Genomic DNA, 109,649 nt, shown 5'->3' with positions numbered 1-109,649 from the left:
CGGCGCCCTTGGGGTCGTTGATACCGACGACTTCGATGTCGTCAAAGCCCCCTTGCAGCGCCGCGCGCAGCGACAGGCGCCCAATGCGGCCAAAACCGTTGATGCCAACGCGGATGGTCATGGTGTGCAACCGGAGGGAGTGGGTGTGAAGGAAAACGCTTGGGGCGCCGGGGCGCATCCATGGCGGCCGGATGCCGTCGCTGGCCCCAGCGCGGACGGCATCAGCGCGCCGAAATCCGCGATCACACGGTCGGGCGCGCAGGCCTCGATGGGCTCGCCCATGTTGTAGCCGTACGGCACGCACCAGACGGCGATGCCGGCGTGGCGCGCGGTGGCCACATCGATCGACGAGTCGCCCACCAGCAGCGCGCGGCTGCGGTCCACCCCGTAGCGCAACAGGCTGTCGGCCACGGCCAGCGGGTTGGGCTTCTTGACCGGCAGCGTGTCGCCGCTGATGACGCGGTCGAACAGGGTTTCGAGCGCGTGCGCCTGCAGCACGCGGGCGGTGTAGCGCGCCTCCTTGTTGGTGACGACGACCAGCCGCACGCCGGCGGCGCGCAGCGCCTGCAGCGCCTCCACCACGCGCGGGTACGGGTGGCTGCGGGTGCCGCAGCGCGCCTCGTAGTGGCGCTGGAACACCGCCTCCGCCGCCGCGAAGCCCGCATCGCCGCGCACGGCGTCGGCGCTGCGGCCCTGGCGCGCGGCCAGCGCCTGCACCAGCAGCTCGCGCGTGCCGTGGCCGATCCAGCGCGTCACCTGCTCCAGCGACGCCGGCTGCAGCCCCAGCTCGGTGAGCGTGTCGTTGACGGCGTCGGCGATCTCCGGCGCGGTCTCGACCAGCGTGCCGTCCAAGTCGAACAGCATCAGGTCGAACGGCAGCGCGGTGCGCGCCGGCGCGCTCACGCCAGCACCTCGCGCACGGCCTGCGCCACCTTGGCCGGGGTCAGGCCGAAGTACTCGTACAGCGCCGGCGCCGGGGCCGACTCGCCGAAGCGGTCGATGCCGACCACGCGGCCGCGGCGGCCGACGTACTTGCGCCAGAAGTCCGGGTGCGCGGCCTCCACCGCCACCGCCGGCAGCGCCGGCGGCAGCACGGCGTCCTGGTAAGCGGCATCCTGGCGGTCGAACACGCTGGTGCTCGGCATCGAGACGACGCGCGTCGGGATGCCCTCAGCAGCCAGCAGCTCCTGCGCTTTGAGCGCGATCGAGACCTCCGAGCCGGTGGCCAAGATCACCGCGCGCGCGCCGTCCATGTCCTTGAGCACGTAGCCGCCGCGCGCCGCGCCGTCGGCGTGCGCGCGCTGCGTCACCACCGGCAGGTTCTGCCGTGACAGGCACAGCGCCGAGGGACCGTCGCGGCGCTGCACCGCCGCCGCCCACGCCACCAGCGTCTCCAGCGCATCCGCCGGGCGCCACACGTCCAGCTGCGGGATCAGCCGCAGGCTCGGCACGTGCTCCACGCTCTGGTGCGTCGGGCCGTCCTCGCCCAGGCCGATGGAGTCGTGCGTGAACACGTGCACGACGCGCTGCTTCATCAGCGCGGCCATGCGGATGGCGTTGCGGCTGTAGTCGCTGAAGGTCAGGAACGTGCCGCCGTACGGCAGGTAGCCGCCGTGCAGTGCGATGCCGTTCATCATCGCCGCCATGCCGAACTCGCGCACGCCGTAGCTGAGGTGGTTGCCCCAGCGATCGCGCCCGGCGATCGTGCAGCCCTTGAAGTTGGTGAGGTTGGAGCCAGTCAGGTCGGCGCTGCCGCCGAAGAATTCCGGGATCAGCGGGGCGAGTTCGTCCAACGCCAGTTGGCTGGCCTTGCGCGTGGCCACGGCGTCGGTGCGCGCGGCGGCGGCGTCCAGCAGCGCCGGCAGGCGCTCGGCCAGTTCGGGCTTGAGCTCCCCGCGCATGCGGCGCTCGAACTCGGCGGCGAGTTCCGGATACGCCTCGGCATAGGCGGCAAAGCGCTGGCGCCAGGCGGCCTCGGCCGCCGCGCCGTGGGCGCGCGCGTCCCAGGCAGCGTAGATCTCGGCCGGGATCTCGAACGGCGCATGCGGCCATTCCAGCGCCGCGCGCGTGGCGGCGACCTCGGCCGCGCCGAGCGCCGCGCCGTGCACGTCGTGCGTGCCGGCCTTGTTCGGCGAGCCCTGGCCGATCACGGTCTTGCAGCAGATCAGCGTCGGCTTGCCGTCCGGGCGGCGCGCCTGCGCCTTGGCCAGCCGGATCGCGGCATCCACCGCGTCGGGGTCATGCCCATCGACGTTGCGGATCACATGCCAGCCATACGCCTCGAAGCGCGCCGGCGTGTCGTCGGCGAACCAGCCCTCGACGTGGCCGTCGATCGAGATGCCGTTGTCGTCGTAGAAGGCGATCAGCTTGGGCAGGCGCAGCGTGCCGGCCAGCGAGCAGACCTCGTGGCTGATGCCCTCCATCATGCAGCCGTCGCCGAGGAACACGTAGGTGTAATGATCGACGATGGTGTGGCCGGGGCGGTTGAACTCGGCGGCCAGCAGCTTTTCGGCCAGCGCCATGCCGACCGCGTTGGCGATGCCTTGCCCAAGCGGCCCGGTGGTGGTCTCCACGCCGGGGGTGATGCCGACCTCCGGGTGGCCCGGCGTCTTGCTGTGCAGCTGGCGAAAGGCCTTGAGCTCCTCTACGGCCAAGTCGTAGCCGGTCAGGTGCAGCAGCGCGTAGATCAGCATCGAGCCGTGGCCGTTGGACAGCACGAAGCGGTCACGGTCGGCCCAGGCCGGGTTGGCCGGGTTGTGCTTGAGGTGGCGGTTCCACAGCACCTCGGCGATCTCGGCCATGCCCATCGGGGCGCCGGGGTGGCCGCTCTTGGCCTGCTCGACGGCGTCCACCGCCAGCATGCGGATCGCGTTGGCCATGCGGCGGGCCAGCCGTGCATCGACCGGGGCCCGGCCCGGGGCGTCGTTCAGATTCATGGGGTTGCTCCGTCGTGGGCGCTTACGCCAGCCCCAGCACGCGCTGGCGGCGCTCCATCATGCGCCAGATGAAGGGGGTGAAGATCAACTGCATCGCCAGTTCCATCTTGCCCCCGGGGATGACGATGGTATTCGCCCGGCTCATCCACGAGCCGTCGATCATCGACAGCAGGTAGGGGAAGTCGATGCCCTTGGGCTTGGCGAAGCGGATCACGACCATGCTCTCGTCGGCGGTGGGGATGTCGCGCGCGATGAACGGGTTCGAAGTATCCACCACCGGCACGCGCTGGAAGTTGACGTGCGTGTGCTGAAACTGCGGGCAGATGTAGTTGACGTAGTCCGGCATGCGGCGCAGGATGGTGTCCACCACCGCCTCTTGGCTGTAGCCGCGCTGGGTTTTGTCGCGGATGAGCTTTTGGATCCACTCCAGGTTGATGGACGGCACGACACCGATCAGCAGGTCCGGGTACTGCGCCACATTGACGGTGTCGGTGACGACCGCGCCGTGCAGCCCCTCGTAGAACAGCATGTCGGTGTCGGGCGGCAGGTCTTCCCACGGCGTGAAAGTGCCGGGCTCCTGGCCATAGGGTTCCGCCTCCTGCGCGTTGTGCAGGTATTTGCGGCTGCGGCCGCGCCCGGCCTCGGCGTAGGTTTTGAAGAGGTTTTCCAGCTCTTCGAACAGGTTGGCCTCGGGCCCGAAGTGGCTGAAGTGGCGGTTGCCGCTCGCCTCCTGCTCGGCCATCATGGCCTTCATCGTGCGGCGGTCGTAGCGATGGAAGCTGTCGCCTTCGATGATGGCGGCACGCACGCCCTCGCGGCGAAAGATGTTTTGGAAGGTGCGCGTGACGGTGGAGGTGCCGGCGCCGGACGAACCGGTGATGGCGATGATGGGGTGGCGTTCGGACATGGGGACGGCTCCGATCCAGCGGGATCAATCGCGAAACAACGAGCGCTCGGCAAACAGCGGGTTGCCATCGCGCAGGGGTACGGGGTCGCGGTGGTAGCGCTCGATGCGCTCGACCTCCTCCCGCGATCCGAAGACGAAGCCGATGCGCTGGTGCAGGCTGTCGGGCTGCACGGCAAGGACGGGGCCGTGGCCGGTGCTGGCCCGCCCGCCGGCTTGCTCGATGATCATGCCGATCGGGTTGGCCTCGTAGAGCAGGCGCAAGCGGCCCGGTTTGGCGGGGTCGCGCGTGTCGCGCGGGTACAGAAAGACCCCGCCGCGCATCAGGATGCGGTGGGCCTCGGCCACCATGCTGGCGATCCAGCGCATGTTGAAATCCTTGCCGCGCGGGCCGGTCTTGCCGGCCAGGCACTCATCGACATAGCGCTTGACCGGCGGCTCCCAGAAGCGGCTGTTGGAGGCGTTGATCGCAAATTCCTGCGTATCCTCCGGCACGCGAATGTCCGGGTGCGAGAGGAAGAATTCACCGAGGTTGGGGTCGAGCGTAAAGCCATGCACGCCGGTGCCCACTGTCAGCACCAGCATCGTCGAAGGGCCGTAGAGCGCGTAGCCGGCGGCCAACTGCTGGCAGCCGGGTTGCAGGAAGTCCGCCGCCGTCACGTCACGGCCGCTGTCGATGACGTCCTGCGGCGCACGCAGGACCGAAAAAATGCTGCCCACCGAGACGTTGACGTCGATGTTGCCGCTGCCGTCGAGCGGATCGAAGACGAGCAGATACTTGCCCCGGGGAAAGGCGGGCGGGATCTGGTGCGGGGCTTCCATCTCCTCCGACGCCATGGCGGCCAGGTGGCCGCCCCATTCGTTGGCGCGGCAAAAAATCTCGTTGCTGAGCACGTCCAGGGGCTTTTGCTCCTCGCCCTGCACGTTGATGGCCCCGGTGGCCGGCCCCAGCGCCCCGCCCAGCGCGCCGAAGGCAACGCTGCGCGCGATCGCCTTGCACGCCAGCGCCACGTCCAACACCAGGGCATTGAAGTCGCCGCTGGCGCTGGGGTGGCGGCGTCGCTCCTCGATCAGAAACTGGGTGAGCGTGGTACGTCGAGACAGGGGCATGGGGGCACTCTCGGGTGTCGGATGACGCGGAAAGACAGGACGCTTGCGGAACGCTCGGCGCACTCAGGCCGCCGCGGCCGGCTGGGCGAGTGTGGCGGCGTGCCATGACTGCAGATCGGCCAGCGTCACCCCCGCCAGCGAGGGCAACACCCGCAGCGCGCCCGCAAAATCGTGGTGCGCCGTGAAGGTGTTGGGCGTGACCACGGTCGCCAGCCCGGCGGCGTTGGCGGCTTGCAGGCCGTTGGCCGAATCCTCGAAGGCCAGGCAGCGCTGGGCCGGCAGGCCCAGGCGCTGCAGCGTCTGGCGGTACACCTGCGGATGGGGCTTTTTGCGCGGCGCGGTGGACGCATCCTCCACCACCGCGAAGATTTGCCGCCAGTCCTGCCCGATCGCCGCGCGCAGCAGGGCCGCGATGTTGACCGGCGAGGTCGTGGTGGCGATCGCCAGCTTCAGCCCGGCGGTGCGGGCCGCTTCGATGAGGGCGAGCACGCCGTCGCCCACCGCACCTGGTTTTTGCTGCTGCCCATGCACCGGCTGGCCGAGGCGGCGGCCGAAGCCGGGCTGGCCGTCAACCGCGCCGCGCCGATCAGCTTTCACGACCGCGATCATGGCGACGGGCGCGGCCCGGAAGCGGGTGGCGCCCTCGCCTGGCTGCGCGAACTGCTCGCCCGCCATGGCATTGCCGATGCCGATGAACCGGTCTGGCTGCACACCTATGCGCGGGTGCTCGGGTACACCTTCAAGCCGGTGAGCTTTTGGTGCTGCCACCGGGCGGACGGATCGCTGCGCGCAGTGGTGGCGGAGGTCAACAACACCTTTGGCGAGCGGCATTGCTATTTGCTGGACACGCCGGCCTGGGGCCGAACGCTGCAAGCGCGCAAGCGGTTCCATGTCTCGCCGTTCTGCCGCGTGAGCGGGGGGTACCGCTTCCGGTTTCTGCGCACGGCACCCGTCGATGGGCAGTCGGGCCGGACCGTGGTGCGCATCGAGCACGAGGACGAGGACGGACCGGCTGTGATCGCGGCGGGTCCGCCGTCAGTCCCGCCCGCCAAACAGCGTGCCCAGCGGGCCGCCTTCCTCGCCCCCAGTGCCGCCGCCGCCCCGGCTGGCCGGCGCGGCGGCAAACACCCGCGACGCCAACCGCGCAAACGGCAGCGACTGCAGCCAGACGGTGCCCGGCCCGCGCAGCACCGCGAAGAACAATCCCTCGCCGCCGAACAGCGCGGTCTTGATGCCGCCGACGAACTCGATGTCGAAATCCACGCCGCGGGTGTAGGCCACCACGCAGCCCGTATCGACCCGCAGCAGCTCGCCCGCAGCCAGCGTGCGCTGGAGCACCGTGCCGCCGGAATGGCAGAAGGCCAGCCCATCCCCGTCGAGCTTTTGCATGATGAAGCCCTCGCCGCCGAAAAAGCCCGTGCCCAGCCGGCGCTGGAAGGCAATGCCCAGCGACACGCCGCGCGCAGCGCACAAAAAGGCATCCTTCTGGCAAATGATCGTGCCGCCGTGCTGCTGGAGGTCGAAGGGGATGATCTTGCCGGTGTAGGGCGCCGCGAATGCGACGCTGCGCTTGCCGCTGCCCTTGTTGACGTACACGGTCGTGAACAACGACTCGCCCGTGATGAGCCGTTTGCCCGCGCCGAGCAGCTTGCCGAACAGCCCGCCCTGCGCCGCGCTGCCATCGCCAAACACGGTCTCCATCTGGATGCCGTCTTCCATGTACATCAGGCTGCCCGCTTCGCCGATCGCCGCCTCGCCGGGGTCCAGCTCCAGTTCCACCAGCTGCATGTCGTCGCCGTACAGGCGGTAGTCGATCACGTCCATGGCCATGGTTGTCGTCCTTTCGTCGATGAAGACGGATTCTGAGACACTTTGGCCCGAAACGCGCGCCAGCGCTTGCCCCCACCGCCTCGATGAAAACCTTCCACAACCCCCACCACGCCCTGCATCAGGGCCGGCACGAGATGTTTCGCGGGCGCCTCGTTGCGTGTCACGAGGTGCCCGCGCGGCTGGACCATGTGCGCGCGGAGCTGCAGCGCCGGGCGCTGGGCAGCCTGCACGAGCCGGCCATCGACGATGCGGCGCTGGATGCCGCGATCGCCCGCGTGCACGACCCGCGCTACGTCGCTTTTCTGGCCCATGCCTGGGACGAGTGGGTGGCGCTGGACCCGAGCAATGCCCAGCGCGACGCCCTGCCCTCGGTGTGGCCGCTGGGCAACCCCCATGCCTTCCGGCGCGACCGCCCGCCGGCCAACTTTGCCGCGCGACTGGGCCTGTACGCCTTCGATGCCGGCACGCCGCTGATGGCGGGGACCTGGACCGCCGCGCGCAGCGGAGCGGCCTGCGCGCTGGCGGCCGCCCGCGCCGTGCAGGACGGGCAGCGCGCCGCTTTTGCGCTGACACGCCCGCCCGGCCACCACGCCGGCCCCGACTTTTTTGGCGGGTACTGCTTCCTCAACAACGCCGCCATCGCCGCGCAGGCGCTGCGGGATGCGGGCCGGGCGCGCGTGGCCGTGCTGGACATCGACTACCACCACGGCAATGGCACGCAAACCCTGTTTTACGAGCGCGCCGACGTGCTCACCGTGTCGCTGCACGGCGATCCCCAGACCGAATACCCTTTCTTCCTGGGGTATGCCGACGAGCGGGGCGCCGGCCCCGGCGAGGGCTTCAACCTCAACCTGCCGCTACCGCGCGGCACAGGCTTTCCCGCGTGGCGCGCGGCGCTGGAGCGCGCCATTCGCGCCGTGGCGGACTTTCGCGCCGACGCCCTGGTGGTACCGATGGGCATGGACACGTTCGAGGGCGATCCGATCTCCGGCTTTTTGCTGCGCAGCGCCGACTACACGACCGTCGGGCGCCTGCTGGCCGAGCTGGGCTTGCCGACGGTCTTCACCTTCGAAGGCGGCTACGCGGTGGCCGAGGTGGGCATCAACACCGTCAACCTGCTCGAGGGCTTTTGGCAGGCGGCCTGAGCCGCGCCCCATCAGCGCGTCAGTGCGGCATAGAGCATCGGCAGCGTCTCCGGCAGGCGCTCGACCCGATCGATCACGCGGTAGTGCCGCCCCCCGAAAATGCGGCTCACGTAGTCGTCGGCGCGCGGGTCCAGACTCAGGCAAAAGGTCTGCACCCCTTGGCGTGCCGCCGCTTCGACCGCCTTGCGGGCGTCTTGGCGCAGATACGAGGGATCGCGCACGTCCACGTCGGCCGGCTCGCCGTCGGTCACCACGAGCAGCAGCCGTCGGCGCTGGGGCCGGCGGGCCAAGGCCGCCGTGGCGTGCCGGATCGCCGCGCCCATGCGGGTGGACAGCTGGCCCTGCATGCCGGCCAGACGCGCCTTGGCCAGATCGTCGTAGGGCTGATCGAAGTCTTTGAAACGCCAGTAGTGCACATCGTGCCGGCCGTCGGAGCAAAAGCCGTGGATGGCAAAGGGATCGCCCACCTTCTGGATGGCGTCGGCCAGCAAGGCGCAGGCCGCGCGCGTGAGCTCCAGCACCGTGTGGGTCTGCCCCGCCACCCGGTCGTTGGTGGACTGGGACAGGTCCAGCAACACCAGCACGGCCAGGTCGCGCGTCTTGCGCACGTGGCGCATCATGATCCGGGGATCGGGCATGCGCCCCAGCCGCAGGTCGGTCAGCGACGACAGGGCCGCATCCAGATCGATGTCGTCGCCGTCCGCATCCCGGCATCGAGGTGTCCATGGTGGTGGGCAACCGCGAAACGCTGGTGCAGCGCCTGGCGCAAAACCAGGACGACCTCTATGTCCTGGGCCAGCCGCCGGAGCACCTGGACGTGGTCTGCGAAGCGTTTGCCGACAACCCCCTCGTGCCCATCGCGCCCCCGGGCCACGCGCTGGCGGGCGTGCGCGCGATCCCGCCGCAGCGGCTGGCGCAGGAGCCCTTCATCCTGCGCGAGCCGGGCTCGGGCACCCGCCTGACGACGGAGCGCTTTTTTGCGGCGCACGGGGCGCGCCTGCGTACCCGGCTGGAGGTGGGCAGCAACGAAGCCGTCAAACAAACCGTGGCTGGCGGGCTAGGGGTGGCCGTGCTGTCGGCGCACACGGTGGCCGCCGAGCTGGCGCTGGGCGAGCTGATCGCGCTGGACGTGGCGGGCTTTCCGCTGCTGCGGCGTTGGCAGATCGTCTATCCGCACGGCAAGCGGCTGTCGCCGGCGGCGCTGGCCTTCAAGGCGTGGCTGCGGGACCACCGTCCGACGGCGGCGGTGCCGTCGCCGTCTGCGGCCGGATGAGCACCTCGTCGATGCGGCGGCCCTCGGTAGAGCGCACCTCGAACATCCAGCCGCCAATCTCGACCCGATCCCCCGGCGTCAGCAAGCGGCCCGCCACCATCAGCATCAGCCCGGCCACGGTGTGGTAGCGGTCCTTGTCCTCCTCGGGCAAGGCATCGATCTCGAGCCGGGCCTTGAGCTCGTGCACCGGCATGCTGCCATCGATCCGCCAACTCCCATCGGGCAGCGGGGTGGCCCAGGCCTCCTGCGGCTCGTCGGCCGACAGTTCGCCCGTGATCGCCTCCAGCAGATCCAGCGGCGTGAGCATCCCCTGCACCACGCCGTACTCGTCCACCACGAACACCATGCGCATGGCGCGGGCGCGAAACTGCTCCAGCAACTCCAGCCCGCTCAGCGTCTCGGGCACGAAGGTCGCCGGCAGCGCGTCGCGCGCCCAGTCGGTCTCGCGCCCGCCGATCTCGTCCAGGGCCATCAGGTGCGTCAGCGCCACCACGCCTTGCACATGGTCCAGCCCGCCACGGGCCACCGGATACCACGAGTGCCCGCTCTGGCGCGCGCGGCGCAGCACCTCGGTCAGCGGCTCGCCCGCCTCCAGCCAATCGATGTCCGAGCGCGGCACCATCAGGCTGCCCAGCTGCCGGTCATCCAGCGCCAGCACATTGCGCACCATGCGGTGCTCCTGCCGCTCGATCACGCCGGCGCCCAAGCCTTCGCGCAAGCTGGCGTGGATCTCCTCCTCCGTCACCGTGCGGGCCGCGTCGGTGTCGATGCGCAGCAGACGTAGCACCGCATGCGTGGTGGCCGACAGCAGCAGCACGAAGGGCTTGGCCACCCGGGCCACACCGGCCATGGGCCGTGCCACCCAGCGCGCGACGGCCTCCGGGTAGAGCTGGCCGATGCGCTTGGGCACCAACTCGCCAAAGACGATTGTCAAGAACGTGATGGCCGCCACGACGATGGCCGTGGCGGACACCGAGGCCGTCACGTCGGACCACCCCCAACCGCGAAACCAGTCCGCCAGCCCGTCGCTGAACGCCGCCTCGCCCACGATACCGTTGAGCATGCCGATGGAGGTGATCCCCACCTGCACGGACGACAAAAACTGCGTCGGGTTGTCCAGCAGCTGCAGCGCGGTGCGGGCCCCTTTGTCCCCCGCGTCGGCCAGGGCCGACAGGCGCGCCCGGCGGCTGGCCGCCAGCGCCAGCTCGGACATGGCGAACGCCCCATTGAGCAGGGTCAGAAAGACGATCAGCAGGATATCCATAATGCGCGCCCATGGCACTGTACCTGATTGGCGACGTCCAGGGCTGCGACGGCGCGCTGCAGCACCTGCTGGACGAAATCGGCTTTTCCCCCAGCCGGGACCGCCTGGTCCTGCTGGGCGATCTGGTCAACCGCGGGCCGGCATCGCTGGCCGTGTTGCGCCGGCTTCAGGCGCTGGAGAGTTCGGCCGATGCCCTGCTGGGCAATCACGACCTGCACCTGCTGGCCGTCGCGGCCGGCGTGCGGCCGCCGCACCGCAACGACACGCTGGACGGCATCCTCGGCGCGCCGGACCGCGCAGCCCTGCTCGACTGGCTGCGCCAGCGACCGCTGGCAATGGCGGTGCACGGCTGGCTGCTCGTGCACGCGGGCGTGCTGCCGCAGTGGTCGGCAGCGCAGGTGCTGTCGCTGGCGGCAGAGGTGCAAGCCCTGCTGCGCGGGCCCGACCTGACCGACTGGCTGCACCAGATGTACGGCAACCAGCCCGACCGCTGGAGCGACGACCTGCAGGGCCCTGCGCGCTGGCGCGTCATCGTCAATGCCCTGACGCGGCTGCGCTTTTGCACCGCCGAGGGGGTGATGGAATTTGCCACCAAAGACAGCGCGGCCGACGCCCCCGCCGGGTACCTGCCGTGGTTCGACGTGCCCGGGCGCCGCTGTGCCGGCACGCCAGTCGCGTTTGGCCACTGGTCCACCCTCGGTCCGCTGCAACGCGCGGACCTGCTGGCGCTGGACACCGGCTGCGTCTGGGGCGGTCAGCTCAGCGCGGCCTGCCTGCCGCACGCCCCCGTGGCGGATGCACGGCAGGTCGAAATCATCCGGATACCGTGTCCGCAGGCTCAGGCACCGGGTCGGGGGATGTGAGCGCCGGCAGCGGCGCGCGCAACAGGGCCGGCACCTTGCGCTTGGGCCGGATGTAGGCCGACAGGCCTTTGGGCGCGGGGGCCTTGGCCGGTTGCTCCCATTCCGGTTGGGCATCGGGCGGCAGGGACGGCTCGTACGGGCGGTCGTACAGCGGGTCTGCCGGCGCACGCCGCTCGGCCGCCGGGCGCATCGGCCGGCCGGGACGCGCCGCAGGCTCGGCGCGCACAGGTGCCGCACCGCCTTCGGCCTCGGGCGCCTGCCACAGGCGCTGGCCGTCGTTGTGGCGCGCAGGCCGGCCGCGCGGGCGGCGCTCGTCTTCGATCTCCAGCGGCTCGACCTCCGCCTTGCGGCCGATCAGCTTCTCGATATCCGCCAGGGAGCGGGCATCGCGGCCGCTGACGAAGGAGACCGCCAACCCCGACGCCCCCGCCCGCCCGGTTCGCCCGATGCGGTGCACATAGTCCTCGGCATTGAAGGGGATATCGACGTTGAAGACCGCGGGCACATCCTTGATGTCCAGACCGCGCGCCGCGACGTCGGTGCACACCAGCAGATCCACCTGCCCCTGCTTGAAGGCATCGAGGGCCTTGAGGCGCTCGTCCTGGCTTTTGTCGCCGTGCAGCGCCGCCACGCGCAGGCCGTCGCGCTCCAGCGACCGGGCCAGGCGCGCACAGCCCAACTTGCTGTTGACGAAGACGAAGGCCTGCTTGACCTGCTCCTGCCGCACCAGTTGCTTGAGTGCCTGGCGCTTGTCGTCCTCTTCCACCCGGTAGAAGCGCTGCTCCACGGTCGCGGCCGTGGTGTTGGCGCGCGCCACCTCGATCACCACTGGATCCTGCAGATAGCTCGATGCCAGGCGCTTGATCTCGGGCGAGAAGGTGGCGGAAAACAGCAGCGTGGTGCGCTGCTTGGGAAGGTAGGACAGGATGCGTTGCAGGTCGGGCAGAAAGCCGATGTCGAGCATGCGGTCCGCCTCGTCGAGCACCACATACTCGACCTGGTTGAGCACCGCCGTCTTGGCCTCGATGTGGTCGAGCAGACGGCCGGGCGTGGCGACCAGAATCTCCACCCCCTTGCGCAGTTCCTCGACCTGCGGCTTCATATCCATGCCGCCAAAGACGACCGCGCTGCGCAGCGGGGTGTACTTGGCGTACAGCTTGACCTGCTGGGCCACCTGGTCCGCCAGCTCCCGCGTGGGCAGCAGCACCAGGGCGCGCACGGGGTGCCGCGCCGGCGAGGTGGACGTATTGGCGTGGCGCAACAGCCGCTGCAGCAGCGGCAGCGAAAACGCGGCGGTCTTGCCGGTGCCGGTCTGGGCGGCCCCCATCACGTCGCGGCCCTGCAGCACGACCGGAATGGCCTGCGCCTGGATGGGCGTCATGGTCGCGTAGCCCATCTCGGCCACGGCCCGGGCCAGCGGTTCGGCCAGATTCAGTTCGGAAAAAGCTTGAGTCATGTGGTGTTATTGTCGCACCGCAGCACGAAAGGCGCCACCGATGAACGACGAAGGGCCCCACGGGCCCCTCGTTCGTACCGGTGGCGCACCCCGCACGGGCGGCACCTATCCGTCAGGCAAAGGACGGCGCGGGGTCGCTGGTCGGGCGCCCGTGGAAATCGGTCCAGCAGCGCCGCGTGAAGTCGTACAGCTTGCAGCGGCGCGCGGTGTCGAAGTACCAGCGCCAGCTGAAGCGCTGGATGATGATGCGCCCGGGCAGCATGTCCTCCAGCTTCTTTTGCGCCTGCTTGAGCTTGTACAGCGGCACGCTCATGTCCACATGGTGCGCGGTGTGCTCCATGATGTGGTGCATCAGCGCGCCGATCTTGAGCGGGAACTCCAGGTGCACCGTGGTCGACACGAACGGAGCCGCCTTGGCCCAGGCCACCTTGTCGTCGTGCCACTGCACCGCGGGATGGGTGTGGTGGACGTACACGACGAAGCCGATCATCGCGTTCCAAAACACGAACGGCACGACGAAGCCCATGACCACCTGCAGCCACACGGATTGCCCCGTGGCCAGCGCGGCCCCGACCATGCCGCCGATCCACAACAGCGCGACGCCCAGCACGAACACCCCGTCCCACATGAACTCGGGACGGCGCGTGCCCATGTAGGTCTTGCGCGGGAAGAACATGCGCAGCCACCACATCTCGATGAAGTAATACAGTGCGGGCCCCCAGCCGCTGCGGTAGATGCGCTCGAGCAAACGGCGCCCCGGCGACAGGGCATCGAACTCCGCCTTGGTCAGCGGCGCCCAGACGAAGTCCACCCCTTTCAGGTTGGTGTAGCCGTGGTGCACGACGTTGTGGCCGACCTCCCACAGGCTGTAGGGGGTGAGCGACGGGATCATCGCGATGCGGCCCAGCAGCTTGTTCAAGCCGCGGTGGGGCGTGTAGCTCTGGTGGCAGGCGTCGTGACCGATGATGAACAGCCGCCCGATGGTGAAGCCGGCCGCCAGCCCGCACAACAGCTTGGCCCACCACGCCTCGAAGGCAATGGTGCCGACGATCAGCGCCGCAAAAATCGCCCAATCCAGCACCAGCAAGGCGATCGCGATGGGCGTGCGGCGTTCGCCCAGCGGTGTGATCCAGCCACGGATGACTTTGCGGTGGGGCAGCGGCTGCCCCGGCGGGATGGGTTGGGACGGCTCGGGCGCGGACACGGTTTCGGTGGCAGACATGACGAATCGTTGGGACAAGGCTGACGCTGATGAGCCGACGCAAGTATGCCCGATGATGCCCGACCCCGTTTGATACAAGTCAAGCGACGAACCCCGGGGTTGCGGCGCTGTTGCATTCCCCGCAACGACCGGCTGCATCTTATAATGGCGGGCTTTGCTGGCAACATCCACCAACCCCAGAAGGAATTTAGCCCATGGCAACCAAGTCGAAGAAGTCGCCGCGCCTGGCCTCCGGCCGCAAGCGCGCGCGCCAAGACGTCAAACTCAACGCCCACAACGCGTCGCTGCGCTCGCAGTACCGCACCGCCGTCAAGAAGGTGGAAAAGGCCGTCGCCGCCGGCGACAAGGCCAAGGCCACCGAACTCTTTGCCCAGATGCAGTCGATCGTCGACTCCGTCGCGGACAAGGGCATCTTCCACAAGAACAAGGCCGCTCGCGACAAGAGCCGCCTGTCGGCCAAGGTCAAATCCCTGGCTGCCGCGTCCGCCTAAACCCCGGATACCCCCGCCCGGACCCCGCCGGCGGCCAGCCGGCCGGAATGTCCGCCTTGGAACGGGTGCGCTGCCAGCAAAACCCCATCTCAACGCCGCCGTGGCCTACGCCCGGCGGCGTTTTTCATGGGGCACGCGTCATGGGGCGCGCAGATCCGAAAAACGGCGGCAGCGCGGATCAGCCGCGCGGCGGATCGGGCAGCAGACAGGCCTCGGTCACGACCAGGTCGTTGTCGCGCGCAAACCCCATCACGAAATCCCATGCCCGCTCGTCGTAGTCGCGCAACGCGCGGTTGACGACGACGCACTTGACGCCATTGATGACGGTGGGGATCACCCAGGGCGAGTAGCACAGGTGGGCGCCGTGCCCCTGCGCGGCCTGGGGATGAAACGGACTCATCACGCCCGCCAGGCGCTCGGCCCAGTCGCTGGGGCGAAACGTGCGGCCACTGCGCGTGACCCCCTGGATGAAGATTTCTTGGGCGTTGGGCGTGACCATCGCGCGGACGGCCGCGGCCGGTGGGCGCGCGGCGACAGGGAGGGTGGGTGGACGACCCCGAACACGGGGCGGAGGTGGCGCGAGGATCGCCCGGCCACGTGGAAAATTGTATCTTATATAAGACTTCGCCGCGTCCATCGCGGGTCCGCCAACCATCGACGGGCAGGCCCTAGAATCGCGCTTTCCCCGGCTGGCCCCTGCCCAACCCTTCACGCTGGATGCCCATGAACGCCACCCCTGCCCCGACCGAGCCGCACGTGATGTCCACCTACGGACGCGTCCCGATCCTGCTGACGCACGGGCGTGGCTGCCGGGTGTGGGATGCCGACGGCCGCGAGTACCTCGACGCGCTGGCCGGCATCGCGGTCAACACGCTGGGCCACGCGCACCCGCGGCTGGTGCGCGCGCTGCAGGACCAGGTGGCGCAACTGATTCACGTCAGCAACTACTACCACCACCCCTGGACCGAGCCGCTGGCCGCCGCCCTGTGCGAGCGCTCCGGCCTGGACAAGGTGTTTTTCTGCTCCAGCGGGCTGGAGGCCAACGAGGCGGCGCTCAAGCTCGCCCGCAAGTTCGGCCACGACAAGGGCATCGCCCGGCCGCAGATCGTCGTGTACGAGCGCGCCTTCCACGGCCGCTCGATCGCGACGCTGTCGGCCACCGGCAACCCCAAGGTGCAGGCGGGCTTCGAGCCGCTGGTGGAGGGATTCATCCGCGTGCCGATCAACGATCTGGAGGCGCTCAAGCGCGCCACCGACGGCAATCCCGACGTCGTGGCGGTGTTCTTCGAGGCCATCCAAGGCGAAGGCGGCGTGCACCCGCTCGAGCCGGACTACATGGCCGGCGTGCGTGCCCTGTGCGACGAGCGCGACTGGCTGCTGATGATCGACGAGGTGCAGTGCGGCATGGGCCGCACCGGCAAGTGGTTCGCCCACCAGTGGGCCGGTATCCGGCCCGACGTGATGCCGCTGGCCAAAGGGCTGGGGTCGGGCGTGCCGATCGGCGCGGTGGTGGCCGGTCCGCGCGCGGCCCAGATCTTTCAACCCGGCAACCACGGCACCACCTTCGGCGGCAACCCGCTGGCCACGCGCGCGGGGCTGGAGACCATCCGCATCATGGAGGACGAGGGCCTGCTCGACAACGCCGCCGCCGTGGGGACGCACCTGCACACCCAGCTCTGGGCCGAGCTGCACGGCCTGCCCGGCGTGCGCGAGGTGCGCGGCAAGGGCCTGATGATCGGGGTGGAGCTGGATCGCCCCTGCGGCGTGCTGGTCAACCGCTGCGCGCAGGCTGGGCTGCTGCTGTCCGTGACCGCCGACCGGGTGATCCGCCTAGTGCCGCCGCTGATCCTGTCGCGCGCCGAAGCCGACGAGATCGTGGCCAAGCTGGTGCCCCAGGTGCGCGCCTTCCTGAACGAGACCTCCGCATGAAACACTATCTGCAATTCAAGGACCTGGGCGCGGACGAGTACGCCTATCTGTTCGAGCGGGCAGACTTCATCAAGCGCAAGTTCAAGGCCGTCGAAAAATACCAGCCCTTCGCCGATCCGGACCGCACGCTGGCGATGATCTTCGAGAAGGCCAGCACGCGCACGCGCGTCAGCTTCGAGGCCGGCATGTACCAGATGGGCGGCTCGGTGGTGCACCTGACCACCGGCGACAGCCAGCTCGGCCGCAGCGAGCCGATCGAGGACACCGCGCGCGTCATCAGCCGCATGGTGGACCTGGTGATGATCCGCACCTTCGAGCAGAGCAAGATCGAGCGCTTCGCCGCGCACTCGCGCGTGCCGGTCATCAACGGCCTGACCAACGAGTTCCACCCGTGCCAGATCCTGGCCGACCTGTTCACCTGGCTGGAGCACCGCGGCCGCCGCGCCGACGGCACGCTGGATCCGGGCTCCCTGCGCGGCATCACGGTAGCCTGGGTCGGCGACGGCAACAACATGGCCAACACCTGGCTGCAGGCGGCGCAGATCCTGGGCTTTCGTGTACACATCAGCACGCCGCGCGGCTACGAGGTCGACCCGGACGTGGCCGGCGTGCCGCGCGGCGACTTCTGGCAGGTGTTCGACGACCCGATGCAAGCCTGCCGCGGCGCCGACCTCGTCACCACCGACGTGTGGACCAGCATGGGCTACGAGGCCGAAAACGAGGCGCGCCAGAAGGCGTTCGCCGCCTGGCGCGTGACACCGGCGATGATGGCGCAGGCCAAGCCCGAGGCGCTGTTCATGCACTGCCTGCCGGCGCACCGCGGTGAGGAGGTCGACGCCGAGGTCATCGACGGCCCGCAATCCGTCGTCTGGGACGAGGCGGAAAACCGCATGCATGTGCAGAAGGCGCTGATGGAATACCTGCTGCTCGGCCGGCTGTGAGTGCGATGAGCGAGTGTCAGCGTTGCGGCGCATGCTGCGCCTGGTTCCGGGTCGATTTTTCGGTGTACGAAACGCAGGACGGCGGCGGCCAGGTGCCGGACGGGCTGACCGTGCCCGTCACTGGCACCACCGTGCGCATGCGCGGCACCGACCATTGGCCCCCGCGCTGCACCGCCTTGGCGGGGCGCGTGGGCGAACAGGTGGCCTGCGGCATCTACGAATGGCGGCCCTCGCCCTGCCGCGAATTCGCCGAGGGCAGCGACGCCTGCCAGCGCGCGCGGGCACGCCACGGCCTGCCGCCGGTATCGCCTGCGTGATCGCCGGGCCGCCCGCGACCGATGGACCTGCGGGGCGACCGCCGATCACAGACGGCGCTTGCCCGGTATCCCTTGTTCCAGCGCCTGCTCGATGCGGCGGCACAGGGTGCGCAGCACCTCGATGCGCGACCACAGCTTGTCGTCAGACGCGACCAGATGCCACGGGGCGACCCGGGTCGAAGTGCGGTCCACCATGTCTTGCACCGCCCGCTCGTACTGCGGCCATTTGTCGCGGTTGCGCCAGTCCTCCGGAGTGATCTTGAACTGCTTGTGGGGCGTGGCCTCGCGCTCGCGAAAGCGGCGCAGCTGCTCCTGCGGCGTGATGGCCAGCCAGAACTTGACGATGATCACCCCCGCCTCGGTCAATTCCTCCTCGTAGGCGTTGATCTCGCCGTAGGCGCGCATCCAATCGGCCTCGGCGCAAAAGCCCTCCACCCGCTCTACCAGCACCCGCCCGTACCACGATCGGTCGAAAATGACCGCGCGGCCATGCGGCGGGATATAGCGCCAAAACCGCCACAAATAGGGCTGGGCGCGCTCGTTCTCGTTGGGGGCCGCAACGGGCACCACGCGGTAAAAGCGCGCATCCCAGGCCGCCGTCAGGCGCCGGATGGTGCTGCCCTTGCCCGCGGCATCCATCCCTTCGAACACCACCACCAGCGAGCGGCTGCGCAGGCGCAGATCGCGGCTCAATCCGTTGAGCCGACCCTGCCAGCGCTCCAGCAGGCGCTCGTAGCGCTCGTGCGTCAGCCGCCGCCCGTAGTCCTGCGCCTTGAGCAGCGTCACGTCGTCGCCCGGCGCCTCGATCACGCTGGCCGGCAACGGCCCTTGGGGCGGCACGGGCGACGCCGGCGCCACCGCGTGGCGCAGCACCGACAGCAGATGCCGCCCCGCCGTCAGATGGCGGTAGGCTTCGTCGCTGCCTTCGATGACGATCCACGGCGCTTCGCCCAGGCTGGTCTTGCGCAGCGCCTCGTCGCTGGCGTCGATGAAGTCGTCGTAACGTTTGAGGTGCGCCCTTTCTTGCGGGCCGATGCGCCACGCCGTGCGGGGGTCGGACGCCAGCGCCTTCAGGCGCGCTTTGGCCGCCTGCCGGGACAGGTGAAACCAGAACTTCACCAGCACCACGCCCTCGGCCATCAGCATGCGCTCGAACTGGCGGATGCGCTCCAGCCGGTGGGCGAAATGGTCGCGGCTGTCGCGCCCCTCGACCCGCGCCAGGATCGGATCGGTGTACCACGAGCCAAACAAAATCCCGATGCGCCCTTTGGGCGGCAACACCTGCCAAAACCGCCACATCTCGGGCCAGCGGCGGTCTTCGTCGGTCATGGCGCCGAACGCCTCGGTCCGTATGTGCCGCGGGTCCATCCAGGCGTTGAGCGTGTTGACCGTCTCGCTGCGCCCGGCCCCGTCCACGCCGTTGATGAGGATGACCACGGCGCGGGTGCCGCGGCGCAGCAACTCGTATTGGGCATCGAGCAAGGCGGCCCGCAAGGCCGGCACTTCGGCTTTGTAGGTGGCGCGGTCGATGCGGTGGCCGATTTCGGCCGAATCAAACATGGCGGTCTCCCTCCGTGATCGGCGTGACCATGTTATACGCTACCCAGTCACGTCGAATCGACTATAATAAAGAGCTTTGCTGGCAAAACCCCGTCGGCCGTGATCACCTTGAAGACGGGGAACCCCTGCCAGGCAAGCCGGCGTCGGGTCTGATCTTCCCCACGTGCGGCCCTGGCACACCATGGAAACCATTGGCCAATGACCACCATTCGCGTTAAAGACAACGAACCGTTCGACGTCGCCCTGCGCCGCTTCAAGCGCACGATCGAGAAGCTGGGCCTGCTCAACGAGCTGCGCGCCCGCGAGTTTTACGAAAAGCCCACCGCCGAGCGCAAGCGCAAGAAGGCCGCGGCCGTCAAGCGCCACCTCAAGCGCGTGCGCTCGCAGCAGCTGCCGCAGCGTCTGTACTGATCGACCGGACGCGACGGCCGGCAACGGCAGATCCTGGCCCGCTGCGCCGGTTCTGCATGCCGTTTCCGGCCGACCCCAAAGCCCGCCAGAGGACGCTCCGGCGGGCTTTGTTGCTTGCTCACGACACCCTAGGACTGGACACCCCATGGCACTGAAGGACCGGATCACCGACGACATGAAGACCGCCATGCGCGCCAAGGACAGCGCGCGCCTGGGCGCCATCCGCCTGCTGCTGGCCGCGATCAAGCAAAAAGAGGTCGATGAGCGCGTGACGCTGGACGATGCGGGGGTGATTGCGGTCGTGGACAAGTTGCTCAAGCAGCGCCGCGACTCCATCGCCGCCTACGAACAAGCCGGCCGCACCGACCTGGCCGACAAGGAGCGCGCCGAGGCCCAGGTGCTCGAGGCCTATCTGCCCGCGCGGCTGGACGCCGCAGCGATCGCTGCGGCCGTGCAAGCGATCGTCGGCCGCGTCGCCGCCGACCTGGGCCGCGCGCCCACCCCCGCGGACATGGGCAAGGTCATGGCCTTGGCCAAGGCCGAGCTGGCCGGGCAGGCCGACATGGGCCAGGTGTCGGCCGCGGTCAAGGCCGCCCTGGCGGGCTAACCCCCGACGCGCTGCGCATGGGCGCCGCCCCCGCCTTTGCTGCGGATGCCCCGATCGGGGTGTTCGACTCCGGGGTGGGCGGCCTGTCGGTGTTGCGCGAAATCCGGGCTCGTCTGCCGGCCGAGCGGCTGATCTACGTAGCGGATTCGGAGCACGCGCCCTACGGCGACAAATCGCCCGCCTATGTGCAGGCCCGTGCCGAGCACATCCTGGCCCAGTTGCGGCACGCTGGCTGCAAGGCCGTCGTGGTCGCCTGCAACACCGTCACCGGCCTGTCGATCCGCGCCTTGCGCGAACGCCATCCCGACTGGCCGCTCGTGGCCATCGAGCCGGCCGTCAAACCCGCGGCCGCCCTCACCCGCAGCGGCGTCGTCGGCGTGCTGGCGACCCGCAACACGGTGGACAGCCCCGGACTGGCGCGTCTGATCGCCGCGCATGCGGCCGGCGTGCAGGTGCTCCCACAAGCCTGCCCGGGCTGGGTGGAGCGCGTCGAACGCGGCGAACTCGACGGCCCCGACACCGAAGCTGCGGTCGCGCAGCGCGTGCGGCCGCTGCTCGCGGCCGGGGCCGACGTGCTCGTGCTCGGCTGCACGCACTACCCCTTTCTGCGCCCAGTGATCCAGCGCATCGCCGGTCCGGACGTCACCGTCCTGGACCCCGCCCCCGCGGTCGCGCGCGAACTGGCGCGGCGGCTCGACGAGGGCCACCTCGCCACGCCCTGCACTGCTCCCGGCGACGTCGCGTTTTGGACGAGTGGCGACCTGACCCAGACGGCACGCGTGATCGAGCTGCTGTGGGGGCAGGCCGTGCAGCCCCTGCGCCTGCCCGACGGCGCCGCTAACACCTCCCGACAATACCCCTGCTGAATGCACGGCTTTGCGGGGCTGTCCACGACAGATCGCCTTCGGCCCTAAGCTCGGGCCTTCCGCCCATTGCGGGCATTGCGGACGCTGCAGGAGGTTTGGCGCATGGACAGGCGGTTGTTTTTGGGTGCCGGCATCGCCGCCACCGGATGGCTGGCCCTGGGGTCGGCGTGGTCGCAACAGGGCGCCCCCAATTTCGGGGCCCCCACCCTGCCCTCGCCGGGCATGCGCCGCATCCGGCTCGGCGCTTTCGAGATCATCGCGCTCAACGACGGCGCCTTGCGCCGCCCGCTGGGCGAGGAGTTCGTGCGCAACGCCCCGCTGGAGCAGGTCAAGGCCCTGCTCGCCTCGCAGAATCTGCCCACCGATTACGTGGACATCCCGTTTACCGCCTTCCTGGCGGTGACGCCGGCGGGCAAATTCCTGTTCGACACCGGCTTTGCCGACAACGGCCCGCCCACGACCGGGCGCCTGCGCGACAACCTGGCCGCCGCCGGCTACCAGCCGGAAGACGTCGACCACGTCGTGATCAGCCACTACCACGGAGACCACATCAACGGGGTGCGTCTCAAGGACGGCCGCCTCACCTTCCCCCGCGCCAAAATCCACGTTCCGGCACCGGAGCACGCATTCTGGATGGACGACGCGCGCATGGCCAGCGCGCCGCAGGCGATGCAAGGCGCCTTTCAGGCCGTGCGACGGGTGTTCGGCGGTCTGCCGCCCGACCGGCTGGTGCCGTTTCAGCCCGGTGCGGAGCTGGCCCCAGGCATCCGGGCCGAAGCGGCCTTCGGCCACACGCCCGGCATGTGCGTTTTCACGCTGCGCTCCGAGGGCCAGGGCTTTATGTACGTGGCCGACACGGCCAACATTCCGTCCCTGTTCGTGCGCAACCCGGACTGGTCGGTGGTGTTCGACATGGATGCGGACCTGGCCCGGCAGACGCGGCGCCGCATCTACGACCAGATCATCCGCGACAAGCTGATGGTGGGGGGCTTTCACTTCCCCTTCCCCGCCCTGGGGCACATCGAGGCCGCCGGCAGCGGCTATCGGTTCCATCCGGTCACTTGATGGACCGCTGCCATCGCGCATCGATTGGTATCGATTCCAGCACTTCTCTGCGCAGCAGCGGCCAGCGCGGGGGTGAGGTGAATGGCGATGGTGGGGGTGAGTTGCATGACGCAGGCTCCGGGTTGGGTCATGATGTGACGCGCACTGTGCCGCCCTGCGTCGGCAACCGCCAGCCGTATGCGACAGAATGCCGACCACGGGCGCGAAACGCCTTCGCGTCGGCGTGAAATGCCGGCATGACCCTCAGCCTTCTTGCGTTGTCCCCTCTGCATGGAACTGATTTTTCTGGTGCTGGCGCTGGGCGCCGGCCTTCAGGTCGCCAAGGTTCGCGAACAGCAACACCGCATTCGCTTGCTCGGCCGCTACTTGCAGCCCTATCGCATCGAACGCCTGATGGAAACCCTGCTGGACGGCTACCTGCGCGCCCTGGGCGAGGACGACACCGCCCGGCGCGACCAGATCTGGGCCCTGATGACCACAGCCGAAACCGAGCTGCGGGACCAGGTCCGCCAACTGGCCGCCGATGTCGAGCAGATCTGGCCGGACGATGCCCTGGTCAGCACCTTGCCCATCGCGCTGCCGCGTGCGCACAAACTGTTTCCACGGGCCACCTTCGATCTGCGCCGCGCCTTGGCCATACACGCGGCGGGCATCGAGGCCGTCGTGGCCAACCAGGCGGGACTGTCCCGGCGGGATCAGGCCTACATGCTGAGCGCGGAAATGCTGCTGTTGCAGCACACCTGCCACTGGTTCTGCCGCTCGCGCACCGTAGCCACCGCGCGCATGCTGGCCCGGCACAAAACCGACCACGCGCAACTGGTGCAGGCGGTCTCGCCGCAAACGCGCGACGCTTACCGGCAGCTCATCGGGCGGTAACACGCATGGCCCGCGTGTGCCGCGGGCCACTTGGAAGACGGCCGGGGGCGGCGTCACGACGAGCAGTGCCGTCCCAATGTCAAAAACGGCACGCCGAAAAACAAAAAGCCCGCTTGCTGGCGGGCTAAGTCGTTGATTTTTTTGGTGGGTCGTGCAGGATTCGAACCTGCGACCAACGGATTAAAAGTCCGCTGCTCTACCGACTGAGCTAACGACCCACGTTGTTGCTACAACCGCGTTTGGCGTTGCAGCGAAAGCACGCATTATAGCCGAAATTTTTCGCCTCTCCGGGGCCGATGCCCTGACGCCTTCAGCCGCGGCCGGCCGCCACGGCATCCAGGACCCAACCCGCAGCGCACAGGCCGAAGGTGGCCGTCACCGACACGCTGGAGCCGTATCCGTGGCAATTGAGCGACCCATCCCCTGCGCCGTCCACGGCGCACGCCGGATCCGGCGGCGCGACGGACTCCCGGCTGAACACCGCCATCACGCCCATGCGCCCCTGACGCGGCGCGCCGTGCCATCTGCGCAGGCGCTGGCGCAACTGCGCAAGCAGCGGGTCGTGGGTCGCCTCGGCAACGTCGGCGATCTCCACCCGGTCTCCGCGCCGCTTGCCCCCTGCGGCGCCAGCGGTGATGAACACGCTGCGCGTCTGCAGCGCCCAGGCGGCCATGGCGGCCTTGGCCGCCATCTGGTCGCAGGCGTCGATGACGGCGAACGGCCCTTGGACGCCTTGGTGGGCCTGCGCCTGGCGTAACAGGTCCGCCCAGTTGTCCGGGGTCACGAAGTCGTCGATGGCGCACACCTGGCAGCCCGGATGGATGGCCGCGATGCGGGCGCGCATGGCTTCCACCTTGGCCTGTCCATAGGTGCCCTCCAGGGCGTGGATCTGCCGGTTGGTGTTGGACTCGGCGACGTGGTCCAGATCGATCAGGGTGAGGCGGCCCACGCCACTGCGGGCCAGGGCCTCGGCCGCCCACGACCCCACCCCGCCAATACCGACGACGATGACGTGCGCGTCGAACAGCCGCTGCGCGCCCTGCGGACCGTACAGGCGCCGCAGCCCCCCAAAGCGCCGCTCGACATCGGGCGCGTCCAGCGCCGGGGCGGCGGTGGCGGCCTCAGTCACGCTCGAGCAGCCAGATTTGGAAGCGCAACCCACCCAGGGCGCCGGTCACGATCCCGGCAAAGGCGATCGCGCTGGTGACGCTCAGCGTTGACAGGCCCGACAAGCCCTGCCCCACGGTGCAGCCCATGGCGGTGACACCGCCCACCCCCATGCACAAGGCGCCCACCAGATGCAGCGCCGTGTCGCGCGTGCCGGCAAACCCTTCCCAGCGGAACGACCGGCTGACCACCGCATGGGCAAACGCCCCCGCCACCACGCCCAACACCGACACCACGCCCAGCGTCAGCACCTTGTTTTTGTCGCTGAAATAAATCAGCCAATCGAGGGTGTACGCCATGGGCGCGGTGAAGGTGAGGGCCTCCATGCGGCCGCTGTTGGTCGCCAGAAAGACCGGCTCCAGCGTCTCCGGGTGCTCCGCCACGAAGCCGAGCCGGCCCGACACCCACCACATCCCGACCACCGTGGCCCCGATGCCCAGCCCGGCCAGCCACGCGTCGGGGGACCGGCGGAAGCCCTCGCCCAACGCAGCCCACACCATCAGCGCCAGCCCCAGGCCCCCGCCCACCACCCACGCGGCGGTGGAGGCGTCCCAGCCCAACAGGGGAGCCAGCCAACTGGGCAGTGCGCTGCCCGGCTGCATGTCGATGGCGATGCGATCGACCGTGCTGTCGCGCAGCACGGCCGTGATCCCGCGCAGGGTCGCAAACGCCGCCACCCCCATGACGAAAAACACGACCACGGCCTTGAGGCTGCCGCCCCCGATGCGCACCAGCGTCTTGCTGCCGCAGCCCGAAGCCAGCACCATGCCAAAACCGAACAGCGCCCCGCCCACGAGCGCGGACAGCCAGATCACCCGCCCGCTGTAGTAAATCGTCTGGGTGGGGTCGATCCACCCCAAAGCCGCCATGGCGTGAAAGCCCAGCATGGCCACCCCGATGGCCATGACCCACATGCGCATGCGGGTCCAGTCGCCCATGTTCACGATGTCGCTGATCGCCCCCATCGTGCAGAAGTGGGTGCGGTGCGCGACGGCGCCAAACAGGGCCGAAACGGCGAAGGCCGCCCAAAGGACGGTGGTGTACAGGGATTGGAAAGCGGCGAGATCCATGGTGCGAAAGCGGTTGCGGGCCCGATTCTACGGGCCCGCGTGCGCCAGGGTGCGCCGAGGTCCGCCCCAGGGTGGCCGCCGCGCGGGCGGCCCCCGGGTTCACCGCAGACGCGCCAGACGCTCGCGGGCAGTAGCCGCGGCCTCGGTATCGGGATAGCGCTTGATGAGCGCCTGCCACGTGGCGCGCGCGGCCTTGGGGTCTTTGAGTTCGAGCTGGCAGCTCGCGATGGCGAGCATCGCCTCGGCCGCCCGAGGGTGCTCCGGCGACTGGTCGATCAGCCGCTGATAGCTGTCGATGGCGGTGCGGTACTGGCGGTCGGCATACAGGGCGTTGCCCCGCCAGTACAGGGCCAGCGGCGCGTAGCCACTGCCGGGATAGCGAGCCAGAAAATCTCCATAGAGCTTGGCCGCTCGCGGAAAATCGGACGCCCGCAGGGCCGCCATGGCGCCCTCGAAGGCGGCTTTCTCGTCCGGGCGTGCGGTGAATTCGGTGCCGTCGACCGTGACCTTGGTGGGCTCCAGCGCGCGCAGGCGCTCATCGAATGCGGCCAGGGCGTCGCGCTGCTGGCGTTGCAGATCCGCCAGGTCGCGCGCCAGGCGCTCCTGCTGCCCCCGCAGCGTCGCCAGCTCGCGGCGCACCGCTTCGATTTGGTTGACGACATCGAGCACCCCACGGCGCGCGGTGTCGCCGCCGGACTGCAGCTCCTGCAACTGGCGCTCGGTGGCTTCGAGGGCCTGTCGCTGGGCCTCCACGCGGCTGCGCAAATCCAGGATGGCGCGGCGCGCCTCGTCGTCGCTGAACAGCGCGTGCGCTGGCAGGGCCGCCGCGGCGAGCACGGCGCCACCCACCCAGGCAGCCAGCGCCGTCTGCCAGCGGCGCGCCGGCAAACGCCCTGCGGCGGCGGACCGGGCGAAGCGGGTATGGATCATGGCGAGGAATCAGCGGTAGGCCAGCTCGACACGGCGGTTTTGGCTCCAGGCCTCTTCGCCGCTGCCCTGCACCGCCGGCTTCTCCTTGCCGAAGCTGACCGCCTCCATCTGTGTCTCCTGCACGCCCATCAACGCCAGAGCACGGCGCACGGCGTCGGCGCGTTTTTGGCCCAGGGCCAGGTTGTACTCGCGCCCGCCGCGCTCGTCGGTGTGGCCTTCCAGGACCACGCGGCGCTGGCGATCGGCGTTCAGAAAGCGCGCATGCGCCTCCAGCGTCGCCACGAACTCGGGCTTGACGGTGTAGGAGTCGAAGTCGAAGTAGATGATGCGCGCGACATTGGCCGGCGGCTGCCCCACCCCGGGCTGCTGCGTTTGCACGGGCACCACGGTGCGGCTGTCCACCGCGCCGCTGCCCGCGCCACCGGCACCGCCCCCCGCGCCGGCCGCACCGACCGGGGTGGGCGACCGATCGCTGACGGGGGCACTCTCGTCCAGCTTGACGCTGGAGCAGCCAGCCAGCACGGAGGCCGCCAGCAGCGCCGCACCCGCGCGGACCGCATGACGTTGCCAGAAATGACGAACAGGGGTTTTCATGGTGGATTGCGGAAGTGAAAAAGTCAAAGAAAAAGAAGCCGGCCGACGCGCCCGTGCCATCAGGCCAGGAACGGCCCCCAATCGGGCTCGCGCACGCTACCCGCTGCCGCCAGCCGCGTCTTGATGCGTCCGTCCAGGGTGGTGGTCATCAGCGACTCGCGGCCCTGCACGCGCGTGGCATAGATGATCAGGCGGCCGTTGGGCGAGAAGCTCGGGCTTTCGTCGGCGTTGGTGTCGGTCAGCGAGGTGACGGTTCCGCTGGCCAGATCCATCAAGCGCAGGCGATACGCGTCCCCGATGCGGGAGACGAAGGCCAGTTGCCGGCCGTCGGGGCTGACCGCCGGGGAGATGTTGTAGCCCCCCTCGAAGGTGACGCGCGTGACCTCGCGCCCATCCGGGGTCATGCGGTAGATCTGTGGCGAACCACCCCGGTCGCTGACGAAATAGACCGCCTTGCCGTCGGGGGCAAAGGCGGGCTCGGTGTCGATGCCGCCGGCTTGGGTGATGCGCTGGGGCTGGCCGCCATCCAGGTCGAGCGCGTAGATCTGCGAGCTGCCCGCCAGGGTCAGCGTGGCGTACAGGCGCCGGCCGTCGGGCGACCACGCCGGCGCGCTGTTGGAGCCGCGGAAACTCGCCAGCAGCCGGCGCCGGCCGGTGGCGATGTCGTGCGCGTAAATGACGGGCTTGAGCGATTCGAACGACACATAGGCAAGCTGTGTGCCGTTGGGCGACCACGCGGGAGAGATGATGGGCTCGCGGCTGGTCAGGGCGGGCTGGGCATTCTCGCCATCGGCATCGGCCACCCAGAGCTGGTGGCGGTCGCCGTTTTTGGTGACATAGGCGATGCGCGTGGAAAACACGCCCCGCTCGCCGGTGAGCTTTTCGTACACGTAGTCGGCAATGCGGTGCGCCGCCAGCCGCAGGTCGGCCGCGCTCACGGGGTAACTCAGCCCCCCCAGGTCGGTGCCGCGCACCACGTCCCACAATCGGAACCGGACGTCGAAACGGCCATCCGCCAGCCCGCGCACGCTGCCGGTGATCAGCGCATCCGCCCCCTGGGTGCGCCAGGGCCCGAGGTCAGGACGCGAAGCCTCGTCCAGCCCCGCGGGGCCGCCCGCAATCTGGCGAAGCTGGCCGCTGCGCACCAGGTCGGCCGCGACGATGGCCGCCACGTCCTGCGGCAGGCCGGAGGGCACCCGAAACGGGGCGACCGCGAACGGAATCTGCTGCACGCCGACACCGGTCACCTCGACCCGGAACTGGGCGGCTGCCGGCGCCGACCAGGCGGCCAACGCACCGGCCACAGCCGACGCGAGCAGCCCGCGGCGCGACAGCGGAGCGAACGACGGGGACGGCGCAGTGCCGCGTTCCAGACCGGACAGGGGGGTGCCGAAGCGATCAATGAGCGTCATCGAAACGGTGGTTGGCGGTCGGACGATGAGACGAGCACGGCACCGCATCGTGCGCGGTGTGTGCGGGGAATCTGTGCGGGAAATGCGCGGTACGGCGGATAATACCGGAAGCGTCACCGTGGCCCTGGGTGTCGACCACCCCCAAGAAAGTTCCCGCCGCAACGGCCCCGCTCCACCGCCCGCCTTGTCGACCACAGCGCCCGATCCCTCCCCATCTGCCGCCGGCCCCGAAGGGGCCGGGGCTGGCGCGCGCGTGCGCGACCGGTTGCGGCGCCTGTGGCCGTACTTTCGCCGCGCGCGGGCGGGGATGGGCATCGCCGCCCTGGGGGCCCTGCTGGCGGCGCTGACCGAGCCCGCCATCCCCGCCCTGCTGAAGCTGCTGCTCGACGAGGGGTTCATCGCGGGCGGCCTGCCCCTGTGGACGGTCCCCGTGGCGCTGATCGGCCTGTTCGCGCTGCGAGGGGTGGCCACCTTCGTCGCGCAGTACGGGCTGGCCTACACCACCAACGGGGGCATGGTGGCGCTGCGGCGCGCCATGTTCGAGCGGCTGGGCGAGGCGGACCTGCGCTTGTTCGCCGAACAAAACGCCAGCCGCCTGTCGAACACCCTGGTCTACGAAGTGCAAAACGGCGCTGGGCAGCTCGTCGGCGCGCTGCTCACCCTGGTGCGCACCGTGCTCACGATCGCCGCGCTGCTGGCCTATCTGCTGTGGCTGAACTGGCAGCTCACGCTGATCGTGCTGGCCATGTTCCCGCCGCTGTCCTGGGGCATGAAGGCGCTGTCGCGCCGGCTGTACGGCGTGACCCGGCGCAGCCAGGCCGCCACCGACGAACTGGCCTATGTGGTCGAGGAAAATGTGCTGGCCCACCGGCTGGTGCGGCTGCACGGCGCCCAGGCACAGCAACAGCGGCGGTTTGCGGCCCTCAACGCCGCGCTGCGCGGCCTGGCGCTCAAGAGCACGGTGGCGGCCGCGGCCATGACGCCGCTGTCGCAGATCCTGGCGGCCACGGCCTTGTCGGCCGTCATCATGGTGGCGCTGCACCAGGCCTCCGGCGGGGTGTCGGTCGGCAGCTTCGTCGGCTTCGTGACGGCGATGTTGATGCTCGTGACGCCGATTCGCCAGCTCGCGGACATCGCCACCCCGATCACGCGCGGGCTGGCTGCGCTGGAGCGCGGGGTGGCGCTGATCGAGGACACGCCGGTGCAAAGCGGCGGGCGGCACGACAGCGGGCGGGCGCAGGGGCGCATCAGCCTGCAGGACGTGTGGGTGCGCTATACGGGCCAGCCGGGCGCGGCGGTGCGCGGCGTGTCGCTGGAGATTGCGCCGGGCGAGGTGGTGGCGTTCGTCGGCCCGTCCGGATCGGGCAAGACGACGCTGATCAACCTGCTGCCTCGCTTCGTCGCCCCCAGCCACGGCACCGTGCGGCTCGACGGTGTGGATGTGCGGGAGTGGGATTTGCGCGCCCTGCGGCGGCAGTTTGCGATCGTCAGCCAGGACGTGGTCATGCTCAACGACACGGTGTTGACCAACGTGGCGCTGGGCGACGACCACCCCGACGAGGCGCGCGTGCGCGCCGCACTCGAGGCGGCCAACCTGGGCGACTGGTGGCCGACGCTGCCGCAGGGCCTGCAGACCGTCGTCGGCCACAACGCGGCCCAGTTGTCCGGCGGGCAACGCCAGCGGCTCGCCATCGCACGCGCGATTTACAAGGATGCGCCGGTGCTCATCCTGGACGAAGCCACCTCCGCCCTGGACAACGAGTCCGAGCGCCTGGTGCAAGAGGCCCTGGGCCGCCTGATGGCCGGGCGCACCACGCTCGTGATCGCGCACCGCCTCTCGACCATCGCGCATGCCGACCGCATCGTCGTGCTGGAGGCCGGGCGGGTGATCGAGCAGGGCCGCCACGGGGAATTGCTGGCCGCTGGCGGGCTGTACGCCCGGCTCTACGCCCAAGGCAGCGGCGGCTGGCTGGACGATGGCGAAAGCCCCGTCGCCGCCGCCGAGGACGCGACCTGAGCCGCTGCCGGCCCGCTCACATCAGCACGATGTCGTACTGCTCCTGCGTCATGGTGCTTTCGCTCTGCAGCGAAATGGGCTTGCCGATGAAGTCCGACAGTCCCGCGAGGTGTTGGCTTTCCTCGTCCAGAAAGCGCTCGACCACCTGCGGCGCGGCGATGATGCGGAACTCGCGCGGGTTGAAGGCGCGCGCCTCGCGCAGGATCTCGCGCAGGATGTCGTAGCAAACGGTGCGCGTGGTGCGCACCCGGCCGCGCCCGTCGCAGGCCGGGCAGGTTTCGGTCAGCATCTGCGCCAGCGATTCGCGCGTGCGCTTGCGCGTCATCTCCACCAGCCCCAGTTGCGAGAAGCCGCCAATCATCGTCTTGACGCGGTCGCGCGCGAGCTGCTTGCGCAGCTCGGCCAGCACGGCGTCGCGGTGGTCGTCGCGCACCATGTCGATGAAATCGATGATGACGATGCCGCCCAGGTTGCGCAGCCGCAATTGGCGCGCGATGGCCTGGGCCGCTTCCAGGTTGGTGCGAAAGACCGTGTCGTCGAAGTTGCGCGCCCCGACGAAGCCGCCAGTGTTGACATCGATCGTCGTCAGCGCCTCGGTCTGGTCGAACACCAGATAGCCGCCCGATTTGAGATCGACGCGGCGCCCGAGCGCGCGCTCGATCTCCTCGTCCACATGGTATTGGTCGAAGATGGGCCGCTCGCCGCGGTAGAGCACCAGCCGGTCCGCCACCTGCGGCGTGTACTCCTGGGCAAACGCCTGCAGGGCCGCAAACTGCTCGCGCGAATCCACCTGGATGGAGCGCGTCTGCGGCCCGGCCAGATCGCGCAGCACCCGCTGTAACAGGGTCAGATCCTCGTGCAGCAGCGCGGGGGGCGCCACCTGCACTGCCCGCTCGCGGATGCGGGCCCAGGTCTTGCGCAGGTAGGCGATGTCCTCGGCCAGTTCTTCGTCGCTGGCGTCCTCGGCATTCGTGCGCAGGATGAAGCCGCCCCCGCCGTCGCCCACCAGGGCGAGCAGGCGTTGGCGCAGCGCCTCGCGCTGGGCCGGCGGGATTTTCTGCGACACGCCGACGTGCCCGTCCTGGGGCAGAAACACCAGCAGCCGCCCCGCGATGCTGATCTGTGCGGTCAGCCGCGCACCCTTGGTGCCGATCGGGTCCTTGAGCACCTGCACCAGGATCGACTGCCCCTCGAACACCTGGCGCTCGATGGGGGGCACGCTGGGGGTCTCGGGCTCGCCCGCGCGCGCCGGGGCATGGCGGGCGTTGATCTGCGGCAGCAAATCGGCCACGTGCAGAAACGCCGTGCGCTCCAGCCCGATGTCGATGAACGCGGACTGCATGCCGGGCAGCACCCGCTGCACCCGCCCGACATAGATGTTGCCCACCAGACCGCGCTCCAGCGCGCGCTCCAGCAGCACCTCCTGCACCGCCCCCTGTTCGATCAGGGCGACGCGGGACTCCTGCGGGGACCAGTTGATGAGGATGTCGTGCTGGGCCATGGTGGCCGACAGCTTACCGCAGAGACAGGCCGGCGCGGCGCAGCAACTCGGCCGTCTCGTACGCGGGCAGGCCCATGATGCCGGTGTAGCTGCCGGTGATGCGCCGCGCCCACAGGCCGGCGCGGCCCTGGATGCCGTAGGCGCCCGCCTTGCCGAACGGCTCGCCGGTGGCGATGTAGGCCGCAATGTCCTCCGCCGTCAGGGGCTTGAAGGTGACCGTCGAGCGGTTCACCGCCAGCCACTCGCGCCGCCCCCGCGCGACCGCTACTGCGGTGAGCACCTGGTGGCGCCGGCCCGACAGGCGCTGCAGCATGCGGGTGGCGTCCGCGGCGTCCGCCGGCTTGCCCAGGACGTCGCCCCCGTCCGCCACGGTGGTGTCGGCACACAGAACCAGACCGGCCGGCCAGCCCCGGCGCTGGCGCCGGGCCTCCGCCGCCCGCAGCTTTAGGCGGGTGACGCGCCGCACATAGGCCTGCGGCGCCTCCCCGGGCTGCACGCACTCCAGCGCCTCGGGGTCCTCGTCGGCATCCGGCCGCAGCGGCACGGCGGTCACGCCCCACTGCTCCAGCAACTGGCGGCGGCGTGGGCTTTGCGACGCCAGGTACACCCATGGGCGGTCGTCGGTGGGCAGATCGGGTCGGGCCTCGGTCATTCGCGGTGGTAGGGGTGGCCGGTGTTGATGGACCACGCCCGGTAGAGTTGTTCGATGAGCAGCACACGCGCCAGCGCGTGCGGCAAGGTCAGGTCGGACAGGCGCAGCCGGTGCTGGGCGGCCTGGCGCAGCGCGGGATCCAGCCCGTCCGGCCCGCCAATCACGAAAGCGACGTCGGCGCCGTCGAGCTGCCACTGCCGCAGGCGCTGCGCCAGCTCCTGCGTGGTGCAGCGGTCGCCGCGCTCGTCCAGCACGACCAGGCGGGCGCCTTTGGGGCAGGCGGCCTCCAAGCGCTGGCGCTCGGCCGCCATCAGCGCTTCCGGGGGTTTGCCGCTGGTGCGCGGCTCGGCCTTGACGGTGCGCAGATGCACCCGCGCCTCGGGCGGAAAGCGTTTGGCGTAATCCTCGTAAGCCGCCTCGGCCCAGTCGGGCATGCGCTGGCCCACGGCCAGCAAATGCCACTTCATGCGGCGTCGTCGGCCGCCGGGCGGCGGCGCCGCGGCGCGGACGCCCGCGGGGCGGTGCCCCCAGCCGCCGATGGGGTGGCGGCACGCGGGGCCGCCCGGCGCAGGCGCACCGGCTTGCCACCCCAGATCTCTTCCAGCCGGTAGTACTGGCGAATGGCGGGCTGCATCACATGCACGACGGCCGAGCCGCAGTCCACGATGATCCACTCGCCGTTGTCCTCGCCCTCCACCCGGGGCTTGGCAAAGCCGGCCTCGGCCACTTTGTCGCGCACGCTGGCGGCCAGCGCCTTGGTCTGGCGGTTGGAGGTGCCGCTGGCGATGATGACCCGCTCGAACAGCGGTGTGATCGCCTCGGTGTTGAAGACTTGGATGTCCTGGGCCTTGACGTCCTCGAGGCCGTCAACGATGGCGCGCTGGAGTTTCTGGATCTGACGTTGGGCGGCGGTATCGGTCATGGAATCGGTGTGTCAAGCGGCCGGCCCGTGCGTCGCAGCATAGAGCCGATGGTCGGAAATATACCGCGCGACGGCAGGCGGCACCAGCGCCGCCCCATCCGGGGCGGGGGTCGCGTCACGGGCGCCGGATGGCCGGTTGGCCTGGCGCCACTGGTCGCGCACAGCCGTGGCGCTCAGATCCGTCGGGGGCAGATCGAGCGCGACGAACGGCAGCCCCACCTGGGTCAGATCGGGCAGCGGCGCACCGCTCTCGGCCAGCGGCCGGTTGGCCACGGCCACCGTCGCCCAGCGCAGAATGTCCTCCCAGCGCCGCCAGGAGCGAAAGGCCAGCCACTGATCGGCCCCCATGACCACAAACAGCGCCGCCCCGGGATGCTCGGTGCGCAGTTCGGCCAGGGTGTCCACGGTGTACGTCGGGCCGTCGCGGGCGATCTCGCGCGCATCCACCACCACCCCAGGCAAATCGGCAAAGGCCAGGCGGCACATGGCCAGTCGGTGCCGCGCGTCGGTCAGGGGGCGTGCCTTGTGCCAGGCCTGTCCAGTGGGCAGGACCAGCAGGGTGTCGAGCGCGAGTTGCCGCAGCGCCGCCTCGGCCAGGGCCCGGTGCGCGCGATGGGGCGGGTCGAATGCGCCGCCGTACACACCGATGCGGCGCGCAGCAGGGGCGCACACGGGGGCAGTGCCGGTCACAGCCAGTCGCGGCGCACCAGAAATTCGGTCAACAGCCGATGCTCGGGCGTACCGGGCTGGGGCCGCTCGTTGTACGACCAGCGCACCAGCGGCGGCATGGACAGCAGGATGGACTCGGTGCGCCCGCCCGACTGCAACCCGAAGTGCGTCCCCCGGTCCCAGACCAGGTTGAACTCGACATAGCGGCCGCGGCGGTAGAGCTGGAACTGGCGTTCGCGCTCGCCATAGGGTGTGCCGACGCGGCGCTGCACGATGGGCAGGTAGGCGTGCAAAAAGGCGTCGCCCACGGCGCGCGTCATCGCAAAACCGCCCTCGAAGCCCAGCTCCGAAAAGTCGTCGTAAAAAATCCCGCCGATGCCGCGCTGCTCACCGCGGTGGCGCAGGCAGAAGTAGTCGTCGCACCAGGCCTTGAAGCGCGGGTATTTGTCCGCGCCAAAAGGCGCCAGCGCCTGCGCGCAGGTGCGGTGGAAGTGCACCGCATCCTCCTCGAAGCCGTAGTAGGGCGTGAGGTCCATGCCACCGCCGAACCAGCTCACCACCTCGCCGCCGCGGGCCGGGCGCGCCGTGATCATGCGCACGTTCATGTGCACGGTGGGCACGTAGGGGTTGCGCGGATGGAACACCAGCGACACCCCCAGGGCCTCGAACGGCGCGCCGGCCAACTCGGGGCGGTGCTGCGTGGCCGACGGGGGCAGCTTGGGGCCGCTGACGTGGGAAAACCCGCAGCCGGCGCGCTCGAACACCTCGCCGCCTTCCAGGATTTGCGTTACGCCGCTGCCCTGCAGTGCCTCCCCCGGCGCCTTCTCCCAGGCGTCGGACAGGAAGGAGCGGCCGTCGATCTCGGAAATGGCGCTGGTGATGCGCTGCTGCAAACCCAACAGGTATTCGCGCATCTGGGTCACGGGCTCGTGGGCCATGGTTGCCTCCTCGGGGGCGCGGTGGGCGGCCGGCCTGCCCGGCCGCGGGCGCGTTCAGCCGGCCTGGCGCGCCAGCGCGCGGTGGCCGATGTCGTGTCGGTACTGCATGCCGTCGAAGGCGATGCCGCGCACCAGCGCATACGCGCGGTCGCGGGCCGCGGCAACGTCGGCCCCCAGCGCGGTGGCGCACAGCACGCGCCCGCCGCTGGTCACCAACTGCCCCTGCTGCAGCGCGGTGCCCGCGTGGAAGACGACGGCATCCGCCGCGTCCGCCGGCAGCGCGGTGATGGCATCCCCCTTGCGGGGCGTGAGCGGGTAGCCCGCCGCGGCCACCACCACGCCCAGGGCGACGCGCGGATCCCAGTCCAAGGACACGGTGTCCAGCCGCCCATCGGTGGCCGCCAGCAACACCTCCACCAGGTCGCTGCGCAGGCGCATCAGGATGGGCTGCGTCTCGGGGTCGCCCATGCGGCAGTTGAACTCCAGCGTCTGGATGCTGCCATCCGGCGCCACCATCAACCCCGCATACAAAAAGCCCGTGTACGGCGTGCCCTCGGCCGCCATGGCGCGCACGGTCGGCTCGATCACCTCGCGCAGGGCACGCGCATGCACCGCGGGCGTGACGACGGGCGCGGGCGAATAGGCGCCCATGCCGCCGGTGTTGGGCCCGGCGTCGCCGTCCAGCAGCCGCTTGTGGTCCTGGCTGGTGGCCAGCGGCAGCACATGGGTGCCATCCACCAGCACGATGAAGCTGGCCTCCTCCCCTTGAAGGTAGGACTCGATGACCACGCGCGCGCCCTCGGCGTTGTGCTGCACGCCCAGGCGGTTGTCCACCAGCATGAAGTCGATCGCCTCGTGCGCCTCGGCGGCGGTCATGGCCACCACCACGCCCTTGCCCGCCGCCAGGCCGTCGGCCTTGACGACGATGGGGGCGCCCACCCGGTCCACGTAGGCGTGCGCCGCCGCGGGGTCGGAGAAGGTCTCGTGCGCCGCGGTGGGGATGCCGTGGCGCTGCATGAACGCCTTGGCAAAGGCCTTGGAGCTTTCGAGCTGCGCGGCCGCCTGCGTCGGGCCGAAGATGCGCAGGCCTGCGGCGCGAAAGACGTCCACGATGCCGGCGGCCAGCGGCGCTTCCGGCCCCACCACGGTCAGGCCGATGCGGTTGGCCAGCGCCCAGTCGCGCAAGGCCGCAACGTCGGTGATCGGCACATTGACCAGATCCGGATCGCGCGCGGTACCGCCATTGCCGGGCGCGACGAAGACCTGCTCCGCGCGCGGGGATTGTTTAAGCTTCCACGCCAGCGCGTGCTCGCGGCCGCCGCCGCCGACGACCAGCACCCGAATGCGTTCGCTCATTCCGGCAGTTCCGCGTTGTGGAAGACGTCCTGCACGTCATCCAGGTCTTCGATGGCGTCGAGCAGCTTTTGCATGCGCTGCGCGTCCTCGCCCTCCAGCACCACGGAGTTGGAGGGCCGCCAGGTGATGTCGGCCATCGCGGGGGTCAGCCCCGCGGCCTGCAGCGCGTCGCGCACGGCCTCGAACTGCGCCGGCGCGGTCAGCACCTCGATGGAGCCGTCCTCCTGCGTGATCACGTCGTCGGCGCCGGCCTCCAGGGCGACTTCCATCACCTTGTCCTCGCTGGTGCCGGGCTCGAAGACGATCTGGCCGCAGTGCTGAAACTGGAACGCCACCGACCCCTCGGTGCCCAGGTTGCCGCCGTGCTTGCTGAAGGCATGGCGCACCTCGGCCACGGTGCGCACGCGGTTGTCGGTCATGCAGTCGACGATGACGGCCGCGCCGCCGATGCCGTAGCCCTCGTAGCGCACCTCTTCGTAGTTGACGCCCTCGAGGTTGCCGGTGGCCTTGTCGATGTTGCGCTTGATGGTGTCGGCCGGCATGTTGGCGGCCTTGGCCTTGTCGATGGCCAGCCGCAGGCGCGGGTTGGCGGCCGGGTCACCGCCGCCCTGGCGGGCGGCGATCATGATCTCGCGCACCACGCGCGTCCAGATGCGCTGGCGCTTCTCGTCCTGGCGCGCCTTGCGGTGCTGGATGTTGGCCCACTTGGAATGTCCTGCCATGCAAACCTCGTCGATTCCGTCGCGATAATCGGGTCAGGCTGACCGTTGGGGTAACCCGTTATTCTACGCGGCCCCCTGCTGCGGCCTGCCGCCAGCGACTCCAACCCTGCCCTCACGCCCCGGACACCTCACCATGACCGAGCCGATTCTGATCGCCCGCCGCGACGCCGTCGAGTGCCTGCTGCTGCCCGACAAGGCCAACCGCCACGGACTGGTGGCCGGCGCCACCGGCACCGGCAAGACCGTCACCCTGCAGACACTGGCCGAGGGTTTCTCGCGCGTGGGGGTGCCGGTGTTCATGGCCGACGTCAAGGGCGACCTGACCGGCATCAGCCAGCCCGGGCGCATCGAGGGCAAGCTGGCCCAGGTGCTGGCCGAGCGCGGCCTGCCGCCGCCCCAGCCGGCGGCCTGCCCGGTGACGCTGTGGGACGTGTTCGGCGAGCAGGGCCACCCGGTGCGCGCCACCATCAGCGACATGGGCCCGCTGCTGCTGGCGCGCATGCTCGGCCTCAACGACACCCAGGCCGGCGTGCTCAACCTGGTGTTCAAGATCGCCGACGACCAAGGCCTGCTCCTGCTGGACCTGAAAGACCTGCGCGCAATGCTGCAGCACGTCGGCGACAACGCCCGGCAGTTCACCACCGAATACGGCAACATCAGCGCGGCCAGCATCGGCGCCATCCAGCGCGGGCTGCTGGCGCTGGAACAGCAGGGGGCGGACCGGTTTTTTGGCGAGCCGATGCTCGACATCGCCGACCTGATGCAGACCGTGAACGGCCAAGGCGTGGTCAACATCCTGGCTGCCGACAAGCTGCTCAACGCGCCGCGGCTGTACGGCACCTTTTTGCTGTGGCTGCTGTCGGAGCTGTTCGAGGCGCTGCCCGAGGTGGGCGACCTGGACAAGCCCAAGCTCGTGTTCTTTTTTGACGAGGCGCACCTGCTGTTCGAAGACGCCCCCAAGGTGTTGGTGGAGCGCATCGAACTGGTCGTGCGCCTGGTGCGCTCCAAGGGCGTGGGCGTGTACTTCGTCACCCAGAATCCGCTCGACATCCCGGACAGCGTGCTGGGCCAGTTGGGCAACCGCATCCAGCACGCGCTGCGGGCCTTCACCCCGCGCGACCAGAAGGCCGTCAAGGCCACCGCACAGACGATGCGGCCCAAGGCGGGGCTGGACATCGAGGCCGCGATCACCGAACTGGCCGTGGGCGAGGCCCTGGTGAGCCTGCTCGATGCCAAGGGCCGCCCGAGCGAGACCGAGCGGGTCTGGATCATGCCCCCCGGCAGCCGCCTGGGGCCGGTGACACCGCAGGAGCGCCAGGCGCTGCTGCGCGGCTCGCTGGTGGCGGGGGTGTACGACCAGGCGGTGGACCGCGAAAGCGCCTACGAGCGGCTGCGCGCCAGTCACCAGGGCGGGCAGCCGCCGCGCGACGGTGCGGGCGCCACCGGCTCGACGGCCGCCACGCCCCGGTCGGCACCGGCCGATTCCACCGGCCTGGGTGCCCGCGTGGGCGAGGTGCTGTTTGGCCGCACCGGCCCGCGCGGCGGGCAGCACGACGGGCTGGTCCAGGCGGTGGTCAAGACCGCGGTGCGCGAGATCGGCGCCAACCTGGGCCGGCAGCTGGTGCGCGGGCTGCTGGGCGGTCTGGTCGGCGGCAGCACCCGGCGGCGCTGAGCGGCGTCGGCAGCCGCCCCCGGGTTTGTGCCCTCCCTGCCCGGGACGGCGTCGGCCTACACTGAGCACCATTGCATCGGCACACGAGGAGACACACGCAATGACCGCCTGGCTGGCCCTCGTCGGGTGGAGCCTTGCCGCTGTCCTGGGGGTCGGCTGGTGGCGCGCGCGGCGGGATCGACGCCATGCCCACGACCTGCTGCGGGACGAGCAGCGTTGGGTCCTGGAGCTGTTCGACCGCCTCGACATCGCGCACTGGCGGCGCAACCTGGACACGCAGGAGCTGTGGTGGTCGGATGTGTTCCGGCGCATGCACGGCATCGCACCGGACGAGCCGGCCGAGCGCGAACGCTCGCTGCGCCAGTTGGTCCCGGAAGACCGCGAGCGGGTGAATCGCGTACTGGAAGAGTCTTACGCGCGCGGCAGCGGTGAGGCGGGCTACCGGATCCAGCAGCCGGACGGCCGCATCACCCACCACATGCTGCGCATCGTCGTGACGCGCGAACCGGCCACGGGGCAGCGCATCGCATTTGGCGTCAACCTCGACATCAGCGAGCGGGCGCGGCTGGAGGCGGCGCTGCGCGAGCGATCGGCATACCTGGAAGCCATCGTGCAAAACCTGCCGATGGGCTTGAGCGTGTTCGACCGCCAGCTCAAACTGCGGGTCTGGAATGCGGAATTCGGGCGCGTGCTCGACTTGCCGCAGGAGCTGCTCTACGACGGGGTGGACTTCGACGACCTGATCCGGGTGCCGGCCCAGCGCGGCGAGTACGGTGCGGTGGATCCGGAGCAGGCGGTGGCCGAACGCCGGCGCCTCGCGCTGCAATTTCGCGCCCACCGGCTGGAGCGCACCCGTCCCAACGGCCGCACGCACCTGGTCATTGGCGAGCCGATTCTGCGCGATGGCGAGGTGGTGGGCTTCGTCACCACCTACACCGACATCACCGAGCAGAAGCAGGAGCGCGAGCGGCTGGCGCAGGCGCGCGACATCCTGCGCACGCTGGTGGACAACATTCCCGTCGGCGTCTCGATGGTCGATCGGGAGTTGCGCATGCAAGTCTGGAACGACCGCCTGCTCGACCTGCTGGACCTGCCCCGACCGCTGTTCGAGCGGCCCGATCTGACCCTGGTCGATGTGCTGCGCTACAACATCGAGCGCGGCGAATACGGCGCGCAAACCGACCCGCACCGCCTGCTTGCGGAGATGCGCGAGCGCGCCCTGCGTTTCGAGCCGCACGAGTTCGAGCGCGTCCGCCCGAATGGTCGGGTGCTGCATGTGCGCGGCCAGCCGTTGGCGACGGGCGGCTTCGTCACCGTGTACACCGACGTCACCGAACGCCGCGCCGCCCAGGACACCATCGAGCGGCTGGCGCGCACCGACGCCCTCACCGGTCTGACCAACCGGCATGCACTGCCGGTCGCGCTGGACCAGGCGCTGGCCGCGGCCGAGCGCGACGGCCGCCCCCTGGGCGTGCTGTTCATCGATCTGGACCGCTTCAAGGCCATCAACGACTCTCTGGGGCACGAGGCTGGCGACCAGGTGCTGGTGGAGGCAGCGCAGCGGCTGCGCTCCCGCCTGCGGGCCAGCGACATCGTCGCGCGCATCGGTGGCGACGAATTCGTCGTGGCCTTGACCGGCATGCAGGACGAAGCCGACGCAGCGCGGGTTGCGTTGCAGATCGTGCAAGCCATGTCGGAGCCCTTCACCGTCGACAGCGGGGCCCATGGGGTGCTGCGCGCCTATGTCACGCCGTCGATCGGCATCGCCTCCTTCCCACGCGACGGGCGCCGTGCCGCGGAGCTGCTGCGGCTGGCCGACATCGCGATGTACCACGCCAAGGGCGATGGCGGCGCGGGGTGGCGCTACTACACCCCGGCCATGAACGAACAGGTCCTGCGCCGCATCGACCTGGAGGCGCGCCTGCGCGAGGCCATCGCGGGCGACGCCCTCGAGCTGTACTACCAGCCCATCCACGCGCTGAGCGACGGGATGCCGCTGCTGGGCTTCGAGGCCCTGCTGCGCTGGCCGCAGGCGGATGGCAACGTGCTGTCGCCGGCCGCCTTCGTGCCGATGGCCGAGCAGTCGGCCGACCTGATCGAGGCGCTGGGCCGCTGGGTGTGCACGGCGGTTGCCCGCCAGCGGCAGCGCTGGCAGCACCTGTACCCGGAGTGGCCGCTGTTGCTCAGCATCAACCTGTCGGCGCGCCAGTTCGACCGCGAGGGGCTGGCCGAGCGCATCCGCGAGGCCTTCGCCGCAGCCGACCCCGAAGGTGCCGCGGCCGCGCTGCCCCTGCTCGGCATCGAGTTCGAAATCACCGAGGGGGCCATGATGCGCGACCCGCGGCGCGCCGAAGCCGAGCTGTCGCGCCTGCGCGAGCTGGGCGCGCGCATCGCGATCGACGACTTTGGCACGGGGTACTCGTCCCTGGCCTACCTGAAGCACCTGCCGATCGACCGGCTCAAGATCGACCGCACCTTCGTGCGGGATGTGGCCGACGATGCGGACGATGCGGCCATCGTCACCGCGGCCGTCGCCCTGGCGCACCGCCTGGGGCGCGAGGCGGTGGCCGAAGGCGTGGAGACGGCCGCGCAACTGCATGCGCTGCGCCAGATCGGCTGCGACGCGGTGCAGGGCTTTGGGCTGGGGCGGCCCATGCCGGCCCTGCAGGTGGGTGGCCATCTGCAGCGCGTGGCGCGCGGCGAGCACCTGGCGCTGTGGCGGGCCGCCGGTCAGTCCTCCGGCGCCAGCGAGGTGGCGTAGTCCATCAAATCGGCCAGGATCGCCTGCGCGCGCTCGTCACCGCGCTCGACGGCGCCTTCGGCCAATGCATCCAGCCGCTCCAGATAGGCTGGCAGCGGTGCAAAGCCCCCGGTGCCGTCCATCAACCGGGCGCGGCAGTGGGCGCGCCAGCGCAAGCGCTCATCGTCGCGCAGCGACTCCGGGTGGTTGCGGGCGCGAAAGCGAAACACCAACTCCGGCAGCCGCGGATCGTCGAACCCCGCGCGCTGCCACGCCGGATCGGCGGGGTCGAGCTGGCGCAGCCGCGCCAGCCGCCGGCGGTCCTCGTCACCGACGAAACCGTCGTAGAGCGCACCGTCCACATCGGCCGGTCCGGCAGGCGAGTCGCGCCCGAACAGCGCGGCCCACAGCGCGCCCAGATCGGGCAGGCCGGCGGCGTAGGCGGCGTGCCGCTCGATGAGTCCCAAATCCAGCCCGAAGCGCTCGGCGGCGCCATCTTTCAGCACCGCCGGGTTGCTGATCACCATGGGCGAGCGGTTGAGGTGAATGCTCTTGAGCGGCAGCCGCCGCACCCCTTCGGGCAAGTCCGCCTGGCGGGTGAACAGGCGCAGGCGGGCTTCCTCCGGCCGCAAATCGATCAGCTCGCGCGGATCGTGGGCCAGATCCCAGGCCAGCAGCTCGTTGCGGTTGGACGGGTGGCTGGCCAGCGGCCACATCACCGCCAGACAGCCCCGCTCGGTGGAAAACTGGCCCGACACATGCACGAAGGGGCGCGCCTGGCCCGCCAGCGCGGGCAGACCCAGCACCTGCATGACGCGATCGCGCCGGTGCAACCCAAAGGCATAGTCGAACAACCGCGGCTGGCGCTCGCGGATCAGGCGTGCCACCGCCACCGTGGCCAGCACATCCGACAGGGCGTCGTGCGCCTGGGCGTGGGCCAGGCCGTTGGCCGCCGTCAGATCCTCGAGGCGAAAACTCGGCCGCCCGTCGGGGTGGCGCGGCCACTCGATGCCTTGCGGGCGCAGCGCCCAGGTCATGCGCACGACGTCCAGCACATCCCAACGGCCGCAGCCGTTGCGCCACTCCCGGCCGTAAGGATCGAGCAGATTGCGCCACAACAGGTGGCGCGTGAACTCGTCGTCGAAGCGGATGGAGTTGTAGCCCACACCGACGGTGCCCGGACGCTCCAGCTCGGCCAGGATGGACTCGGCAAAGGTGCGCTCGCTGACGCCGCGGTCCAGACAGGTCTGGGGCGTGATGCCGGTAATCAGGCAGCTTTCCGGGTCGGGCAGATAGTCCGGTGCCGGGCGACAGTACGCAATGAGGGGCTCGCCGATGGGGTTGAGCTGGGCATCGGTGCGCAGACCGGCAAACTGGGCGGGCCGATCCCGCCGGGCGTCGGCGCCGAAGGTCTCGTAGTCGTGCCAAAAAAAGGTGTGGGCGGTCTGGGTCACCCGGACATGGTAACCGGTGCGCCGCGCTGGTCATGTCGGGTCACGTCGGCAACATGGGGGCACGCGGCCCCACGGGGCGTGGATTGGCGTACAGTGGGGCCATGCCGCCTAAGCCCCCTACTCCTCCCGTACCAGAGACCCTCCACACCGCCGTCGCCCCCTGCCCCTTGGGGGACGTGCGGGTCGCCGTCAGCCCGGCCGGCCTGTGCGCCGTCGCGCTGGGTATGCCGGACGACGCCTGGCGGGCCGATCTGCGCCGGCGTTTTCCCCGCGCGGCCCTCGCGGACGGTCAGGACACGCACCGCGCGTGGGCGGACGCGGTCGCCGCGCTCATCGAAGTCCCTGCCCAGGATTTCGCCCTGCCGCTGGACCTCCGCGGGACCGCCTTCCAGCAGCGCGTTTGGGCGGTGCTGCGCACCATTCCCCCCGGCCAGACCCTCGGCTACGGCGAGGTCGCCCGCCGTCTGGGCGCCCCCCGTGCCACGCGAGCCGTGGCGCAGGCCTGCGGCGCCAACCCGCTGGCGGTGGTGATTCCGTGCCACCGGGTGATCGCCAGCGACGGCCGCCTCACCGGCTACCGCTGGGGGCTGGAACGCAAGCGCGCGCTGCTGCAACGCGAGGGGGCACAGCCACGCGCCTGACCCCGCCCACGGCCCGGGGCTGGCCCGGGGCGGGTGCATCAGTCGGCCGTGGCCTCCTCCGGCTCGGCCGGTTCGGCCTTGCGGTCCTTCTTCGGCATCGGCTGGATGTCGAGCTTGACCTGCGGCTCGCCGCCGCCCTCGGGCGTCTCGACGTCCACCGTCAGGCGCCCGCCGTCCACCAGCCGGCCGAACAGCAGCTCGTCCGCCAGCGCCCGCCGGATCGTGTCCTGGATCAGGCGCTGCATCGGGCGTGCGCCCATCAGCGGGTCGAAGCCCTTCTTCGCCAGGTGCTTGCGCAGCGCGTCGGTGAAGGTGACCTCGACCTTCTTCTCGGCCAGCTGCTGCTCCAGCTGCAGCAGGAACTTGTCCACCACGCGCAGGATGACCTGCTCGTCCAGCGGCTTGAAGCTGACGATGGCGTCCAGCCGGTTGCGGAACTCCGGCGTGAACAGGCGCTTGATGTCGGCCATCTCGTCACCGGCCTGACGCTGCGTCGTGAAGCCGATGGTGGACTTGTTCATCGTCTCGGCGCCGGCGTTGGTCGTCATGATGATGATGACGTTGCGGAAGTCGGCCTTGCGCCCGTTGTTGTCGGTCAGCGTGCCGTGGTCCATCACCTGCAGCAGCACGTTGAAGATGTCCGGGTGCGCCTTCTCGATCTCGTCGAGCAGCAGCACGCAGTGCGGCTTCTTGGTGATGGCTTCCGTCAGCAGCCCGCCCTGGTCGAAGCCGACGTAGCCCGGCGGCGCGCCGATCAGGCGGCTGACCGCGTGGCGCTCCATGTACTCCGACATGTCGAAGCGGATCAGCTCGATGCCCAGAATGTAGGCGAGCTGCTTGGCCGCCTCCGTCTTGCCGACGCCGGTGGGGCCGCTGAACAGGAACGCGCCTATCGGCTTGTCCGGCTTGCCCAGGCCCGAGCGCGCCATCTTGACGGACGAGGCCAGGGCCTCCAGCGCCTTGTCCTGGCCGAACACCACGGCCTTGAGGTCGCGCTCCAGGTTTTGCAGCTTGCCGCGGTCGTCGCTGGACACGCTGGCCGGCGGAATGCGCGCGATCTTGGCGACGATCTCCTCGATCTCGGCCTTGCCGATGGTCTTTTTGCGCTTGGATGGCGCGACGATGCGCTGCGCCGCCCCGGCCTCGTCGATGACGTCGATGGCCTTGTCGGGCAGGTGGCGGTCGTTGATGTACTTGGCCGACAGCTCGGCCGCGGCCTGCAGCGCCGCGGCGGCGTACTTGACGCTGTGGTGCTCCTCGAAGCGCGACTTCAGGCCCTTGAGGATCTCGATGGTCTGCTCCACCGTGGGCTCGACCACGTCCACCTTCTGGAAGCGCCGCGACAGCGCCGCATCCTTCTCGAAGATGCCGCGGTACTCGGTGAAGGTGGTCGCGCCGATGCACTTGAGCTGGCCGCTGGACAGCGCGGGCTTGAGCAGGTTGGACGCATCCAGGGTGCCGCCGGAAGCGGCGCCCGCCCCGATCAGGGTGTGGATCTCGTCGATGAACAGGATGGCGTTGGGTTTGTCCTTGAGCGCCTTCAGCACGCCCTTGAGGCGTTGCTCGAAGTCGCCGCGGTACTTGGTGCCCGCCAGCAGCGCGCCCATGTCCAGGGAATACACCGTCGCATCGGCCAGCACGTCGGGCACGTCTTTTTGCACGATGCGCCACGCCAGCCCTTCGGCGATGGCGGTCTTGCCCACGCCCGCCTCGCCAACCAGCAGCGGGTTGTTCTTGCGCCGGCGGCACAGAATCTGGATCACCCGCTCGACCTCGTAGTCCCGCCCGATCAGGGGGTCGATCTTGCCATCCTTGGCCGACTGGTTGAGGTTCTGGGTGAACTGCTCCAGCACCGACGCCTTCTCGTTGCCCTTGGACTCGCCGGCCTCCTCGTTTTCGGCGGCGCTGCCCTCGCTGGACTTGGCGGGCTCGGGCGACTCGCCCTTGCGGATGCCGTGCGCGATGTAGTTGACCACGTCCAGCCGGGTGATGCCCTGCTGGTGCAGGTAGTACACCGCGTGCGAGTCCTTCTCGCCAAAGATGGCCACCAGCACGTTGGCGCCGGTGACCTCTTTCTTGCCGTTGCCGGTGGACTGCACATGCATGATGGCGCGCTGGATCACGCGCTGGAAGCCCAGCGTCGGTTGCGTGTCCACCTCGTCCGTCCCCGCCACGGTGGGCGTGTTGTCCTTGATGAAGGTGGTCAGCGACTTGCGCAGATCGTCGATGTTGGCGTTGCAGGCGCGCAGCACCTCGGCGGCGCTGGGGTTGTCCAGCAGCGCCAGCAGCAGATGCTCGACCGTGATGAATTCGTGCCGCTGCTGCCGGGCCTCGACAAAGGCCATGTGCAAGCTGACTTCAAGTTCCTGGGCAATCATGGGGCACTTCCTTCACTTCGGGGTTCAACTGTAGCGCGATGCATCCACCGGCACACTCGGGTATGTGGGGCGGAGTTCTCGTTATTCAACGGGTTCCGCCACGCACTGCAGCGGATGCCCCGCGGCCCGTGCGGCCTGGGTGACCTGTTCGACCTTGGTGGCGGCGACATCGCGGGTGTAGACGCCGCACACGCCGCGCCCGTGCACATGGATCTTGAGCATGATCTGGGTCGCCGTCTCGCGGTCCTTGTTGAAAAACTCCTGCAGCACGCGCACGACGAACTCCATCGGCGTGAAGTCGTCGTTGAGCAGGACGACCTGGTACATCTTGGGCGGCTGCACGCGCTGGCGGCGACGCTCCAACACCACCGCATCGCCGCCACCGGGCACGCTCGGGGTCAGATCGGGTTGTTTTGGTGTCGTGGCCATGGCAATCATTCTGCAATAAATTCGGCACCCCCACATGGGGTGCGGCCTGGCCGTCCGTCGCCCAAAAAGCACCGCCGCCCCAGGGGGCGGCGGCAGCGTGGGTCGCCAGGGATTACGCCCGACCGGCGCGGCGGACGGCGCGGGCACGTCCCGGCCCGCGCAGCGATCACATGTGGTCGATCATGACCTGGCCGAAGCCCGAGCACGACACTTGCGTGGCACCTTCCATCAGGCGCGCGAAGTCGTAGGTGACCTTCTTGCTCTGGATGGCCTTTTCCATGCTGCTGATGATGAGGTCGGCCGCCTCTTTCCAGCCCATGTGGCGCAGCATCATCTCGGCCGAGAGGATCTCGGAGCCGGGGTTGACGTAGTCCTTGCCGGCGTACTTGGGCGCCGTGCCGTGCGTGGCCTCGAAGCAGGCGACCGAGTCGGACAGGTTGGCGCCCGGGGCGATGCCGATGCCGCCCACCTGCGCCGCCAGCGCGTCAGAGATGTAGTCGCCGTTGAGGTTGAGCGTCGCGATCACCGAGTACTCCGCCGGGCGCAGCAGGATCTGCTGCAGGAAGGCGTCGGCGATCGAGTCCTTGACGACGATGTCCTTGCCCGTCTTGGGGTTCTTGAACTTGCACCACGGACCGCCGTCGATCGGCTCGGCGCCGAATTCGCGCTGCGCCAGCGCATAGCCCCAGTCACGGAAGCCGCCTTCCGTGTACTTCATGATGTTGCCCTTGTGCACGAGTGTCACGCTGGGCTTGTCGTTGTCGATCGCGTACTGGATGGCCTTGCGCACCAGGCGCTCGGTCCCCTCGATGGACACGGGCTTGATGCCGATGCCCGAGGTCTCCGGGAAGCGGATCTTGGTCACGCCCATCTCTTCGATCAAAAACTTGATCAGCTTCTTGGCCTTGTCGCTCTGCGCCGGGTATTCGATGCCGGCGTAGATGTCTTCCGAGTTTTCGCGGAAGATGACCATGTCGGTCTTTTCCGGCTCCTTCAGCGGCGAGGGCACGCCCTTGAAGTAGCGCACCGGGCGCAGGCAGACGTAGAGGTCCAGTTCCTGGCGCAGTGCAACGTTGAGCGAGCGGATGCCGCCACCGACCGGGGTGGTCAGCGGGCCTTTGATGGAAACCACGTATTCCTTGAGGGCGTGCAGGGTTTCCTCCGGCAGCCAGACGTCGGGCCCGTAGACTTTGGTGGACTTCTCGCCCGCGTAGACCTCCATCCAGTGGATCTTGCGCTTGCCGCCGTAGGCCTTGGCCACCGCCGCATCCACCACCTTGATCATCACCGGGGTGATGTCGAAGCCGGTGCCATCCCCCTCGATGTACGGGATGATCGGGTTGTCCGGCACGTTGAGCGACATGTCGGCGTTGACGGTGATCTTTTGGCCTTCAGCGGGCACGTGGATGTGCTGATACATAAGCGGGGTCTCCGTAGGGCGTAATGCGCCACAGCACCGAGTGGGCGCTGGGCTCTAGAATCGATTCTATCGACAAAACCTCCGTGGACCTGACGCCATGCCTGCCCCGCTCCGCCTGCCGGCCGCCCTTCACCGCCGCCCTTGGTCCGGCCGGTGGCAGCGCGGTCGGTGCCCGGTAGGCGCGGGGTTCTGGGCGGTGCTGACCCTGGCCATGGGGCTGTGCGCGACTCCGGCGGCAGCGGTGCAGCCCCCCGCCCCCGAGCGGGCTCAGGCTGCCCAGACGGACTTGCCGCGCGTGTCGCTGCGCGCCGGGATGCACCTGATCGATGCCCAGGTGGCGCTGACGCACGAGCAGCGCTCGATCGGCCTGATGTGGCGGCGGGAGCTGGCCGCGAACGAAGGAATGCTGTTCGTCTTCGAGGCGCCGGCCGTGCAGTGCTTTTGGATGCGCAACACCTATGTGCCGCTGACGGCTGCCTTCGTCGCGGACGATGGCCGCATCGTCAACCTGGCGGACATGCGCCCGCTCGACGAGACCAGCCACTGCTCGCGCGAACCCGTGCGCTACGTGCTCGAGGTCGCGCAGGGCTGGTTTGCCAAGCGGGGCATCGGCCCCGGCTTTCGGCTGGCCGGCGGGCCGTTTGGCGGGCGTTGAAGGGGCGGGCGAGCCACCCGCTTCAGGGCCCCGGCCCCTCTGTCGGGATGGGGCCAGGGCGTCGCGCCGTCAGGCGTAGTTGGCCTGCGCGAACTCCCAGTTCACCAGCTTGTCGAGGAAAGTCTCGACGAACTTCTGGCGCAGGTTGCGGTAGTCGATGTAGTAGGCGTGCTCCCACACGTCCACCGTCAGCAGCGCCTTGTCGGCGGTGGTCAGCGGCGTGCCGGCGGCGCCGGTGTTGACGATATCGACGCTGCCGTCGGGCTTCTTGACCAGCCAGGTCCAGCCGGAGCCGAAGTTGCCGACCGCGCTCTTGACAAAGGCCTCGCGGAAGGCGGCATAGCTGCCCCACTTGGCGTTGATGGCCGCCGCCAGCGCGCCGGTCGGCTCACCGCCGCCATTGGGCTTCATGCAGTTCCAGAAGAAGGTGTGGTTCCACACCTGCGCGGCGTTGTTGTAGATCGGGCCGGGGTTGGGCGCCTTGCGGATGATGTCCTCCAGCGCCATCGACTCGTACTCGGTGCCCTTTTGCAGGTTGTTCAGGTTGACCACGTAGGCGTTGTGGTGCTTGCCGTGGTGGTACTCCAGCGTCTCCTTGGAGTAGTGCGGCTCCAGGGCGTCGATGGCAAACGGCAGGGGGGGCAGCGTGTGTTCCATGGTGTGTCCTCTTTGGGTTGTGGTCGAACCTTCGGATTGTAGGGAAGGGCTATGGCAGCCGCATGGCAGGCTCGCCGTGTCCCCGGAGGCGGCGCGGGATCCCGGCCGCGCGGTCGCGGCCGCGGGATCAAGGCGCCGGGCCGGCATGCACGGCGCTCACCCGCACATCCAGCCGTCCTGCCGCCAGGGCCACGTGGAGGGGGGCGTCCTGCGCCGTCTGGTCGGCGCGGGTGACGACATGGCCCTGGGCGTCGGTGACCAGGGCGTAGCCCCGCTGCAGCACCAACTGGGGGTCCAACAGGGCCAGTTGGGCGCCCCAGCGCTCCAGCCGCAGCCGGCGCCGTTCGGTGTCGCGTCGCCCTGCGGACTGCCACGCCTGCTCCAGCCGCAGCAGGTGTTGGCGTTGCCGGTCGATGCGCAGCGCCAGCGCGCGCTCCAGCCGGTGCTCGTGCGCCTGCAGGCGGGCGCGCTCGCGGGCGGTCAGGGCGGACGGCCGCCCCAACCGCTGCGCCAGCCGGTCCAGGTGCTGCGCCTGTGCATCGATCCGGCGCCAGAGCGCCGCGCTTAGGCGTTCGGCCTGGCGCTGCAGCGCCTCGCGCAGCGTGGCGGCAGCGGGGGCGCACAGTTCGGCCGCCGCGGTCGGCGTCGGCGCCCGCACATCCGCGACAAAGTCCGCCAGCGTCACATCCGTCTCGTGCCCGACGCCGCAGACGATGGGCATCGGCGCCTGGGCCATCGTGCGCACCAGGTCGGGGTCGTTGAAGGCCCACAGGTCTTCCAGCGAGCCGCCACCGCGCACCAGCAACAGCACGGCCGGCGCTCCGGTGTCGCGGTGGTCCTGGTAGGCGCGGCGCAACGCGGCGCACAACTGGGCCGGCGCATCGGCCCCCTGCACCGCGGCGGGGTACAGCCGCACCGGCAAATGCGGCACCCGCCGCGCCAGGGTGGTGGCCACGTCGCGCAGGGCAGCCGCGTCGAGCGATGTGACGACCCCGACGCTCGCCGGAAACGCCGGCAGCGGCCGCTTGCGCGCCGACTCGAACAGGCCTTCGGCCTGCAGCGTGGCCTTCAGGCGCAAAAACCGCTCGTACAAATCCCCCTGCCCCGCCAGCCGGACGCGCTTGACCACGAGCTGCAGGTCCCCGCGCGGGGCATACACATCCAGCCGCCCCAGCACCTCGATGCGCAGGCCGTCGCGCAAGGCGACGGCGCTGACCTCGGCCGCGCGGCGAAAAAACGCGCACCGCAACTGCCCCTGCGCGTCCTTCAGCGTGAAGTAGGCATGGCCGCTGCCGGCGCGCAGGTAGCCCGCCACCTCGCCGCTCACCCGCACGGGGTTGAAGCGCGCCCGCAGCGCATCGGCGACGGCCGCCACCAAGGCCCCCACGGGCCAGGCGGGCTCGTCGTCCGACGGCGGCCAAGGCGATCCGCTCATGGGGTTGCCCACAGTTCGCCCCCGGCAGCGACATGTGGATCGCAGCCCGCATGACACCCGAACGTCATCGCCAAGTCCTTGTCAAAAAACAGATTTTTTACCCGCCCAGAGGAAAGCCGGGATTCACAGGCTGTCCACATCCAGTCCATCCCAAGGGCAGCAGGCGGGTTGCACACAAGCTTATCCACAGGCCGGACGACCGCATGGATTGGGCGGCCCCACGCGCCCGCCCCACAGGGCCTGCTCCATAATGCGCGCAGCGACCGCCGCCCAGGAGAACCCCCTTGTTGTCGATCATACAAGCCGCCGGCTGGCCCATTTGGACGCTGATCGCGTGCTCCGTCCTCGGTCTGACGCTCGTCATCGAACGCGCCATCAGCCTGCGAACCAGCAAGATCGCGCCCCCCCAACTGGTGGACGAAGCCATCCAGGCCTCGCGGCATGGCGTCCCCCCGCCCACCGTGGTCGATCAATTGGCCGACAACTCGCTGCTCGGCTCGGTGTTGGCCAGCGGATTTCGCACCCTGCAGGCCAACCCCCGCGCCACCGAGGCCGAGCTGCGCGCCGGGCTGGAATCCGCCGGCCGCCTGGCCGCAGCGCACTTGCAGCGCTACCTGGGGGCGCTGGCCACCGTGGCGTCGGCGGCACCGCTGCTGGGCCTGCTCGGGACGGTGATCGGCATGATCGAGATTTTCGGCTCGCAGGCCGGCCCCGGGGGCTTGATGCCGGGCGGGGGCAATCCGGCGCAGCTCGCGCACGGCATTTCGGTCGCGCTCTACAACACGGCCTTCGGCCTGATGATCGCCATCCCCGCGCTGATTTTCTGGCGCTACTACCGGGCCCGGGCGGATGCGTTCCTGCTCCAGCTCGAGGTGGGGGCCGAACGGTTCGTCCACCACCTGCTCACCCTGCGCCGCTGACCCCCTGCCCTCTCCCCTGCGCGAGGTCTGCATGAACTTCCGACACGGCAACCGCGAGGAACCGGAGATCAACCTGATCCCGTTCATCGACATTCTGTTGGTGGTGCTGATCTTTTTGATGCTCACGACCACCTTCAGCCAGGCGACCGCGCTGCAGGTCAACCTGCCGGTCGCGAATGCCGAGCCGCCCCCGCAGAGCCCCACCGAAATCGTGGTCACGGTCGGGCCGGACGGGCGCTATGCGGTGGACAACCGCGTGCTGGACGCGCACGGGGTCGACGCGCTGGTGGCCGCGCTGCGCGCGAGCCAGGCCTCGCGCAACGACAGTCTGCTCGTCATCCAGGCCGACGCGGCGGCCAGCCACCAGTCGGTGATCAACGTCATGGACGCCGCGCGGCAGGTCGGCCTGGTGCAGATCACGTTTGCCACACAGCACGGCGAGCGCCGCTGATGCCCGTCGGCCTGGACCTGCCATCGGCCTGGCTGGGGCGGGGGCCGCTGGCCTGCAGTCTGCTGCCGCTGGCCGCGCTGTACCGCGCGGTGCTGGCCGGGCGCGCGCTGGCGTGGCGTCTGGGCGGGCGGCAGGCGCAGCGACTGCCGGTGCCGGTGGTGGTGGTCGGCAATGTCGTGGTCGGCGGGGCGGGCAAGACGCCCACCGTCATCGCGCTGGTGCGCCACCTGCAGGCGCGGGGCTGGCACCCCGGCGTCGTCTCGCGCGGCCACGGCCGGCGGCCCGGTCAGGATCTGCACGTCGTCGAGGACGCGGCCGACCCCGAGCGCTGCGGCGACGAACCGGCCCTGATCGTGCGCGAGACCGGCGCGCCGCTCGCCGTGGGCCGGGACCGCCCGGCCGCCGCCCGCGCCCTGTTGCAGCGCCATCCCGAGGTGGACATCGTCGTCAGCGACGACGGCATGCAGCACTGGGCCCTGGCGCGGGATTTGACGATCGTCGTGTTCGACGACCGGGACGTGGGCAACGGCTGGCTGCTGCCGGCCGGGCCGCTGCGCGAGCCCTGGCCCGGCCCCATTTGGGGTGGCGGACCGGCGCTGGTGTTGCGCACGGCCCCGCCGCGGCGCCCCCCCCGTGCCCACCCGTATGCCGAGTTTGCCGCGACCCGGGCCCTGGCGGCCGATGCCGTCGATGCCCGGGGCCACCGCCACGCGCTGGGCGACTGGGCGGCACAGGGTACGCCAGTGGGGGCCTTGGCGGGCATCGCCAGGCCGCAGGCGTTTTTTGCCCTGTTGCGCCAACGGGGGCTTGCCCTGGCGCAGACCCTGGCGCTGCCCGATCATGCGTCGGCCGACCAGATCGGCGCCGCGCTGCGCGAGGCCACCGCAGCCCCCGGGGCGCCCCGCGTCTGGCTGTGCACGGACAAGGACGCGATCAAGCTGCACGGTCTGCACGACCCGCCCCTGCCCGGGCAGGCATCGCTGTGGCGCGTACCGCTGGTGTTCACCCCCGAGCCGGCGTGGTTTGCGGCGGTGGATCGGCATCTGGAACGACTGCGCCCACGGCCTGCGCTTTGACCGATCCAAGGCGCTATGATGCCCGCCATGGATCCGAAGCTGCTCGAACTGCTCGTGTGCCCCGTCACCAAGGGCCCGCTGGTGTATGCGCGCGAGACGCAGGAGCTGATCTCCCGCGGAGCCCGGCTGGCCTACCCGATCCGCGACGGCATCCCCATCATGCTGGAAAACGAAGCCCGCGCCCTGGACGAGGCCGAACTGGACCGGCTGGCCCCGCCGCGCCCCGCGGCCCCCTGACGCTGCCGACGCCATGCCTGTCGATTTCCACGTCGTGATTCCGGCGCGGCGCGCCTCCACCCGCCTGCCCGACAAGCCGCTGGCCGACATCGGCGGCGCCCCGATGGTCGTGCGGGTGGCCCAGCGCGCCCTGGTCAGTGGGGCCCGCTCATGCACCGTCGCGACCGACGACGCGGCAATCGCCGACGCATGCGCCGCCGCGGGTGTCGCCGCCCTCCTGACCCGGGTGGACCATCCCAGTGGCAGCGACCGGCTGGCCGAGGCGGTGGACCGGCTGGGGCTGCCCGACGACGCGCTGGTGGTCAACGTCCAGGGAGACGAGCCACTGATCGACCCGGCGCTGGTGCGGGCCGTGGCCCAGGTGCTGCAGGACCGCCCCGACTGCGCGGTGGGGACGGCCGCCCACCCGATCGCCACGGCGGCGGAGCTGTTCAACCCGAACGTCGTCAAGGTGGTGCTGGACCGGCGGGCGACGGCGCTGTACTTCAGCCGCGCGCCCATGCCTTGGTGGCGTGACGCACCGTGCCACGATGGCGAGCTGGACCTCGCCACCTGGCCCGCGCAGGCGCGGCCGCTGCGGCACATCGGCCTGTATGCGTACCGTGCCGGGTTTTTGCGGCGCTTTCCGCAATTGCCGGCCGCGCCCCTGGAGCGCTGCGAAGCGCTGGAACAACTGCGCGTGCTGTGGCACGGCGAGCGCATCGCCGTCACCGTCACCGAGCACGCCCCCGGCCCCGGTGTAGACACCCCGGAGGACCTGGAGCGCGTCCGCGCCCTGTGGGCACACCTGCACGGCTGAACCCCCAGTGGTATCGCAGCCTGTAAGGCTGTGTCGGGGTGCGCATGCTATTCTTTGGCGCTGGCCGAGCGCCAGCCGCCGCCGGTCTGCGAGGCACCCCACCGCGCAGCGGCCCCGCTAACACGATCGCGACGAGTAAAGGAAACCCATGAGACTGATTCTGTTGGGCGCTCCGGGCGCTGGCAAAGGCACGCAAGCCGCGTTCATCTGCCAGAAGTACGGCATTCCGCAGATTTCGACCGGTGACATGCTGCGCGCGGCCGTCAAGGCCGGCACGCCGCTGGGCCTGGAGGCCAAGAAAGTCATGGATGCCGGCGGCCTGGTCAGCGACGGCCTGATCATCGATCTGGTCAAGGACCGCATCGCCCAGCCGGATTGCGCCAACGGGTTTCTGTTCGACGGTTTTCCGCGCACCATTCCGCAGGCGGAGGCCATGCGCCAGGCCGGGGTGCGCATCGACTATGTGCTCGAGATCGATGTGCCGTTCGACGCCATCATCGAGCGCATGAGCGGCCGGCGCGTCCACCCGGCGTCGGGTCGGACCTACCACGTCAAGTTCAACCCCCCCAAGGTGGACGGGGTGGACGACGTCACGGGCGAGCCCCTGATCCAGCGCGACGACGACAAGGAAGAAACCGTGCGCAAGCGCCTGGACGTCTACGCCGCCCAAACCCGGCCGCTGGTGGATTACTACAGCGGCTGGGCCAAGCAAGACCCCGCCACCGCCCCCAAATACCGCGTCATCAGCGGTCTGGGCACGGTGGAGGAGATCACCCAGCGCGTCTTCGCGGCACTGGCCAACTGAACGCGCCGGCCCCGGGGGCGTTCAGCTCAGGGCGGCCTGCTGCCACAGCAGGTGCAGCGACAGCGCCAGCCGGGCCTTGGCAGGCGGCAGATCCGTCACCGCAAACGGGCGCCGCGCCCGCCCGCCGTCGCCGGGAATCACCTCGCCCTCGGGGCAGCGGGTCGTCACCCAGACGGTCACCCCCTGGTCCTCGGCGTCGGCGAGGGCCGCCACCAGTTCGGTATGTAACGAGCCGTTGCCCGTGCCGGCCACCACCAGGCCGGCCAATGGGGCATCGGCGTCTTCACCGGCCACGGCGGCATGCCGCTGCCGCAGCAGGGCGCGCACCAGCGCCCCATCCGCCCCTCCGTGGCTGCTGATCCACTCCACCCGCGGCCAACGCTGCGCGGTCAACACGGCCTGCACACGCGCCGCCTGATCGGGGTGGGGTGAGACGGCGGCAGGCTGGGCCAGCCACCGCACGCGCCCGGCCTCGACCCAGGCCGCCGGGCCGCCATCGCCCGCACCGAACGCATCCGCCCGAGCCGGATGCACCTTGCGCACCGCGCGGGCATCGAATACGCGCCCGGCGAGCGTCACCCACACCCCGCCCGCCGTCTGCGCGACGGCATCCCCCGCCAGGGTCAGGGCATCGGCCAAGTTCTGCGGGCCATCGGGCGCTGCCGCCGAGGCCGGCCGCATCGCCCCCACCAGGACCACCGGCCGGCGCGGTTGCAGCACCGCGTGCAGCAGCCAGGCGGTCTCCTCCAGCGTGTCCGTGCCGTGGGTGATGACCAACGCCGCCACCTCCGGCCGCTGCAGGTGCCGCCACGCGGCCGCCAGCAGCGCCTGCCACAGGGCGGGCGTCATGTCCTTGCTGTCCACGTTGGCAACCTGCTCGGCCTCTAGCCGCATGCCCTCGGGCGGCACCAACCCCGCCAACAGGTCGGCCACCGGCACGACCCCGGCCTGGTACCCCACCACATCCTGCGCGTTGGCGGCGCGGCCCGCGATCGTTCCGCCCATGCCCAACACCACCAGCACGCGCGGCGGCTGCGCCGCACGGCCCTCCGTCATCGCGACCATCGTCATGATTCGGCCCGTGAAATGACAAACCTTTGAATGTTCCGCACTATGCTAACGTAGCGCCGGCTGGCGACGGCAGGGCGGCTGCCGCACGCCGCGAACGCCAAACAGGGAGATCCCGATGACCCCCGACACCCTCATGCTCGCCGGGCTGGGCCTGGGCCTGATCAACGCCGTGCTGCTGCTGGTGCTGTTGCTGCGCCGGCCCCGCTTCGACACCCCGGCCGACCTTGCGGCGCGCATCGGTGTCATGGAGCAGGCCCTGCAGGGGCTGGCGCAGGCGGGGGCCCGCGCCGATGCCGGCCTGACACGGCTCGATGCGCAACTGCGCGACTTCACCCAAAACACCCACCACAACCTGGATGCCAAGCTCGCGCTGATGATGGACGAGTCGCGCCACGGCCGCAACGAACTGACCGGGGCATTTCAACAGTTCGCGGCCCGCCTGGAGCAGCGCATCGGGGGCTTCGATGCGTCCATGGGGCAACGATTCGACTCGCTGCAGCACGCCCTGCTCTCCCGGCTGGCCGAAGCCACCCAGGCGCAGACGGCGCAGTTTGCCCAGGCGCAGGCCGATGCGGCGACGGCCCGCCAGGAACTCACCGCGGCGCTGGAGGCCTTCCGCAAAGATCTGTCCACGACGCTGAAGGCCCTGTCGGACGAGACGCAAACCGCGCGTCTGACGCTCGCCCAAAATGCGCACGCCTTCGAGCAGCAGATTCAGAACCGCTTCGAGGCGCTGGGCCAGATCACCGCGACGACCCTCGATACGCTCAAGAAGGACGTCTCCTCACAGCTGGGCACCCTGGCGACGGCCCTCAAGGATTTGCTGGAAGCCACGAGCGGCCACATGCACCGCCAGTTTGCGACGCTGCAGGAGGCCGTGGCGCAACAACTGCAAACCATGACCCAGGGCTGGCAGCAAAGCGCCGAGCAACTGCGCCACGCCCTCAACGAGCGCCTGGCGGCCATCCAGGCGGACAACACCGCCAAGCTCGAAGAAATGCGCCGCACGGTCGATGAGAAGCTGCACGCGACCCTGGAGCAGCGCCTCGGGGACTCGTTCCGCCTGGTGAGCGAACGGCTCGAGCAGGTCCACGCCGGCCTGGGCGAGATGAAGCACCTCGCCGGCAGTGTGGGGGATCTCAAGCGCGTCATGACCAATGTCCGCACACGCGGCACCTGGGGCGAGGTGCAGCTGGGCGCGATCATCGAGAGCCTGCTGACGGCCGAACAGTACGATCGCAATGTCAAGACGGTCGAGGGCAGCGCGGACCTGGTCGAGTACGCCATCAAAATGCCGGGCAAAAACGACCACGAGGCCGTGTGGCTGCCCATCGACTCCAAGTATCCGGTGGAGGACTACCAGCGCCTGCTCGACGCCCACGACAGCGGTGACAAGGAGCAGGTCCTCAAGGCGAGCAACGCCTTTGCGGCCGCCGTCAAGGCCGAAGCCAAGAAAATCCGCGAAAAATACGTCGCCCCGCCGAAAACGACGGACTTTGCCATTCTGTTCGTCCCGACCGAGGGGCTCTTTGCCGAGATTTGCCGCATCCCCGGCATGGTCGAAACGCTGCAAAACGACCACCGTGTCGTGATCGCCGGGCCAACCACCCTGGCCGCCATGCTCAACAGCCTGCGCTTGGGTTTTCGCACCCTGGCCATCGAGAAGCGCTCGTCCGAGGTTTGGAACATCCTGGCCAGCGTCAAGACGGAATTCCGCAAATTCGGCGACACCATCGAAGCCACCCGCAAATCCATCGACAACGCGGCCAAAAAGTTCAGCGACATCGGCGTGCGCACGCGGGCCATCGAACGCCGCTTGCGCGGGGTGGAAGAACTGCCCGCCGACTCCCCGACGGGCCTGGAAGCGGCCGACCTGCTGGCGCTGGACGACGAGGGGACGGGCGATCCGATGGCGACGAACGGCCGCGACGGCGGGGAGGGGTGATGGCACTCCGCCTGGATCGTCGGCTGTTTCCGCAGCCCGACGCCCGCATCGCATAACAAAAAGCCCCGCATCGTGCGGGGCTCTGTCCTTCCCGAGCCTGATGGGCGGATGGGAGGCTTGTGCTGGCGGAGTGAGAGGGATTCGAACCCTCGATGCGGCTCTACACCGCATACTCCCTTAGCAGGGGAGCACCTTCGGCCTCTCGGTCATCACTCCGAAGAACCGACATTATGCCCCAAGTTTGGGGGATGACGGCCCGGAATCCGGAAAATCAGGCCCCCTGCAGGGTGTCGGCGGGCTGATCCAGGTCGAACTCGCGGTGCAGCGCGCGCACGGCCAGCTCCATGTACTTCTCGTCGATCACGACAGACGTCTTGATCTCCGACGTGGAGATCATCTGGATGTTGATGCCCTCCTGCGCCAAGCAGCGGAACATGCGGCTGGCCACACCCACATGGCTGCGCATGCCGATGCCGACGATGCTGACCTTGCAGATGCGGGCGTCGCCCACCACGTCGGCCGCGCCGAGGGCCGGCACGACCTGCGCTTTGAGCACATCGATCGTGCGGGCCAGATCGTTGCGGTGGACGGTGAAGCTGAAGTCGGTCTTGCCGTCCTTGCTGACGTTTTGGATGATGACATCGACCTCGATGTTGGCATCGGCCACGGCGCCCAGGATCTGGGCGGCGATGCCGGGCTTGTCGGGCACGCCCAGCACCGAGACCTTGGCCTCGTCGCGGTTGAACGCGATGCCGGAAACGACGGCTTGTTCCATGGATGCGTCTTCCTCGAAGGTGATGAGGGTGCCGGAGCGGGCCTCCTCGTGGATGTCGATGTCCCAGGGGGTGAAGCTAGACAGCACGCGGATGGGCACCCGGTATTTGCCCGCAAACTCCACCGAGCGGATTTGCAGCACCTTGCTGCCCATGCTGGCCATTTCCAGCATTTCCTCGAAACTGATGCGCTCCAGGCGCCGGGCTTCGGGCACGACGCGCGGATCGGTGGTGTACACGCCGTCCACGTCGGTGTAGATCAGGCACTCGTCGGCCTTGATCGCGGCCGCGACGGCCACCGCGGAGGTGTCCGAGCCGCCACGCCCCAGCGTGGTGATGTTGCCACCGGCGTCCACGCCCTGAAAGCCGGTGATGATGACCACGCGCCCGGCATCGAGGTCGGCGCGGATGCGCTGGTCGTCGATGGATTCGATGCGGGCCCTGGTGTAGGCGCTGTTGGTGCGGATGGGCACCTGCCAGCCGCAGTAGGAGACGGCCTCGATCCCCTCGGCCTGCAGCGCGATGGACAGCAGCCCGACCGAGACCTGCTCGCCCGTGGCTGCCAGTTGGTCCAGCTCGCGGTAGTAGGCGTCACCGGGCTTGGCCGGGGCGACTTCCTTGGCCAGGCCAAGCAGGCGGTTGGTCTCGCCGCTCATCGCGCTGGGCACGACGACCATCTGGTGGCCGGCGCGCACCCATTTGGCGACGCGCTTGGCGACGTTGCGGATGCGCTCGGTCGAGCCCATGCTGGTGCCGCCGTACTTGTGAACGATCAGTGCCATGGAGATTTCGCGGGTGTGACGGCCGGCCGCGACGCGCGGGGGCCGGCGGGGGCGCCCGGGCCACCCCCGGGCAAACCCTGCCATTATAGGGGGCGAGGCACGGCCTGCCCCGCGCCCGGCCCCGCCGGGGCCGCGACATCGGCCCGGTAGTCGAGCACCGGGCCCGCCCGCAACAGGTAGCCGGCGCCCACCCGCAGCCGGATGGCATGGCCGCGCGTGCGGGCTGCGGCGATCTGCCGGGCCACTTCCTGCCATTGGGCCTCGGTCCCGCTGGCGCCGTGGCGCTGGCGCAGCCAGTGGCGCAGCGCATTGATGGCGCGCTCCGGCGACAAGGCGCGCAGCCCAGCCAGCGCGGGGGGATCGCCCAGCCGCGCCAGATCCTCGGCCGCCAACTCGTCCAGCAGGCGCTGGGCCGACGCGGCGTGGCGCGCGCTGCGCGCCAGGGTTGCGGCATACGCGGGAAACGCCTGCGCCAGCGCGGGGATGACCTGCAGCCGGATGCGGTTGCGGGTGTAGGCAGGATCGGCGTTGGTCGGGTCGCTGACCCAGGCGATGCCCTGCCCGTCCAGCCAGCGCCGCAGCGCGTCGCCGTCCAGCGCCAGCAGCGGCCGGCCAAACCACACCCCATGGATGCAGCGCCGCTCGGGCATGCCGGCCAACCCCGGCAGCCCCGCCCCGCGCGTCAGCGCCAGCAGCAGGGTTTCCGCCTGGTCCTGCGCATGGTGCCCCAGCAGCACGGCGGCCAGGCCCCGCGCCCGGGCGGCATCGGCCAGCGCCCGGTAGCGGGCACGGCGCGCGGCGTCTTCGGGGCTGTCCCCCGGGGCGGGCCGGGCATCGACACGCAAGGCGGCAAACGCCACGCCCCAGCGGGCCGCCGTGGCCGCGGCATGCGCTTCGAAGGCATCCGCCGCCGCCTGCAAGCCGTGATGCACATGCAGGGCGTGCACCCGCCCCGGCCAGCGCGCAGCCGCCGCCAGCAGCAACGATGTGGAATCCGCCCCGCCGCTGAAGGCCACCCCCAGCCCCGCCCCGGACGGCAGCGCGGCGCCGTGACGGCGCCACCATGCATCGAGCGCGGCCAGCACGGCGGGGTCGGCCGTGGGGTCGGCGGGGCGCGGATCGGGCTCAGCCGCGGCTGGCCTTGGTGTCGTTGAAACGCCCGTAGGCATTGAGGCGGGCATGGCGGCGCTCGATCAGCTCGGCCGGCTCCAGATCCACCACGTGCCGCAGCGACTCGGCCAGCGCCCGCTTGAGCAGCGCGGCCATCTGCTGCGGGTCGCGGTGCGCGCCGCCCACCGGCTCGCTGACGATCTTGTCCACCAACCCCAGCGCCTTGAGGCGGTGCGCGGTGATGCCCAGCGCCTCGGCGGCGTCGGGCGCCTTGTCGGCGGTCTTCCACAGGATGGAGGCGCAGCCCTCCGGGCTGATCACCGAGTACACCGCGTACTGCAGCATCAGCACCTGGTCGGCCACGGCGATGGCCAGCGCACCGCCCGAGCCGCCCTCGCCGATGATGGTGCTGATGATCGGCACCTCCAGCTGGGCCATCTCGAAGATGTTGCGCCCGATCGCCTCGGACTGGTTGCGCTCCTCGGCGTCGATGCCGGGGTAGGCGCCCGGCGTGTCCACGAAGGTGAACACCGGCAGCCGGAACTTCTCGGCCAGCTTCATCAGGCGCAGCGCCTTGCGGTAGCCCTCCGGCTTGGTCATGCCGAAGTTGCGCAGCGCGCGCTCCTTGGTGTCACGCCCCTTTTGGTGACCGATGACGACGCACGGCTGGCCGTTGAAGCGCGCCAGCCCGCCGACGATGCTTTGGTCATCGGCAAAGTGGCGGTCGCCGTGCAGCTCGGTCCAGTGCGTGAAGATGGCCCGCACATAGTCCAGGGTGTAGGGCCGGTCGCTGTGGCGCGCGATCTTGGTGACCTGCCACGGCGTGAGCTTGCTGTAGATGTCCTTGGTGAGCTGCAGGCTCTTTTTGCTCAGGCGGTCGATCTCTTCGGAGATGTCGACCGCGGACTCGGTCTGCACATAGCGCAGCTCTTCGATCTTGGCTTCGAGTTCCGCGATCGGCTGCTCGAAATCCAGAAAGTTGCGTTTGGCCAAGTTGTCACTCCACGGGCGCTCGGGCCCTCGTGTCGCCGATGGGCGCGCGGCACACGCGCCCGGCCGGCGGGGTTCAGTACGCCACCGGGACCGGATCCAGCGAGCGCCAAATATACCAAGTCGCCACGCTGCGGTACGGCGCCCAGGCGGCGGCGACCTCGCGCGCGTCGCTGCGGCTGACTGGCTCGCCGGAAAAATAGCACTGACTGATGCCGCGCAGCAGCCCGACGTCGTCCAGCGGCAGTACGTCCGGGCGCATCAGGTGAAAAATCAAAAACATCTCGGCCGTCCAGCGGCCGATGCCGCGAATCGCCGTCAGGTCGCGGATGATGGCCTCGTCGTCCATCGCGTGCCAGGCGGCCGGATCGATGCGGCCATCGTCGAAGTGCCGCGCCAGGTCGAGCAAATACTCCACCTTGCGCGCGCTCAGGCCGGCGGCGCGCAGCTCCTCGGGCGCGCGGGCCAGCACGGCCGCGGCCGTGCAGCCGCCCAGGCAGGCTTCCAGCCGCTCCCAGACGGCCTGCGCAGCCTTGACGGAGATCTGCTGCCCCACCACGCTGCGCGCCAGCGTGGTGAAGGCGTCCCCGCGCGACTGCAGGCAAGCGCCCGGAAACTGCGGGATCAGCCGCGCCATGACGCGATCGCGCCCGGCCAGATGGTCGCAGGCCTGCGCCCAGAACGCCGGCACGAAGCCGTCGCCGGCCGGCAGCGCCGCCGGCGGCACACAGGCGCCGTCGGGCGCGCGGCGGGCTGCGCTCATGCGCGCTCCCACGTGGTGCCGCCGGGGCCGTCCTTGAGCACGATGCCCTGCGCGGCCAGCTCGGCACGGATGCGGTCGGCCGTGGCGAAGTCGCGCGCCGCCTTCGCCGCGGCCCGCTCGGCGATGCGCGCGGCGATGGCGGCCTCGTCCAGGCCGGCGCCGGCGCGCAAAAACGCCTGGGGGTCTTGCTGCAGCAGGCCCAGGGTACCGCCGAGTGCGCGCAGCAGGCCGCTCAGGCGCGCATCGCGCGTGCGGTTGACCTCGGCCGCCAGCTCGAACAGCACCGCCACCGCCTCCGGCGTGCCAAAGTCCTCGTCCATCGCGGCCTTGAAGCGCGCCGCATGCGGCTCGGCCCAGTCAATGGCGGCGACGGGCTGGGGCGGCACCGCATCAAGCGTGGTGTAGAGCCGCTTGAGCGCCGCGCGTGCGTCCTCCAGGTGCTGGTCGCTGTAGTTGAGCGGGCTGCGGTAGTGCGCCCGCACGATGAAAAAGCGCACCGTCTCGGCATCGAACTTCTCCAACACCTCGCGGATGGTGAAGAAGTTGCCCAGGCTCTTGGACATCTTTTCGTTGTCCACGCGCACGAAGCCGTTGTGCATCCAGATGCGCGCCAGCGGCTTGCCCGTTGCGCCTTCGCTCTGGGCGATTTCGTTCTCGTGGTGGGGGAACTGCAGGTCGGCCCCGCCACCGTGGATATCGAAACTCTCGCCCAGCATCTCGCAGCTCATGGCCGAACACTCGATGTGCCAGCCCGGGCGGCCCACGCCATAGGGACTGTCCCACTTGGCCTCGTCCGGCTCCTCGGGCTTGGCCGCCTTCCACAGCACGAAGTCGAGCGGGTCGCGCTTGCCGTCGCCGACGGCGACGCGCTCGCCCGCGCGCAGCTCGTCCAGGCTCTTGCCCGAGAGCTTGCCGTACCCCGCAAAGGCGCGCACCGCATAGTTGACGTCCCCGTTGTCGCTGCGGTAGGCCAGGCCCTTGGCCTCCAGGCGGCCGATCAGGTCGAGCATCTGCGGCACGAACTCGGTGGCGCGCGGCTCGAAGTCGGGCCGCTGGATACCAAGTGCATCGGCATCGGCGTGCAGCGCCTCGACCATGCGGTCGGTCAGGCTGCGGATGGTCTCGCCGTTCTTCAGGGCGCGGGCGATGATCTTGTCGTCGATGTCGGTGATGTTGCGCACATAGGTCACCCGCAGGCCGCTGGCCTTGAGCCAGCGCTGCACCACGTCGAACGCCACCATCGAGCGCGCATGACCCAGGTGGCACAGGTCGTACACGGTCATGCCACAGACGTACATGCGGACGTGGCCGGGCTCGAGCGGCTCCAGCGGATCGAGCCGGCGGGTGAGCGAGTTGTAGATGCACAGGGTCATGACGATACCCGCCCGGCGGGCGCGAACCCCCGGGCTACAATCAGCCGAAAGGCGCGTATTGTGCACCGATGCCCGATCTGTTTCACCCCCTTCGCCCCGTGATGCGCCGGCCGCGCGCGCGCCGCCTTGGCCTGGCGCTGAGCCTGGGCGCGGCGCTGCTGGGCGGCTTGCCGCTGGCTGCCACGGCGCAGAGCGCGCCCCCGACCGCCCCCTATGCCGAGGCCCAGCGCCTGATCGCCACCGGCGAGCTGGCACTGGCGCGGCAAAGGCTGGAACAATGGCTGCAGGAGCGCCCCACCGACCCGCAGGCGCGCCTGCTGCTGGGCGTGGTGCTGGCCAACCAGGGGGATGCGGATGGCGCGCGCCAGGTTTACGAAAGCCTGACCCAGACCTACCCGGAGCTGCCCGAGCCGTACAACAACCTGGCCGTGCTGCACGCCGCCCAAGGGCGCCTGCCCGAGGCGCGCGCGGCACTCGAGTCGGCCCTGCGCTTCAACCCCGACTACGCCACCGCCCACCGCAACCTGGGCGACGTGTATGCCCGTCTGGCGCTGGGCCATTGGCAGCGCGCCCTGGCCCTGCAACCCGACAGCCCCGGCCTGGGCGAGCGGTCGCGGGCGCTGCGCGACCTGCTGGGGGCCGACGCCCCGCGTTGAACCCCGGCACCGTCTTCGCCTCTCATCTGCCATGACGATCCCAACCTTCTTCGCGCATCGCCGGGCCGCGCTCGGCCTGCTGGCGGGCAGCGCCCTGCTCGGCTGGTCCGCCGCCCACGCCCAGTCGTCCCAACCGTCCCCATCCTCTGTGTCCCCCTCTACGGCAGGTCCCCGACCCGCCCCCACTGGAGCCCGTTCCGTGAATCCCCAAGTCGAACTCCACATCGCCGGCCATGGCGTCATCACCCTCGAACTCGATGCCGCCAAGGCGCCCAAGTCGGTCGAGAACTTTCTGGCGTATGTGCGCGACGGCCACTACGACGGCACGATCTTTCACCGCGTCATCGACGGCTTCATGATCCAGGGGGGCGGTTTCGAGCCCGGCATGAAGCAAAAACCCACGCGCGCCCCGATCGAAAACGAGGCCGCCAACGGCCTGAAGAACGACCGCTACACCATCGCCATGGCGCGCACGCAGGCGCCGCACTCGGCCACGGCGCAGTTTTTCATCAACGTGGCGGACAACGGCTTTCTGAACCACACCGCCCCCACGCTGCAAGGCTGGGGCTACGCGGTGTTTGGCCGCGTCGTCAAAGGGACCGAGGTGGTGGACGCCATCCGCAAGGTGGCCACCGGTCGCCGGGGCTTTCACGACGACGTGCCGGTGCAGGATGTGGTCATCACCAAGGCGGCAGTCGTCACCCCCTGACGCGCGCCGCGCCCGGCCCCGCCCCATGAGCGCATGAGCGGCCCGGCCCTGCTCGACCACATCGACGCGCCGCCGTCATGGCAGCGCGTCGATTGCGTTTCGGACATTCACCTGCACGCGCAGGATCCAGAAACCGCCGCCGCGTGGCACGCCTATCTGGCGGCGGCGCCATTCGACGCGCTGTGCATCCTCGGCGACCTGTTCGAGGTCTGGGTCGGGGACGATGCCTTGACCGCCGATCCGGCGGCCGATCCCGAAATCGCGTTCATGCAGCACGCCGTTGCGGCGCTCGGCGTGCTGGCTCGCCGCCGCCCGGTTTATCTGATGCATGGCAACCGCGACTTTTTGCTCGGCGACGGCTTTGCCGCCGCCAGCGGGGTGCGGCTGCTGGCCGATCCGGCCGTGCTCGCCTTCGGTGCGCACCGGTGGCTGCTCAGCCACGGCGATGCCTGGTGCGTGGCCGACCGGGACTATCAAACGTTTCGCGCGCAGGTGCGTGGGGCAGATTGGCAAACGGCCTTCCTGGCGCGGCCGTTGGCCGACCGGCTGGCGCAGGCGCGCGCCCTGCGCCAGCGCAGCCAACAGCATCAAACGGCACAGCGCCAAGCCGGGGTGGCGCCGGCCGATGTGGATACCGACTTGGCCGCGCAAGCGGTCGCAGCCGTGGGGGCGACGGGCCTGATCCACGGCCACACGCACCGGCCCGGCCTGCACCGCCTGGGCGCCACGGCCCATCGCCTGGTGTTGAGCGACTGGGATGCCGCGGACCAGCCGCCACGGTTGCAGGCGCTCAGTCTGGACCGCCACGGAGGCTGGCAGGTGTGGCCCTTGCCCCGCGCCACCCCGGCATGAGTCCCCCGCCATCGTCTTCACCGTCCCAACCGGCCTCGGGCGGGCCCCGCTGGTTGCGGGGGGTGACGCGCTGGCTGACACACAAGCTGACACACTGGCGGCGACGCTGGCAGGCGCGGCGGGGCGATGGTCGCGCCATCCCCGACCGGCTGTGGGCACGCGTCGTGGCCGATTTGCCCTGCCTGCAGGCCCTGGACGGGAACGAACAGGCCCGATTGCGCGACCTGTGCGCGGCCTTTCTGGCACGCAAGGAGTTCAGCGGCGCCCACGGGCTGGTCGTGGACGACCGCATGGCGCTGCTGGTCGCGGCGCAGGCCTGTCTGCCCTTGCGGCACCGGGGGCTGTCCGCGCTGGCGTGGTACGACGACTTCGTGGGGATCGTGCTGCATCCGGACGAGGTGGTCGCCCCGCGCCGCATCCGGGACGAGGCGGGCGTCGTGCACGAATACGACGAGGCGCTGGCCGGCGAGGCCATGCAGGGCGGCCCGATCGTGCTGGCGTGGCCGCGCGTGCTGGGCTCGGCACCCGGCGCGACAGGCATCGGCCACAACTTGGTGATCCACGAGTTTGCCCACGCCATCGACCTGCACGGCAAGCCGCTGGGCCAGCCGGCCGACGGCTGCCCGCTGCTGCCCGCGGGCTTTTTGGGCCTGTCGGCTGCGGCGGCACGGCAGCACTGGCACACCGTGCTGACCGAGGCGCACGCCACGCACCGGCAACGGGTGGCGCTGCACGAGCGGTTTGGCGCCCCGCCGCCCTGGCTGGACGCCTACGGCGCCGAATCCCTGGCCGAGTTTTTCGCCGTGGCGTGCGAGGCGTACTGCGTGGACCGCGAGCGGCTGGCCGAGGCCCACGCCGATCTGGTCGCGCTGTTGGACGCGTTTTTTGCCCGGCCGACGGCGCCGGGCGACACCCGGTGACCGTCGGCGGCCATCAGCGCCGCAGCAACACCTTCAGCGCCGCCTGCAGCCGCCGCTCGTGGCTGGCGTCGTGGGCCGTGGCCAGCACCCGGGCCACATCCTGCGCCCAGGTCTCGGCCGGCCCGGGTTCGTGCCGGCGCGTGAGCAGCCGAAGCTGCAACTGACGCCGGGCATCGACTTGGTCGGCCGACGTGGGCACATCGGCCGCAATCTCCAGCCGCAGCAGGGGTTCGGCGGCTTCGCTGGCGGGGGCGGCGGCCCGCCCCAGCGCCTGCACCCACGCGGGACGCGCCGCCGCGGCCTGACGGCCGCCCAGCTGCTGCCCGGGCGGGACGCGCGCCGCATCGCGCGCCGACCACGCGGCCAGCAGCTCGGTCAGGGCCTCGCCGTGGGCACGCGCCGCCAACTGGCGCAACTTGGCCTCGGCACGCTCCAGGGCCTGGCGCTGGGCGCGGAAGGCCGCATCGCCCAGCCGCGGACGCGCCGGGCCCTCCGGACGGGGGGACCGCTCCGGCCGTGCGCGCGGGGCCAGTTTGGCCGGCGCCAAGCGGGCCGCGGCCGCGGCACTGGCCGGGGTCGCCCCGGGCCGGTCGTCGCCCCGCCGGGCCACGACGGGACGCGGGGCCGCCGGAGCGGGCGCATCGCGGGAAGCGGCGGCCGCTGCCCCGGCCGGTGTTTCGGCCGTTGTTTCGGCAGACATCGCGGCCGGGGTGGGGGCCGGCGGGGTCTCATCCGCCGTCGCGCCCTCCCCTTGCGCCGCGGTCCGCAGGGCGGCCATCGCTGCGCGGATCTGCTGGGCGTCGTCGGCGGCGCAGGCGGCTTCCAGGGCGCGCGCAGCCTCCAGCACGGCGGCGTCGAGCCGGCTGGTGGCGGCCTGGGTCTTCTCCCGCTCGGCGCTCTTGCGCGCAAAGGCCTCGTCGATGGGTTGGCGGAACGCCTCCCACAGCTTTTGCTCCTTGCGGCGGTCCAGCGGCACACGGTGCGCCTCCAGCTGCCAGCGCTGTTGCAGGTCCTTGACGGCATCCAGCCGCAGGCGCGGCTCGGCCGCCAGGGCCTGGGCCTCGGCGATCAGGGCTTGGCGGCGTGCGGTGCTGTCGGCCTGCGCGGCCTCCAGCCGTTCGTGGGCGGCGGCGATGGCGGCCTTCCACAGCGGCTGCAGCTCGGCAAAGATTTTTTCGCTGACGTGGCCGCCCTGGCGCCAGCGCTCGGCAAAGGCGTGCAGGTCGCGCAACTGGGCCTTCCAGTCCTCGCTGGCGGCGTGGGCGGCGGTCCAGGCCTGCACTTCCTCGATCAGGGCCAGACGGGATTGCCGCGCCGCCTCGTTGTGGGCCTTGAGTTCGCGCCGCCAGGCTTCGACCGCCTGATAGGCTTGGTTGCACGCTTCGTCGAAGCGCTTCCACAGCGCGTGGTTGGAGGTGCCGCCCTGGTCCGTCTGCTTCCACTGCTCGCGCAACTGGCGGATGGCCTCCTGCAGCTTGCGGCCGGTGGGCCGCTCCGCCTCGGGGCCCTGGGTCAGGGCGACGGCCTGGGCCAGCAGCCCTTCGCGCAACTGGTCGGCACGCCAGCGCTGCCAGTCCTCCAGCTCCTTGGCCTTGGCCAGCGCCGCGAGCGCCCGGGCGTCGAGCTCCGGCCCCGCATGGCGGCCGTGCACCTTGTGTGCATGGCGCAGCTCGCCGGCGTAGCGGCTCATGGCTTTGGTGTGGCCGGCGGCCAGCTCGCGCTCCAGCGCCTCGATCGCCGGCAGCAGCGCGGCTTGGGCCAGCGCCTGTACGGCCTTGGGCACGGGGGCGGCCGACTCGGCCTCGGCGGCCAGCGGCTCGCCGCGCTGGGCGCGGATTTCGTCGGCCCACACGGGCACCCCGGGCAGGGGTGCCTGGGGGTCCTCGGCCGCGGCGGCGGCCTGGGCGAGCGCCGCTTCGAACGCCTGCCAGACGGCCTCGAGCTGCTGGCGCGCGGCGTCGAGCTGGTTCGGGTAGCGGGGATCGAGGTCGGCCCAGCCCGCGGCCGACGTCAGCCCTTGCTGGCGCTCGCGCCAGTCGTTGACGTCCTGCGCCAAGCCGTCGCGTGCAGCCTGCGCCTCGGCGCGCGGCTTGGTGGACGCCAGGTCGATGCGCTGCACCAGCAGGCCGGCGGCCTCGCGCTCGACCTGCACGCGGGTTTGCAGGTCCTCGATGGCCTTCATGCGCTCGGTCAGGCGTTGGCGCAGGCCGGCCAGCGGCTCGCGCGACAGCGGAGCCCCGGCCTTGGCGGCATCGCGCTGCCAGGCCATGGCGTCGGCCAGATTCAGCCGGGGAGCACCCAACAACGCCTCGGCCCGGGCGGCCCATTCGGCGGCCAGGGCATCCTGGGCGCGGGCGCGGCGCAGCTCGTCCAGCCGTTCCTTGACCAGTTTGGCGGCCCCCTTGTCGCGCGTGGCCAGCTCGCGGTAGACCTCGGCCACATCGTCGGCCGGCGGGTCGGTGGCCAGCCACTCGCGCAGGCGGGCGGCACGCTCGCCCGAGGTCGGCGCCGTGAAGGCGCCGCGGGTGCGCTGGTCGAGTTCGGTCAAAGAAACTTTCGCGGAAGGGGAGTCGGACGCGTTCACGGTGCGGGGCGCGGGTTGGCCGCTCGGGGAAGTCGGGTCATCGGATCCGGCAGTCATGCAGACCGCCGCCAAAGGGTTATTGTCACCTACCCGGCCCACAGATCCAGCGGCGGATCGTGCACGACCGCCTTGAGCAGGTCGCTGCGGGATACGAAACCCATCAGCGCGCCCCCACTGTCCACGACCGGCAGGCCCGGCAAACCGGTGTGCAGCAGGGCCAGCGCCAGCCGGCGCAGCAGGGTGTCCGGGGTAACGGCGGGAATGGGGGTGACCATGATCTCGGACAAGGGCAGCGCCAAAAAGGCGCGCCAGACCAGGGCGCTGTCCTCCGGGCGGGGCAGGCGGTCGATGTGCAGCAGCTCGGCCCGGGTGAGCAGGCCGACCAGCCGCCCCTGCGCATCCAGCACCGGGGCCTGCCCCAGGCCGCGCTCGGCCAGGCGCCGCCAGCCATCGGCCACGGTCATGGTCTCGGTGACCGTGACCGCCTCGCGGGACATGACGTCCTGCACCCGCTCCAGCGGGTGGCGGGTGGTCGGGGGGTGCTGCACCTCGCCGTAGGCTTGGACGGCGGCGGCCGCGGGCCGCGGCAGCGAGGTGTCGGCCGCGGGCTCGTCGCCCGAGCGGCGGCCCGCCACACGAAGGCCGCTGTCCGCAAAATCGGGGCGGTCGATCTCCACCGCCAAGGCGCGCAGGCGCCCGGTGCGCAACGAGGGCAACACCCGCCGCAGGTCCTCGATCGGACCGCGGTACATCAGGCCCGAAGTGCCGTAGATGGCCAGCATGCACACCCTCCTGTCCGGATCCGCAGACCGGCGCCCCGGCGGTGCGCAGATCCCGCCTCAGTCGGGCAGGAACAGCGCCTGCAGATCGCTCAACCAGTCGAAGCCACGCGCGGTCGGCGCCAGCCAGCCGTCGTCTCCCACGGCGAGCCAGCCGCGCTCGCGCGCGCGCTCGATGGTCGCCGATACCGCATTCATCGGCAAGCCCGTGCGTTCACTGAAGGTCCGCAGCGCAAATCCGTCGCGCAGCCGCAGAGCATTGAGCATGAATTCGAAAGGCAGATCGCGGGCCGCCACCTCGTGCTCCTGCGCCACGGGTGTGCCCGCCAGCGCCTGCTGCACATAGCGCGCCGGGTCGCGCCAGCGCACTTGACGCACGATGCGCTGGGCAAAACTCAGCTTGCCGTGCGCGCCCGCCCCAATGCCTAGATAGTCGCCAAATTGCCAGTAGTTCAGGTTGTGCCGGCAGCGGTGGCCCGCGCGGGCGTAGGCCGAGACCTCGTAACGCACCAACCCGGCGGCGGCCGTGCGCTCGGCAATGCGGTCGAGCATGGCGTAGGCCGTGTCATCGTCCGGCACGGTCGGCGGATGCTTGGCAAACCAGGTGTTGGGCTCGATGGTCAGGTGATAGACGGACAGATGGGGAGGCTGGTGGGCCAGCGCCGCGTCCAGGTCCCGCTCCAGATCGGCGGGGGTCTGGCCAGGCAGCGCATACATCAGGTCCAGATTGAAGGTGTCGAAGTACCGCGCCGCCTCGTCCACCGCGGCGTGGGCCTGGGCGGCATCGTGCACCCGCCCCAGCGCGCGCAGAAAACGGTCGTCGAAACTCTGCACACCGATGCTCAGCCGCGTCACGCCCGCGTCGCGAAAGGCGGCAAAGCGCTCGCGCTCGAAGGTGCCGGGGTTGGCCTCCAGCGTGATCTCGGCGCCCGGCTCCAGCGGCAGGCGGGCACGCAAGTCCGACAGCAGCCGCCCGATCACATCCGGGTCGAACAGGCTGGGCGTGCCCCCGCCGATGAAGATGCTGCCCACCGGCCGCCCCCAGACGAGCGGCAAGCTGGCCTCCAGGTCGGCCAGCAGGGCGCGCACATAGTCCTGCTGGGGCAGCGGCCCGGCCTGGCCGCTGGCCGCCCCCCATTCGTGCGAGTTGAAGTCGCAGTACGGGCACTTTTTCAGGCACCACGGCAGGTGCACATAGAGCGCGAGCGGCGGCAGGCCGTGCAGCCGGACCTGGCCCGGGCGCTGCCACAGCACGGCGGCCTCGGTGGCCCCCATGGGGCTGGTGGGACCGGGCCCGCTCAGCCCGCCGGCCATCCGCGCTCCTGCATGAGGGCCAGCATGGCACGCGCCGCGCGGCCACGGTGGCTGTGGGCGTTCTTCACTTCGGTGGGCAGTTGGGCGAAGGTGCAGCCGAAGGCCGGGATGAACATCACCGGGTCGAAGCCAAAGCCGCCGTGGCCGACCGGTTCGCGCGCGATCAGCCCCTCGACGCGGCCGCTGGCGACCAGCGGCTCGGGGTCCTCGGGGTGGCGCACCGCCACCAGCGTGCTCACCATCGCCGCGCGGCGATCGTCGATGTCGCGCATTTGCTCCAGCAAGGCGCGCACATTGTTGGCATCGCTCTTGGGGTAGCCGAACTGCGTGCAGTAGTGCGCCGTGTCCACCCCCGGCCGGCCGCCGAAGGCCGCCACGCACAGCCCGGCGTCGTCGGCCAGGGCCGGCAGGCCGCTCGCGGCGGCCGCATGGCGGGCCTTGGCCAGCGCGTTTTCGATGAAGGTGTGGTGCGGCTCCGGCGCCTCGGGGATGCCCAGGCTGCCCTGCGTCACCAGCTCCAGGCCGAGCGGCGCGAACATCGCCTGCAATTCGGCCAGCTTGCCCGGATTGTTGGAAGCCAGCACCAGACGGCGCGGCAGGGACGCATCCGCCATGGCTCACCCCACCTCGGCGCCGGCCAGCGCGGCGCGCTGCATCGCGATCAGCTGCTGGATGCCGCCATCCGCCAGGGTCAGCAGCTGCTGCAGATCCTCGCGGCTGAAGGGCTCGCCCTCGGCCGTGCCTTGCAGCTCGACGAAGTGTCCCGCCCCGGTCATGACGACGTTCATGTCCGTCTCGCAGCCGGCATCTTCCACATAGTCCAGATCCAGCACCGGCACCCCGTCCACGATACCGACCGAGACGGCCGCCACCGGGTGCAGGATGGGGCTGCGCTGCAGCTTGCCCTCGGCCAGCAACTGGTGTACGGCGTCGTGCGCCGCCACCCAGGCGCCGGTGATGGCCGCGGTGCGGGTGCCGCCGTCGGCCTGCAGCACGTCGCAATCCAGCGTGATGGTGCGCTCGCCCAGGGCGCTCAGGTCGAAGACCGCACGCAGCGAGCGGCCGATGAGGCGCTGGATCTCCTGCGTGCGGCCGCTTTGCTTGCCGCGGGCGGCCTCGCGGTCGCTGCGGGTGTGGGTGGCGCGGGGCAACATGCCGTATTCGGCCGTCACCCAGCCTTCGCCGCTGCCCTTTTTGTGCGGGGGCACGCGCTCTTCCACCGAGGCCGTGCACAGCACGCGGGTGCGGCCAAATTCGATGAGCACCGAGCCTTCGGCGTGGACGGTGTAGCCACGGGTGATGCGCACGGGGCGCAGCTGGTCGGGGGCGCGGCCGTCGTGGCGCCGGTGGGCGCCCGCGGCCGCCGTCGGGTCGTGGGTCATGGGGTCTTCCTGGGAGGTCAGCGCCGCCGACCGGGCCGCGCCGGCGCGGGGGCCTGGGGCGGGGGCCGGCGGGTGCGACGGATCGCATCGTTGATTTCGGCAATGGTACGCTCGATCGCGTCGTCGTCCAGCTCGACGGCGGTCAAGCCCTCGATGCCCGAGGGGGGCGCGGCCGTCGCGGGCGTGTGGGGGGCCAGCGCGGCGGGCGGGGGCTCCAGCACTTGGGTGGAAGGGAAGTCGTCGTCCGCCTGCCACTCCAGGCCCAGCAAGGACACATTGTCCCCGTGCCGGCCGCCCAGGCGCACCGCCACTTCGGACAACTGCGCCACCGCATCGGCCAGCGGCTGCCCGTGCAGGCCCGCGGCCACATCGTCGTCGTCCATCACCCCCCACAGCCCATCGGAACACAGCAGGATGCGGTCGCCGTGCTCCAGCGGCAGCGGGCCCAGCACGTCGTACAGGGGCGGCGTGTCCGACCCCAGGCAGGTGAACAGGACGCTGCGGTGCACGCCCGGCGGCAGTTGGGCAAACAGCTCCGGCTTGTCGTGGTAGCTGTGGTCGCGCGTGCGCTGCAGCAGCCGGCCGCCGCGCACCCAGTACAGGCGCGAGTCGCCGCTGTGCAGCGCGGTCAGCTGGCCGTCCTGCACCACGGCCGCCACAGCCGTGGTGCGCGGGTGCTCGGCCAGGCCGTGCGCGCGCGCAAAATCGACGATGGCCTGACTGGCCTGCAGCACCGTGGCCTCCAGAAAGGCGCGCGGATCGGCCAGCTTGGGGTGGGCCTGATCGACGAACGCCTGCACGAAGGTTCGCACCGCGATCTCGGCCGCGCGGTCGCCGTCGGGGTGGCCGCCCATACCGTCCGCCAACACCAGCAGCACCGATTGGCGGGTGTAGGTGTAGCCCAGGCGATCCTCGTTGCGCGTCCGCCCGCCGGTGTGGGTGGCCTGGTAGACGGCAAACTTCACGGCGGCTCCAGAAAGCTGGATCGCTGGCTGTGGTGGCTGGCCGCCTCGCGCACATCGTCCCCGGCCAGGCCCAGGCGCGCGCGCACGCGGTCCCACCAGCGCGGCGGCGTCGGCTCGGGCGACTCCTCGCGGGCCAGCTCGCGCTGCAAGGCAAAGACCGACTGTGGGCGCGCCAGCGGATCGAGCGCCATGCACCAGCGCACCACATCGAGCAGATTGTCGGAATACACGCCGCGCAGCCGCGCCAGCGACGCCTCCAGCCGGTCTTTGTCCTGTCGCTGGGGCGCGTCGTGGGGCGGATAGCCCTGCATGCACGAGTACATGCACGCCCCGATGGCGTAGATGTCGGTCCACGGCCCCAGGCCGGTGCTGCCGGTGCGGCGGTACATCTCCGGCGCGGCAAAACCCGGGGTGTACATGGGGCGCACGAAAGTGCCCTCGGTGTTGAGTACCTCGCGCGCGGCGCCAAAGTCGATCAGCACCGCGCGGTTGTCGTCGGTGATGAAGATGTTGGCCGGCTTGATGTCCAGGTGCAGCATCTTGTGCTGGTGCACGATGCGCAGCCCGCGCAGCACCTCGTCGAAGAGCGAGCGGATGGTCGCCTCGCGCAGCACCTTCTTGCGCTGCCGGCTGCGCGCCGCCACGATGAACTCCTGCAGCGACGCGCCCTGCAGGTAGTCCATGACCATGTAGACGGTCTCGTTCTCGCGGAAAAAATTGAGCACGCCCACCACCGCTGGGTGGGAGATCTGCGCCAGCGCCCGCCCTTCCTCGAAAAAACTGCGCAGGCCCAGCCGGTAGAGGGCCTGCTTTTCGGGCGCCACGACCGGCAGCAGTTCGCCGGGCGAGCGCAGCGCGAGCGACGCGGGCAGGTACTCCTTGATGGCGACTTCGTGCCCGTTGGCGTCCAGCGCCAGATAGACCAACCCAAAACCGCCGGCCGCCAGCAGGCGCACGATGCGGTAGCCGCCAATCACCGTGTCGGGCGGCAGAGGGGCCGGCTTGGTCTTTGACATAATCCGTGCATGAGCAAACCTTACGCCCAGGCGGCCGGCGCCGCCCTCGGGGCCGCCCTCTGCTAAAGGCCGATGTCAGTGTACAGCATGACCGGCTACGCCACGGGGCAATGCAACCCCCACGCGGCGGCCTCCGACACCCACACGCCCGGCGCCAGTGTGCTGGGGCTGGAAATCCGCGCCGTCAACGGGCGCTTTCTGGACCTGTCGCTGCGCCTGCCCGAAGACCTGCGCGCGGCCGAGCCGGCTTTGCGCGAGCGCGTCGGCGCGCGCGTGCGCCGCGGCAAGGTGGAGCTGCGCGCCTGGATCGAACAGCGCGGCGACGGTGGCGTGCGCGTGCCGCCGGCGGCCGAACTGCAGCGCCTGCTCGGCGCGCAGGAGCAGGTGCAGGCCTGGCTGCCGCAGGCGCGCGGCCTGTCGGTCGCCGAGGTGTTGCAGCTTGCCCAGCGCAGCGCCCCGGCGGCCGCCGACTGGGTGGAGCCGCTGCTGGCGCTGACCGATCGGGTGCTGGACGACTTCACGGCCGCGCGCGAGCGCGAGGGCGCACGGCTGGTCGCCATGCTGCGCGACCGCGTGGCGCAACTGCGCGGGCTGGCGGCGCAGGCCGAGCCGCTGGTGCCGCAGATCGTGGCGCAGCAGCGCGAGCGCTTTCTGCAGCGCTTTCACGACGCGCTCGGCGCCACCCCGGCCGACCCCGCCGCCCTGCAGGAGCGCGCACTGGCCGAGGCCGCGGCGTTTGCCATCCGGGTGGACGTCGCGGAGGAGCTGACGCGGCTGCAGTCGCACCTGAGCGAGATCGACCGGCTGCTGCAGCGCGGCGGCGAGGTCGGCAAGCGGCTGGACTTTCTGATCCAGGAGCTGCACCGCGAGGCCAACACGCTGGGCTCCAAATCGGCCAGCCTGGAGCTCACGCGCCTGTCGGTGGACATGAAAGTGCTGATCGAGCAGATGCGCGAGCAGGTTCAAAACCTCGAATGACCCCCATGGAATACCCCGGCAACCTGTTCGTCGTGGCCGCCCCCAGCGGCACGGGCAAGTCCAGCCTCGTCAAAGCGCTGCTGGAGGTGGACTCGCGCATGGAGCTGTCCGTCTCCCACACCACGCGCGCGCCACGCGGGCAGGAGGTGCACGGCCGCGAGTACTTCTTCGTCAGCGACGAGGAATTCGACCGCATGGTCGCGGCCAATGCGTTCGTCGAATGGGCGCGGGTGCACAGCCGCCGCTACGGCACCTCGCGCAAGGCCATCGAAGACAAGATCGCCGCCGGCGCCGACATCGTCCTGGAAATCGACTACCAGGGGGCGCTGCAGATCCGGCGCCAGTTTGCCAACGCGGTGCTGATCTTCATCCTGCCGCCAAGCTGGGACGAGCTGCGCAACCGCCTGTTGCGCCGCGGCGAGGACAGCGAGGACGTCATCGAACTGCGCCTGCGCAATGCCGCCGAAGAGATGGCGCATGTCCATGAATTCGACTACGTTATAATCAATGAGGTTTTCGAGCGGGCATTGTTCGACCTCAAGACGATCACCCACTCGCAGCGCCTGCGGGTCGCGGCCCAGCGCAGGGCCCGCGCCGAAGTGTTCCAGGCGCTGGGCATCCAATAACCCCCTGTTTCAACGCTTTGCCGGAGGTTTCCATGGCACGCATCACCGTCGAGGATTGCCTGGAAAAAATCCCCAACCGCTTCCAGCTCGTGCTGGCCGCCACCTACCGTGCGCGCATGCTCAACCAGGGCCACGCGCCCAAGCTGGAGACGCGCAACAAACCCGCCGTGACCGCGCTGCGCGAAATCGCCGCCGGGCTCGTCGGTCTGGAGATGCTGCGCAAGGTCCCGGTCTGAGTCGCGACCGCGGCCATGCCTCAAGGCGCCTACCCAAGGCGCCTTTTTTGTTTTTTGTTTACATTAGCAGGGTGAGTGTCGACGCCGTAAGTCCTGCCGAGGCAACCGCCTACGGCACCCGCCCGCCCGCCTCGCCGCCCCAAGCCGCGGCCAGCGCGGCGGCGGCCAGCTTTGCCGCCCTCGAGTCGCGGCTGGACTACCTCAACGCGGCCGAAATCGATCTGGTGCGGCAGGCCTATCGCTTCGCGGATCAGGCCCACCTGGGCCAGATGCGCAAAAACGGCGACCCCTACATCACCCACCCGATTGCAGTGGCGCAGATCTGCACGGAGTGGAAGCTGGATGCCCAGGCCCTGTGCGCCGCCCTGCTGCACGATGTGCTGGAGGACTGCGGCGTCACCAAGGCGGAGCTGACGCAGCGCTTCGGCCCCGCGGTGGCCGATCTGGTGGACGGGCTGACCAAGCTGGACAAGCTGGAGTTCGACAGCCGCGAGCAGGGGCAGGCCGAGTCCTTCCGCAAGATGCTGCTGGCCATGGCGCGCGATGTGCGGGTGATCCTGATCAAGCTCGGGGACCGGCTGCACAACATGCGCACCATGGGCGACATGCCGCGCCACAAGTGGGGCCGCATCGCGCGCGAGACGCTGGACATCTACGCCCCCATCGCGCACCGGCTGGGCCTCAACAATTTCTACCGCGAGCTGCAAGACCTGGCCTTCCGCCACCTGCACCCGTGGCGCTACCAGGCGCTGTCCAAGGCGCTGGCCCGCTCGCGTGCCCGCCGGCGCGACCTGATCGCCCGCGTACAGGGCGAGGTGGAGGCGGCCTTCGCGCACAGCGGGCTGGAGGTGCGCATCACCGGGCGCGAAAAAACGCTCTATTCCATCTACCGCAAGATGGACACCAAGCACCTGTCGTTCGCGCAGGTGACCGATATCTACGGCTTTCGCATCATCGTGCCGCAGGTGCTGGACTGCTACACGGCCATGGGGGTGCTGCACCAGCTCTACAAGCCGCTGCCGGGCAAGTTTCGCGACTACATCGCCATCCCCAAGGTCAACGGCTACCAGTCGCTGCACACCACGCTGGTCGGACCGTTTGGCACGGCCATCGAGTTCCAGCTGCGCACCGCCAACATGGACGTGGTGGCCGAATCCGGCATCGCCGCGCACTGGCTGTACAAGGCCGGGGGCGCGGCCGACGCCTCGGCGCAGGCCCTCAATGTGCAGTGGCTGCAGTCGCTGCTGGACATCCAGCAGGAGACCAAAGACTCCGGCGAGTTCTGGGACCATGTGCGCATCGACCTGTTCCCCGACTCGGTCTATGTGTTCACCCCCAAGAGCAAGATCATGGCGCTGCCGCGCGGCGCCACGGTGGTGGACTTTGCGTACGCCATCCACAGCGATGTGGGACACCGGGCCATCGGGGCCACGGTCAACGGCGAGCAGGTCCCGCTGCGCACCGAGCTGCACAACGGCGACGTGGTCGAAATCACCACCTCGCCTCACGCGCGGCCCAATCCGGCGTGGCTGGGCTTCGTCAAAACGGGGCGCGCACGCTCCAAGATCCGGCACTACCTCAAGTCACTGGAGCAGGAGGAATCGCGCGCCCTGGGCGACCGGCTGCTGCTGCAGTCGGTGCGCGCCGAGGGGATGGCCAGCCTGCCCGGCGACGACGAGGCCGGTCAGGCCATCTGGGACAAGCTGCTGCGCTTCACGGGCAACCGCTCGCGCGACGAGCTGCTGATCGACATCGGCCTGGGGCGGCGCATCGCCGGCATGGTCGGCAAAAAACTCGCCGCCCTCATGGTCGAGGCGGGCGTGCGCCCCGACGTGCTGCTGATCAGCCAGGAGCGTTTCGGCACGCCGCGCGAGGACCAGCCCAGCCAAGGCGTGGTCACGCTCGACGGCAGCGAAGGCGGCTCCGTCACCTACGCCAGTTGCTGCCGGCCCATCCCGGGGGACCGCATCGTCGGCTATCTGGGCCGGGGCGAAGGCTTGGCCGTCCACACCGAGGACTGCCCCGTGGTGCGGCGCCTGCTGCACCGCGACCGCGAGCGCTTTCTGGAAGTGGAATGGGCCGAGGAGCCGACCCGCGCCTTCGAATCGACGGTGACGGTCACCGTGAACAACGGCAAGGGGGTGCTGGCGCGCGTGGCGGCCGCCATCGCCGCGGCCGAGGCGGACATCACCCACATCCACATGGGCGACGAGGCGGCGCAGACCACGACCGAGCTGCGCTTTACCGTGGCGGTGCGCGACCGCGTGCACCTGGCCCAGGTGCTGCGCCAACTGCGGCGCACGCCGTCGGTGGTGCGGGCCCAGCGGCTGCGCCCGGCGCGCCAGGGCGACACTGGCAATTGACGCGGCCGCCCGCGCACTGACACTGACCGCGCGCCGATCAGGCCGCGGATGGCGCGCCGGGTTCGGGGTAGCGGACCTTCAGGATCTCCAGCATCTCGACCCCGGCGGGCGTGTGCAAGCGCACCTCGTCGCCCTCGTGCGCCTTCAGCAACGCCTGCGCCACCGGGGAGATCCAACTGATCTGCCCCCGGCTGCTGTCCGCCTCGTCGATGCCCAGGATGGTGACGGTGACCTCGCTGCCATCGGGGCGCGCGTAAGTGACCGTCGCGCCAAAGAACACCTGGTCCTTGCCGTGGTGCACGCTCGGGTCCACCACCTCGGCGCGCTCCAGCCGCTTGGTCAAAAAGCGGATGCGGCGGTCGATCTCGCGCAGCCGCTTCTTCCCGTACAGATAGTCGCCGTTTTCAGAGCGGTCCCCGTTGCTCGCGGCCCAGGACACCGTCTCGACCACGCGCGGGCGCTCCTCGTCGATCAGGTGCATCAGCTCGCCGCGCAAGCGCGCGTAGCCCTGCGGCGTCATGTAGTTCTTGCCCCCGGCCGGGATGCGCTGCCCCACGGGCAGCGCGTCATCGTCCTCGTCGTGGTCCTGCTCGCGCACGAAAGCCTTGCTCATGGGGGTGGATGGTAGCGCAGGGGGGCCTCCGGACCGTCGGCCACTCGCCTATTCGCAGCCAAGGTAAGCACAGCTTTCCTCTACGATTACCGGCTGTGACACGTGCCCCATCCACCCCGACCCCGCTGCGCATCGTCCAGAGCGACCGCATCGAAACGCTGCTGCAACGCGCCGCGGCCGAGGCCGCGCAGGCCCAGGCGGCGCAGCCGCTGCAGCCGCAGCGCTGGCTGGTGGCCAGCCACGGCATGGCGCAGTGGGTGCAGCAGGCGCTGGCGCAGCGCGACGGCGTCTGCGCGGGGCTGGAGTGTCTGCTGCCGGCGCAGTGGCTGTGGCAGACCTACCGCGCCGTGCTCGGCGAGGCCGCGGTGCCGGACGAGGCGCCGCTGGACCGCGGCCCGCTGCGCTGGCGGCTGTGGCGGCTGCTGCCGACGCTGGCGCAGCGCGCCGATGCCGCCGTGCACGCCCCGCTGGTCCACTACCTGGGTGACGGCGACCCGCTGCGGCGCGCGCAGCTGGCGCGCCGCGTGGCGGACCTGTTCGACCAGTACCAGATCTACCGGCCCGACTGGCTGGCCGATTGGGCCGCCGGGCACGACCGCCTGCGCGACGCCGACGGGCGGGTGCGCGAGCTGCCCGACGACGAGCGCTGGCAGCCGGCGCTGTGGCGGCTGCTGCGCGTCGACGCCGAGGCCCAGGGCCACCGCTGGGCCAGCCGCTGCGACATTCATGCCGCGTGGCTGCGGCGCATGGCCGACGCGCGCGCCTGCCCCCTGCCGGCGCGCGAGCCGCCGCGGCTGACGGTATTCGGTGTCAGCGCCCTCACGCCCGACGTGCTGCAGGCGCTGCAAGCGGTGGCGCGCTGGCGCGACGTGGCCGTCTATGTGCTGAACCCGGCGCGCACCGACTGGTTCGACCGCGACGGCGCGCGCACCGGCCACCCGCTGCTGGCGGCCTGGGGCCGGCAGGGGCGCGAGTTCATCGCCGGGCTGCAGGCGCTGGCCGCCGAGGAGCCGCCCGCCGGTCTGGCCCCGGCGACGCTGGAGGACGCCTGGGACGACGAGCCCGCCGACGACGCCGCCCCGCCGCACCTGCTGGCACAGCTGCAGGACGACCTGCGCCACGGCCGCGCGCCGGGCGAGCGCGACTGGCCGCCGCTGGATCCGGCGCGCGACGGCTCGCTGCGGCTGCACGTCGCCCACACCATGCTGCGCGAGGTGGAGCTGCTGCACGACCAGGTGCTGGCCGCGCTGCAGCGCGACCCGACGCTGCAGCCGCGCGACATCGCCGTCTTCGCGCCCGACATCGCCGCCTACGCGCCGCTGGTGCACGCGGTGTGGGGCAGCCTGCCGCCGGACGATGCGCGCCGCATCCCGTACCAGCTGGCCGACGTGGAGGACGACACCACCGCGCGCCTGCGCGAGCTGCTGCGCGCGCTGCTGCGCCCGGAGGCGCTGCGACTGACCGGCAGCGATGCGCTGGACTGGCTGGACGTGCCGGCGGTGGCGCGCGCCTTCGGCCTGGCGGCGGACGACCTCGACACCCTGCGCGCGTGGCGGCGCGAGGCCGCGATCCGCTGGGGCCTGGACGGCGCGCACCGCCAGCGCCTGGGGCTGGCCGCGGGCGGCGCCGCGCTGGCCGAGCGCTACACCTGGCGCGAGGGGCTGCAGCGCCTGTGGCTCGGCGCCATGCTCGGCGCCGAGGACGAGCCGTGGCAGGATCGCCTGCTGCCGGCGCGCGGCGTGGCGGTGTTGCAGGGCGAGCTGCTGCACCGGCTGCAGACCTTCATCGACGCGGTGGCGACGTGGACGCATCGCCTGGCCGAGCCGACCGACGCCACCGCGTGGGCCGATCGGCTGCACGCGCTGCTGGCGCAGTTCCTGCAGCCCGCGGCGGACGACGTGGAGGGGACGCTGGCGGTGGCGCGGCTGCGCGCCGCGGCCGATCGCTGGGCGCGGCAGGCCGAGCAGGCCGGCACGGAGCCGATCCCGGCCGCCGTGGTGGCCGACACGTGGCTGGCGCTGGCAGGTGGCGGCGGCGCGCCGGCCCGCTTCCTGGGCGGCGGGGTGACGTTTGCGACGCTGCTGCCGATGCGCGCGGTGCCGTTTCGCCGCATTTACCTGCTCGGCCTGCACGACGGCAACTTCCCGCGCCGGCCGCAGGGCGACACGCACGACCTGATGGCCGCCGCGCCGCGCCCGGGCGACCGCCTGCGCCGGCATGAGGACCTCTACCTGCTGCTGGAGGCGGTGCTGTCGGCGCGCGACCACCTGGGCGTCTCGTGGCTGGGCCGCCGCCCGGTGGACGACACCGAGCGCCAGCCGGCGCTGCCGGTGGCCCAGCTGCGCCACCACCTGAACCGCCAGTGGCGGCTGGCGCCGGGCCTGCAAGGCGACGTGGCCGCGGCGCTGACGCGCGCGCACCCGCTGCATCCGTTCGACCCCGCCAACTTCAGCCCGGCGTCGGCGGCCGATGGCGCCGCCCCGCCGCTGACCGGCGCGTTCAGCTACGCGCGGGAGTGGCTCGCAACGGGAGGCACCGCCACGGACACGCCCACCCCGCGCCCCGAGCCGGCCATCCCGTCACACCCGGACGAGCCGATGCCGGTGACGGTGGCGGCGCTGGCCGAGCTGCTGCAGGACCCCGCGCGCGCCTACGCACGCCAGCGCCTGGGGCTGGCGCCGCCACGCGACGACGAGGCCGACGACGACGCCGAGCCGTTCGCACCCGACCGCCTGCAGCAGTGGCGCACCCGGCTGGCGTGGGTGGAGGCGGTGGTGGACGCCGCGCTGGCCGGTGCCGACGACGCCGCCACGCAGGCCGCCGCCCGGCGCGCCCGCCGCCGCGCCGAGCTGGCCGGCGACTGGCCCGCCGGCGCGGCCGGAGCATGGCTCGCACGCGACTGGGACGAGGCGATCCGCCGCGTCTGGCAGCACGCCCGGGAACTCGCCGCACGCCACCCCCACCCGGTGGCGGAGCGGGCGCGGCTGGAGACGACGCTGGCGCTGCCGGACGGCCCGACGCTTGCAATCCGCGACGTGCTGCCGCCGCTGCGGCGCGGCGACGACGGCGCGCTGGCGCGGCTGGTGACGCTCGGCAGCGCCCTCGTCGAGGGCAAGAAGCTCGACGCCAAGACCTACGCCCTGCACCGGCTGCTGCGCCCCTGGGTCGAGCACGTCGCGCTCAACGTCGCGCTCGGGCCCGTGACGAGCTGGATCGCCACCCCCCTGGGCGTTGGGCGGATGCGGCCGCTGGAGCCGCAGACCGTCACCGCCGTCTGGACGACGCTGGGGCAGGCGTGGCACGCCGGCCTGCACGGCCCCGCCCCGCTGCCGCTGCCGCGCCACGCCGCCGCGGCCTACTGGGGCCGGCTGCATGGCAAGGACGCCGACCCCGCCGCGGCGTGGGAGGCCGCCCGCAAAGCCTATGAAAGCGACCACGGCCAGGCCAAGGAGCCGCTGTGGCGGCGCCACTACCCGACGTTCGAAGCGCTGGCCGGCCCGCGCGAGGCGCACGCGGACGGACCGTTCGCCCACTGGACGCAAGCGCTGCTCGCGCCGCTGCACGCGCACCTGGCCCGCGATCACGACGACCGCAACGCAGCCGCCAAGGAGACCGCCGCATGAGGGCCGACCTGCCGCACCTAGACGCGCTGACCCTGCCGCTTGCGGGCAGCCAGCTGATCGAGGCCAGCGCCGGCAGCGGCAAGACCTGGACGATGGCGCTGCTGGCGGTGCGGCTGGTGCTGGGCGCATCACCCGGCGAGGCCGGGCCGCCGCCGCTTTCCCCCCGGCAGATCCTGGTCGTGACGTTCACCGACGCCGCCACGCAGGAGCTGCGCAGCCGCATCCAGGCGCGCCTGCTGCAGGCCGCCGCGGTCTTTGGCGGCGAGGCGCTCGACCCCACCGATGCGGCGGTGGAGCGGCTGCTGGCGCTGCGTGATCGTTACCCGCCAACCCAATGGCCCTCACTGGCGCGCCGCCTGAGCGAAGCCGCCGACGCGCTGGATGAGGCGCCGATCAGCACCCTGCACGGCTGGTGCCAGCGCATCCTGCGCGAGCAGGCGCTGCTCAGCGGCGAGCCCTTCCAGCCGCGCATCCTGCAGGACACCGCCGCGCTGCGCCTGGAGGCGGTGCGCGACTGGTGGCGGCTGCACGTGCTGCCGCTGGACGAGGCCGACGCCGCGCAGGTGCTGGACGTATGGAGCTCGCCGGACGGGCTGGACAAGGCCATCAAGGATCTGCTCGAGCACGCCGAGTTGTGGGCGGCGCGGGATCCGGGCCTGCCGACGCGAAGCCTCTCCGACGTGCTGCGGCAGGCCGAGGCCACACGCGCGCAGGCGCTGGCGGCGTTGAAGGCCCCGTGGCCGGCGTGGATCGACGAGGCCGAAGCGGTGCTGGAACGGCACGATTTGCTGAAACACCTCAGCACCCAGAAGCCCACCGTGCGGGACTGGTTCGAAAAGCTTCGTCAATGGGCCAACACCCCCGAAGCGACGCAACCGAATCGCTCGAAGGATGCCCGCCAACGGATGACGCTGGACCACCTGCGCGCCAAGGCCGGCTCTCTCCCCCCCGAGGTGGAGGCGCTGCCGCTGCTGCACGAGCTGCCCCAGCTGCAGGCGCGCCTGGCCGCCCTGCCCGGCGTGCAAGGGGCGCTGACGCGCCACGCCGCCGTGTGGGTGGCGCAGCGCATGCGCGCGCAGCTGCGCGCCGCCGAGCAGCTCACCTTCGACGAGATGCTGCGCCGCGTGGACGAGGCGCTGGCCGGCCCGCAGGGCGCGGCGCTCGCCCAGCGCCTGCGCCAGCAGCAGCCGGTGGCGCTGGTCGACGAGTTCCAGGACACCGACCCGCGCCAGTGGCGCATCCTGCAGGCCATCTACCGGCCCGAGCAGCCGCCCCCCGGCACCGCGCTGCTGCTGATCGGCGACCCCAAGCAGGCCATCTACGCCTTCCGCCACGCCGACATCCACAGCTACCTGCAGGCGCGCGCCGCCTGCGCCGGGCGCATCTGGTCGCTGGCGGTCAACCACCGCAGCAGCACGGCGATGGTGCAGGCCGTCAACGCCCTGTTCGGCCACGCGGAGCGCACGCTGCCAGACGGAGCGTTCGGCTTTGCGCGCGACGGCGTGCAGCCGGTGCCGTTCCTGCCGGCGCGGCCGGCCGGCCAGGCCGAGCGCTGGCGCGACGACGACGCCGCAAGCGGCGCGGCGCTCACCTTCGCGCTGTGGCGGCCGGAGACGGACAGGCTCACGCGCGACGACGTGCGGGAGCGGCTCGCCGCCGCCTGCGCGGCCACCGTGGCGCGGTGGCTGGCAGGCTCGGCGGCGGGGCGCTGCGGCTTCGAGCGCGACGGGCGGCGGCGCCCGCTGCAACCGCAGGATCTGGCCATCCTCGTCAACGACGGCCAGGAGGCGCAGGCGGTGGCGCGCGCGCTGCGCCGGCATGGGCTGGCCAGCGCCTACCGCTCCGAGCGCGCCTCGGTGTGGGACGGCCCCGAGGCCGACGACCTGCAGGCGTGGCTGCACGCCTGCGCCCACCCGCACGACCGCGACGCCCTCGCCCACGCGCTGCTGACGCCCGCCCTGGGGCTGGACGCGGCGGCGCTCGCCGCGCTGCTGCGCGACGAGGACGCCTGGGACACGACGCTGGAGCATTTTGCGCACTACCACGCGCTGTGGCAGCGCCACGGCGTGCTGGCCGCGGTGCGCGCGCTGATGCACGACTTCGGCGTCGCGGCGCGGCTGCTGGCCCGCCCCGCCGACCACCCGAGCCCCGGCGCGCGGGCGCTGGCGGACCTGCTGCACATGGCCGAATGGCTGCAACAGGCCGCACGCCAGAGAGGCCGCGGCGGGGTGGAGGCGACGCTGGCGCTGCTGCGCCTGGCGCGGCAGGAGGGTGCCGCCCCCTCCCCCGCCGGCGACGACCCGACGCTGACCGGCGTGGAGCGCCGGCTCGACGGCACGCCGCAGGCCATCCCCGTCATCACCGTGCACAAGGCCAAGGGGCTGCAGTTTCCGATCGTGCTGCTGCCGTTTGCGGGCCGCGCGCGCCCGCTGGACGACAAATACAACCGTCCACGGGTGCTGCGCTGGCACGACGACGCGGGCCACGCGCACGTCACGCTGCCGGACGAGGGCGAGGCGTGGCGGCAGGCGCTCGAGCGCGCCGAGCGCGAACGCCTGCTGGAAGACACGCGCAAGCTCTACGTGGCGCTGACGCGCGCGGTGCACCTGACCTGGGTCGGCGTGGCGCTGGAGCCGGGTCTCGCATCCAGCGCGCTGGCGCGGCTGCTCGGGCTGCAGGGGGCGGACGCCGCCACGCTGGCCGAGCAGACTCCAACGCGGCTGGACGAGGTGGCGGCGGCCAGCGGCGGCACCATCGCTTGCACCGGGCTGGCCGACGACAAGACCGCCCCTACCGCCCGGGCCAGCACCCCAGCCGTGATGCCCACACGCCCCGCCGCCTGGGCGCACGTGGCGCGCCCGCGCAGGGGCCCGAGCTGGTGGATCGCCAGCTACAGCGCGCTGGCGCGCGCCGCCCACGAGGCGCCGGCTGGCGCCGACGCCGCCACCGAGGCGCACGTCGGCGACGACGACCCCGGCGCATCCGCCCCCGACGCCACCGGGCTCCGCGACGAGGCCCCCGCCACCGCGCCGTGGCACCGCTGGCCACGCGGCGCGCAGCCCGGCGTGGCGCTGCACGCGCTGCTGGAAACCTGCCAGCGCCACGGCTGGCCCGCGGGCGCCCCGGATGCCCTGCAGCCGCTGGCGCAGCGCACGCTGCAGGGACTCGGCTGGGCGCCCGAGCGCCTGCCGGCCGACGCCGGGGACCTGGCGCGCTGGGCGCATGCGATCGGCGACGCCGCGCTGCCCTTGCCCGGCAGCGCGGGCGTGCGGCTGCGCGACCTCACGCACGCCGAGCCGGAGGTACCGTTTTGGCTGCGCATCGACGCCGCCGCCGAGGCGCGCGCGCTCGACCGCCTGCTGCTCGCCCACGTCGCGCCAGGCCAGCCACGCCCGGCGCTCGCCGCCGTCACGCTGCACGGGATGCTGAAAGGCTTCATGGACCTGGTCTTCGAACACGACGGGCGCTACTGGGTGCTGGACCACAAGTCCAACGCGCTGGGGCCGGACGACGCCGCCTACCACGCCGCGGCGGTGCAGGCCGAGGTGCTGCGCCAGCGCTACGACGCGCAGGCGGCGCTGTACCTGCTGGCGCTGCATCGCTGGCTGGCGCAGCGGCTGGGGCGGCGCTACGACCCGGTGCGGCACCTTGGCGGCGCGCTGTGCGTGTTCTGGCGCGGCGTGGCTGCCCCCGGCGCCGGCATCTGGCAGCTGACGCAGCCGTGGCCGCTGGTGCAGCGGCTGGAGGCTCTGTTCACCGGCGCGGAGGTGACGGCATGACCGCGCCCCGCCCCGAGCTGGAAGCCTGGCTGCAGCGCGGCCTGCAGGCCGGCGAGCTGCGCCCGGCGGACGCGACGCTGGCGCGCCAGGCCGCCGCGCTGTGCCCGCAGGCGAACCTGGAGGCCCTGCTGGCCACCGCGCTGCTGATGCGCCGCGCCGCCGACGGCCACGTCGCCTGGCGCTGGGCCGAAGCCCGTCCGGACGACGCCCGCGGCCCCTGCGCGCGCTGGCTGCTGCAGCGCCTGCACGCCGACGGGCCGGCGGCGCTGAGCGGCCCCGGCTGGGTCGGCGCGGGCGCGCCGCTGACGCCGGTGGTCGCCGCCGGCGGCGTGCTCTACCTGGGCCGCCACTTCCGCCGCGAGCGGGAAGTGGCGCAGGCGTTGGCGCAGCGGCTGACCGCTGCCGACGCCCCTGCCCCCGACGCCGTGCGGCCGTGGATCGAGGCGCTGTTCGGCCCGCCGTCCCCCGAGCCGGATGCGCAGCGGCTGGCCTGCGCGCTGGCGCTGCGGCAGCGGCTGGCGGTCATCACCGGCGGCCCCGGCACCGGCAAAACCCACACCGTCGCGCGGCTGCTGGCGCTGCTGCAGGGGCTGGCGCTGCAGGGCGGCGGCGCGCCGCTGGCCGTGGGCCTGGCGGCCCCCACCGGCAAGGCCGCCGCGCGCCTGAGCACTGCGCTGACCGACGCGTGGCGGAAGCTTGCCACTTGGGCGCTGCCGCTGCCGTGGGCGGTGCTGCAGCCGCACCTGCCGCACCGCGCCGTCACCGTGCACGCGCTGCTGGGCCAGCGGCCCGACGGCACCGGCGCGCGCCACGACGAGCGCCAGCCGCTGCCGTTGGACGCGCTGGTGGTCGATGAGGCGTCGATGGTCGATCTGGAGCTGCTGCACGCGCTGCTGCGGGCGCTGCCTCCGCAGGCGCGGCTGATCCTGCTCGGCGACCGCGACCAGCTCGCCTCGGTGCAGGCCGGCGCGGTGCTGGCGGAGCTGTGCGCGCATGCGCGCGAGGGCCGCTGGCAGCGGGAGACCGCCGCGTGGCTCACCGCCGCCACCGGGCAGGCACCGCCGGCGGCGTGGATCGACGCCGACGGCGACGCGCTGGACCAGGCGGTGGCGATGCTGCGGCTCAGCCGCCGCTTCGACGCCGGCGGCGCCATCGGCCGCTGGGCCGCCGCGGTGCGCGACGGCGACGAGGACACCGCGCTGGCGCTGCTGCGCGACCCGGGCGAGGGCGTCAGCGTCCACCTCGGCACGCAGGCCGCCGACGGCTGGCTGCCGACCTGGCGCGCGGCGGTGGCGCCGTGGCTGCAGGCGGCGGCGCCACCGCCGGCGGCCGGCGACCCCGACGCCTGGGCCGCCGGCCTGCTGCAGGGCCAGGCGTGGCTGCAGGTCCTGGCCGCGCTGCGGCGCGGGCCGTGGGGCGTGGAGGGGCTGGACGCGCGCCTGCAGGCCGAGGCCGCGCGGCTGGCCCCGCACGCCCCCACAGGCCCCTATGGCCGCAGCGGCCAGCCGTGGCTGGTCACGCGCAACCAGCCGCGCCTGGGCGTGATGAACGGCGACCTGGGCCTGCTGCTGGCGCGGCCGCACGCCGACGGCACGCGGCGCTGGCGCCTGGCGCTGCCGGCGCCGCAGCGGCCGGGCAGCGTGCAGTGGGTTGCCGCCGGGCAGCTCGCCGACACCGCCAGCGCCTGGGCGCTGACGGTGCACAAGTCGCAGGGCAGCGAGTTCCACCACGTGGTGCTGGTGCTGCCGCCCGACGCCGACAGCCCGATCCTGACGCGCGAGCTGCTCTACACGGGCCTCACGCGCGCGCGCGAGCGGCTCACGCTCGTGCTGCCGGGCGGCGCGGCCACGCTGCGCGCGGCGCTGCGGCGGCGCACCGAACGCGACAGCGCCCTGCGCGACGCGCTGCGGCAGGCGCTACCATAGGCGCCCGTCCCACAGCGAACGGTGGTTCGTTCGACCGCCACTCCATGACCTACTGCGTCGCCGTCAAACTCAAGGCTGGCATGGTGTTCCTGTCCGACTCGCGCACCAACGCCGGGCTGGACCAGATCAGCATGTTTCGCAAGATGATCGTCTACGAGAAGCCCGGCGACCGCTTCATGTGCCTGTTGTCGGCCGGCAACCTCAGCATCTCGCAGTCGATCCGCGAAATTCTGCAGACCGAGCAACTGAAAGACCCCGACGGCGGCGAGCCGATCACCATCTGGAACGCGCGCAGCATGTTCGACGCCGCGCGCGTGCTGGGCTCGGCCGTGCGCCACGTCTACCAGCGCGACGGCGAGGCCCTGCGCCGCTCCGGCATCGAATTCAACGCCAGCCTGATCTTTGGCGGCCAGATCCGCGGCGAAGGCATGCGGCTGTTTCAGGTCTACTCCCCCGGCAATTTCATCGAGGCCACCGCCGAAACCCCGTTTTTCCAGATCGGCGAGAGCAAGTACGGCAAACCCGTGCTCGACCGCGTCATCACCCCCGACACGCCGCTGGAAGAGGCCACCAAGTGCCTGCTGATCTCCATGGACTCCACGCTCAAGTCCAACCTGTCGGTGGGGCTGCCGCTGGACCTGGCGGTCTACGAGGCCGACCGCTGCACCAGCGACCGGGTGGTGTGCATCGACGAGCACAACGCCTACTTCCACATGCTGCGCAGCACCTGGGGTCGCAAGCTGCGCGAGGCCTTCGACCAGATCGAAGCCCCGGACTGGGACCCCACCGGCCCGCTGGCCGCCCCGAGCGGGCGCCACGCCGCGCTGCGCAAGATCACAGACCCCAAGGACAGGCTGATTTGACCCCATGAGCGCCGCATCCCCCCGCCCCTGCATCGTCTTTTCGCACGGCAACAGCTTCCCCGCCGGCACCTACAGCGTCGTCTTCCAGGCCCTGCGCGAGCGGGGCTACCGCGTCACCGCGGTGGAGCGCTACGGCCACGATCCGCGCTACCCCGTCACCAGCAACTGGCCGCACCTGGTGCAGCAGCTCGCGGACTTCGTCGAGGCGCAGGTCGGCCCCGGCGACACGCCGCTGTTCCTCGTCGGTCACTCGCTCGGCGGTTTTCTGAGTCTGATGTGCGCCGCCCGCCACCCCGTGCTGGCCGGGCAGCCGGTGCGCGGCGTGGTCATGCTCGACTCCCCCGTCCTGGGGGGCTGGAAGGCGCGTGCCCTGGCCGCGGCCAAACACACCCGCCTGATCGGTGCCGTCTCACCGGGTCAGGTCAGCCGCAAGCGCCGCAACCGCTGGGCCAACGCCCAGGAGGCGCTGGAGCACTTCCGCCACAAGCGCGCCTTCGCCCGCTGGGACCCGCGCGTGCTGGCCGACTACATCGCCCACGGCACGCACGATGTGCACACGCCGGAGGGCACGCAGCGCGTGCTGACCTTCGACCGCGACATCGAGACCGCCATCTACAACACGCTGCCGCACCACCTGGACCGGCTGCTGCGCCGCCACCCCCTGGCCTGCCCGGTGGCCTTCGTCGGGGGCACGCAGTCCGAAGAGATGCGCCGCGTGGGCCTGACGATGACGCACAAGCTGTGCGGGCGCGAGCCGTCCGAGCGGCTGCAGTTCATCGACGGCACGCACCTGTTCCCCATGGAGCACCCGGAAGCCACGGCCGCGGCCATCGACCGCGCGCTGCGGCACTTCATGGCGCCCGTCACGGCGTCCAGTTGACCCAGCCGAACGCCCCGCTGGCCAGGATCAGCACGCCAAAGCCGATGCGGTACCACGCAAACGGCACGAAGGTGTGGGTGGCCACGTAGCGCAGCAGCCAGCGCACGCACACCCACGCCGACACGAACGACGCCACCAGCCCCACCGCGAACAGCGGCAGGTCCGCCGCCGCCAGCAGATCGCGGTGCTTGTACAGATCGTAGACGGCCGCGCCAAAGATGACCGGAATGGCGAGGAAGAAGCTGAACTCGGTCGCCGCGCGCCGCGACAGGCCGAGCGCCATGCCGCCGATGATGGTCGCCCCCGACCGGCTGACCCCCGGCACCAGGGCCGCGCACTGGATCAACCCCACCGCCAGCGCATCGCGCCAGCCCAAATCGTCCACAGTCGCCACCCGCGCCGCGGGCTGGCGGGCCTGGACGGCCTCCACCCACAGCATGATCAGCCCGCCGGCGATGAAGCCGGCCGCCACCACCCAGGCGTTGAAGAGCACGGCCTTGATCGGCCCGATGAACCAAAACCCCGCCAGCGCCGCCGGCAAAAACCCGAGCAGCACATTGACCGTGAAGCGCTGCGCCTGCGCCTCGCGCGGCAGTCCGCGCAGGGTGCCGATCAGCCGCTGCCAATACAGGCCCACGATGGCCAGAATGGCCCCGGTCTGGATGACCACCTCGAACACCTTGATCGTCTCCCCCGTCAACCGCAGCAAGGCGGCGGTGAGGATCAGGTGACCGGTGGACGAAACGGGCAAAAACTCGGTCAGGCCCTCGACCACCCCCATGAGGGCGGCCTTGAGCAGCAGGGTGACATCCATGGACAGACGCGGGAGTGGGCGAAGCGGCGAGTGTAACGGCCCGCCGCCCCCGGGCCTCAGCGTCGCCCCCGGGCCTCAGCGTCGGTCGCGCCAGCCGTCGTGGCGGTGCCAGCCGTCATCACGCCAGCCGCGCCGGTCGTCCCAGCCGGGGCGCTTCTCCCATTCGCGGGGGTGCCAATGCCGGTGCTTGCGGTGCCCGGGAGGCATCGCATAGCCGTAGGCGGGGGCCACAACGGCCACCGGCGGCGACACCACCACCGGGGGCACCATCACCACACGGGGCGCCGGTGCGATCACCACCGGCGGGGTGTTGCCCACCCCCACGGTCACGCCCGGCTGGTGTACGCCGATCGACCAGTACACATCGCCGGCATGCGCCGCGCCGGCCAGTACCAACGCCACGGCAGCCAGGCCCCGGGCCAGCGACGCGGGGCGCAACGGAGTCAGAGGGTTCATGGTTCGCGCTCCTGAACAACGATACCGACATTGAACCACCGCTGCCGCGCTTGGCCGGTTGCCGTTTTGTGACGGCTGTAAACAGACGTAACGGACCGGCGCAGCGGGCCCGACACGCGCCCCATAACCCGACCCCTACAATCCGAGCAGCACCGCGCGGAACTGGCCACGGGCTTCTATCAGGACATGATGGCCCACCAGCAGGCCCAGGCCTTCCTGGATGCGGAGGTCGTGCACCAGAGGCTGCACGCCTCCCTGCAGGTCTGGCTGACGGAGCTGTTCGCCCTGCACTCGGCGCAGGACGTGCCGGCCATCGTGGCCCACCAGCGCCACGTGGGCGAAGTCCACGCCCGCATCCAGTTGCCCATGCATCTGGTGGCCCGGGGCGCGCGGCTCCTCAAGGGACGGCTGCTGCAGCGCATCGCCGCCGATGGGGCCGCGCCCGCGCTGGTCGAAGCCTCGATGGCCCACATCGGCGCGTTGTTCGACCTGGCGCTGGAGTTGATGGCCGAGTCCTACGTGCGCGACACCCAACGGGTTGCGCGCAGCGAGGAAGCCTTTCGCCTGCATGCCCTGAGCCAGAATCTACAGGTCGAGCGCGAACGCCAGCGCTTCCTGCTGGCCAACTGGGGGCAGGAGCTGCTCTTTGCCCTGCACCGCGGCGGTCAGCCCTTGGTGCTGCCCGCCCTGCGCAGTTCCGAATTCGGCCTGTGGTTCATGCACAAGGGCAGCAACGTCTTCGACGGCGCGCCGGAGGTCGATCTGGTGCATCAGGGCATGCAGCGCCTGGACGAAGCGCTGCTGCCGCAGTTGGCGGCCACCACGATCGACGATCCGCGCCGCGCCACGCTGCTGATGCAATTGCAGGGCGAGCTCGACAACCTGCAGTATCTGGTGCAGATGCTGTTCGAGCGCCACGTCGAGCTCGAAAGCGGGCGCGATGCCCTCACGCGCCTGCTCAACCGGCGCTTTCTGGCGCCGATCCTGGCGCGCGAGATCCACCTGGCGCAACAGCGGCACATTCCGTTTGCGCTGCTGATGCTGGACATCGACCACTTCAAGCACGTCAACGACCAGCACGGCCACGACGCGGGCGACCTGGTGCTGCAGCAAACCGCCGCCCTTTTGCTCAACGACGTGCGCTCCAGCGACTTCGTGTTCCGCTACGGCGGCGAGGAGTTTCTCGTCGTGCTGGTGGACGTCACGCCCGAGCAGGCCCGGCAGCAGGCCGACAAACTGCGCCAGCGCATCGCCGCCACACCGTTCGCGCTGGCCAACGGCGTGCACCTGTCGCTGACCGCCAGCATCGGCGTCGCGCCCTACAGCGGCCACCCGGATTACCAGTACCTGATCAACCAGGCCGACGAGGCCCTCTACCGCGCCAAGCGCGGCGGGCGCAACCGGGTCTGTCTGGCGACGGGGGCCGCCTAAAATCGGGGGCATGAGCGATCACGCCCCGCACTCTTCCCCCCATCCGCCCGCTGCCAGCAATTTTCTGCGCCAGATCATCGAGCGCGATCTGGCCCAGGGCCGCTACCACGGCCGCCTGTGGGGCGGCAGCCCCGGTGACGGCAGCCACCACGAGCGGGGCGTGGCCGACCCGGCCCGGGTGCGCATGCGCTTTCCGCCGGAGCCCAACGGCTACCTGCACGTGGGCCATGCCAAGAGCATCTGGCTCAACTTCAGCCTGGCGCAGGCCTACGGCGGCGTGTGCCACATGCGCTTCGACGACACCAACCCCGAGAAGGAAGAGCAGGAGTACGTCGATTCCATCCTGGACGCCGTCCAATGGCTGGGCTGGAGCTGGGAGGCCCACGGCACCCGCCACCTGTACTACGCGAGCGACTACTTCGACTTCATGTACCGGGCGGCCGAGTACCTGATCGAAACCGGCCACGCCTATGTGGACGAACAGACGCCGGAGCAGATGCGGGCCAACCGCGGCACGCTCACCGAGCCCGGCATCGACAGCCCCTACCGCAACCGCCCGGCCGAGGAGAGCCTGGCGCGTTTTCGCGAGATGCGCGACGGCCGCCACGCGGACGGGGCGATGGTGCTGCGTGCCAAGATCGACATGGCCTCGCCCAACATCAACCTGCGCGACCCGGCCATCTACCGGATCAAGCACGCGACGCACCACAACACCGGCGACGCCTGGTGCATCTACCCGATGTACACCTTCGCGCACCCGATCGAGGATGCGCTGGAGAACATCACCCATAGCATCTGCACCCTGGAATTCGAGGACCAGCGGCCGTTCTACGACTGGCTGCTCGAGCGCATCGTGCCGATCCTGCGCGCACCGCAGTTCGAGCGCGCCCGCCAGCTCGTCGAGCGCATCGAACAGCAGGGGGTGGAAGCGGGCAAGGAATTTGCCCTGCACTGCCACAACCACGCGCACAAGCTCGGCTTGAACACCGAGCCCGAGCAGCGCATGCGGGCACTGTTCACGAAGTGGGAGCACGACCGCGACGCGGTGCTGCGCGACCTGGGCGAGTTCTTCGGGCTGCTCAAGACGCAGACGCACCAGTTCACGCCGCTGCTGGCGTCGGCGCTGGAGACGCACCGCATCGAGCCGTTCAACCTGCCGCACCAGTACGAGTTCGCCCGGCTGAACCTGACCTACGTGGTCACCAGCAAGCGCAAGCTCAAGCAACTGGTGGACGAGGGCATCGTCAGCGGCTGGGACGATCCGCGCATGCCCACCATCGTCGGTCTGCGCCGCCGCGGCTACACGCCGGAAGCCATCCGCCTGTTCTGCGAACGCACCGGCGTCAGCAAAGCCGGGGGCTGGATCGATTACAGCAACCTGGAGATCGCGCTGCGCGACGACCTGGAAGGTAAGGCGCCGCGCGCCATGGCGGTGCTGGATCCGGTCAAACTCAAACTCACCAACTGGGCGCAGGTGTTTGGCGATGCCGACCACCGCGAGGCCTGCAGCGCCCCGGTGCATCCACAGCGGCCCGAGCTGGGGCTGCGCGCATTCAGCCTGGGCCCCGAGGTGTGGATCGAGCGGGAGGACTTCATGGAGCAGCCTCCCAAGGGCTATTTCCGCCTTTTCCCCGGCAACAAGGTGCGCCTCAAATACGGCTATGTGGTCGAGTGCACTGGCTGCGAGAAGGACGCCGACGGCCGCGTCACGGCCGTGCTGGCCACGGTGGTGCCCGACACCAAGAGCGGCACGCCCGGGGCCGACGCCGTCAAGGTCAAGGGCACGCTGACCTGGGTGGGCGTGCACGAGGCGGTGCCCGCCGAAGTGCGCCTGTACGACCGGCTGTTCGCCGATCCGCAGCCCGACGCCGGTGGCAAGGACTTCAAGGCCGCGCTCAACCCCAACAGCCTGCGGGTGGTGACGGCCTACCTGGAGCCGTCGCTGGCGAACGCCCCGCGCGAGGAGCGCTACCAGTTCGAGCGGCACGGCTATTTCGGCACCGACCGCGTGGACCACACGCCCGAGCGGCCGGTGTTCAACCGGATTGCGGGCCTGAAGGACAGCTGGGGCAAGTGAGCCGCGCCGGTCAGCGCGGCTTGCGCCGGGCGGCGGGGGCCTCGCCGCCCGTGCGCGGCTCCAGGTGCCGGAAGGTGATGCGGCCTTTGCTCAGGTCGTAGGGCGACAGCTCCAGCGACACCCGGTCGCCCGCCAGGATGCGGATGTGGTGCTTGCGCATCTTTCCCCCGGTGTAGGCGACCAGGGTGTGGCCGTTTTCCAGGGTGACGCGGTAGCGGGAGTCGGGCAGGATCTCGTCGACCGTGCCGCGCATCTCGATCAATTCTTCTTTGGCCATGGGGGCCTCCTTGGGGTGGCGATGCGGAAGGGGGCAGGCACGCCTGGCCTGCGAGCCACCGAGCGCATCAGGGGATGGTGGGGAGCGATGACCGGAGAATCCGCCGCCGGGGTCGGCGGCCATACACGGCCGGACGGGGGCGCGTGCCAAAGGGTTGCCCAGGATCACCGCGATCCGAGGCCCCCGACGCACGCGGGGAGTGCATGCGGGGAAGAAAACGCCCCCGCCACGGCCCGACTCTAACACAGTGACACCGGACGCGGGCGACGATCGTCCGGCGCCGGGGGACTCCGCAGCGGCGTATGATGGAAGGCTTCGCAGCCCGTCCCTTCGCACCATGTGGCAGACGATCCGCGCGCTGCCGCCCACCGTATGGCTCATCGGCTTGATCAGCCTGATCAACGATTCGGCATCCGAGCTGGTGTACCCCCTGGTTCCGCTCTATCTGACCTCGGTGCTGATGGCGGGCCCGCGCGCGCTGGGCCTGATCGAGGGGATTGCCGAAGCGACGGCCAGCCTGCTCAAATGGGTCTCCGGTGTCGTGGTGGACCGCACACGGCGCAGCAAACCCTGGATCGTCGTCAGCTACGGTCTGGCGGCCCTGGGGCGCCCCTTGATCGCCTGGGTGACCAGTTGGCCAGCGCTGCTGGCCATCCGGTTTGCGGACCGGGTGGGCAAGGGGCTGCGCACATCGCCGCGCGATGCGCTGCTGGCCGCCAGCGTCGGAGCGGATCGGCGCGGGCTGGCCTTCGGGGTGCACCGGGCCATGGACAACGCGGGCGCGGTGATCGGCCCGCTGTTGGCCGCCGCCTTGCTGGCCAGCGGCATGCCGCTGCGCGACGTGTTCTTGTGGACCTGGGTGCCCGCGCTGGCGTGTGTCGCCCTGGCCCTGGCGCTGCACGAGCCGGCCACACCGGCCCCGGCCTCGAACGCCCCGCCCATCGACCTCAGCGGCGGTGCGGCCCTGCCGCTGGTCTTTCGCCGCTACCTCGTGGTCGTCGCGCTGTTCGCCCTGGGCAACTCGTCCAACATGTTTCTGTTGCTGCGCGCCAGCGAGCTGGGCGTTCCCCAGGCCCAGATCCCCCTGCTGTGGGCGGCCGTCTCGCTCATCGCCATGGTGCTGTCCGTCCCGCTGTCGGGCCTGTCGGATCGCGTGGGCCGTCGCCGGCTGCTGCTCATGGGCTACGGCGCCTACGCGCTGTTCTATCTGGTCATGGGTCTGTCCGCCCCCACAGGCGTCTGGTTGGTCGGGTGGTTTGCGTTCTATGGCGTCTTTCTGGCCGCCACCGAGGGGGTGGAAAAAGCCCTGGTCGCCGACTTGGCCCCGGCGCAGCTGCGCGGCACCGCGTTTGGCTGGTTCAGCCACCACGGCCGGGGCCGGCGGCCGTTGAGCGTCGCACCCGTGACCCAGCGGCTTCACGCCACCGGATAGGTACCCGGGATCAGGATCGAGCGGTCCACCGTCTCGATATTCGTGTGGCCGGTAAACGCCATGGTGATGTCGAGTTCCTTGTGCAGGATTTCCAGCACCTTGGTCACACCCGCCTCGCCCATGGCCCCCAGGCCGTACAGGAAGGCGCGGCCGATGTAGGTGCCGCGCGCCCCCAGCGCACGGGCCTTGAGCACGTCCTGGCCGCTGCGGATGCCGCCGTCCAGGTGCACCTCGATGCGGTGTCCCACCGCCTCCACGATGCGCGGCAGCGCGCGGATGCTCGACTCCGCCCCGTCGAGCTGGCGCCCGCCGTGGTTGCTGACGATCAGCGCATCCGCGCCGGAGTCGGCGGCCAGCTTGGCATCTTCCACATCCATGATGCCCTTGAGGATGAGCTTGCCCCCCCAGCGCTTCTTGATCCACTCGACATCGCCCCAGTTGAGCCGCGGGTCGAACTGCTGCGCCGTCCACGCCGACAGGCTGCCCATGTCGGCCACGCCCTTGACATGCCCGACGATGTTGCCGAACTGCCGCCGGGGCGTGCCCAGCATGCCCAGGCACCAGCGGGGTTTGGTCATCATGTTCACGATGTTGGGCAGGGTCAGCTTGGGCGGCGCAGACAGGCCGTTTTTCAGATCCTTGTGGCGCTGCCCCAGAATCTGCAGGTCGAGCGTGAGCACCAGCGCGCCGCAGTTGGCGGCCTTGGCGCGATCGATCAGTCGCTCGATGAAGTCGCGGTCGCGCATCACATAGAGCTGGAACCAGAAGCCCTCCCCCGCGTGCCGGGCCACGTCCTCGATGGAGCAGATGCTCATGGTCGACAGCGTGAAGGGCACGCCAAACGCGCGCGCCGCGCGGGCGGCCAGGATTTCGCCATCGGCGTGCTGCATGCCGGTCAGCCCCGTGGGCGCCAGCGCCACCGGCATGGCCACGGGTTGGCCGACCATGGTGGTGCGCGTGCTGCGCCCCTCCATGTTGACGGCGACCCGCTGGCGCAGCTTGATGGGCTGAAAGTCGGATTCGTTGGCGCGGTAGGTGCTCTCGGTCCACGAGCCGCTGTCGGCATAGTCGTAGAACATGCGCGGCACGCGCCGTTGCGCCAGCCGGCGCAGGTCTTCGATGCAGGTGATGACGGTCATGGGGACTCCTTCTTCGTGCGCATCCTAGCGCCGAAGCCCCCGGGCGTCACTTGAAATGCCGGTGCGCGCCGTTGAAGAAACGTCGCAGCCGCCTCAACTGCAATGCACGCTGCCGCAGCCGGTCATGGTCGCGGGCCGCACCCGGCTGGGATCGGCCAGGGTCTCGGTGCGCGAGTCGAAGCCCACGGCCCGCATGTGCTGCGCCAGCCCGGCATCCATGGTCTGCGCATGCATGGGAAACCACTCGGCCAGCGCCGCCGCCATGCGGTCGATGATCTCGTGATCCCCTTGCAGGAAGTGCGCTTCCACGGCCCGCATGGTGTCCAGAATCTGCCGATGGTGCGCGGCGTGGCAGTTGTCCTCGGCAAAGCCGACGGCGACCATCCAGCGCTCCTCGCGCTCGAAGTGCTCCACCGTGTGCGCCACCAACGCCCGGTAGGGCTCGAGCTGTTGGTCGTGCGGCAGCGCGCGCAGCCGGGCCAGCTGGGTGACGAACTCCTCGTGGGTCTCGTCCATGCGGCCGTCGCCCGTGACCAGCGACTCGCCCCAGACAAGGTCGGGGATTTCGGGGAAAGTATCGGTCTCCATGACAGGCAGCGTAGCGGGGTCGGCGGCTGAGGGACTTGACGCAGGTCAAGCCCCCAGCCGAGGGGGGCGCTCAAGCGTCGAAGGGGAACTTCAGCGCACGCAGATCCCGCTTGGTCTCGATGAGCACCAGCGGCTCGTCGCTGACCGCAGGGGCGGGACGCGGCTCGCGCGGCACATGCACCGGGAGCGGTTCGGCCGCGATGGCGGCCTGCACCGCCGCCACCTTGTCCGCGTCCGACTGCACCCATTCCAGGCCGGCTTGACGGGCCAGAACGGCCAGATCCTCGACCGGCAAGCGGTACGGCTGCGGGGTGGGGACCGCGGCTGGTGCAGCAGCGGCAACGGGCGCCGTCGCGGGCTCTGCGACAGGCACCTTGCTGGGCGCCGACGCGGGCACGTGAGCAGCGCCCGGCGGCTCCACGGGCTCCGCCGGGGTCGCGACGGGCTCCGCCGGGGTCGGCGGCACCGTGAAGTACGAGCGACGCGGGGGCTCGAGCGCGCCGCTGTCGGCGGCGGCGCCGGCTTCGGGAGCTTCGGCCCCGCTCGGGGCGGCGCCCTCCCCGTCCGGACGGCGGCTTCGGTCGCGCCCGTAGCGGTCGCGGCTGCGGCGCTCGCGGGGTGCGCGCGCGGCTTCGGCCGGTTCTCCCACCGTCGCGCCACCCGCGCCGCCGACCTCGGCCAGCGGCGCGGCGGCGGATGCTTCCGTCAGGGCATCGGGAGCGGCCTCTGTCGTGGCGGACACGGCCCCGTTATCGGTGGCCTCGCCACGCGATCGGCGCCCGCGGCGGCGGCGGTCCCCGCGCTCGCGCGGCTCGCCCGCCGTGCCCTCGTCGGCGGAGGGCACCACATTCGCCACACCCTGGCCACCGTCGGTCACGGGCGCCAGAGTAGCGACCGCTTCGGTGGGGGCCTCATCCGGCCGGGCGGGACGCACCCCGCGCTCGCCCCGCTCGCCGCGGGGGCGTCGGTCGCCCCGCTCCCGGCGCTCGCCCGGGGCGCCATCGGCACGCGGCTCGGTCAAAGCAGCCTCCGTAGCCGTCAAACCTTCGTCGCGGGTCGGGGATCGGGCCTCGCCCCGCTCGGGACGGGGGGGCCGCTCGGCGCGTTCGCTGCGCTCGCTGCGTTCCGCGCGGCCTTCACGACCCTCTCGACCTTCACCATTGCGCACCACTTCCCCACGGCCGCGACCGCCGCGGTTGCCCCGGCCCCGGCGCTCGTCGCTGCCGGGGCGCTCGGGCACGCCCGTGGCCGGGGCCGCGGCGGGGGTGACCACAGGGACCGGCGCCTGCGCCGGCGGGGTGGCCGGGACGGCCTGCCACCCGAACAGGCGTTTGAGCCAAGCCAGGAAGCCCGTCTCGGCCGGCACCACAGGGGCGACGGGCGCGGCGGCCGGCGCCGGTGTAGGGCTGACCGGTGCCAAGGCCGGGGCGGCGCTGGTGGGCGCGGCTGGGGCCTCGGCCCGCGGCGTGGCCACCGGGGCGGGGCTGTCCGGCAGCACGCCCTTGATGATCGGCTCCTGCCGGTTGGTGCGCTCCTGGCTGCGCCGCGTCACCATCGCCACGTCCTCGACGATGTCGGCGAGCTTGTAGCTGGCGTCCAGGTTGTCCAGGCGCGGGTCGTCGTGCTTCAAGCGCTCCAGCTTGTAGTTCGGCGTCTCCAGCGACTTGTTCGGCACCAGCAGCACGCTGATGCGCTGCTTGAGCTCGATCTTGGTGATCTCGACGCGCTTTTCGTTGAGCAGGAAGCTGGCCACGTCCACCGGCACCTGCACCAGCACGGCGGCGGTGTTGTCCTTCAGCGACTCCTCCTGGATCACGCGCAGGATCTGCAGCGCCGACGATTCGGTGTCGCGGATGTGGCCTGAGCCGCCGCAGCGCGGGCAGGGGATGGAGGCGCCCTCCGACAGCGTCGGGCGCAGGCGCTGGCGGCTCATCTCCAGCAGGCCGAACTTGCTGATCGGCGCGAACTGCACGCGCGCGCGGTCCTGCTTGAGGGCCTCGCGCAGGCGGTTTTCGACCTCGCGGCGGTTCTTGCTGTCCTCCATGTCGATGAAGTCGATCACGATCAGCCCGCCGAGGTCGCGCAGCCGCGCCTGGCGCGCCACCTCGTCGGCGGCCTCCAGGTTGGTGCGCAGCGCGGTTTCCTCGATGTCGCCGCCCTTGATGGCGCGCGCGGAGTTGACGTCGATGGCCACCAGCGCCTCGGTCTGGTCGATCACGATCGCGCCGCCCGACGGCAGCGTCACCGTGCGGCTGTAGGCGGTTTCGATCTGGTGCTCGATCTGGAAGCGCGAGAACAGCGGCGCGTTGTCACGGTAGCGCTTGACGCGGTTGACGTACTCCGGCATCACGTGCGACATGAAGCCGCGCGCCTGCTCGTAGATGTCGTCGGTGTCGATCAGGATCTCGCCGATGTCGCTGTTGAAATAGTCGCGGATCGCGCGGATGACCAGCGTCGATTCCTGGTAGATCAGCTCCGGCTTGGACAGCGCCTTGGCCGCGCCCTCGATGGCGTTCCAGAGCTTGAGCAGGTAATTGAGGTCCCACTGCAGCTCGGCGGCCTCGCGCCCGATGCCGGCGGTGCGCGCGATGATGGACATGCCGCTCGGGTATTCGAGTTTGTCCAGCGTGGCCTTGAGTTCGGCGCGGTCTTCGCCTTCGATGCGGCGGCTGACCCCTCCGCCGCGCGGGTTGTTGGGCATCAACACCACGTAGCGCCCCGCCAGGCTGATGAAGGTGGTCAGCGCCGCGCCTTTGTTGCCGCGCTCTTCCTTTTCCACCTGCACCAGCAGTTCCTGGCCTTCCTTGATGACGTCCTGGATGCGTGCCTGCGACGGCGGCACGTTGCCCTGGAAATACTGCTTGGAGATTTCCTTGAACGGCAAAAAGCCGTGGCGGTCTTCGCCGTAGTCGACGAAACACGCTTCCAGCGACGGCTCGACGCGCGTCACCACCGCTTTGTAGATGTTGCCTTTGCGCTGCTCGCGGCCTTCGATTTCGACCTCGTAGTCCAGCAGCTTTTGGCCGTCCACGATCGCCAGGCGGCGCTCTTCGGCCTGCGTGGCGTTGATCAGCATGCGTTTCATCGTGTGTTCCTCAGACTCGGTCGTACAAGCGCCCTCGATGGGCGCGGATGCCGCGAACCGCGGACCGGTCGAGCGAACGGGAAGGAATTGCCGGAGAGCCTCTGGGATGCGCGCAGCCCTGCCCGGCGTGCGCCGGGCAGGGGGTCACGCGCTCCCGGGCATGGGCGCGTGGATCACGGTGAACAGGGACGACGGACCGTTGTGCAGCACGGGAAGGCGGGCGTCTCGGTGGTCACTGAATCCTCGTGCAGCCCGCCACACGGCGATTCGGCTCGGCCGCGGGCTGCACGTTGGGGGTATTCCGTATCGGGTTCGCTGACTGAATGAACGTCGGTTCTACCGGGGCAAGGCGCATCCATCCGGGGACCGGTGGCCCAAACACGACGGACCTGACCCGGATGCGCCGCCCGCCCAGGGTTCGGCAAGAATATGCCTGTCAGCGCTCTGCAGCGACCGGCGTGCCGTACACTTCGCGGCGACCCGATCCTTTTTTGGCGCACGGACAGACGCTGGGATTATAGGCGTGGACCGCATGGCGTGCGATGTGCTGGGGGCGGGTCGCCGCTTGCCCATGTCCAATGCCGCCGTCCGTCACCTCACCGTCGATGCCGAGTCCGCCGACCAGCGGCTCGACAATTTTTTGCTGCGCGAACTCAAAGGCGCGCCCAAAACGCTGATCTACCGCATCATCCGCAGCGGCGAGGTTCGGGTCAACAAGGCGCGCGCCCGCGCCGACACCCGGCTGCAAGCGGGCGACGATGTGCGGCTGCCCCCGGTGCGCCTGCCCGAACGGGTGATCGGCGCGGCACCGGCGGCCGTGCCCGCGCGGGAGTTCCCCGTGCTCTACGAGGACGATTGGCTGCTGGCGATCGACAAGCCCGCCGGCGTGGCCGTGCACGGCGGCAGCGGTGTGTCGTCCGGCGTGATCGAACAACTGCGCCGGGCACGGCCCGGTGCGGCGCTGCTGGAGCTGGTGCACCGCCTGGACCGCGAGACCAGCGGCGTGCTGCTCGTGGCCAAACGTCGCAGCGCGCTCAAACGCCTGCAGGACCAGTTTCGCGAACGCAGCACGGGCAAAACCTATCTGGCGCTGGTGCGCGGCGAATGGCCCGCTGCCCGCAAGGTGATCGATGCCCCCTTGCACAAATACCTGCTGCCCGACGGCGAGCGGCGCGTGCGGGTCACCGATGCGCGCGACCCCCTGGGACAGCGCTCGATTTCGCTGGTGCGGGTGCTGGGGGACGTGCATCCGCCACCCGGTGCGGCGGCAGACGCCCCGCGCATGACATTGTTGGCCGTGACCATCAAAACCGGCCGCACCCATCAGATCCGGGTGCATCTGGCCCACGCCGGCCATCCCATCGCCGGCGACGACAAGTATGGCGATTTCGAATGGAACCGCCTGCTGACACGGCTGGGGCTCAAGCGGATGTTTCTGCACGCCTGGCGGCTGACGATACGGCATCCGGTGACGGAGCAGGAATTGCAATTGCATGCGCCATTGCCACCCGAATTGGCCGATTGGGGCGACATGCGGCGATTTTTTTGATTACAATCGCGCCGTCAGAACCATTTTGTTCAACCGTTGAGGAATGCTCATGGCAACCTATGCAGAACTGAAAGCCCAAGCCGAAGCCCTTCTGGCCCAGGCCGAGCAATTGCGCAAGCAAGAGCGCGCCGGCGTGATCGCCGAGATCCGCGCCCGCATGGCCGAATACGGCATCACGGCCGAAGAATTGGCCACCACCGGCACGCGCGGCGGCAAGGCCAAGGCCGGCCGCTCCAAGGCCCAGCCCAAATACCGCGGCCCCAACGGCGAACTCTGGTCCGGCGGCCCAGGCCGCAAGCCGGAATGGGTGCGCAACGTTTTGGCGGCTGGCGGCAACATCGAGAACTTCCGCATCGCCTAAGCCCTCTGACACAGGGACGGCAAAAGGCGCCTGTCATGCGCCTTTTGTCATTTTGGCGCCCCGGATTCGGGGCCGTTGCCATTTCCGGGCCCACCGTGACCGATTCCACTGTCTCCGTTCCCGCTCCTTTTGCCACCGACCATCCCCGGCGTTACGACCTGATCGCCTTCGACTGGGACGGCACGCTGTTCGATTCCACCGCACTGATCGTCGGCTGCATCCAAGACGCGGTGCGCGACGTCGGCGGACGGGTGCCATCGCGCGAGCGCGCGGCCTGGGTGATCGGCATGGGTTTGGCCCAGGCGCTGGCGCACGCCGCGCCGGACGTGCCGCCCGAGCGCCAGCCGCTGCTGGTGGAGCGTTACCGCCACCACTGGTTTGCGCGCCAGCACGAGGTCACCCTGTTCGACGGGGTGCTGCCGCTGCTGACCGATCTGCGCGACCGCGGCCACCGCTTAGCCGTGGCCACGGGCAAAAGCCGCCGCGGGCTGGACGTCGCCTTGCAGACGGTGGCGCTGCACGGTGTCTTCGACGCCTCCCGCACCGCCGACGAGACGGCCGGCAAACCCGACCCGCAAATGCTGCTGGAACTGATGGCCGAATTCGACGTGCCGCCCGAGCGCACCCTGATGATCGGCGACACCACGCACGACCTGCAGATGGCGCGCAACGCCGGCTGCGCCGCAGTCGCGGTCACCTACGGCGCCCATGCGCACGAGGACCTGCGCTCGCTGCAGCCAGCGTTCGTGGCGCACACCGTGGCCGACCTGCATGCCTGGCTGCGCGTGCATGCCTGAGCGTCCGCCCCCCCCGTTCAGGAGCCCGCCCGTGAGTGTCCAATGGTTTCCCGGTCATATGCACGCAACGCAAAAGGCGTTGCGCGAGCGACTCAAGACCACGGACGTCGTCATCGAACTGCTCGATGCCCGGCTGCCGGGGTCGAGCGCCAATCCGCTGCTGGCCCAGCTGATCGGTGATCGGCCCACGCTGAAGGTGCTGAACAAGGAAGACCTGGCCGACCCGGCGCGCACCGCGCAGTGGCTGGCCTACTACAACGCCCAGCCCCGCACCCGTGCGATCGCCTTGCACGCGCATACCCCGGGGCCGGCGCGCACCCTGGTGGCCGAATGCCGTCGGCTGGCGCCGCACCGCGGTGGCATGGTCAAGCCGCTGCGGGTGCTGATCGCCGGCATCCCCAACGTGGGCAAGTCCACCCTGATCAACACCCTGCTCGGCAAACGCGCCGCCAAGGCGGCGGATGAGCCGGGCGTCACCCGGCAGGAGCAGCGCGTCGTGCTGGCCGACGACGTGTATCTGTACGACACGCCGGGCCTGCTGTGGCCCAAGATCATCGTGCCGGAAAGCGGGGACCGGCTGGCCGCCAGTGGCGCCGTCGGGCGCAATGCCTTCGACGAGGAAGCCGTCGCGCTGGCCCTGCTGCGGGCGCTGCAGGCCGATTACCCGGCGCTGCTCGAGGCCCGCTACCGCCTGGGACTGGCGCCGGCGGCCATCGCCGCGCTGCCCGACCACGAGCTGCTCGCCGCGATTGGACGCAAGCGCGGCGCATTGCTGCCCGGAGGACGCATCGACCCCCACAAAGCCGGCGAAGCGGTGCTGGCGGATTTTCGCGCCGGGGCCATCGGCCGCATCACGCTGGAAACGCCGCAAACGTTTGCCACCTGGCTGGACGCGGCGCGGGCGGCCGAAGCGCAGTTGCAGGCGCAACGCCAGGCCCGCCGTGCCCCACGCCGCCCGACCGGGCCCGAGGCCGCGCAGCGCCACCCCGAGGCTGACACAAACCCGTGAGGCGCTGCTACAGTCCGCGGTCATGCAGTCGCAGCCCCCTCAGCCCCCGCGGCCCAGGTCCGCTCGGGCGGCCGCTGGGCACGATCCGGCGGATGGCCTGACGTCCCGGCAGCGCGAGGTGCTCGATTTCATCGCCGGCCATGTGCGCGATCGCGGCGTGCCCCCGACGCGGGCGGAGATCGCGCACGCCTTCGGCTTTCGATCGCCCAATGCGGCCGAAGCCCACCTGCGGGCGCTCGCGCGCAAAGGCGCGGTGCAGTTGCTCGACGGCAGTGCCCGGGGCATCCGCGTGCTGGGCGCAGCGCTGGCGCCCGGGGCCCCAGCGATCCCCAATGGCAACGCAGATGCGCCCGCCGCAGCCCCCGCACCGCCTTGGGATAACGGCGAGGCCACCCTGCTCCACTTGCCCCTGATCGGGCGGGTGGCGGCTGGCTCCCCCATCCTGGCGCAAGCGCACGTCGAGGCCACCTACCCCGCCGACGCGCGCTGGTTTGCCCGCCGACCCGACTACCTGCTGCGGGTGCGCGGCTGGTCCATGCGCGACGCCGGCATCCACGACGGGGACCTGCTGGCCGTTCAGGCCGTGCGCGAGGCCCGCCCCGGCCAGACCGTGGTGGCCCGCCTGGGGGACGAGGTCACGGTCAAGCGCCTGCAGCGCGAGGGCGCGCATTGGCGGCTGCAGGCCGCCAACCCCGAGGTGGCAGACATTCTCGTGCGCCCGGGCGATGCGTTTGCCATCGAGGGGGTGGTCGTGGGCCTGCTGCGCCCTCAAGGCTGGGATTGATTGCCGCGCGGCTGCCCCGCGGCGAAGTCGCGCACATCCTGCGTGATCTTCATGCTGCAAAAGCGCGGCCCGCACATGGAGCAGAAATGCGCGACCTTGGCCGAGTCCTTGGGCAGGGTCTCGTCGTGGAATTCACGGGCTTTGTCCGGATCGAGGCCGAGGTTGAACTGGTCCTCCCAGCGGAACTCGAAGCGCGCCTTGGACAGGGCGTTGTCGCGGATCTGCGCGCCGGGGTGGCCCTTGGCCAAGTCAGCGGCGTGGGCGGCCAGCTTGTAGGTGATGATGCCTTCCTTGACGTCTTGCTTGTTGGGCAGGCCCAGGTGCTCCTTGGGCGTGACGTAGCACAGCATGGCGGTGCCGTACCAGCCGATGGTGGCCGCGCCAATGCCGCTGGTGATGTGGTCGTAGCCCGGGGCGATGTCGGTGGTCAGCGGCCCCAGGGTGTAGAACGGCGCTTCGTGGCACTGCGCCAGTTGCAGGTCCATGTTCTCCTTGATCAGGTGCAGCGGCACGTGGCCGGGGCCTTCGATCATCACTTGGACGTCGTGCTGCCAGGCGATTTGCGTCAACTCGCCCAGGGTGCGCAGTTCGGCCAGTTGGGCGGCGTCGTTGGCGTCGTAGATGGAGCCGGGGCGCAGGCCGTCGCCCAGGCTGAAGGCCACGTCGTAGGCCTTCATGATCTCGCAGATCTCCTCGAAGTGGGTGTAGAGGAAGTTCTCCTGGTGGTGGGCCAAGCACCATTTGGCCATGATGGAGCCGCCGCGGCTGACGATGCCGGTCATGCGCTCGGCGGTCAGCGGCACGTAGCGCAGCAGCACCCCGGCGTGGATGGTGAAGTAATCCACGCCCTGCTCGGCCTGCTCGATCAGCGTGTCGCGGAAGATGTCCCACGTCAGTTCCTCGGCCTTGCCGTGGACTTTTTCCAGCGCCTGGTAGATCGGCACGGTGCCAATGGGCACGGGCGAGTTGCGGATGATCCACTCGCGCGTCTCGTGGATGTGCTTGCCGGTGGAGAGGTCCATCACCGTGTCGGCCCCCCAGCGGATGGCCCAGGTGAGCTTGTCCACCTCCTCCTGAATGGAGGAGGTGACGGCGCTGTTGCCGATGTTGGCATTGACCTTGACCAGGAAGTTGCGGCCGATGATCATCGGCTCGCTTTCCGGGTGGTTGATGTTGGCGGGGATGATGGCGCGGCCGCGGGCCACTTCATCGCGCACGAACTCGGGGGTGATTTCGGCGGGAATGCTGGCACCGAAGCTTTGACCGGGGTGCTGGCGCCCGATCATGGCGGCCATCTTGCGCCCCGTGGGGCCGGCGGCCTGCAGCGATTCGAGGTATTCGCGCCGACGCAGGTTTTCGCGGATGGCGATGAACTCCATCTCCGGCGTGATGAGGCCGCGTCGCGCGTAGTGCATCTGGGTGACGTTGGCGCCCGCCTTGGCACGGCGCGGCTGGCGCTGCAGCCCGGGGAAGCGCAGTTCGTCGAGCCCGGGGTCGGCAGCGCGGGCGCGTCCGTAGGCGCTGCTCAGGTCCGGCAAAACCTCGGTGTCCTGGCGCGCCTCGATCCAGCGCTGGCGCAATGCCGGCAGCCCGTGGCGAATGTCGATGCGGGCGGCCGGGTCGGTGTACGGCCCCGAGGTGTCGTACACGAAGACGGGGGGATTGGGCTCGGCGCCAAACGCGGCGGGCGTGTCGCTTTGCTGGATTTCGCGCATGGGCACGCGGATGTCCGGGCGCGAGCCCTCGACATAGATCTTGCGCGATCGGGGCAGCGGCTGGATGGCTGCTTGGTCCACCTGGGCCTGGGTGGCTAGGAAGCGGTCGGCAGGGGCGTTCACGGGGTGGTCTCCTTCGGAGGGTGGATGAACATGCTCCGAAGGGCGTCCGCCTGGGCGGCAGACCGGGCCCGAAGGAACGGGCGGCCAGGGTGTTCACCCCAACCGCCCGCCGGGCCAGCAGCTCTTCTTTCGCCGGTATGAACCGGATCAAGTTCGCGGGTTCGGCTCTTGCCATCTCAGCCCACATCACGTGGACACCCCGGAGCATGCACCCCATTCTATCGCGGCGTAGGTATCGACCCGGCCGCGGTCAGAACGTCTGTTGATAGGTGACCCACACCGTGCGGCCCGGCCCGGGCACCGCCGTGCCCCACTGCGGCACATTCGGCGGGGTGGGGTTGGTCATCGTGGTGCCCTGCCCCACATACGCCCCGCCGGTGGGCAGGTAGTACAGGCGGTCGAACAGGTTGTCGATGCCCAGTTCCAGCTTGCCACGGCCCAGGCGGTATGCCGTGCGCACGTTCAGCAGGGCAAAGCCCGGGGTACGGACCTCGTTACGCACTTGGGACACGTCGGTCTTGGCCCGGACCGCGACCAGTTCCACCGCGCTGTCCCAGGCGCCGGCGCGGTGCGTCAGGCTGACGCGGGCGTTGAGCGGCAAAATCTGGTAGAGCCCATCGCCGGTGCTGCGGTTGCGGCCCTTGAGGTAGCTCAACTGCCCGCGCACGCCCCACTGGCCCCAAGCATGGCCGTTGCTGCGGGCGCTCACACCGACTTCGCCACGCGTGCCGGTCTGGCCCGGCGCGGCAAAGGTGGGGGCCGGGGTTTCGGCCGCCACCACGCCGCCGATGGCATCCCCGCCAGCCGACACCGGCGCGATGCCGGCCCAGACCCGCACGCGCTCGACCTGGCCGGGGTCCAGGTACGACAGCGGCGTATTCATGTGGTTGGGACAGGCCGCATACAGGTCCATGCCGTCGATCTGCAGACGCAAACGCTCATCCGCCAGTCCGCGGATGACCGGCAGGCGCGACACACCGCCCGCCTCGTAGGTGTAGGCGCCGGACTGGGCAGCACGGTCTCGCGGTCGGCGCGGACCTGGACATCGGGCCATGCGGGCACCGCTGCCGATGTCTGAGCCCATGCGGCGGGCGCTTGCGTGGCCAGCACCGCAGCGGCTGCCACGGCATGGCGGCGCCAGCGACCGGGTTGAATCGTCAAAGAATGGGAGGAATAAGCCATGATACGAATCGTTCGGGAACGGCGGGACGCTCCCAACGCCCCCATGGCTGTCAGGCGACACCGTAAATTGACCCCCTAGCGACACGAGGAACTGACCCCCTCGTTCGCAAGGAGGCCATCGTTGGAAACGAAGCACATTGAGGTAGATCCTGTGCGCCGTGTGGTTTGCGGAGTG

At 70.6% G+C, this 109,649-nt stretch carries 98 protein-coding genes, 2 tRNA genes, 2 pseudogenes and 1 riboswitch; of the genes and pseudogenes, 46 read left to right on the top strand and 56 right to left on the bottom strand.

The window, feature by feature from the left end:
• The 6 genes from Tfont_RS05615 to Tfont_RS05590 form a co-directional block, all read right to left on the bottom strand.
• On the bottom strand, window positions 1–121 hold a 121-nt coding region (locus Tfont_RS05615; RefSeq protein WP_260682288.1), incomplete at its 3' end, for a glyceraldehyde 3-phosphate dehydrogenase N-terminal domain-containing protein.
• Window positions 118–903, bottom strand: coding sequence for an HAD family hydrolase (locus Tfont_RS05610; protein WP_260682282.1), 786 nt, complete (start codon window positions 901–903; stop codon window positions 118–120). The genes Tfont_RS05615 and Tfont_RS05610, both read right to left, overlap by 4 nt.
• Window positions 900–2,936: a transketolase gene (gene tkt, locus Tfont_RS05605; RefSeq protein ID WP_143968707.1), complete on the bottom strand. Its 2,037-nt coding sequence runs from the start codon at window positions 2,934–2,936 to the stop codon at window positions 900–902. The genes Tfont_RS05610 and tkt overlap by 4 nt, the downstream gene beginning before the upstream one ends.
• 22 nt (window positions 2,937–2,958) lie before the next feature.
• Complete coding sequence (locus Tfont_RS05600) at window positions 2,959–3,843, bottom strand: phosphoribulokinase (protein WP_143968706.1); 885 nt, start codon at window positions 3,841–3,843, stop codon at window positions 2,959–2,961.
• A 24-nt stretch (window positions 3,844–3,867) separates the two neighbouring features.
• Complete coding sequence (locus tag Tfont_RS05595; RefSeq protein ID WP_143968705.1) at window positions 3,868–4,950, bottom strand: class 1 fructose-bisphosphatase; 1,083 nt, start codon at window positions 4,948–4,950, stop codon at window positions 3,868–3,870.
• A gap of 63 nt (window positions 4,951–5,013) precedes the next feature.
• Window positions 5,014–5,439 carry an HAD family hydrolase gene (locus Tfont_RS05590; RefSeq protein WP_260682287.1) on the bottom strand — a complete coding sequence of 142 codons (426 nt, stop codon included), beginning with the start codon at window positions 5,437–5,439 and terminating at the stop codon, window positions 5,014–5,016.
• Between Tfont_RS05590 and Tfont_RS14695 the strand changes: the two are divergent.
• A pseudogene (locus Tfont_RS14695) lies at window positions 5,332–5,967 on the top strand (DUF1365 domain-containing protein); the annotation flags it as partial. The gene Tfont_RS05590 and the pseudogene Tfont_RS14695 sit on opposite strands and share 108 nt — an antisense overlap.
• 18 nt (window positions 5,968–5,985) lie before the next feature.
• Here the strand turns inward: Tfont_RS14695 and Tfont_RS05585 are convergent.
• On the bottom strand, window positions 5,986–6,780 hold the full coding sequence (locus Tfont_RS05585; RefSeq protein ID WP_143968704.1) for a TIGR00266 family protein: 795 nt from the start codon (window positions 6,778–6,780) through the stop codon (window positions 5,986–5,988).
• Between the two features lie 83 nt (window positions 6,781–6,863).
• On the opposite strand from Tfont_RS05585, the gene Tfont_RS05580 reads away from it, so the two are divergent.
• A complete protein-coding gene (locus Tfont_RS05580) occupies window positions 6,864–7,925 on the top strand; it encodes a histone deacetylase family protein (protein ID WP_143968703.1) in 1,062 nt (353 codons plus the stop codon).
• Window positions 7,926–7,936: 11 nt separating this feature from the next.
• Here the strand turns inward: Tfont_RS05580 and Tfont_RS05575 are convergent, their stop codons facing one another.
• A complete protein-coding gene (locus Tfont_RS05575) occupies window positions 7,937–8,563 on the bottom strand; it encodes a nitric oxide reductase activation protein NorD (RefSeq protein ID WP_143968702.1) in 627 nt (208 codons plus the stop codon).
• 86 nt (window positions 8,564–8,649) lie between these two features.
• On the opposite strand from Tfont_RS05575, the gene Tfont_RS05570 reads away from it, so the two are divergent.
• Window positions 8,650–9,198 carry a LysR substrate-binding domain-containing protein gene (locus Tfont_RS05570; RefSeq protein WP_143968701.1) on the top strand — a complete coding sequence of 183 codons (549 nt, stop codon included), beginning with the start codon at window positions 8,650–8,652 and terminating at the stop codon, window positions 9,196–9,198.
• On the opposite strand, the gene Tfont_RS05565 is transcribed toward Tfont_RS05570, so the two are convergent.
• Window positions 9,134–10,462 carry a hemolysin family protein gene (locus Tfont_RS05565; protein ID WP_143968700.1) on the bottom strand — a complete coding sequence of 443 codons (1,329 nt, stop codon included), beginning with the start codon at window positions 10,460–10,462 and terminating at the stop codon, window positions 9,134–9,136. The two genes, Tfont_RS05570 and Tfont_RS05565, sit on opposite strands and share 65 nt — an antisense overlap.
• Before the next feature lie 11 nt (window positions 10,463–10,473).
• Here Tfont_RS05565 and Tfont_RS05560 point away from each other — a divergent pair, with 11 nt between their 5' ends.
• Entirely contained in the window at window positions 10,474–11,325 is an 852-nt protein-coding gene (locus Tfont_RS05560; protein ID WP_143968699.1) for a symmetrical bis(5'-nucleosyl)-tetraphosphatase, read from the top strand.
• Here the strand turns inward: Tfont_RS05560 and Tfont_RS05555 are convergent.
• Window positions 11,276–12,781, bottom strand: coding sequence for a DEAD/DEAH box helicase (locus Tfont_RS05555; protein ID WP_143968698.1), 1,506 nt, complete (start codon window positions 12,779–12,781; stop codon window positions 11,276–11,278). The genes Tfont_RS05560 and Tfont_RS05555 overlap by 50 nt on opposite strands.
• 112 nt (window positions 12,782–12,893) lie before the next feature.
• Window positions 12,894–14,003: a fatty acid desaturase gene (locus Tfont_RS05550; protein WP_143968697.1), complete on the bottom strand. Its 1,110-nt coding sequence runs from the start codon at window positions 14,001–14,003 to the stop codon at window positions 12,894–12,896.
• 194 nt (window positions 14,004–14,197) lie between these two features.
• Here Tfont_RS05550 and rpsT point away from each other — a divergent pair, with 194 nt between their 5' ends.
• The gene (gene rpsT, locus Tfont_RS05545; RefSeq protein WP_143968696.1) at window positions 14,198–14,494 is read left to right on the top strand and encodes a 30S ribosomal protein S20; all 297 of its coding nucleotides are present in this window, start codon (window positions 14,198–14,200) and stop codon (window positions 14,492–14,494) included.
• A 178-nt stretch (window positions 14,495–14,672) separates the two neighbouring features.
• Here the strand turns inward: rpsT and Tfont_RS05540 are convergent, their stop codons facing one another.
• Window positions 14,673–14,993, bottom strand: a complete 321-nt coding sequence (locus tag Tfont_RS05540; protein ID WP_068610130.1) for a DUF3579 domain-containing protein — start codon at window positions 14,991–14,993, stop codon at window positions 14,673–14,675.
• A 224-nt stretch (window positions 14,994–15,217) separates the two neighbouring features.
• Between Tfont_RS05540 and Tfont_RS05535 the strand changes: the two genes are divergently transcribed.
• Genes Tfont_RS05535 through Tfont_RS05525 form a run of 3 tightly spaced genes read left to right on the top strand, consistent with a single transcriptional unit; the run spans window position 15,218 to window position 17,681 of the window.
• On the top strand, window positions 15,218–16,423 hold the full coding sequence (locus Tfont_RS05535) for an aspartate aminotransferase family protein (RefSeq protein WP_068610132.1): 1,206 nt from the start codon (window positions 15,218–15,220) through the stop codon (window positions 16,421–16,423).
• A complete protein-coding gene (gene argF, locus Tfont_RS05530; protein WP_143968695.1) occupies window positions 16,420–17,364 on the top strand; it encodes an ornithine carbamoyltransferase in 945 nt (314 codons plus the stop codon). Before Tfont_RS05535 ends, argF begins: the two co-directional genes overlap by 4 nt.
• 5 nt (window positions 17,365–17,369) lie before the next feature.
• Entirely contained in the window at window positions 17,370–17,681 is a 312-nt protein-coding gene (locus Tfont_RS05525; protein ID WP_143968694.1) for a YkgJ family cysteine cluster protein, read from the top strand.
• Window positions 17,682–17,726: 45 nt separating this feature from the next.
• Here the strand turns inward: Tfont_RS05525 and pap are convergent, their stop codons facing one another.
• Window positions 17,727–19,241, bottom strand: coding sequence for a polyphosphate:AMP phosphotransferase (pap, locus tag Tfont_RS05520; protein WP_143968693.1), 1,515 nt, complete (start codon window positions 19,239–19,241; stop codon window positions 17,727–17,729).
• 198 nt (window positions 19,242–19,439) lie between these two features.
• On the opposite strand from pap, the gene rpsU reads away from it, so the two are divergent.
• From rpsU to Tfont_RS05495, 5 genes are all read left to right on the top strand, one after another.
• Window positions 19,440–19,652, top strand: coding sequence for a 30S ribosomal protein S21 (gene rpsU, locus Tfont_RS05515; RefSeq protein ID WP_068610140.1), 213 nt, complete (start codon window positions 19,440–19,442; stop codon window positions 19,650–19,652).
• A gap of 145 nt (window positions 19,653–19,797) precedes the next feature.
• Window positions 19,798–20,259 carry a GatB/YqeY domain-containing protein gene (locus tag Tfont_RS05510; RefSeq protein WP_143968692.1) on the top strand — a complete coding sequence of 154 codons (462 nt, stop codon included), beginning with the start codon at window positions 19,798–19,800 and terminating at the stop codon, window positions 20,257–20,259.
• A gap of 17 nt (window positions 20,260–20,276) precedes the next feature.
• Window positions 20,277–21,125: a glutamate racemase gene (gene murI / locus Tfont_RS05505; RefSeq protein WP_143968691.1), complete on the top strand. Its 849-nt coding sequence runs from the start codon at window positions 20,277–20,279 to the stop codon at window positions 21,123–21,125.
• Between the two features lie 102 nt (window positions 21,126–21,227).
• Window positions 21,228–22,190: an MBL fold metallo-hydrolase gene (locus Tfont_RS05500; protein WP_143968690.1), complete on the top strand. Its 963-nt coding sequence runs from the start codon at window positions 21,228–21,230 to the stop codon at window positions 22,188–22,190.
• Between the two features lie 270 nt (window positions 22,191–22,460).
• Entirely contained in the window at window positions 22,461–23,066 is a 606-nt protein-coding gene (locus Tfont_RS05495; RefSeq protein WP_143968689.1) for a hypothetical protein, read from the top strand.
• A gap of 142 nt (window positions 23,067–23,208) precedes the next feature.
• Here Tfont_RS05495 and Tfont_RS05490 read toward each other — a convergent pair.
• The 6 genes from Tfont_RS05490 to tolB all read right to left on the bottom strand — a co-directional run bounded on the left by Tfont_RS05490 (window position 23,209) and on the right by tolB (window position 28,239).
• A tRNA-Lys gene (locus tag Tfont_RS05490) sits at window positions 23,209–23,284 on the bottom strand.
• 92 nt (window positions 23,285–23,376) lie between these two features.
• The gene (locus Tfont_RS05485) at window positions 23,377–24,195 is read right to left on the bottom strand and encodes a tRNA threonylcarbamoyladenosine dehydratase (protein ID WP_185974479.1); all 819 of its coding nucleotides are present in this window, start codon (window positions 24,193–24,195) and stop codon (window positions 23,377–23,379) included.
• The gene (locus Tfont_RS05480) at window positions 24,188–25,303 is read right to left on the bottom strand and encodes a YeeE/YedE family protein (protein WP_143968687.1); all 1,116 of its coding nucleotides are present in this window, start codon (window positions 25,301–25,303) and stop codon (window positions 24,188–24,190) included. The genes Tfont_RS05485 and Tfont_RS05480 overlap by 8 nt, the downstream gene beginning before the upstream one ends.
• A 99-nt stretch (window positions 25,304–25,402) precedes the next feature.
• On the bottom strand, window positions 25,403–26,233 hold the full coding sequence (ybgF, locus tag Tfont_RS05475; RefSeq protein ID WP_143968686.1) for a tol-pal system protein YbgF: 831 nt from the start codon (window positions 26,231–26,233) through the stop codon (window positions 25,403–25,405).
• 9 nt (window positions 26,234–26,242) lie between these two features.
• Entirely contained in the window at window positions 26,243–26,827 is a 585-nt protein-coding gene (pal, locus tag Tfont_RS05470) for a peptidoglycan-associated lipoprotein Pal (protein WP_068610163.1), read from the bottom strand.
• 59 nt (window positions 26,828–26,886) lie between these two features.
• Window positions 26,887–28,239, bottom strand: coding sequence for a Tol-Pal system beta propeller repeat protein TolB (tolB, locus tag Tfont_RS05465; RefSeq protein WP_143968685.1), 1,353 nt, complete (start codon window positions 28,237–28,239; stop codon window positions 26,887–26,889).
• A 184-nt stretch (window positions 28,240–28,423) separates the two neighbouring features.
• Here tolB and msbA point away from each other — a divergent pair, with 184 nt between their 5' ends.
• Window positions 28,424–30,256 carry a lipid A export permease/ATP-binding protein MsbA gene (gene msbA, locus Tfont_RS05460; protein WP_390612310.1) on the top strand — a complete coding sequence of 611 codons (1,833 nt, stop codon included), beginning with the start codon at window positions 28,424–28,426 and terminating at the stop codon, window positions 30,254–30,256.
• Window positions 30,257–30,272: 16 nt separating this feature from the next.
• On the opposite strand, the gene rng is transcribed toward msbA, so the two are convergent.
• Genes rng through Tfont_RS05420 form a run of 8 tightly spaced genes read right to left on the bottom strand, consistent with a single transcriptional unit; the run spans window position 30,273 to window position 37,016 of the window.
• Window positions 30,273–31,757: a ribonuclease G gene (gene rng / locus Tfont_RS05455; RefSeq protein ID WP_143968683.1), complete on the bottom strand. Its 1,485-nt coding sequence runs from the start codon at window positions 31,755–31,757 to the stop codon at window positions 30,273–30,275.
• 13 nt (window positions 31,758–31,770) lie between these two features.
• Window positions 31,771–32,409, bottom strand: coding sequence for a Maf family protein (locus tag Tfont_RS05450; RefSeq protein ID WP_143968682.1), 639 nt, complete (start codon window positions 32,407–32,409; stop codon window positions 31,771–31,773).
• Window positions 32,406–32,876 (bottom strand): 23S rRNA (pseudouridine(1915)-N(3))-methyltransferase RlmH, encoded by a 471-nt coding sequence (gene rlmH / locus Tfont_RS05445; protein ID WP_143968681.1) that lies wholly within the window; start codon window positions 32,874–32,876, stop codon window positions 32,406–32,408. Before rlmH ends, Tfont_RS05450 begins: the two co-directional genes overlap by 4 nt.
• Window positions 32,873–33,331, bottom strand: coding sequence for a ribosome silencing factor (gene rsfS / locus Tfont_RS05440; protein WP_260682281.1), 459 nt, complete (start codon window positions 33,329–33,331; stop codon window positions 32,873–32,875). The genes rlmH and rsfS overlap by 4 nt, the downstream gene beginning before the upstream one ends.
• Window positions 33,332–33,343: 12 nt before the next feature.
• Entirely contained in the window at window positions 33,344–34,003 is a 660-nt protein-coding gene (gene nadD, locus Tfont_RS05435) for a nicotinate (nicotinamide) nucleotide adenylyltransferase (RefSeq protein ID WP_143968680.1), read from the bottom strand.
• 14 nt (window positions 34,004–34,017) lie between these two features.
• Window positions 34,018–34,938, bottom strand: a complete 921-nt coding sequence (hemF, locus tag Tfont_RS05430; RefSeq protein ID WP_143968679.1) for an oxygen-dependent coproporphyrinogen oxidase — start codon at window positions 34,936–34,938, stop codon at window positions 34,018–34,020.
• A gap of 54 nt (window positions 34,939–34,992) precedes the next feature.
• Window positions 34,993–36,282 carry a phosphoribosylamine--glycine ligase gene (gene purD / locus Tfont_RS05425; RefSeq protein ID WP_143968712.1) on the bottom strand — a complete coding sequence of 430 codons (1,290 nt, stop codon included), beginning with the start codon at window positions 36,280–36,282 and terminating at the stop codon, window positions 34,993–34,995.
• Between the two features lie 8 nt (window positions 36,283–36,290).
• Entirely contained in the window at window positions 36,291–37,016 is a 726-nt protein-coding gene (locus Tfont_RS05420; protein ID WP_068610179.1) for a YebC/PmpR family DNA-binding transcriptional regulator, read from the bottom strand.
• 133 nt (window positions 37,017–37,149) lie between these two features.
• Between Tfont_RS05420 and Tfont_RS05415 the strand changes: the two genes are divergently transcribed.
• Window positions 37,150–38,688: a helicase HerA-like domain-containing protein gene (locus tag Tfont_RS05415; RefSeq protein WP_143968678.1), complete on the top strand. Its 1,539-nt coding sequence runs from the start codon at window positions 37,150–37,152 to the stop codon at window positions 38,686–38,688.
• A 100-nt stretch (window positions 38,689–38,788) separates the two neighbouring features.
• Entirely contained in the window at window positions 38,789–41,449 is a 2,661-nt protein-coding gene (locus Tfont_RS05410) for a sensor domain-containing protein (RefSeq protein WP_143968677.1), read from the top strand.
• On the opposite strand, the gene sbcB is transcribed toward Tfont_RS05410, so the two are convergent.
• Window positions 41,419–42,882: an exodeoxyribonuclease I gene (sbcB, locus tag Tfont_RS05405; RefSeq protein ID WP_143968676.1), complete on the bottom strand. Its 1,464-nt coding sequence runs from the start codon at window positions 42,880–42,882 to the stop codon at window positions 41,419–41,421. The genes Tfont_RS05410 and sbcB overlap by 31 nt on opposite strands.
• A 176-nt stretch (window positions 42,883–43,058) precedes the next feature.
• Between sbcB and Tfont_RS05400 the strand changes: the two genes are divergently transcribed.
• Window positions 43,059–43,523 (top strand): methylated-DNA--[protein]-cysteine S-methyltransferase, encoded by a 465-nt coding sequence (locus Tfont_RS05400; RefSeq protein WP_260682285.1) that lies wholly within the window; start codon window positions 43,059–43,061, stop codon window positions 43,521–43,523.
• Window positions 43,524–43,561: 38 nt separating this feature from the next.
• Here Tfont_RS05400 and clpA read toward each other — a convergent pair whose 3' ends face one another.
• From clpA to icd, 3 genes are all read right to left on the bottom strand, one after another.
• Window positions 43,562–45,901 (bottom strand): ATP-dependent Clp protease ATP-binding subunit ClpA, encoded by a 2,340-nt coding sequence (clpA, locus tag Tfont_RS05395; protein WP_143968674.1) that lies wholly within the window; start codon window positions 45,899–45,901, stop codon window positions 43,562–43,564.
• 81 nt (window positions 45,902–45,982) lie between these two features.
• A complete protein-coding gene (gene clpS / locus Tfont_RS05390) occupies window positions 45,983–46,339 on the bottom strand; it encodes an ATP-dependent Clp protease adapter ClpS (RefSeq protein ID WP_068610190.1) in 357 nt (118 codons plus the stop codon).
• Between the two features lie 157 nt (window positions 46,340–46,496).
• Complete coding sequence (gene icd, locus Tfont_RS05385) at window positions 46,497–47,750, bottom strand: NADP-dependent isocitrate dehydrogenase (RefSeq protein ID WP_068610192.1); 1,254 nt, start codon at window positions 47,748–47,750, stop codon at window positions 46,497–46,499.
• A gap of 97 nt (window positions 47,751–47,847) precedes the next feature.
• On the opposite strand from icd, the gene Tfont_RS05380 reads away from it, so the two are divergent.
• A complete protein-coding gene (locus tag Tfont_RS05380; RefSeq protein WP_260682280.1) occupies window positions 47,848–48,405 on the top strand; it encodes a DUF192 domain-containing protein in 558 nt (185 codons plus the stop codon).
• A gap of 69 nt (window positions 48,406–48,474) precedes the next feature.
• Here the strand turns inward: Tfont_RS05380 and Tfont_RS05375 are convergent, their stop codons facing one another.
• Both Tfont_RS05375 and xseA read right to left on the bottom strand, forming a co-directional pair.
• Complete coding sequence (locus Tfont_RS05375) at window positions 48,475–49,062, bottom strand: superoxide dismutase (RefSeq protein WP_068610196.1); 588 nt, start codon at window positions 49,060–49,062, stop codon at window positions 48,475–48,477.
• Window positions 49,063–49,189: 127 nt separating this feature from the next.
• Window positions 49,190–50,497 (bottom strand): exodeoxyribonuclease VII large subunit, encoded by a 1,308-nt coding sequence (gene xseA / locus Tfont_RS05370; protein WP_143968673.1) that lies wholly within the window; start codon window positions 50,495–50,497, stop codon window positions 49,190–49,192.
• A gap of 284 nt (window positions 50,498–50,781) precedes the next feature.
• Here xseA and Tfont_RS05365 point away from each other — a divergent pair, with 284 nt between their 5' ends.
• The 6 genes from Tfont_RS05365 to adk all read left to right on the top strand — a co-directional run bounded on the left by Tfont_RS05365 (window position 50,782) and on the right by adk (window position 54,785).
• Window positions 50,782–51,417: a MotA/TolQ/ExbB proton channel family protein gene (locus Tfont_RS05365; RefSeq protein ID WP_143968672.1), complete on the top strand. Its 636-nt coding sequence runs from the start codon at window positions 50,782–50,784 to the stop codon at window positions 51,415–51,417.
• Between the two features lie 31 nt (window positions 51,418–51,448).
• A complete protein-coding gene (locus Tfont_RS05360) occupies window positions 51,449–51,868 on the top strand; it encodes an ExbD/TolR family protein (protein WP_143968671.1) in 420 nt (139 codons plus the stop codon).
• Window positions 51,868–52,944 carry a tetraacyldisaccharide 4'-kinase gene (gene lpxK, locus Tfont_RS05355; RefSeq protein WP_143968670.1) on the top strand — a complete coding sequence of 359 codons (1,077 nt, stop codon included), beginning with the start codon at window positions 51,868–51,870 and terminating at the stop codon, window positions 52,942–52,944. The genes Tfont_RS05360 and lpxK overlap by 1 nt, the downstream gene beginning before the upstream one ends.
• Before the next feature lie 27 nt (window positions 52,945–52,971).
• On the top strand, window positions 52,972–53,181 hold the full coding sequence (locus Tfont_RS05350; protein ID WP_068610633.1) for a Trm112 family protein: 210 nt from the start codon (window positions 52,972–52,974) through the stop codon (window positions 53,179–53,181).
• A gap of 13 nt (window positions 53,182–53,194) precedes the next feature.
• Window positions 53,195–53,980 carry a 3-deoxy-manno-octulosonate cytidylyltransferase gene (gene kdsB, locus Tfont_RS05345; protein WP_068610206.1) on the top strand — a complete coding sequence of 262 codons (786 nt, stop codon included), beginning with the start codon at window positions 53,195–53,197 and terminating at the stop codon, window positions 53,978–53,980.
• 148 nt (window positions 53,981–54,128) lie between these two features.
• Window positions 54,129–54,785: an adenylate kinase gene (adk, locus tag Tfont_RS05340; protein WP_143968669.1), complete on the top strand. Its 657-nt coding sequence runs from the start codon at window positions 54,129–54,131 to the stop codon at window positions 54,783–54,785.
• A 21-nt stretch (window positions 54,786–54,806) separates the two neighbouring features.
• On the opposite strand, the gene Tfont_RS05335 is transcribed toward adk, so the two are convergent.
• Window positions 54,807–55,856 (bottom strand): asparaginase, encoded by a 1,050-nt coding sequence (locus tag Tfont_RS05335; RefSeq protein ID WP_260682279.1) that lies wholly within the window; start codon window positions 55,854–55,856, stop codon window positions 54,807–54,809.
• A 115-nt stretch (window positions 55,857–55,971) separates the two neighbouring features.
• On the opposite strand from Tfont_RS05335, the gene rmuC reads away from it, so the two are divergent.
• Window positions 55,972–57,801: a DNA recombination protein RmuC gene (gene rmuC / locus Tfont_RS05330; RefSeq protein ID WP_143968667.1), complete on the top strand. Its 1,830-nt coding sequence runs from the start codon at window positions 55,972–55,974 to the stop codon at window positions 57,799–57,801.
• Window positions 57,802–57,924: 123 nt separating this feature from the next.
• Here the strand turns inward: rmuC and Tfont_RS05325 are convergent.
• The 6 genes from Tfont_RS05325 to cysS form a co-directional block, all read right to left on the bottom strand.
• Window positions 57,925–58,017 (bottom strand) — tRNA-Ser (locus Tfont_RS05325).
• A gap of 55 nt (window positions 58,018–58,072) precedes the next feature.
• Window positions 58,073–59,356 carry an aspartate kinase gene (locus Tfont_RS05320; protein ID WP_068610211.1) on the bottom strand — a complete coding sequence of 428 codons (1,284 nt, stop codon included), beginning with the start codon at window positions 59,354–59,356 and terminating at the stop codon, window positions 58,073–58,075.
• 83 nt (window positions 59,357–59,439) lie between these two features.
• Window positions 59,440–60,537, bottom strand: coding sequence for a tRNA lysidine(34) synthetase TilS (gene tilS / locus Tfont_RS05315; protein ID WP_260682278.1), 1,098 nt, complete (start codon window positions 60,535–60,537; stop codon window positions 59,440–59,442).
• Window positions 60,482–61,459 (bottom strand): acetyl-CoA carboxylase carboxyltransferase subunit alpha, encoded by a 978-nt coding sequence (locus Tfont_RS05310; RefSeq protein ID WP_068610215.1) that lies wholly within the window; start codon window positions 61,457–61,459, stop codon window positions 60,482–60,484. The genes tilS and Tfont_RS05310 overlap by 56 nt, the downstream gene beginning before the upstream one ends.
• Before the next feature lie 73 nt (window positions 61,460–61,532).
• Window positions 61,533–62,219, bottom strand: coding sequence for a DNA-3-methyladenine glycosylase family protein (locus Tfont_RS05305; RefSeq protein WP_082955529.1), 687 nt, complete (start codon window positions 62,217–62,219; stop codon window positions 61,533–61,535).
• Window positions 62,216–63,592: a cysteine--tRNA ligase gene (cysS, locus tag Tfont_RS05300; protein WP_143968666.1), complete on the bottom strand. Its 1,377-nt coding sequence runs from the start codon at window positions 63,590–63,592 to the stop codon at window positions 62,216–62,218. The genes Tfont_RS05305 and cysS overlap by 4 nt, the downstream gene beginning before the upstream one ends.
• A 101-nt stretch (window positions 63,593–63,693) precedes the next feature.
• Between cysS and Tfont_RS05295 the strand changes: the two genes are divergently transcribed.
• The 4 genes from Tfont_RS05295 (at window position 63,694) to Tfont_RS05280 (ending at window position 66,729) form a co-directional block, all read left to right on the top strand.
• Entirely contained in the window at window positions 63,694–64,248 is a 555-nt protein-coding gene (locus tag Tfont_RS05295) for a tetratricopeptide repeat protein (protein ID WP_068610219.1), read from the top strand.
• A 199-nt stretch (window positions 64,249–64,447) separates the two neighbouring features.
• Complete coding sequence (locus Tfont_RS05290; protein ID WP_068610221.1) at window positions 64,448–64,957, top strand: peptidylprolyl isomerase; 510 nt, start codon at window positions 64,448–64,450, stop codon at window positions 64,955–64,957.
• A 33-nt stretch (window positions 64,958–64,990) separates the two neighbouring features.
• Window positions 64,991–65,809 (top strand): UDP-2,3-diacylglucosamine diphosphatase, encoded by an 819-nt coding sequence (locus tag Tfont_RS05285; protein ID WP_068610223.1) that lies wholly within the window; start codon window positions 64,991–64,993, stop codon window positions 65,807–65,809.
• Window positions 65,810–65,871: 62 nt separating this feature from the next.
• Window positions 65,872–66,729, top strand: a complete 858-nt coding sequence (locus Tfont_RS05280; RefSeq protein WP_260682277.1) for a M90 family metallopeptidase — start codon at window positions 65,872–65,874, stop codon at window positions 66,727–66,729.
• Window positions 66,730–66,742: 13 nt separating this feature from the next.
• On the opposite strand, the gene Tfont_RS05275 is transcribed toward Tfont_RS05280, so the two are convergent.
• The 7 genes from Tfont_RS05275 to Tfont_RS05245 form a co-directional block, all read right to left on the bottom strand.
• Complete coding sequence (locus Tfont_RS05275) at window positions 66,743–69,277, bottom strand: DUF349 domain-containing protein (protein ID WP_260682276.1); 2,535 nt, start codon at window positions 69,275–69,277, stop codon at window positions 66,743–66,745.
• 122 nt (window positions 69,278–69,399) lie between these two features.
• Window positions 69,400–70,095, bottom strand: a complete 696-nt coding sequence (locus tag Tfont_RS05270) for a CBS domain-containing protein (protein WP_143968662.1) — start codon at window positions 70,093–70,095, stop codon at window positions 69,400–69,402.
• 57 nt (window positions 70,096–70,152) lie between these two features.
• Window positions 70,153–71,367: a radical SAM family heme chaperone HemW gene (hemW, locus tag Tfont_RS05265; RefSeq protein ID WP_068610641.1), complete on the bottom strand. Its 1,215-nt coding sequence runs from the start codon at window positions 71,365–71,367 to the stop codon at window positions 70,153–70,155.
• Window positions 71,368–71,390: 23 nt separating this feature from the next.
• The gene (gene rdgB, locus Tfont_RS05260) at window positions 71,391–72,020 is read right to left on the bottom strand and encodes an RdgB/HAM1 family non-canonical purine NTP pyrophosphatase (RefSeq protein ID WP_143968660.1); all 630 of its coding nucleotides are present in this window, start codon (window positions 72,018–72,020) and stop codon (window positions 71,391–71,393) included.
• Between the two features lie 3 nt (window positions 72,021–72,023).
• A complete protein-coding gene (rph, locus tag Tfont_RS05255) occupies window positions 72,024–72,788 on the bottom strand; it encodes a ribonuclease PH (RefSeq protein ID WP_143968659.1) in 765 nt (254 codons plus the stop codon).
• 17 nt (window positions 72,789–72,805) lie between these two features.
• On the bottom strand, window positions 72,806–73,753 hold the full coding sequence (locus tag Tfont_RS05250; RefSeq protein ID WP_068610232.1) for a PP2C family protein-serine/threonine phosphatase: 948 nt from the start codon (window positions 73,751–73,753) through the stop codon (window positions 72,806–72,808).
• Entirely contained in the window at window positions 73,750–74,769 is a 1,020-nt protein-coding gene (locus tag Tfont_RS05245; RefSeq protein ID WP_143968658.1) for a serine/threonine-protein kinase, read from the bottom strand. The genes Tfont_RS05250 and Tfont_RS05245 overlap by 4 nt, the downstream gene beginning before the upstream one ends.
• A gap of 72 nt (window positions 74,770–74,841) precedes the next feature.
• Between Tfont_RS05245 and Tfont_RS05240 the strand changes: the two genes are divergently transcribed.
• The 4 genes from Tfont_RS05240 to Tfont_RS05225 all read left to right on the top strand — a co-directional run bounded on the left by Tfont_RS05240 (window position 74,842) and on the right by Tfont_RS05225 (window position 78,972).
• Window positions 74,842–75,747 carry a YicC/YloC family endoribonuclease gene (locus tag Tfont_RS05240; protein WP_143968657.1) on the top strand — a complete coding sequence of 302 codons (906 nt, stop codon included), beginning with the start codon at window positions 74,842–74,844 and terminating at the stop codon, window positions 75,745–75,747.
• A 5-nt stretch (window positions 75,748–75,752) separates the two neighbouring features.
• On the top strand, window positions 75,753–76,373 hold the full coding sequence (gene gmk / locus Tfont_RS05235; protein ID WP_068610237.1) for a guanylate kinase: 621 nt from the start codon (window positions 75,753–75,755) through the stop codon (window positions 76,371–76,373).
• Between the two features lie 32 nt (window positions 76,374–76,405).
• Complete coding sequence (rpoZ, locus tag Tfont_RS05230; protein WP_068610239.1) at window positions 76,406–76,609, top strand: DNA-directed RNA polymerase subunit omega; 204 nt, start codon at window positions 76,406–76,408, stop codon at window positions 76,607–76,609.
• A 71-nt stretch (window positions 76,610–76,680) separates the two neighbouring features.
• Entirely contained in the window at window positions 76,681–78,972 is a 2,292-nt protein-coding gene (locus Tfont_RS05225) for a RelA/SpoT family protein (RefSeq protein ID WP_143968656.1), read from the top strand.
• Between the two features lie 37 nt (window positions 78,973–79,009).
• On the opposite strand, the gene greB is transcribed toward Tfont_RS05225, so the two are convergent.
• The gene (gene greB, locus Tfont_RS05220; RefSeq protein WP_143968655.1) at window positions 79,010–79,585 is read right to left on the bottom strand and encodes a transcription elongation factor GreB; all 576 of its coding nucleotides are present in this window, start codon (window positions 79,583–79,585) and stop codon (window positions 79,010–79,012) included.
• A 95-nt stretch (window positions 79,586–79,680) separates the two neighbouring features.
• Between greB and Tfont_RS05215 the strand changes: the two genes are divergently transcribed.
• The 5 genes from Tfont_RS05215 to Tfont_RS05195 are packed head-to-tail and all read left to right on the top strand — an operon-like array spanning window position 79,681 to window position 90,655.
• Window positions 79,681–83,208, top strand: coding sequence for an exodeoxyribonuclease V subunit gamma (locus Tfont_RS05215; protein ID WP_185974478.1), 3,528 nt, complete (start codon window positions 79,681–79,683; stop codon window positions 83,206–83,208).
• Complete coding sequence (recB, locus tag Tfont_RS05210) at window positions 83,205–86,987, top strand: exodeoxyribonuclease V subunit beta (RefSeq protein ID WP_143968653.1); 3,783 nt, start codon at window positions 83,205–83,207, stop codon at window positions 86,985–86,987. Before Tfont_RS05215 ends, recB begins: the two co-directional genes overlap by 4 nt.
• Window positions 86,984–88,912 (top strand): exodeoxyribonuclease V subunit alpha, encoded by a 1,929-nt coding sequence (gene recD / locus Tfont_RS05205; RefSeq protein WP_143968652.1) that lies wholly within the window; start codon window positions 86,984–86,986, stop codon window positions 88,910–88,912. The genes recB and recD overlap by 4 nt, the downstream gene beginning before the upstream one ends.
• Window positions 88,913–88,956: 44 nt before the next feature.
• Window positions 88,957–89,775, top strand: a complete 819-nt coding sequence (locus Tfont_RS05200) for a proteasome-type protease (protein WP_068610250.1) — start codon at window positions 88,957–88,959, stop codon at window positions 89,773–89,775.
• A 4-nt stretch (window positions 89,776–89,779) separates the two neighbouring features.
• A complete protein-coding gene (locus tag Tfont_RS05195; protein WP_068610252.1) occupies window positions 89,780–90,655 on the top strand; it encodes an alpha/beta hydrolase in 876 nt (291 codons plus the stop codon).
• On the opposite strand, the gene Tfont_RS05190 is transcribed toward Tfont_RS05195, so the two are convergent.
• Complete coding sequence (locus tag Tfont_RS05190; RefSeq protein WP_068610253.1) at window positions 90,639–91,469, bottom strand: undecaprenyl-diphosphate phosphatase; 831 nt, start codon at window positions 91,467–91,469, stop codon at window positions 90,639–90,641. The two genes, Tfont_RS05195 and Tfont_RS05190, sit on opposite strands and share 17 nt — an antisense overlap.
• 75 nt (window positions 91,470–91,544) lie before the next feature.
• On the bottom strand, window positions 91,545–91,925 hold the full coding sequence (locus tag Tfont_RS05185; RefSeq protein ID WP_068610255.1) for a hypothetical protein: 381 nt from the start codon (window positions 91,923–91,925) through the stop codon (window positions 91,545–91,547).
• 123 nt (window positions 91,926–92,048) lie between these two features.
• Here Tfont_RS05185 and Tfont_RS05180 point away from each other — a divergent pair, with 123 nt between their 5' ends.
• Together Tfont_RS05180 and Tfont_RS05175 are read left to right on the top strand one after the other, a co-directional pair.
• On the top strand, window positions 92,049–93,356 hold the full coding sequence (locus tag Tfont_RS05180; protein ID WP_260682284.1) for a GGDEF domain-containing protein: 1,308 nt from the start codon (window positions 92,049–92,051) through the stop codon (window positions 93,354–93,356).
• Between the two features lie 10 nt (window positions 93,357–93,366).
• Entirely contained in the window at window positions 93,367–95,433 is a 2,067-nt protein-coding gene (locus tag Tfont_RS05175; protein ID WP_143968650.1) for a glutamine--tRNA ligase, read from the top strand.
• Window positions 95,434–95,443: 10 nt separating this feature from the next.
• Here Tfont_RS05175 and infA read toward each other — a convergent pair whose 3' ends face one another.
• Window positions 95,444–95,710 (bottom strand): translation initiation factor IF-1, encoded by a 267-nt coding sequence (gene infA / locus Tfont_RS05170; protein WP_068610259.1) that lies wholly within the window; start codon window positions 95,708–95,710, stop codon window positions 95,444–95,446.
• Window positions 95,711–96,047: 337 nt separating this feature from the next.
• Between infA and Tfont_RS05165 the strand changes: the two genes are divergently transcribed.
• Window positions 96,048–97,142 (top strand): MFS transporter, encoded by a 1,095-nt coding sequence (locus Tfont_RS05165; protein WP_143968649.1) that lies wholly within the window; start codon window positions 96,048–96,050, stop codon window positions 97,140–97,142.
• Here the strand turns inward: Tfont_RS05165 and Tfont_RS05160 are convergent.
• The 3 genes from Tfont_RS05160 to Tfont_RS05150 form a co-directional block, all read right to left on the bottom strand.
• Window positions 97,127–98,281, bottom strand: a complete 1,155-nt coding sequence (locus Tfont_RS05160; RefSeq protein ID WP_068610263.1) for an alpha-hydroxy acid oxidase — start codon at window positions 98,279–98,281, stop codon at window positions 97,127–97,129. The two genes, Tfont_RS05165 and Tfont_RS05160, sit on opposite strands and share 16 nt — an antisense overlap.
• Window positions 98,282–98,374: 93 nt before the next feature.
• Window positions 98,375–98,869, bottom strand: coding sequence for a bacteriohemerythrin (locus tag Tfont_RS05155; RefSeq protein WP_068610264.1), 495 nt, complete (start codon window positions 98,867–98,869; stop codon window positions 98,375–98,377).
• A 70-nt stretch (window positions 98,870–98,939) separates the two neighbouring features.
• On the bottom strand, window positions 98,940–101,954 hold the full coding sequence (locus tag Tfont_RS05150; RefSeq protein ID WP_143968648.1) for an Rne/Rng family ribonuclease: 3,015 nt from the start codon (window positions 101,952–101,954) through the stop codon (window positions 98,940–98,942).
• A gap of 532 nt (window positions 101,955–102,486) precedes the next feature.
• Between Tfont_RS05150 and Tfont_RS05145 the strand changes: the two genes are divergently transcribed.
• The 5 genes from Tfont_RS05145 to lexA all read left to right on the top strand — a co-directional run bounded on the left by Tfont_RS05145 (window position 102,487) and on the right by lexA (window position 106,454).
• Complete coding sequence (locus Tfont_RS05145) at window positions 102,487–103,503, top strand: RluA family pseudouridine synthase (protein ID WP_143968708.1); 1,017 nt, start codon at window positions 102,487–102,489, stop codon at window positions 103,501–103,503.
• A gap of 49 nt (window positions 103,504–103,552) precedes the next feature.
• Window positions 103,553–103,864 carry an H-NS histone family protein gene (locus Tfont_RS05140; RefSeq protein WP_143968647.1) on the top strand — a complete coding sequence of 104 codons (312 nt, stop codon included), beginning with the start codon at window positions 103,553–103,555 and terminating at the stop codon, window positions 103,862–103,864.
• Window positions 103,865–103,959: 95 nt separating this feature from the next.
• Window positions 103,960–104,661: an HAD family hydrolase gene (locus Tfont_RS05135; protein ID WP_260682275.1), complete on the top strand. Its 702-nt coding sequence runs from the start codon at window positions 103,960–103,962 to the stop codon at window positions 104,659–104,661.
• 31 nt (window positions 104,662–104,692) lie between these two features.
• Window positions 104,693–105,670 (top strand): ribosome biogenesis GTPase YlqF, encoded by a 978-nt coding sequence (gene ylqF, locus Tfont_RS05130; protein WP_143968645.1) that lies wholly within the window; start codon window positions 104,693–104,695, stop codon window positions 105,668–105,670.
• 97 nt (window positions 105,671–105,767) lie between these two features.
• Window positions 105,768–106,454 carry a transcriptional repressor LexA gene (gene lexA, locus Tfont_RS05125; RefSeq protein WP_260682283.1) on the top strand — a complete coding sequence of 229 codons (687 nt, stop codon included), beginning with the start codon at window positions 105,768–105,770 and terminating at the stop codon, window positions 106,452–106,454.
• A gap of 11 nt (window positions 106,455–106,465) precedes the next feature.
• On the opposite strand, the pseudogene thiC reads toward lexA, so the two are convergent.
• Window positions 106,466–108,292: pseudogene (thiC, locus tag Tfont_RS05120) on the bottom strand (phosphomethylpyrimidine synthase ThiC); the annotation flags it as partial.
• A 107-nt stretch (window positions 108,293–108,399) separates the two neighbouring features.
• Window positions 108,400–108,504, bottom strand: a riboswitch (TPP riboswitch).
• A 38-nt stretch (window positions 108,505–108,542) separates the two neighbouring features.
• On the bottom strand, window positions 108,543–109,346 hold the full coding sequence (locus Tfont_RS05115) for a TonB-dependent receptor plug domain-containing protein (protein WP_221934266.1): 804 nt from the start codon (window positions 109,344–109,346) through the stop codon (window positions 108,543–108,545).
• Window positions 109,347–109,649: the final 303 nt, after the last annotated feature.

The sequence above is a fragment of the Tepidimonas fonticaldi genome, from assembly GCF_007556755.1.
Taxonomy (GTDB): domain Bacteria; phylum Pseudomonadota; class Gammaproteobacteria; order Burkholderiales; family Burkholderiaceae_C; genus Tepidimonas; species Tepidimonas fonticaldi.
The sequence above is the reverse complement of the archived record's forward strand: the minus strand, read 5'-3'. Positions and strand labels throughout refer to the sequence as shown.

Excerpts from the sequence above, each read along its gene's own strand:
- hemW (WP_068610641.1), bottom strand. The coding sequence starts at position 71,367 with ATGGGGGCCACCGAGGCCGCCGTGCTGTGGCAGCGCCCGGGCCAGGTC.
- pap (WP_143968693.1), bottom strand. The coding sequence starts at position 19,241 with ATGTTTGATTCGGCCGAAATCGGCCACCGCATCGACCGCGCCACCTAC.
- gmk (WP_068610237.1), top strand. The coding sequence starts at position 75,753 with ATGGAATACCCCGGCAACCTGTTCGTCGTGGCCGCCCCCAGCGGCACG.
- rmuC (WP_143968667.1), top strand. The coding sequence starts at position 55,972 with ATGACCCCCGACACCCTCATGCTCGCCGGGCTGGGCCTGGGCCTGATC.
- recB (WP_143968653.1), top strand. The coding sequence starts at position 83,205 with ATGAGGGCCGACCTGCCGCACCTAGACGCGCTGACCCTGCCGCTTGCG.
- Tfont_RS05555 (WP_143968698.1), bottom strand. The coding sequence starts at position 12,781 with ATGACTCAAGCTTTTTCCGAACTGAATCTGGCCGAACCGCTGGCCCGG.
- Tfont_RS05240 (WP_143968657.1), top strand. The coding sequence starts at position 74,842 with ATGTCAGTGTACAGCATGACCGGCTACGCCACGGGGCAATGCAACCCC.
- greB (WP_143968655.1), bottom strand. The coding sequence starts at position 79,585 with ATGAGCAAGGCTTTCGTGCGCGAGCAGGACCACGACGAGGACGATGAC.
- Tfont_RS05155 (WP_068610264.1), bottom strand. The coding sequence starts at position 98,869 with ATGGAGACCGATACTTTCCCCGAAATCCCCGACCTTGTCTGGGGCGAG.
- icd (WP_068610192.1), bottom strand. The coding sequence starts at position 47,750 with ATGTATCAGCACATCCACGTGCCCGCTGAAGGCCAAAAGATCACCGTC.
- argF (WP_143968695.1), top strand. The coding sequence starts at position 16,420 with ATGAAACACTATCTGCAATTCAAGGACCTGGGCGCGGACGAGTACGCC.
- Tfont_RS05560 (WP_143968699.1), top strand. The coding sequence starts at position 10,474 with ATGGCACTGTACCTGATTGGCGACGTCCAGGGCTGCGACGGCGCGCTG.
- Tfont_RS05305 (WP_082955529.1), bottom strand. The coding sequence starts at position 62,219 with ATGAGCGCAGCCCGCCGCGCGCCCGACGGCGCCTGTGTGCCGCCGGCG.
- rsfS (WP_260682281.1), bottom strand. The coding sequence starts at position 33,331 with ATGACCGATACCGCCGCCCAACGTCAGATCCAGAAACTCCAGCGCGCC.
- Tfont_RS05550 (WP_143968697.1), bottom strand. The coding sequence starts at position 14,003 with ATGTCTGCCACCGAAACCGTGTCCGCGCCCGAGCCGTCCCAACCCATC.
- Tfont_RS05595 (WP_143968705.1), bottom strand. The coding sequence starts at position 4,950 with ATGCCCCTGTCTCGACGTACCACGCTCACCCAGTTTCTGATCGAGGAG.
- Tfont_RS05195 (WP_068610252.1), top strand. The coding sequence starts at position 89,780 with ATGAGCGCCGCATCCCCCCGCCCCTGCATCGTCTTTTCGCACGGCAAC.
- Tfont_RS05160 (WP_068610263.1), bottom strand. The coding sequence starts at position 98,281 with ATGACCGTCATCACCTGCATCGAAGACCTGCGCCGGCTGGCGCAACGG.
- Tfont_RS05535 (WP_068610132.1), top strand. The coding sequence starts at position 15,218 with ATGAACGCCACCCCTGCCCCGACCGAGCCGCACGTGATGTCCACCTAC.
- tkt (WP_143968707.1), bottom strand. The coding sequence starts at position 2,936 with ATGAATCTGAACGACGCCCCGGGCCGGGCCCCGGTCGATGCACGGCTG.
- Tfont_RS05380 (WP_260682280.1), top strand. The coding sequence starts at position 47,848 with ATGCCTGCCCCGCTCCGCCTGCCGGCCGCCCTTCACCGCCGCCCTTGG.
- Tfont_RS05600 (WP_143968706.1), bottom strand. The coding sequence starts at position 3,843 with ATGTCCGAACGCCACCCCATCATCGCCATCACCGGTTCGTCCGGCGCC.
- Tfont_RS05415 (WP_143968678.1), top strand. The coding sequence starts at position 37,150 with ATGACCGAGCCGATTCTGATCGCCCGCCGCGACGCCGTCGAGTGCCTG.
- Tfont_RS05270 (WP_143968662.1), bottom strand. The coding sequence starts at position 70,095 with ATGCTGGCCATCTACGGCACTTCGGGCCTGATGTACCGCGGTCCGATC.
- Tfont_RS05410 (WP_143968677.1), top strand. The coding sequence starts at position 38,789 with ATGACCGCCTGGCTGGCCCTCGTCGGGTGGAGCCTTGCCGCTGTCCTG.
- Tfont_RS05510 (WP_143968692.1), top strand. The coding sequence starts at position 19,798 with ATGGCACTGAAGGACCGGATCACCGACGACATGAAGACCGCCATGCGC.
- Tfont_RS05140 (WP_143968647.1), top strand. The coding sequence starts at position 103,553 with ATGGCAACCTATGCAGAACTGAAAGCCCAAGCCGAAGCCCTTCTGGCC.
- rdgB (WP_143968660.1), bottom strand. The coding sequence starts at position 72,020 with ATGGCGGATGCGTCCCTGCCGCGCCGTCTGGTGCTGGCTTCCAACAAT.
- Tfont_RS05320 (WP_068610211.1), bottom strand. The coding sequence starts at position 59,356 with ATGGCACTGATCGTTCACAAGTACGGCGGCACCAGCATGGGCTCGACC.
- murI (WP_143968691.1), top strand. The coding sequence starts at position 20,277 with ATGGGCGCCGCCCCCGCCTTTGCTGCGGATGCCCCGATCGGGGTGTTC.
- pal (WP_068610163.1), bottom strand. The coding sequence starts at position 26,827 with ATGAAAACCCCTGTTCGTCATTTCTGGCAACGTCATGCGGTCCGCGCG.
- Tfont_RS05335 (WP_260682279.1), bottom strand. The coding sequence starts at position 55,856 with ATGACGATGGTCGCGATGACGGAGGGCCGTGCGGCGCAGCCGCCGCGC.
- rlmH (WP_143968681.1), bottom strand. The coding sequence starts at position 32,876 with ATGAAGTGGCATTTGCTGGCCGTGGGCCAGCGCATGCCCGACTGGGCC.
- Tfont_RS05420 (WP_068610179.1), bottom strand. The coding sequence starts at position 37,016 with ATGGCAGGACATTCCAAGTGGGCCAACATCCAGCACCGCAAGGCGCGC.
- adk (WP_143968669.1), top strand. The coding sequence starts at position 54,129 with ATGAGACTGATTCTGTTGGGCGCTCCGGGCGCTGGCAAAGGCACGCAA.
- Tfont_RS05575 (WP_143968702.1), bottom strand. The coding sequence starts at position 8,563 with ATGCCCGATCCCCGGATCATGATGCGCCACGTGCGCAAGACGCGCGAC.
- Tfont_RS05360 (WP_143968671.1), top strand. The coding sequence starts at position 51,449 with ATGAACTTCCGACACGGCAACCGCGAGGAACCGGAGATCAACCTGATC.
- Tfont_RS05190 (WP_068610253.1), bottom strand. The coding sequence starts at position 91,469 with ATGGATGTCACCCTGCTGCTCAAGGCCGCCCTCATGGGGGTGGTCGAG.
- Tfont_RS05165 (WP_143968649.1), top strand. The coding sequence starts at position 96,048 with ATGTGGCAGACGATCCGCGCGCTGCCGCCCACCGTATGGCTCATCGGC.
- Tfont_RS05570 (WP_143968701.1), top strand. The coding sequence starts at position 8,650 with ATGGTGGTGGGCAACCGCGAAACGCTGGTGCAGCGCCTGGCGCAAAAC.
- Tfont_RS05200 (WP_068610250.1), top strand. The coding sequence starts at position 88,957 with ATGACCTACTGCGTCGCCGTCAAACTCAAGGCTGGCATGGTGTTCCTG.
- Tfont_RS05175 (WP_143968650.1), top strand. The coding sequence starts at position 93,367 with ATGAGCGATCACGCCCCGCACTCTTCCCCCCATCCGCCCGCTGCCAGC.
- Tfont_RS05245 (WP_143968658.1), bottom strand. The coding sequence starts at position 74,769 with ATGTCAAAGACCAAGCCGGCCCCTCTGCCGCCCGACACGGTGATTGGC.
- infA (WP_068610259.1), bottom strand. The coding sequence starts at position 95,710 with ATGGCCAAAGAAGAATTGATCGAGATGCGCGGCACGGTCGACGAGATC.
- clpS (WP_068610190.1), bottom strand. The coding sequence starts at position 46,339 with ATGATTGCCATGGCCACGACACCAAAACAACCCGATCTGACCCCGAGC.
- xseA (WP_143968673.1), bottom strand. The coding sequence starts at position 50,497 with ATGAGCGGATCGCCTTGGCCGCCGTCGGACGACGAGCCCGCCTGGCCC.
- Tfont_RS05295 (WP_068610219.1), top strand. The coding sequence starts at position 63,694 with ATGCGCCGGCCGCGCGCGCGCCGCCTTGGCCTGGCGCTGAGCCTGGGC.
- kdsB (WP_068610206.1), top strand. The coding sequence starts at position 53,195 with ATGCCTGTCGATTTCCACGTCGTGATTCCGGCGCGGCGCGCCTCCACC.
- Tfont_RS05580 (WP_143968703.1), top strand. The coding sequence starts at position 6,864 with ATGAAAACCTTCCACAACCCCCACCACGCCCTGCATCAGGGCCGGCAC.
- rpoZ (WP_068610239.1), top strand. The coding sequence starts at position 76,406 with ATGGCACGCATCACCGTCGAGGATTGCCTGGAAAAAATCCCCAACCGC.
- Tfont_RS05145 (WP_143968708.1), top strand. The coding sequence starts at position 102,487 with ATGGCGTGCGATGTGCTGGGGGCGGGTCGCCGCTTGCCCATGTCCAAT.
- Tfont_RS05450 (WP_143968682.1), bottom strand. The coding sequence starts at position 32,409 with ATGACCGAGGCCCGACCCGATCTGCCCACCGACGACCGCCCATGGGTG.
- tolB (WP_143968685.1), bottom strand. The coding sequence starts at position 28,239 with ATGACGCTCATTGATCGCTTCGGCACCCCCCTGTCCGGTCTGGAACGC.
- clpA (WP_143968674.1), bottom strand. The coding sequence starts at position 45,901 with ATGATTGCCCAGGAACTTGAAGTCAGCTTGCACATGGCCTTTGTCGAG.
- rph (WP_143968659.1), bottom strand. The coding sequence starts at position 72,788 with ATGACCCACGACCCGACGGCGGCCGCGGGCGCCCACCGGCGCCACGAC.
- hemF (WP_143968679.1), bottom strand. The coding sequence starts at position 34,938 with ATGGCCCACGAGCCCGTGACCCAGATGCGCGAATACCTGTTGGGTTTG.
- tilS (WP_260682278.1), bottom strand. The coding sequence starts at position 60,537 with ATGCCCGCCTCAATGCCTACGGGCGTTTCAACGACACCAAGGCCAGCC.
- Tfont_RS05185 (WP_068610255.1), bottom strand. The coding sequence starts at position 91,925 with ATGAACCCTCTGACTCCGTTGCGCCCCGCGTCGCTGGCCCGGGGCCTG.
- rpsT (WP_143968696.1), top strand. The coding sequence starts at position 14,198 with ATGGCAACCAAGTCGAAGAAGTCGCCGCGCCTGGCCTCCGGCCGCAAG.
- Tfont_RS05565 (WP_143968700.1), bottom strand. The coding sequence starts at position 10,462 with ATGGATATCCTGCTGATCGTCTTTCTGACCCTGCTCAATGGGGCGTTC.
- cysS (WP_143968666.1), bottom strand. The coding sequence starts at position 63,592 with ATGACCCTGTGCATCTACAACTCGCTCACCCGCCGGCTCGATCCGCTG.
- Tfont_RS05495 (WP_143968689.1), top strand. The coding sequence starts at position 22,461 with ATGGAACTGATTTTTCTGGTGCTGGCGCTGGGCGCCGGCCTTCAGGTC.
- Tfont_RS05480 (WP_143968687.1), bottom strand. The coding sequence starts at position 25,303 with ATGGATCTCGCCGCTTTCCAATCCCTGTACACCACCGTCCTTTGGGCG.
- Tfont_RS05375 (WP_068610196.1), bottom strand. The coding sequence starts at position 49,062 with ATGGAACACACGCTGCCCCCCCTGCCGTTTGCCATCGACGCCCTGGAG.
- Tfont_RS05150 (WP_143968648.1), bottom strand. The coding sequence starts at position 101,954 with ATGAAACGCATGCTGATCAACGCCACGCAGGCCGAAGAGCGCCGCCTG.
- Tfont_RS05525 (WP_143968694.1), top strand. The coding sequence starts at position 17,370 with ATGAGCGAGTGTCAGCGTTGCGGCGCATGCTGCGCCTGGTTCCGGGTC.
- Tfont_RS05350 (WP_068610633.1), top strand. The coding sequence starts at position 52,972 with ATGGATCCGAAGCTGCTCGAACTGCTCGTGTGCCCCGTCACCAAGGGC.
- rng (WP_143968683.1), bottom strand. The coding sequence starts at position 31,757 with ATGGCCCAGCACGACATCCTCATCAACTGGTCCCCGCAGGAGTCCCGC.
- Tfont_RS05500 (WP_143968690.1), top strand. The coding sequence starts at position 21,228 with ATGGACAGGCGGTTGTTTTTGGGTGCCGGCATCGCCGCCACCGGATGG.
- rpsU (WP_068610140.1), top strand. The coding sequence starts at position 19,440 with ATGACCACCATTCGCGTTAAAGACAACGAACCGTTCGACGTCGCCCTG.
- Tfont_RS05115 (WP_221934266.1), bottom strand. The coding sequence starts at position 109,346 with ATGGCCCGATGTCCAGGTCCGCGCCGACCGCGAGACCGTGCTGCCCAG.
- Tfont_RS05540 (WP_068610130.1), bottom strand. The coding sequence starts at position 14,993 with ATGGTCACGCCCAACGCCCAAGAAATCTTCATCCAGGGGGTCACGCGC.
- lpxK (WP_143968670.1), top strand. The coding sequence starts at position 51,868 with ATGCCCGTCGGCCTGGACCTGCCATCGGCCTGGCTGGGGCGGGGGCCG.
- Tfont_RS05585 (WP_143968704.1), bottom strand. The coding sequence starts at position 6,780 with ATGGCCATGGACGTGATCGACTACCGCCTGTACGGCGACGACATGCAG.
- ybgF (WP_143968686.1), bottom strand. The coding sequence starts at position 26,233 with ATGATCCATACCCGCTTCGCCCGGTCCGCCGCCGCAGGGCGTTTGCCG.
- recD (WP_143968652.1), top strand. The coding sequence starts at position 86,984 with ATGACCGCGCCCCGCCCCGAGCTGGAAGCCTGGCTGCAGCGCGGCCTG.
- Tfont_RS05285 (WP_068610223.1), top strand. The coding sequence starts at position 64,991 with ATGAGCGGCCCGGCCCTGCTCGACCACATCGACGCGCCGCCGTCATGG.